Annotated in this window: 93 protein-coding genes and 15 pseudogenes (2 of these 108 cut by a window edge); 59 read left to right on the top strand and 49 right to left on the bottom strand. The window is 60.7% G+C overall.

Annotated elements, in window-relative coordinates:
- On the bottom strand, nucleotides 1-1,320 hold the 5' portion of the coding sequence (locus OKW27_RS02390) for a fatty acyl-AMP ligase (RefSeq protein ID WP_429332413.1). The gene continues 336 nt to the left of window position 1, outside the view; only the first 1,320 of its 1,656 coding nucleotides appear in the window; it begins with the start codon at nucleotides 1,318-1,320; its stop codon lies beyond the left edge, outside the window.
- Between the two features lie 446 nt (nucleotides 1,321-1,766).
- On the opposite strand from OKW27_RS02390, the gene OKW27_RS02385 reads away from it, so the two are divergent.
- The 5 genes from OKW27_RS02385 (at nucleotide 1,767) to OKW27_RS02365 (ending at nucleotide 4,967) form a co-directional block, all read left to right on the top strand.
- On the top strand, nucleotides 1,767-2,042 hold the full coding sequence (locus tag OKW27_RS02385) for a hypothetical protein (protein ID WP_429332412.1): 276 nt from the start codon (nucleotides 1,767-1,769) through the stop codon (nucleotides 2,040-2,042).
- A 36-nt stretch (nucleotides 2,043-2,078) separates the two neighbouring features.
- Complete coding sequence (locus OKW27_RS02380) at nucleotides 2,079-2,492, top strand: cupin domain-containing protein (RefSeq protein WP_429332411.1); 414 nt, start codon at nucleotides 2,079-2,081, stop codon at nucleotides 2,490-2,492.
- A 233-nt stretch (nucleotides 2,493-2,725) separates the two neighbouring features.
- Nucleotides 2,726-3,253 carry a flavodoxin family protein gene (locus tag OKW27_RS02375; RefSeq protein WP_429332410.1) on the top strand — a complete coding sequence of 176 codons (528 nt, stop codon included), beginning with the start codon at nucleotides 2,726-2,728 and terminating at the stop codon, nucleotides 3,251-3,253.
- 341 nt (nucleotides 3,254-3,594) lie between these two features.
- Nucleotides 3,595-4,476, top strand: coding sequence for a F0F1 ATP synthase subunit gamma (locus OKW27_RS02370; RefSeq protein WP_429332409.1), 882 nt, complete (start codon nucleotides 3,595-3,597; stop codon nucleotides 4,474-4,476).
- A 209-nt stretch (nucleotides 4,477-4,685) separates the two neighbouring features.
- The gene (locus OKW27_RS02365; RefSeq protein WP_429332408.1) at nucleotides 4,686-4,967 is read left to right on the top strand and encodes a hypothetical protein; all 282 of its coding nucleotides are present in this window, start codon (nucleotides 4,686-4,688) and stop codon (nucleotides 4,965-4,967) included.
- 111 nt (nucleotides 4,968-5,078) lie between these two features.
- On the opposite strand, the gene OKW27_RS02360 is transcribed toward OKW27_RS02365, so the two are convergent.
- On the bottom strand, nucleotides 5,079-6,740 hold the full coding sequence (locus OKW27_RS02360) for an AAA family ATPase (RefSeq protein WP_429332407.1): 1,662 nt from the start codon (nucleotides 6,738-6,740) through the stop codon (nucleotides 5,079-5,081).
- Nucleotides 6,737-7,045 carry a hypothetical protein gene (locus OKW27_RS02355; protein WP_176078841.1) on the bottom strand — a complete coding sequence of 103 codons (309 nt, stop codon included), beginning with the start codon at nucleotides 7,043-7,045 and terminating at the stop codon, nucleotides 6,737-6,739. The genes OKW27_RS02360 and OKW27_RS02355 overlap by 4 nt, the downstream gene beginning before the upstream one ends.
- A gap of 174 nt (nucleotides 7,046-7,219) precedes the next feature.
- Between OKW27_RS02355 and OKW27_RS02350 the strand changes: the two genes are divergently transcribed.
- The 4 genes from OKW27_RS02350 to OKW27_RS02335 all read left to right on the top strand — a co-directional run bounded on the left by OKW27_RS02350 (nucleotide 7,220) and on the right by OKW27_RS02335 (nucleotide 10,330).
- On the top strand, nucleotides 7,220-8,170 hold the full coding sequence (locus OKW27_RS02350; protein WP_429332406.1) for an acetyltransferase: 951 nt from the start codon (nucleotides 7,220-7,222) through the stop codon (nucleotides 8,168-8,170).
- A gap of 423 nt (nucleotides 8,171-8,593) precedes the next feature.
- A complete protein-coding gene (locus OKW27_RS02345) occupies nucleotides 8,594-9,283 on the top strand; it encodes a CBS domain-containing protein (RefSeq protein WP_429332405.1) in 690 nt (229 codons plus the stop codon).
- A 56-nt stretch (nucleotides 9,284-9,339) separates the two neighbouring features.
- Nucleotides 9,340-9,603 (top strand): hypothetical protein, encoded by a 264-nt coding sequence (locus OKW27_RS02340; protein ID WP_429332404.1) that lies wholly within the window; start codon nucleotides 9,340-9,342, stop codon nucleotides 9,601-9,603.
- A gap of 49 nt (nucleotides 9,604-9,652) precedes the next feature.
- The gene (locus tag OKW27_RS02335; protein ID WP_429332403.1) at nucleotides 9,653-10,330 is read left to right on the top strand and encodes a phosphoribosyltransferase; all 678 of its coding nucleotides are present in this window, start codon (nucleotides 9,653-9,655) and stop codon (nucleotides 10,328-10,330) included.
- A 61-nt stretch (nucleotides 10,331-10,391) separates the two neighbouring features.
- Here the strand turns inward: OKW27_RS02335 and OKW27_RS02330 are convergent, their stop codons facing one another.
- A complete protein-coding gene (locus tag OKW27_RS02330) occupies nucleotides 10,392-12,113 on the bottom strand; it encodes a ShlB/FhaC/HecB family hemolysin secretion/activation protein (protein WP_429332830.1) in 1,722 nt (573 codons plus the stop codon).
- A gap of 415 nt (nucleotides 12,114-12,528) precedes the next feature.
- Here OKW27_RS02330 and OKW27_RS02325 point away from each other — a divergent pair, with 415 nt between their 5' ends.
- On the top strand, nucleotides 12,529-14,562 hold the full coding sequence (locus OKW27_RS02325) for a glycoside hydrolase family 28 protein (RefSeq protein WP_429332402.1): 2,034 nt from the start codon (nucleotides 12,529-12,531) through the stop codon (nucleotides 14,560-14,562).
- 204 nt (nucleotides 14,563-14,766) lie between these two features.
- On the opposite strand, the gene OKW27_RS02320 is transcribed toward OKW27_RS02325, so the two are convergent.
- The 4 genes and pseudogenes from OKW27_RS02320 to OKW27_RS02305 form a co-directional block, all read right to left on the bottom strand.
- Entirely contained in the window at nucleotides 14,767-15,297 is a 531-nt protein-coding gene (locus tag OKW27_RS02320) for a cytochrome b (protein WP_429332401.1), read from the bottom strand.
- Nucleotides 15,298-15,360: 63 nt separating this feature from the next.
- Nucleotides 15,361-15,798, bottom strand: coding sequence for a YeeE/YedE family protein (locus OKW27_RS02315; RefSeq protein WP_184058742.1), 438 nt, complete (start codon nucleotides 15,796-15,798; stop codon nucleotides 15,361-15,363).
- Between the two features lies 1 nt (nucleotide 15,799).
- A complete protein-coding gene (locus OKW27_RS02310) occupies nucleotides 15,800-16,231 on the bottom strand; it encodes a YeeE/YedE family protein (RefSeq protein ID WP_429332400.1) in 432 nt (143 codons plus the stop codon).
- Between the two features lie 44 nt (nucleotides 16,232-16,275).
- Nucleotides 16,276-16,701: pseudogene (locus tag OKW27_RS02305) on the bottom strand (TSUP family transporter); the annotation flags it as partial.
- Nucleotides 16,702-16,729: 28 nt separating this feature from the next.
- Between OKW27_RS02305 and OKW27_RS02300 the strand changes: the two are divergent.
- Nucleotides 16,730-16,989 (top strand): annotated as a pseudogene (locus OKW27_RS02300) (sigma 54-interacting transcriptional regulator); the annotation flags it as partial.
- Between the two features lie 21 nt (nucleotides 16,990-17,010).
- Here the strand turns inward: OKW27_RS02300 and OKW27_RS02295 are convergent.
- A pseudogene (locus OKW27_RS02295) lies at nucleotides 17,011-18,116 on the bottom strand (tannase/feruloyl esterase family alpha/beta hydrolase); the annotation flags it as partial.
- A gap of 77 nt (nucleotides 18,117-18,193) precedes the next feature.
- A complete protein-coding gene (locus OKW27_RS02290) occupies nucleotides 18,194-19,336 on the bottom strand; it encodes a porin (RefSeq protein ID WP_429332399.1) in 1,143 nt (380 codons plus the stop codon).
- A 369-nt stretch (nucleotides 19,337-19,705) separates the two neighbouring features.
- Between OKW27_RS02290 and OKW27_RS02285 the strand changes: the two are divergent.
- From OKW27_RS02285 to nirD, 9 genes and pseudogenes are all read left to right on the top strand, one after another.
- A pseudogene (locus tag OKW27_RS02285) lies at nucleotides 19,706-20,126 on the top strand (AraC family transcriptional regulator); the annotation flags it as partial.
- 718 nt (nucleotides 20,127-20,844) lie between these two features.
- Entirely contained in the window at nucleotides 20,845-21,348 is a 504-nt protein-coding gene (locus OKW27_RS02280; protein ID WP_429332398.1) for an SUF system Fe-S cluster assembly regulator, read from the top strand.
- A complete protein-coding gene (gene sufB, locus OKW27_RS02275) occupies nucleotides 21,345-22,793 on the top strand; it encodes a Fe-S cluster assembly protein SufB (RefSeq protein ID WP_429332397.1) in 1,449 nt (482 codons plus the stop codon). The genes OKW27_RS02280 and sufB overlap by 4 nt, the downstream gene beginning before the upstream one ends.
- A 29-nt stretch (nucleotides 22,794-22,822) precedes the next feature.
- Nucleotides 22,823-23,614 (top strand): Fe-S cluster assembly ATPase SufC, encoded by a 792-nt coding sequence (gene sufC, locus OKW27_RS02270; protein ID WP_429332396.1) that lies wholly within the window; start codon nucleotides 22,823-22,825, stop codon nucleotides 23,612-23,614.
- The gene (gene sufD, locus OKW27_RS02265; protein WP_090811485.1) at nucleotides 23,611-24,933 is read left to right on the top strand and encodes a Fe-S cluster assembly protein SufD; all 1,323 of its coding nucleotides are present in this window, start codon (nucleotides 23,611-23,613) and stop codon (nucleotides 24,931-24,933) included. The genes sufC and sufD overlap by 4 nt, the downstream gene beginning before the upstream one ends.
- On the top strand, nucleotides 24,930-26,183 hold the full coding sequence (locus OKW27_RS02260; protein ID WP_090811483.1) for a cysteine desulfurase: 1,254 nt from the start codon (nucleotides 24,930-24,932) through the stop codon (nucleotides 26,181-26,183). Before sufD ends, OKW27_RS02260 begins: the two co-directional genes overlap by 4 nt.
- Nucleotides 26,180-26,635, top strand: coding sequence for a Fe-S cluster assembly sulfur transfer protein SufU (gene sufU / locus OKW27_RS02255; protein WP_429332395.1), 456 nt, complete (start codon nucleotides 26,180-26,182; stop codon nucleotides 26,633-26,635). Before OKW27_RS02260 ends, sufU begins: the two co-directional genes overlap by 4 nt.
- A gap of 14 nt (nucleotides 26,636-26,649) precedes the next feature.
- A complete protein-coding gene (locus OKW27_RS02250) occupies nucleotides 26,650-27,018 on the top strand; it encodes an SUF system Fe-S cluster assembly protein (RefSeq protein WP_090811480.1) in 369 nt (122 codons plus the stop codon).
- Between the two features lies 1 nt (nucleotide 27,019).
- Complete coding sequence (nirD, locus tag OKW27_RS02245; RefSeq protein ID WP_090811477.1) at nucleotides 27,020-27,340, top strand: nitrite reductase small subunit NirD; 321 nt, start codon at nucleotides 27,020-27,022, stop codon at nucleotides 27,338-27,340.
- A 100-nt stretch (nucleotides 27,341-27,440) separates the two neighbouring features.
- Here the strand turns inward: nirD and OKW27_RS02240 are convergent.
- From OKW27_RS02240 to OKW27_RS02215, 6 genes and pseudogenes are all read right to left on the bottom strand, one after another.
- Nucleotides 27,441-27,949 (bottom strand): annotated as a pseudogene (locus OKW27_RS02240) (IS66 family transposase); the annotation flags it as partial.
- Between the two features lie 218 nt (nucleotides 27,950-28,167).
- Nucleotides 28,168-28,437 (bottom strand): annotated as a pseudogene (locus OKW27_RS02235) (DDE-type integrase/transposase/recombinase); the annotation flags it as partial.
- A gap of 112 nt (nucleotides 28,438-28,549) precedes the next feature.
- Nucleotides 28,550-28,891 (bottom strand): hypothetical protein, encoded by a 342-nt coding sequence (locus OKW27_RS02230; RefSeq protein WP_429332394.1) that lies wholly within the window; start codon nucleotides 28,889-28,891, stop codon nucleotides 28,550-28,552.
- A gap of 3 nt (nucleotides 28,892-28,894) precedes the next feature.
- Entirely contained in the window at nucleotides 28,895-29,692 is a 798-nt protein-coding gene (locus OKW27_RS02225) for an alpha/beta hydrolase (RefSeq protein ID WP_429332393.1), read from the bottom strand.
- A 755-nt stretch (nucleotides 29,693-30,447) separates the two neighbouring features.
- Nucleotides 30,448-30,756 carry a hypothetical protein gene (locus tag OKW27_RS02220; protein WP_429332392.1) on the bottom strand — a complete coding sequence of 103 codons (309 nt, stop codon included), beginning with the start codon at nucleotides 30,754-30,756 and terminating at the stop codon, nucleotides 30,448-30,450.
- A gap of 196 nt (nucleotides 30,757-30,952) precedes the next feature.
- Nucleotides 30,953-31,171: a hypothetical protein gene (locus OKW27_RS02215; protein ID WP_090811471.1), complete on the bottom strand. Its 219-nt coding sequence runs from the start codon at nucleotides 31,169-31,171 to the stop codon at nucleotides 30,953-30,955.
- Between the two features lie 1,545 nt (nucleotides 31,172-32,716).
- Here OKW27_RS02215 and cphA point away from each other — a divergent pair.
- The 3 genes from cphA (at nucleotide 32,717) to OKW27_RS02200 (ending at nucleotide 37,787) form a co-directional block, all read left to right on the top strand.
- Entirely contained in the window at nucleotides 32,717-35,515 is a 2,799-nt protein-coding gene (cphA, locus tag OKW27_RS02210; RefSeq protein ID WP_429332391.1) for a cyanophycin synthetase, read from the top strand.
- Nucleotides 35,516-35,595: 80 nt separating this feature from the next.
- Entirely contained in the window at nucleotides 35,596-35,943 is a 348-nt protein-coding gene (locus tag OKW27_RS02205; RefSeq protein ID WP_429332390.1) for a hypothetical protein, read from the top strand.
- A 149-nt stretch (nucleotides 35,944-36,092) separates the two neighbouring features.
- Nucleotides 36,093-37,787: a transglutaminase domain-containing protein gene (locus tag OKW27_RS02200; protein WP_429332389.1), complete on the top strand. Its 1,695-nt coding sequence runs from the start codon at nucleotides 36,093-36,095 to the stop codon at nucleotides 37,785-37,787.
- A 27-nt stretch (nucleotides 37,788-37,814) separates the two neighbouring features.
- Here OKW27_RS02200 and OKW27_RS02195 read toward each other — a convergent pair whose 3' ends face one another.
- On the bottom strand, nucleotides 37,815-38,639 hold the full coding sequence (locus OKW27_RS02195) for a cyanophycinase (protein ID WP_429332388.1): 825 nt from the start codon (nucleotides 38,637-38,639) through the stop codon (nucleotides 37,815-37,817).
- Between the two features lie 247 nt (nucleotides 38,640-38,886).
- Entirely contained in the window at nucleotides 38,887-39,762 is an 876-nt protein-coding gene (locus tag OKW27_RS02190) for a cyanophycinase (protein ID WP_429332387.1), read from the bottom strand.
- Between the two features lie 963 nt (nucleotides 39,763-40,725).
- Here OKW27_RS02190 and OKW27_RS02185 point away from each other — a divergent pair.
- Nucleotides 40,726-43,752, top strand: coding sequence for an ankyrin repeat domain-containing protein (locus OKW27_RS02185; protein ID WP_429332386.1), 3,027 nt, complete (start codon nucleotides 40,726-40,728; stop codon nucleotides 43,750-43,752).
- Between the two features lie 184 nt (nucleotides 43,753-43,936).
- Here the strand turns inward: OKW27_RS02185 and OKW27_RS02180 are convergent, their stop codons facing one another.
- Entirely contained in the window at nucleotides 43,937-45,412 is a 1,476-nt protein-coding gene (locus OKW27_RS02180) for an ATP-binding protein (RefSeq protein ID WP_429332385.1), read from the bottom strand.
- Between the two features lie 691 nt (nucleotides 45,413-46,103).
- Between OKW27_RS02180 and OKW27_RS02175 the strand changes: the two genes are divergently transcribed.
- The 3 genes from OKW27_RS02175 to OKW27_RS02165 all read left to right on the top strand — a co-directional run bounded on the left by OKW27_RS02175 (nucleotide 46,104) and on the right by OKW27_RS02165 (nucleotide 47,972).
- A complete protein-coding gene (locus OKW27_RS02175) occupies nucleotides 46,104-46,340 on the top strand; it encodes a hypothetical protein (protein ID WP_184058717.1) in 237 nt (78 codons plus the stop codon).
- Between the two features lie 310 nt (nucleotides 46,341-46,650).
- A complete protein-coding gene (locus tag OKW27_RS02170; protein WP_429332384.1) occupies nucleotides 46,651-47,454 on the top strand; it encodes a transglutaminase-like domain-containing protein in 804 nt (267 codons plus the stop codon).
- Between the two features lie 269 nt (nucleotides 47,455-47,723).
- On the top strand, nucleotides 47,724-47,972 hold the full coding sequence (locus OKW27_RS02165) for a hypothetical protein (protein ID WP_429332383.1): 249 nt from the start codon (nucleotides 47,724-47,726) through the stop codon (nucleotides 47,970-47,972).
- Here the strand turns inward: OKW27_RS02165 and OKW27_RS02160 are convergent.
- Nucleotides 47,969-50,419, bottom strand: coding sequence for a glycoside hydrolase family 15 protein (locus OKW27_RS02160; RefSeq protein WP_429332382.1), 2,451 nt, complete (start codon nucleotides 50,417-50,419; stop codon nucleotides 47,969-47,971). The genes OKW27_RS02165 and OKW27_RS02160 overlap by 4 nt on opposite strands.
- 441 nt (nucleotides 50,420-50,860) lie before the next feature.
- Between OKW27_RS02160 and OKW27_RS02155 the strand changes: the two genes are divergently transcribed.
- Entirely contained in the window at nucleotides 50,861-51,478 is a 618-nt protein-coding gene (locus OKW27_RS02155) for a transposase (protein WP_429332381.1), read from the top strand.
- Between the two features lie 903 nt (nucleotides 51,479-52,381).
- A pseudogene (locus OKW27_RS02150) lies at nucleotides 52,382-55,895 on the top strand (pyruvate carboxylase).
- 86 nt (nucleotides 55,896-55,981) lie between these two features.
- Here the strand turns inward: OKW27_RS02150 and OKW27_RS02145 are convergent.
- Nucleotides 55,982-56,233: a hypothetical protein gene (locus OKW27_RS02145; RefSeq protein ID WP_090811444.1), complete on the bottom strand. Its 252-nt coding sequence runs from the start codon at nucleotides 56,231-56,233 to the stop codon at nucleotides 55,982-55,984.
- Between the two features lie 477 nt (nucleotides 56,234-56,710).
- Between OKW27_RS02145 and OKW27_RS02140 the strand changes: the two genes are divergently transcribed.
- Genes OKW27_RS02140 through OKW27_RS02130 form a run of 3 tightly spaced genes read left to right on the top strand, consistent with a single transcriptional unit; the run spans nucleotide 56,711 to nucleotide 61,457 of the window.
- A complete protein-coding gene (locus OKW27_RS02140; RefSeq protein WP_429332380.1) occupies nucleotides 56,711-59,626 on the top strand; it encodes a molybdopterin oxidoreductase family protein in 2,916 nt (971 codons plus the stop codon).
- A 13-nt stretch (nucleotides 59,627-59,639) separates the two neighbouring features.
- Complete coding sequence (locus OKW27_RS02135; protein WP_090811441.1) at nucleotides 59,640-60,506, top strand: 4Fe-4S dicluster domain-containing protein; 867 nt, start codon at nucleotides 59,640-59,642, stop codon at nucleotides 60,504-60,506.
- A complete protein-coding gene (locus OKW27_RS02130) occupies nucleotides 60,507-61,457 on the top strand; it encodes a dimethyl sulfoxide reductase anchor subunit family protein (protein WP_429289946.1) in 951 nt (316 codons plus the stop codon). It abuts the gene before it with no gap.
- Nucleotides 61,458-61,641: 184 nt separating this feature from the next.
- On the opposite strand, the gene OKW27_RS02125 is transcribed toward OKW27_RS02130, so the two are convergent.
- Both OKW27_RS02125 and OKW27_RS02120 read right to left on the bottom strand, forming a co-directional pair.
- Nucleotides 61,642-63,315 carry a methyl-accepting chemotaxis protein gene (locus OKW27_RS02125; RefSeq protein ID WP_244145161.1) on the bottom strand — a complete coding sequence of 558 codons (1,674 nt, stop codon included), beginning with the start codon at nucleotides 63,313-63,315 and terminating at the stop codon, nucleotides 61,642-61,644.
- A 77-nt stretch (nucleotides 63,316-63,392) separates the two neighbouring features.
- On the bottom strand, nucleotides 63,393-64,394 hold the full coding sequence (locus OKW27_RS02120; RefSeq protein WP_429332379.1) for an AraC family transcriptional regulator: 1,002 nt from the start codon (nucleotides 64,392-64,394) through the stop codon (nucleotides 63,393-63,395).
- A 161-nt stretch (nucleotides 64,395-64,555) separates the two neighbouring features.
- On the opposite strand from OKW27_RS02120, the gene OKW27_RS02115 reads away from it, so the two are divergent.
- Entirely contained in the window at nucleotides 64,556-64,963 is a 408-nt protein-coding gene (locus tag OKW27_RS02115; protein WP_429332378.1) for a carboxymuconolactone decarboxylase family protein, read from the top strand.
- 271 nt (nucleotides 64,964-65,234) lie between these two features.
- On the opposite strand, the pseudogene OKW27_RS02110 reads toward OKW27_RS02115, so the two are convergent.
- Together OKW27_RS02110 and bktB are read right to left on the bottom strand one after the other, a co-directional pair.
- Nucleotides 65,235-66,086: pseudogene (locus tag OKW27_RS02110) on the bottom strand (3-hydroxybutyryl-CoA dehydrogenase).
- Nucleotides 66,087-66,100: 14 nt separating this feature from the next.
- The gene (gene bktB, locus OKW27_RS02105) at nucleotides 66,101-67,288 is read right to left on the bottom strand and encodes a beta-ketothiolase BktB (protein ID WP_090811433.1); all 1,188 of its coding nucleotides are present in this window, start codon (nucleotides 67,286-67,288) and stop codon (nucleotides 66,101-66,103) included.
- 680 nt (nucleotides 67,289-67,968) lie between these two features.
- On the opposite strand from bktB, the gene OKW27_RS02100 reads away from it, so the two are divergent.
- The 3 genes from OKW27_RS02100 to OKW27_RS02090 all read left to right on the top strand — a co-directional run bounded on the left by OKW27_RS02100 (nucleotide 67,969) and on the right by OKW27_RS02090 (nucleotide 70,189).
- Nucleotides 67,969-68,349: a transposase gene (locus OKW27_RS02100; RefSeq protein WP_429332377.1), complete on the top strand. Its 381-nt coding sequence runs from the start codon at nucleotides 67,969-67,971 to the stop codon at nucleotides 68,347-68,349.
- 168 nt (nucleotides 68,350-68,517) lie between these two features.
- Nucleotides 68,518-68,916 (top strand): DUF6900 domain-containing protein, encoded by a 399-nt coding sequence (locus OKW27_RS02095; RefSeq protein ID WP_429332376.1) that lies wholly within the window; start codon nucleotides 68,518-68,520, stop codon nucleotides 68,914-68,916.
- 685 nt (nucleotides 68,917-69,601) lie between these two features.
- Nucleotides 69,602-70,189, top strand: a complete 588-nt coding sequence (locus OKW27_RS02090) for an H-NS family nucleoid-associated regulatory protein (RefSeq protein WP_429332375.1) — start codon at nucleotides 69,602-69,604, stop codon at nucleotides 70,187-70,189.
- A 392-nt stretch (nucleotides 70,190-70,581) separates the two neighbouring features.
- On the opposite strand, the gene OKW27_RS02085 is transcribed toward OKW27_RS02090, so the two are convergent.
- Nucleotides 70,582-71,586, bottom strand: a complete 1,005-nt coding sequence (locus OKW27_RS02085) for an AraC family transcriptional regulator (RefSeq protein ID WP_429332374.1) — start codon at nucleotides 71,584-71,586, stop codon at nucleotides 70,582-70,584.
- Between the two features lie 239 nt (nucleotides 71,587-71,825).
- Between OKW27_RS02085 and OKW27_RS02080 the strand changes: the two genes are divergently transcribed.
- The 10 genes from OKW27_RS02080 (at nucleotide 71,826) to OKW27_RS02035 (ending at nucleotide 81,017) form a co-directional block, all read left to right on the top strand.
- Nucleotides 71,826-72,881 (top strand): 3-keto-5-aminohexanoate cleavage protein, encoded by a 1,056-nt coding sequence (locus tag OKW27_RS02080; protein WP_090811427.1) that lies wholly within the window; start codon nucleotides 71,826-71,828, stop codon nucleotides 72,879-72,881.
- Nucleotides 72,882-73,039: 158 nt separating this feature from the next.
- Nucleotides 73,040-74,362, top strand: a complete 1,323-nt coding sequence (locus OKW27_RS02075) for an MFS transporter (protein WP_090811425.1) — start codon at nucleotides 73,040-73,042, stop codon at nucleotides 74,360-74,362.
- A gap of 189 nt (nucleotides 74,363-74,551) precedes the next feature.
- Entirely contained in the window at nucleotides 74,552-75,532 is a 981-nt protein-coding gene (locus OKW27_RS02070; RefSeq protein ID WP_090811423.1) for a quinone oxidoreductase family protein, read from the top strand.
- 10 nt (nucleotides 75,533-75,542) lie between these two features.
- On the top strand, nucleotides 75,543-76,391 hold the full coding sequence (locus OKW27_RS02065) for a TauD/TfdA dioxygenase family protein (RefSeq protein WP_429332373.1): 849 nt from the start codon (nucleotides 75,543-75,545) through the stop codon (nucleotides 76,389-76,391).
- Nucleotides 76,392-76,409: 18 nt separating this feature from the next.
- Nucleotides 76,410-76,970 carry an RBBP9/YdeN family alpha/beta hydrolase gene (locus OKW27_RS02060; protein ID WP_429332372.1) on the top strand — a complete coding sequence of 187 codons (561 nt, stop codon included), beginning with the start codon at nucleotides 76,410-76,412 and terminating at the stop codon, nucleotides 76,968-76,970.
- Nucleotides 76,957-77,646, top strand: a complete 690-nt coding sequence (locus OKW27_RS02055) for a DsbA family oxidoreductase (RefSeq protein ID WP_090811418.1) — start codon at nucleotides 76,957-76,959, stop codon at nucleotides 77,644-77,646. The genes OKW27_RS02060 and OKW27_RS02055 overlap by 14 nt, the downstream gene beginning before the upstream one ends.
- 11 nt (nucleotides 77,647-77,657) lie before the next feature.
- Nucleotides 77,658-77,993, top strand: a complete 336-nt coding sequence (locus tag OKW27_RS02050) for a Rieske (2Fe-2S) protein (RefSeq protein ID WP_090811416.1) — start codon at nucleotides 77,658-77,660, stop codon at nucleotides 77,991-77,993.
- Nucleotides 77,994-78,047: 54 nt separating this feature from the next.
- Entirely contained in the window at nucleotides 78,048-79,682 is a 1,635-nt protein-coding gene (locus tag OKW27_RS02045) for a 3-(methylthio)propionyl-CoA ligase (protein ID WP_090811414.1), read from the top strand.
- Between the two features lie 20 nt (nucleotides 79,683-79,702).
- Entirely contained in the window at nucleotides 79,703-80,608 is a 906-nt protein-coding gene (locus OKW27_RS02040; protein WP_090811412.1) for a porin, read from the top strand.
- Between the two features lie 31 nt (nucleotides 80,609-80,639).
- Complete coding sequence (locus OKW27_RS02035; RefSeq protein ID WP_090811410.1) at nucleotides 80,640-81,017, top strand: BON domain-containing protein; 378 nt, start codon at nucleotides 80,640-80,642, stop codon at nucleotides 81,015-81,017.
- Nucleotides 81,018-81,227: 210 nt separating this feature from the next.
- On the opposite strand, the gene OKW27_RS02030 is transcribed toward OKW27_RS02035, so the two are convergent.
- The 3 genes from OKW27_RS02030 to OKW27_RS02020 all read right to left on the bottom strand — a co-directional run bounded on the left by OKW27_RS02030 (nucleotide 81,228) and on the right by OKW27_RS02020 (nucleotide 86,370).
- Nucleotides 81,228-81,677 (bottom strand): MarR family winged helix-turn-helix transcriptional regulator, encoded by a 450-nt coding sequence (locus OKW27_RS02030; RefSeq protein ID WP_429332371.1) that lies wholly within the window; start codon nucleotides 81,675-81,677, stop codon nucleotides 81,228-81,230.
- Nucleotides 81,678-81,964: 287 nt separating this feature from the next.
- A complete protein-coding gene (locus OKW27_RS02025) occupies nucleotides 81,965-83,140 on the bottom strand; it encodes a porin (RefSeq protein ID WP_090811406.1) in 1,176 nt (391 codons plus the stop codon).
- A 485-nt stretch (nucleotides 83,141-83,625) separates the two neighbouring features.
- The gene (locus OKW27_RS02020; protein ID WP_429332370.1) at nucleotides 83,626-86,370 is read right to left on the bottom strand and encodes a LuxR C-terminal-related transcriptional regulator; all 2,745 of its coding nucleotides are present in this window, start codon (nucleotides 86,368-86,370) and stop codon (nucleotides 83,626-83,628) included.
- 163 nt (nucleotides 86,371-86,533) lie between these two features.
- Between OKW27_RS02020 and OKW27_RS02015 the strand changes: the two genes are divergently transcribed.
- On the top strand, nucleotides 86,534-87,538 hold the full coding sequence (locus tag OKW27_RS02015) for a universal stress protein (protein ID WP_429332369.1): 1,005 nt from the start codon (nucleotides 86,534-86,536) through the stop codon (nucleotides 87,536-87,538).
- Nucleotides 87,539-88,759, top strand: coding sequence for a multidrug effflux MFS transporter (locus tag OKW27_RS02010; RefSeq protein ID WP_429332368.1), 1,221 nt, complete (start codon nucleotides 87,539-87,541; stop codon nucleotides 88,757-88,759). It abuts the gene before it with no gap.
- A gap of 103 nt (nucleotides 88,760-88,862) precedes the next feature.
- On the opposite strand, the gene OKW27_RS02005 is transcribed toward OKW27_RS02010, so the two are convergent.
- Nucleotides 88,863-89,855 (bottom strand): AraC family transcriptional regulator, encoded by a 993-nt coding sequence (locus tag OKW27_RS02005; protein WP_429289925.1) that lies wholly within the window; start codon nucleotides 89,853-89,855, stop codon nucleotides 88,863-88,865.
- 115 nt (nucleotides 89,856-89,970) lie between these two features.
- Between OKW27_RS02005 and OKW27_RS02000 the strand changes: the two genes are divergently transcribed.
- The 3 genes from OKW27_RS02000 to OKW27_RS01990 all read left to right on the top strand — a co-directional run bounded on the left by OKW27_RS02000 (nucleotide 89,971) and on the right by OKW27_RS01990 (nucleotide 93,011).
- The gene (locus OKW27_RS02000) at nucleotides 89,971-91,026 is read left to right on the top strand and encodes a 3-keto-5-aminohexanoate cleavage protein (protein ID WP_429332367.1); all 1,056 of its coding nucleotides are present in this window, start codon (nucleotides 89,971-89,973) and stop codon (nucleotides 91,024-91,026) included.
- Between the two features lie 85 nt (nucleotides 91,027-91,111).
- Nucleotides 91,112-92,044 (top strand): 3-keto-5-aminohexanoate cleavage protein, encoded by a 933-nt coding sequence (locus OKW27_RS01995; RefSeq protein ID WP_429332366.1) that lies wholly within the window; start codon nucleotides 91,112-91,114, stop codon nucleotides 92,042-92,044.
- A 121-nt stretch (nucleotides 92,045-92,165) separates the two neighbouring features.
- A complete protein-coding gene (locus OKW27_RS01990; protein WP_429332365.1) occupies nucleotides 92,166-93,011 on the top strand; it encodes an SDR family oxidoreductase in 846 nt (281 codons plus the stop codon).
- 380 nt (nucleotides 93,012-93,391) lie between these two features.
- Here the strand turns inward: OKW27_RS01990 and OKW27_RS01985 are convergent, their stop codons facing one another.
- Nucleotides 93,392-93,646, bottom strand: a complete 255-nt coding sequence (locus OKW27_RS01985) for a DUF4148 domain-containing protein (RefSeq protein ID WP_090811392.1) — start codon at nucleotides 93,644-93,646, stop codon at nucleotides 93,392-93,394.
- A 69-nt stretch (nucleotides 93,647-93,715) separates the two neighbouring features.
- On the bottom strand, nucleotides 93,716-94,123 hold the full coding sequence (locus OKW27_RS01980) for a hypothetical protein (protein WP_143037305.1): 408 nt from the start codon (nucleotides 94,121-94,123) through the stop codon (nucleotides 93,716-93,718).
- Here OKW27_RS01980 and OKW27_RS01975 point away from each other — a divergent pair.
- Complete coding sequence (locus OKW27_RS01975) at nucleotides 94,070-94,435, top strand: CcdB family protein (protein ID WP_429332364.1); 366 nt, start codon at nucleotides 94,070-94,072, stop codon at nucleotides 94,433-94,435. The genes OKW27_RS01980 and OKW27_RS01975 overlap by 54 nt on opposite strands.
- A gap of 340 nt (nucleotides 94,436-94,775) precedes the next feature.
- Here the strand turns inward: OKW27_RS01975 and OKW27_RS01970 are convergent.
- Nucleotides 94,776-94,985: pseudogene (locus OKW27_RS01970) on the bottom strand (helix-turn-helix domain-containing protein); the annotation flags it as partial.
- A gap of 194 nt (nucleotides 94,986-95,179) precedes the next feature.
- A pseudogene (locus tag OKW27_RS01965) lies at nucleotides 95,180-95,611 on the bottom strand (ISNCY family transposase); the annotation flags it as partial.
- On the opposite strand from OKW27_RS01965, the pseudogene OKW27_RS01960 reads away from it, so the two are divergent.
- The 5 genes and pseudogenes from OKW27_RS01960 to OKW27_RS01940 all read left to right on the top strand — a co-directional run.
- Nucleotides 95,611-95,814: pseudogene (locus OKW27_RS01960) on the top strand (IS66 family transposase); the annotation flags it as partial. The pseudogenes OKW27_RS01965 and OKW27_RS01960 sit on opposite strands and share 1 nt — an antisense overlap.
- 55 nt (nucleotides 95,815-95,869) lie before the next feature.
- A complete protein-coding gene (tnpA, locus tag OKW27_RS01955) occupies nucleotides 95,870-96,298 on the top strand; it encodes an IS66-like element accessory protein TnpA (RefSeq protein WP_244144879.1) in 429 nt (142 codons plus the stop codon).
- Between the two features lie 32 nt (nucleotides 96,299-96,330).
- The gene (gene tnpB, locus OKW27_RS01950; RefSeq protein ID WP_429332363.1) at nucleotides 96,331-96,639 is read left to right on the top strand and encodes an IS66 family insertion sequence element accessory protein TnpB; all 309 of its coding nucleotides are present in this window, start codon (nucleotides 96,331-96,333) and stop codon (nucleotides 96,637-96,639) included.
- A 30-nt stretch (nucleotides 96,640-96,669) separates the two neighbouring features.
- Complete coding sequence (tnpC, locus tag OKW27_RS01945) at nucleotides 96,670-98,226, top strand: IS66 family transposase (RefSeq protein ID WP_429332362.1); 1,557 nt, start codon at nucleotides 96,670-96,672, stop codon at nucleotides 98,224-98,226.
- Nucleotides 98,227-98,290: 64 nt separating this feature from the next.
- Nucleotides 98,291-98,570: pseudogene (locus OKW27_RS01940) on the top strand (IS66 family transposase); the annotation flags it as partial.
- 374 nt (nucleotides 98,571-98,944) lie between these two features.
- On the opposite strand, the gene OKW27_RS01935 reads toward OKW27_RS01940, so the two are convergent.
- From OKW27_RS01935 to OKW27_RS01910, 6 genes are read right to left on the bottom strand one after another with little or no spacing between them, the layout of a single operon-like run.
- On the bottom strand, nucleotides 98,945-100,102 hold the full coding sequence (locus OKW27_RS01935; RefSeq protein WP_429332361.1) for a PLP-dependent aminotransferase family protein: 1,158 nt from the start codon (nucleotides 100,100-100,102) through the stop codon (nucleotides 98,945-98,947).
- Between the two features lie 18 nt (nucleotides 100,103-100,120).
- Nucleotides 100,121-101,704 carry a class I tRNA ligase family protein gene (locus OKW27_RS01930; RefSeq protein WP_429332360.1) on the bottom strand — a complete coding sequence of 528 codons (1,584 nt, stop codon included), beginning with the start codon at nucleotides 101,702-101,704 and terminating at the stop codon, nucleotides 100,121-100,123.
- 1 nt (nucleotide 101,705) lies between these two features.
- Nucleotides 101,706-102,041 carry a cupin domain-containing protein gene (locus OKW27_RS01925; protein WP_090811385.1) on the bottom strand — a complete coding sequence of 112 codons (336 nt, stop codon included), beginning with the start codon at nucleotides 102,039-102,041 and terminating at the stop codon, nucleotides 101,706-101,708.
- 16 nt (nucleotides 102,042-102,057) lie between these two features.
- Nucleotides 102,058-102,837 carry a phytanoyl-CoA dioxygenase family protein gene (locus OKW27_RS01920; protein ID WP_429332359.1) on the bottom strand — a complete coding sequence of 260 codons (780 nt, stop codon included), beginning with the start codon at nucleotides 102,835-102,837 and terminating at the stop codon, nucleotides 102,058-102,060.
- A 40-nt stretch (nucleotides 102,838-102,877) separates the two neighbouring features.
- On the bottom strand, nucleotides 102,878-104,119 hold the full coding sequence (locus tag OKW27_RS01915; protein ID WP_429332358.1) for an MFS transporter: 1,242 nt from the start codon (nucleotides 104,117-104,119) through the stop codon (nucleotides 102,878-102,880).
- Between the two features lie 4 nt (nucleotides 104,120-104,123).
- Nucleotides 104,124-105,446: a lysine N(6)-hydroxylase/L-ornithine N(5)-oxygenase family protein gene (locus OKW27_RS01910; RefSeq protein ID WP_429332357.1), complete on the bottom strand. Its 1,323-nt coding sequence runs from the start codon at nucleotides 105,444-105,446 to the stop codon at nucleotides 104,124-104,126.
- 284 nt (nucleotides 105,447-105,730) lie between these two features.
- On the opposite strand from OKW27_RS01910, the pseudogene OKW27_RS01905 reads away from it, so the two are divergent.
- Nucleotides 105,731-105,996, top strand: a pseudogene (locus tag OKW27_RS01905) (transposase); the annotation flags it as partial.
- A 205-nt stretch (nucleotides 105,997-106,201) separates the two neighbouring features.
- Here the strand turns inward: OKW27_RS01905 and nodU are convergent.
- The 3 genes from nodU to OKW27_RS01890 all read right to left on the bottom strand — a co-directional run bounded on the left by nodU (nucleotide 106,202) and on the right by OKW27_RS01890 (nucleotide 110,771).
- Entirely contained in the window at nucleotides 106,202-107,923 is a 1,722-nt protein-coding gene (gene nodU / locus OKW27_RS01900) for a nodulation protein NodU (RefSeq protein WP_429332356.1), read from the bottom strand.
- Between the two features lie 13 nt (nucleotides 107,924-107,936).
- Entirely contained in the window at nucleotides 107,937-108,566 is a 630-nt protein-coding gene (gene nodS / locus OKW27_RS01895) for a nodulation methyltransferase NodS (protein WP_090811375.1), read from the bottom strand.
- A gap of 192 nt (nucleotides 108,567-108,758) precedes the next feature.
- Entirely contained in the window at nucleotides 108,759-110,771 is a 2,013-nt protein-coding gene (locus tag OKW27_RS01890; protein ID WP_429332355.1) for a carbamoyltransferase family protein, read from the bottom strand.
- Between the two features lie 514 nt (nucleotides 110,772-111,285).
- Here OKW27_RS01890 and OKW27_RS01885 point away from each other — a divergent pair.
- Complete coding sequence (locus OKW27_RS01885; RefSeq protein WP_187611945.1) at nucleotides 111,286-112,233, top strand: LysR family transcriptional regulator; 948 nt, start codon at nucleotides 111,286-111,288, stop codon at nucleotides 112,231-112,233.
- Nucleotides 112,234-112,291: 58 nt separating this feature from the next.
- Here the strand turns inward: OKW27_RS01885 and OKW27_RS01880 are convergent.
- The 6 genes and pseudogenes from OKW27_RS01880 to OKW27_RS01855 all read right to left on the bottom strand — a co-directional run.
- A pseudogene (locus OKW27_RS01880) lies at nucleotides 112,292-112,473 on the bottom strand (IS3-like element ISBvi4 family transposase); the annotation flags it as partial.
- A 198-nt stretch (nucleotides 112,474-112,671) separates the two neighbouring features.
- Complete coding sequence (locus OKW27_RS01875) at nucleotides 112,672-113,157, bottom strand: hypothetical protein (RefSeq protein ID WP_090811371.1); 486 nt, start codon at nucleotides 113,155-113,157, stop codon at nucleotides 112,672-112,674.
- 165 nt (nucleotides 113,158-113,322) lie between these two features.
- A pseudogene (locus OKW27_RS01870) lies at nucleotides 113,323-113,451 on the bottom strand (electron transfer flavoprotein subunit alpha); the annotation flags it as partial.
- A gap of 38 nt (nucleotides 113,452-113,489) precedes the next feature.
- The gene (gene nifW / locus OKW27_RS01865) at nucleotides 113,490-113,846 is read right to left on the bottom strand and encodes a nitrogenase-stabilizing/protective protein NifW (protein ID WP_429332354.1); all 357 of its coding nucleotides are present in this window, start codon (nucleotides 113,844-113,846) and stop codon (nucleotides 113,490-113,492) included.
- 42 nt (nucleotides 113,847-113,888) lie between these two features.
- A complete protein-coding gene (nifV, locus tag OKW27_RS01860; protein ID WP_429332353.1) occupies nucleotides 113,889-115,025 on the bottom strand; it encodes a homocitrate synthase in 1,137 nt (378 codons plus the stop codon).
- 142 nt (nucleotides 115,026-115,167) lie between these two features.
- Nucleotides 115,168-115,343, bottom strand: partial view of a hypothetical protein gene (locus OKW27_RS01855; protein ID WP_429332352.1) — the 3' portion only. It continues 130 nt past the right edge of the window; only the last 176 of its 306 coding nucleotides appear in the window; its start codon lies beyond the right edge, outside the window; the stop codon is at nucleotides 115,168-115,170.

Here is a 115,343-nt window from a genome sequence, read left to right as displayed (position 1 = left end):
AATGTTTCTGCCTCTGATGACGATCAGATCGACCAATCGGCCCGTGACAAAAAGCTGGGAGTCCAGCAGGAATCCCAAATCGCCGGTGCGGATAGAGAGTGGATGACCCCCGTGCGGCGCATCGGTACGTCGGTTCCAGTAACCACTTGAAACACTGGGGCTCCGGACTACGATTTCACCGACCTCTCCGTCCTCGCTCAGATCGTCCGAGTCGATACGTGCAATACGCACATCGGTGCCCTCCGCCGCAACGCCGGACGAAACAAGACTATCTTTCGCGGTAAGCGCGAACCTCTGCGTGCGGGAAATACGGGCGTCGGTGGGTTCGATGATCTCTGCGGGCCGCTCTCGATTCGCCGAGGCGACCAATAACGTCGCTTCTGCTAGTCCATAGCAGGGCACGAAGGCGGATCGCCTGAAGCCAGCATCGGAAAAGGCAGCTGCGAATGTATCCAGAGTGTCGGCCTTGACCGGTTCGGCTCCGATGAAGGCGACAGCCCAACTACTCAAATCCAGTCCCAAGCTCTTGGCGCTGTCCGCCTTAGCGAGACAGAGGTCATAGGCAAAATTCGGCCCCCCACTCGTCGTTGAACGGTATTTGTGAATGGCCTGAAGCCATCGCAAAGGACGCTGGACGAATGAAATGGGGCTGAACAGCGTGACAGGGAAACCGACGAAAAGCGGCTGCAGTATGCCGCCGATCAATCCCATGTCGTGATAGTGCGGCAACCAGATAACGCCCGAGCTATCGCGCGTATGACCGAACGCGCGTTCGATCTGCTTCAGATTGGCGAGCAGGTTGTCATGACTGACAATAACGCCTTTCGGATTTCCGGTGCTGCCTGATGTGTATTGCAGAAATGCGACCTCAAGATCTGCTTTACACGGCGAGACAATTGTCTGCTCGCATTCAAATGCGATATCCGTGGCGACAACGGTTGCCTGCATCGGATCAGGAAGTAACGCGCGAACTTGATCAAGAGTCGCCGTTTGGGACAATATGGCCGCTGGCGCGCAGTCGCGGATGACATGCGCGAGCCGTTGCATTTTGTCGTCCGCCTTCGGCAGCGGCAGCGGCACGGCAACCACATCCGCCAAGACGCAGGCGTAGAAGGCGCAAATGAACTCGAGGCCCGCAGGGTAGATTAGCAATACGCGCTGACCAGCCGGAATGTGGCATTTTATATCTGACGCCAATTGCTGCACGCGGCGAAACAGCTGTCCATAAGTCAGGCAGAGTTCGTCTCGGTCATTGGGCAAAAACCGGTATCCAATTTCGCCGGAGGCTTCGACGGCTCTCTGTTCAACAAGCTGTTTCAAGTTCACCGGCAACCCACTAATGTTAGGGTGAAATAATTTTGAAATTGGGAGCCATAGCCGATGAGACGGCCACAGACCTCTGTCGTCGGTCGTCTCCCAGCAACACCCACATCAAATTGTTTGTCAGACGAAATGCGGAGGGCGAATGATAACGAGGCCAGAGGGACTTTTGTTATCTCTTTATTTGGACCGGGCAGCTGAAAACCCTGTCCGCGGCAAGATCGGCACCAGCCGGCGATCTGACTTAAAACAAATCTTCTACAAACATTGTCAAATGTCGCCTCAATGCCCGGGCAGATTCAACGTAGAACCGTAAGAAATCCGTGCACGTTTACCACACGGGTATCTCTTTACAACCTATCTGATTGATAGGTGTATCTTGAAAATAAATTAAGGTGAAGTAACGGGCCTTTAAAACTGATGAATCGGAGGGTGGGGAAACAATTATGGCTGTTGATATGCATACGCCGTGTAACGAAAGGATATCGGTGTTTTCGATGAATGAGGCTGTCGCGCTCGACTACCGCCAGACGGATTGCCCAACCAAAGTTCTTATTTCGCCGGGAGATACGCAGGGACTCGATGCAGATTCCACACATTTCATCGTTGTGCAATCCGGTGAAGTGGATGTCTCACACGACGGAAGCGTCTATCGGTTACGGAGCGGGCAATTTGGTTGCTTTCCTGGCGCATTGTCGTTGAGAGGCAACGCCGAAGCCTGAGTTACCACGAGCCTCGGTTACAAGGGCGTAACTCTGATGGGCGGACCGATCGAGGACGTTGGTCGACTGCGCTATATCGATGGCTGTACGAGTAGCTTACTAATTTCATCACCTACTCGCGGCGAACCTTGCCTGAATTTTCTGCATTTGCCACTTCAGACTTCGCAAACGTTGCACACTCATCCGACCATACGGGTCGGGCTGATTCTTTCCGGTGACGGTCATTGCGACACACATCAGGGACTGCTGGAGTTTCGCGGTGGCACGGCTTTCGTGATTCCGCCTGGCGTTGCGCATAGCTTCCAAAGTGGAGAAGAAAACATGCGTATTGTCATATACCACCCAGATTCAGACTCGGGTCCGACGCACACTGACCATACAATGCTCAACCGGACATTCGTCGATGGTAAGAGAGCAAAAGCAAGCGCGCCGATGCCGCACGCCAGTTGATGTAGGTCAAGCGCTGCCGGCTGCGCGCAAATACAGTGATAGCAGCGGACGTCGCGCCGTAGCGGTGCCTGCAGTTGCGTGCCGTCTGTGGAGGGCAACGATCACGGCCAGGGAATGTTCCGGTTAATCCGGGCTGCGTTCACACCCCGGCTCGGCGTGCGCGCTTCGCGCACGCAACGAGTGACGCCCAATTGGCGGACGGAGCGCCCAGTGTCTGCCGCCGGAGAAGGAACATGACCGAGCATTGCGGGATTCTGATCGTTTACTACTCGCGAACCGGCACCACGCGACGTGTTGCCGAACTGCTCGCGTCCGAACTCGACGCCGACATCGAACCGATCCGCGAACGCGCCGGGCCAGGATCGCGTGATGGCGCACGCGGCTACGTCAGATCGGTGATCGATGCGCTGTGCCATCGGCGCGCCGCCGTGATGCCGGCGCTGCTCGACGTCGCCGCGTACGACCTGGTCGTCGTCGGTGCGCCCGTCTGGGCAGGCGGCGCGTGCGCGCCGGTTCGGGCGTGGCTGGAATCGAACGGAGGACAGATCCGTCACCTGGCGCTGTTCTGCTGCGAGGGCGCGCGCGGCAGCGGATCGGCGCTGAAGCAGATGTCGGAGGCGGCGGGCAAGACGCCGCTTGCGGCCTGCGTGATCAGCGGCAGCGATTTGTACCGCCGCAGGGACGCCGACAAACGCGACGCGTTCGCGCAGAAGATCAGGCAAAGAATGGCGGCGCGGCGGGAGACGGAGTGGCTGGTGTAGCGCGGGCGGTCGCACGCGCGGTCGGGAAGGATGCAACTAAACCCGCAGCGAACCGCGCAACGCGCCGAAGTCGGTGCGTGGATGACGGTGCACCGGCGTTGCGTCCGGTACCGTGAAAGCCGGCTTGTCGAGCTCCGGACGAATGACATCCGCGAGGTCGAAAGGGAAACGGTGACGCGCCGCGTCGTAGCGCCGTGCCGCTTCGTCATAGCGCTCGCGCGCGAAGGCGATGGATCAGCTTGCATGCTGGGCGGGCCGCTATCGTGAGGGAGTTGCGGAGCCGCTCGTCGAGCGCGCGATGCACGAACGTGCGCGCGCGGCGCAAGCAGCAGGGAGTCCCGATGAGCAGCAAGCTCAGTGAGATCGAAAGCCGCACCGCTTCGGCGCGGCAACTCGAAACGGTGATTGGCGCGATGCGCGGCATCGCCGCCGCGCGCGAGCGCGAGGCGCAGGCGCGGCTCGCGGGCATCCGCTCGACGGCGGCGACCGTCGGCGAGGCGATCGGGATGGTGCTGGCGGCGGCGCCGTCGGCCGACCCGGCGGCATCCGCGCCGCCGGAACACGCCGCGCGCATCATCATCGTGCTATGCACCGAGCAGGGTTTCGTCGGCGGCTTCAACGAGCATCTGCTGGCGCGCGTCGAACGATTGAGGGCGGACGAGCCGGGCGAGATTTTCATCGTTGGCACGCGCGGCGTGATGCTCGCCCAGGAACGCGCATTGCATTACGGCTGGTCCGTGGGAATGGCCTCGCACGCGGAGGACGTGATGCGCGTGGCCAGTCAGCTCGCGGACGCGGTGTTCGCGCGCTTTCGCGATCAGGCGTCGTCGCAGGTGTGGCTCGTGCACGCGACGCCCGGCCCCGGACTCGACGAGCGCATCGTGACGCGACGGCTGGTGCCGTTCGATTTCACGCGCTTCCGGGTGGCGTCGCGCGGGCAGGCGCCGCTTTTGAACCTGCCGCTCGACGGCTTGCTGAGGGGCCTCACCGAGCGCTACGTGTACCTCGAACTGTGCGAAGGCCTGATGCAGTCATTCGCGGCGGAAAGCGCGGCGCGCGTCGGGGCGATGCTGGCGGCGAGCCGTCATGTGAAGGACCGGCTGCAGGAACTCACGCGCGACTATCGGATCGTCCGGCAGGACGAGATCACCGCCGAAATCGCCGAACTGGCCGCGACGGGCGCCTGCGTGCCGCCGGCTACGTCGGCACGGGGGCAGTCGTGAAGCGCGCCGCGTGCTGGCTCTGCGTGTCGCTGCCCGGTTCGGTGACGTGCGTTTGAGCCTCGGCGGTGGAGCACGGACCGTGTCGTCCGATCGTTCAACTGGGGTCAGCCGATTCCTACGACCGGCGACGACGGACTAACCCCGTTTCCGCCGTCGCTGATTTAGATAACGCCAGCCGTTGCCGATAATAGATTCGACGACACGCCGCGATGTCCGGCGCCAAGGTCGGCGAGTCCAGGGAGGCGGCAATGAACGACACCATCATCCCGCTGCGCGCACTGGTCGAGAAATGGCTTGCGCCGACCGGCACGACACCGGCACACGTGGTGCGCACGGGCCGCCTGGCGATCACCCGGGCGCGGTATGTCTGGCTCGAAGGCGCGATTTCTTCGAGACCGCTGACGATTGTATTTTTCCGGCACGGCAAGGGTTCGTGGGACGTGTTTCCGCCCGTTGAACAGGCACCGGCAATGAGCGCGCGCTACTTCTAAGCGCCCACCGGTATCAACGGATCTGGTGAAGCATCGGCCAGCCGTGATCGACGCGGACGCGACCTCGGTCACGCGCGCAGATCAATGACCCCGCTTCGCGTCGGAACATGATCAGCGGGTCGCAAACGGCGCTGACTGCATCAGTGCAAGCACGGGTCGCCAGAACGCGGGGGAGTCGAACGCCGCCATCGGTACCGCGGTGTCGAATGACAAGGTCAACGCCTGTTCCGCCGGCGTCAGTGCGTCGGCGCTCGCGAGTTGACGCGCGAGCGTCGCGGTGTCGGCGTCGGACAGATCGCGCGGACCATGCCGGCGCGCTTCGACGCGTTGCGCGAGCACCGTTGGTTCGGCACGAAAGTCTAGAATGCGAGCCGGTACGCCAAGCCGTTGGGCGAGCGCGAAAAACGTGTCGCGGTGACGGAACTCGAGAAAGGTCGCGTCGACGATCGCGCTGTGGCCGCTTTGCAGCACGCGGTGCGCGAGTCGAAGAAGGTGGTCGTAGATCGCGTGACGTGCGGCTGGCGTGTAGTGTTCGGCGCCAGGCGAGGTTTGCGCGTCGGGCGCCGGCCGCGGACGCTTGCGTTCGGCATCGCTCGACACTCGCACCGCGCCGCACAGGTCCGCAAGGGCCCGGCTCGCGACCGATTTTCCCGAACCGGAGTAGCCATGACACAGCAGCAAAACGGGTCCCGGCTTCTGCGTTTGCGCGCGTGCCACCTCGAGGTAGCGCAGGGCCGGATCCGGGATGGCGACGTTGCCGCCCGCTACGTATCCCGCTTTCAGGCACGCGACCCACGCCCGCACCAGCGCGCGATAGGCGACGTACAAAGGCATCAGCGACAGCGCCGCATAATCGCCCGACGTTTCCAGCCAACGGTTCAACAGTCGATTGGCCAGACGGGGCTCCGCTCGCGCGCACAGGTCCATCACGAGAAACGCGACGTCCGCTGCGACGTCGATCCAGCGTAGCGCATCGTCGAAGTCGATACAGTCGAACATCGCGATTGCGCCGCGCCAGCGAACCACGTTGTCCAGATGCAGATCGCCATGGCAGCCCCGCACCAAACCCTCGGCGCGGCGCCGCCCGATCAGCGGCGCGAGTTGGTCGAGCTGTCGCGCGCACCACGCGGCAATGCCGGGCAGCGCGGGATGGCTGCAATTGGCCAGCAGCGCCGCGTTGATCGTTTCGATCTGCGTTCGCACCAGCGTGGCGCTGCCGTAGCGCGACGACGGCGCGTTGCGGGGCGCCCTCAGGTGATAGTCGGCGAGCCGCTTCGCCGCGCCGTCGATGTCGCGCGGCGTCAGTGCTCCCTTCGCCGCGAGACTCGAAAAGAGCATCGCCTCGTCGAAGCGGCGCATCTTGACCGCGTGATCGACTGTCACGCCGCCGTCCCCGAGTGTCAGCACGCCGGCGTGGCGCGCAATCGGCAGCACGCCGGCGTAAATACCTTGCGCGAGCGGCCGGTTCAGACGGAGCTGGGCTTCGCAGCAGCGCTTGCGGGTCGCGGTGGCGGTAAAGTCCGCGAAACCCGGGGCGACGGGTTTGATGATCTTGTACGCGAAGCGCCCGGCGAGATACACGACGGATATGTGCGTTTCGACCCGGACGATCCTGCCCGCTGGATGACGGTACGTGCCCGGCCTGCGCAGCGTCGCGTCGAGTCCGCGCACGCTGCGGCGCGCGGCGCGGACCCGGTTGGCGAGATGCTGGATGCCGCGCATGCCTGCATTGGCGCGTGGTGAAGAAAGCTTGCGGCTCCGTGGCGCACTCATGCCGGACTCCACCTCGCGGGCAGCTGCGCGCCCATTTCTCCGTGGCGACCGCTCAAGTCGACCGAGCCCGCGACAACCGGGCCGGAATTCGCGACGAGCGGCACGCCGGGCGCGCGTTCGACGATCACGCTGCGGCCGCCGAAACCAGGCATGACCTTGACGGCCTCGGCGAGCGCATTGATGCCATCGAGCAGCCATTGCCGGGCCTCATGGTGAAGCACGAGCGTCTCATTCGGCACGGTTGACCTCCGCGTGATGGGACGGCCGGCGCCCGCCTTGCGCGCGAGCCGGAATCGTCTACTCATTTAAGCCATCGGGTATGGTAACCGGCTTGATCTGTATCAACGAGGCGGTAGCCGGGCATCGCCAGTCGCTCGGCAACTGCCTGTACGCTTCCATACGAAATGGAGCGTGGGTCACCGATTGACCGCAGTCAAGCCGCGTGCGATCGTGGCAGCAACGCGCCGGTGGAGCAGCGGATGAAGCGATTCGATATTTTCAATGGCGATGCCGACGGCATCTGCGCGCTGCATCAGTTGCGGCTCGCCGAGCCTGCCGACACCATCCTGATCACGGGAGCCAAGCGCGAGATAATGCTTCTGCAACGCGCGAACGCGCAGCCGGGCGACAGCGTGACCGTGCTGGATATTTCGCTCGACTCGAACCGCGAGCCACTCATCGCGTTGCTGGATCTTGGTGTAAAGATCGACTATTTCGATCATCATTTCGCCGGTCCCATCCCCGCACACGCGCTGCTGACGACGCATATCGATACGTCACCGGATAGGTGCACTGCGCTGATCGTGGACCGCCATCTTCAAGGCCGGTACACGCGATGGGCGGTGGTCGCGGCCTATGGCGACAACCTGCATCGGGCAGCGCATCGGGCCGCCAGTGCGTGCGCGGTGAACTCGTCCGATGAGCGCAAACTGCGCGAACTCGGCGAAGCGATCAACTACAACGCCTACGGGGACAGCGTCGTCGATCTTGCCGTCGATCCTGTCGAGATGTATCGCGCCATTCAACCCTATTCGGACCCCCTCGAGTTCATTGCGTCGACCGGCGTGCTGCCCGAACTGCAGGCGCGACGAACGGAAGACCTCGAACTGGCCTTGGGACTCGCGGTAACGCGGCGGCTCGCCAATGGAACGCTGCACATTCTTCCCGACGCGGCGTGGGCGCGGCGCGTGCGAGGTGATTTCGCCAATCTCGTCGCGCGACGCGACCCGGCGCGAGCGCACGCGGTCCTGACGGCCGGCGCCGATGGCCGATACACGGCGAGCGTACGGGCTCCGCTCGATTGTCCGCGAGGCGCCGACGTCCTTTGCAGGAAGTTCGGAGGAAACGGCAGGGTCGCTGCCGCCGGTATCGACGGGCTCGATCGCGCGCGGCTCGACGAATTCGTGACAGCGTTCAGCGTTGCGTTTTGACGCGACGTTCGTGGAGCGGGTGACCGGTAATTCACCGCCGCATCGCAGTCGGCAGTGCGAATTCCCCAGATGGCGCATCGACATGGACGCCGTCACCGTCGCCTGGACAGCGGAGGGCGGCCTTGATGCTTGATGCAAATCAACGATGGTCCGCCGCTACGCATCGATCATTGGGCTGTACTCGAACCCGGGGCTAATCACGAGTGGCCGGATCTTTGCGATAGGCGCATGGCACGGCGGAATCGACGCGTTGCAACGACTGGTCGACGAGGACTTCGTCGCGGCGGCACGCCGCGCGAGCGGATTCGAAGTTGGCGCCGAAGGGAGCACGGCGACGCGTCCTTCAGCGCCTGTCAATTGCTTCGCCTCGCGCCTGCCTGCACCCCTGTGCGACAGCGCAGGGCACTCGATATGGAGATCACTATGCAAGCCTCGGACATCATGACGACCCGGGTGGTTTCAATCGCAGCGGAAAGTTCGGTCTATGACGCGGCAAAGCTGCTTGCCGACAGCCGGATCAGCGGCATGCCCGTCGTCGACGACGCAGGCAGCGTGATTGGCATCGTCAGCGAGGGCGATCTGCTCCGGCGCATCGAAACCGGCACCGAAACGCAGCGGCGCTCGTGGCTCGCGGAATTCCTCGCGCCTACGCGTCAACTCGCGGTCGAGTATCTGAAGGAGCGTTCGATTCGGGTGCGTGACGTGATGAGCGCCCCCGCCGTCACCGTCGACGAATCGACGCCGCTTGGCGCGGTCGCCGAACTGCTTGGGCGCAAGCACATCAAGCGGTTACCGGTCTTGAGCAAGGGCAAGCTCGTCGGCATCGTCAGCCGGGCCAATCTGGTGCGCGCGCTCGCGAGTTGCGCACCCGCGCAGCTCGATGCGCAACCGTCGGACGATCAGATTCGCAGCGCGATCACGAAGGAACTCGACGGACATCGTTGGGCGATGGCCGCCGACGACCTGATCGTCACGGACGGCGTCGCTCATTGCTGGGGAGCGGTGCGCTCCGAGGAAGAACGTCAGGCGATCCTCGCCGCCGCCGCGCGGGTGCCAGGGGTAAAAGGCGTAAAGGATCATCTGGAATATTCGGTCGCGTTCACGCCTATGTGAACAGGGGCGCGGCAAATCGCGGTCATTCCGGCATGCCCTGCACGCCGTGCCGCGCCATGGTCCCGACGCAGTGCCTGGACCTCGACCGTCCGTTCCAGACGTCGCAGTTCTTCCGCTCGATGACGATCTTCGCGCCATCGCGCTACAACCGTGATTTTCTGATCACGGTCAACGACGAGTTCGCATTCGTGCCGGGGTTTTCGTCGGATGGCGCCCCGGGGTTCTCGGGCACGTGCTTCGGAAGCGGTGGGGTATCGGCATCGCCGGCGAGACCCGTGAAAACTTCTCCGTTCAGGAGGACGCTTGATGCGGCCGATTGATGGCATAGTGGCTCTGGCAACGCGCACCGACGTTGCGGGAGGAAAAGCGATGGGCAACCTGTTTCGCGACCGCGCCGACGCTGGCAGACAACTGGCCCACGCACTGCGCGAGTATCAGGGTCGCGGCGATCTGGTGGTGCTGGCTCTGCCGCGCGGCGGCGTTCCTGTCGCGTTCGAAGTCGCACGGGCATTGCATGCGAAGCTCGACGTTCTCGTCGTCAGAAAGCTTGGGGCGCCGCAAGACGAGGAACTGGCGATGGGCGCCATCGCGACGGGGGGCGCCCTTCATCTGGAAAGGTCGGTGCTTCGCGAACTGCAAATCCGTGACGCCCAATTGGCCGACGTGATCGCGCGCGAAACAGCCGAACTCGCGCGCAGGGAACTGGCGTACCGTGGGGAATGCCCGCCGGTGCCAGTACAGGGCAAGACGGTGATCGTGGTCGACGACGGCATCGCGACGGGGGCATCGATGCATGCGGCGCTCGACGCACTCCGCAGCAGACATCCCGCTCGGATCGTGGTGGCGGTCCCGGTGTCGCAATCCGATGCGTGCACGGCATTCGAAGGAATCGCGCACGCGTTCGTGAGCGTGCTGCAGCCGGATTGGTTGATGGGGATCGGCGGGTTCTATGTGAATTTCGACCAGACGACCGATGAAGAAGTCCGCGCCTGTCTCGCCGCCGCGCGCGGTTGGGGGCCCGAGCAGGGCTCGGACTCGGCCGGCTGACGGCGCAACGAAGGCAGACACGGCGGCGGCCCGTGTCGAACATGGGGCATCTACCGACGGCTCACGTTCCGACCGACACGTACAAGAGCACGATCGGCGCCTTCGAACCATTTGGTGTCGCCGAGTGTAATGGCGCGCCATAGGTGCAGCGCAAATCCACGAATCTCGACCATTGGACGCGCACGCCCGCGCCGACGCCCGCGAGCAGACCGGGGTTATTTTCGGCTGGCTGGTCGATCGTGCTCCATACGCGGCCCGCATCGAAAAACACAAAGGGTTGCACGACTGCGTTGCTCGCGCCGAGCGAGATCGCAGGCGTGCGCACCTCGGTCTGAATGTTCCAGCCGCGATCGCCCTGCGTGACGTATGGGTCGTAGCCTCGCACACTGGACTCCCCGCCGAGCCCCATCTCCTCGCTCGGTAATAACGTGTTCGGCGTCCACTGGAACGTTCCGTTCGTGATCAGCGTGAAGCCAGCCCCAAGCGCGGTGGCACGAGACGCTGTCAACTGCATATAGACGTAGCGGGCCGTCGCGCCCTGCCGCGCGGCGTTAAATGCCGAATCCTGATTGTTGCCATCCAGTCCGCCCGGACTGGCGACGAGTGTCGCCGCGGCGTGCGCCGTGCCAGCCTCGGTCGGTTTGCTGATGTCGTAAGACAACGCGAACTGATGTATGTGCGTATTCGAGTTGAAAACCTGGGAGCCGCCAAATTCCAGATCGTTGTTGCTGCGCTTGAAGTCGTATCCGATCTGGATCAACTGTGTCGTGTCCGTGATGGTCGGCAGACGCAAGTCGTAGCGAAAGCTGAGCTGCGCAGAAATGCCCGTTTGCCCATACGTGTCGGGCAACCGTGGCGTGCTCTGCGCGTAGACGCCGAACAACTCGATACTGTCGAGCCAAGGCAGCGGCGCCGTGTAGTTCAGCGCGTGCGCGGTGAAGCGGGCGCGGTTCGGGCGGCCTTCGATATTCGGATTGCCGCTGAAAAAATCGTTGCTGGCCGTGAATTGATAGGCGATCTGCTGATCGAGACCAAGCAGGTTCCCGTAGCCTATGCCTGCAAAGAACCGATCACGGCCGAGCTCCGGCACGCCTTCATTGTCGTAACCCGCGCTTACGCGAAGCGGCAGCCGGTCTTCGGTTTGCAACACGACGTCGGTCGTGTCGGCGGCCTCACCGGGCGCAAAAACAGCATCGACCCGTCGATAAGGATTCGCGTTGAGCACCGCAAGTCCTTTCGAGACCGCCGATTGCAGGATCGGTCCGCCGGGCTCGAGCGGCATTTCACGTTCGAGAAGCCTGCTCGAAAAGTAGATGTTGCCGCTGGCATGAACCCGACCCAGTCTGAATTCGGCAATGGCGATACGCACGACACCCGAGCTCACGTCCTGTTCCGGCACGTAGACGTCGACGAGCGGCTTTCCCGCCGCCCGATAACGCGCGACCACGGCGCGGCGTATCTCGGCGAGGCGGCCGAAGGTCAGCGGCTTGTCGAGGTCCGTGGCGAAGCTCTGCAGGAAGGCGGCGTCGAGTACGGGCAATCCTTGCGCGACGATACGACCTTGCTGCCTCGACGATGCCGCCGCGGACGCGCCGGCCGGTTCGAAGACGAGCCCGGCAAGCCGCTCGACAGCGATCCGTGCGGACTCGGCCTGTGCTTCCGGGGAGGAGGGTGACGACGCGCTTCGCGGCGCCTGCGGTGCGGGTTGCGGCGCGAGGTCGCGCCATGCCTGTGCCGCTACTGGTGAGGTCTGCATGACGCCCGCAATGCACGTTGCGATCATCAGGACAGCAGTGCAGGCGGCGGATCGCGATTTCATCGATCGCTTATATGCAAAGCGCTGTGCCTATTGGCAGGCTGGCCGCAGGCTGCGGCGACCAGCAGGCCGCCGCCCTCAACCCGATGTCGCGCATGCAGTACGAGCCTTCCGTCGTTCATGGCGATACCTATTAACGGGTGTGGTGCATCGAATCCGGAGCCGCACGTCGAAATTATTCTAGTCGAAGCGCCTGCGCGAGTTTCCAAAAGCGACCCGAACCCTCTTCACACCTCGCGAATGCTATCGAGGAAACATTTAGTAAGGGTTTCCACGATATGTACTGACCCGCGTCTTGTCTTTACTCTTCTAGACTTGTCATACAACATGCGCGATGACGATTCTCTCGTGCGCCTACAACTATTTGTCCGGAGGGGACTCCATGTCCAAGCTGTCGTGCGATCTTGATAAAAATGCGCCCGCAACTGGCGACACCTTGCGCATTTCGCGCCGTGGCTTCATTGGCCTCGGAGGCGCGCTCGCCGGCAGCGCACTCCTGCAGGCTTGCGGCGGCGGAGTTTCCGCTGCCGCGGCAGGCGGAAGCAGTAGTTCCACGCCAGCGACGGGAAGCGCGCCGTCAACGGCTGCGGCCGACCCGATCTGGGGTCCCAACGGCTCAGCGACGAACATCATTAATGCGCTGCAGAAAATCACGCAGAGCGCGTTCCCGGCCGTCGATTTCCAGGTCGAACAGTACGGTGCGCAACCGTGCGCGGTCATTGCCCAGGCCAACCCCTACACCGGCAGTTCATCGCCCCTGAGTACGGGGGCCGGCGCGACCAACGCACCGGGATCGTTCGATTCACGTCCCGCTTTCCTCGCGGCAATCGCAGCCTGCAGTGCAGCCGGTGGCGGCCGGGTCGTGGTGCCGGCGGGCACGTGGTATTGCGCGGGTCCCATCGTGCTGCAGAGCAACGTCAACTTCCATCTGAGTGCGAACTGCACGATCTATTTCAGCCCGAATCCCGCCGACTATGCGAAGGACGGTCCGGTCAACTGCGGCGCCAACGGCAATCTGTACTACAGCCGCTGGCAGGCGAACGACTGCCTGAACTTCGGCTCGCCCGTGTACGCGCGAAATGCGAGCAACATCGCGGTGACTGGCGAAGGCCCGACCTCGGTGCTGAACGGTCAGGCGATGACGCCGTTCGCCGGAAGCGGAAACACCAGCACTTGCTGGTGGACCTACAAGGGTTCCAGCGGCGCATACGGCTGCGCGGGGTCGACCACGCCATCCCAGGCCTATACGAATCCGAATAACGTCGATCTGATGGTGGTCGCCCCCACCATTTCGGCCGCGCTCTACACGCTATTGACCAATCCGGCTACGCCGTGGCAGCAAGACCAGAACTACCTGCCGGCGCTCTCCGAAGCGGGCGTGCCGGTCGCGCAGCGAATCTTTGGTCTCGGCCACTATCTGCGGCCGTGTATGGTTGAGTTCATCGGTTGCACGAACGTGCTGATGGAAAACTACCGAACCAACAATACGCCGTTCTGGCAGCATCATCCGACGGACTGCACGAACGTCGTGATCCGTGGCGTGACAGCCGACAGTATCGGACCGAACAACGACGGCTTCGACCCCGACGCCTGCAACACGGTGCTGTGCGACAGCGTAACGTTCAACACCGGCGACGACTGCATCGCGATCAAGTCAGGCAAGGATCTCGACACGGAGTACGGACCCGCGCAGAACCATGTGATCCAGAACTGCATGATGAATAGCGGTCACGGCGGCATTACGCTCGGCAGCGAGATGGGTGGCGGCGTGCAGAACATCTACGCGCGCAATCTGACCATGCTCAATCAGTTCTGGGCAACGAATTCGCTGAACATCGCGATCCGTATCAAGACGAACATGAACCGTGGAGGCTACGTCAAGAACTTCTACGTGAACGGCGTCACGCTCCCGCACGGCGTGAGCCTGACAGGTGGAGGCTACGGCAGCAAGATGCTGACGGGCAGTCCGATCAACGGCACCGTGCCCATCGGTGTGGCCACCGCAACAGCCGCCAACCCGTCCGCGTCTCAAGGCGGCCTGATCACGTTCGATTGCGATTACCAGCCTGCCGCCGATGCGATTCGCACACGCCCCGCGCTCATTGACAACGTCAACATCACGAACGTCAATGCTTCGAACGTGACATTGGGCAGTACAACCGGCTCCTGTTTCCAGGCCGTCGTTGCGCAAGGTCCAGTTGCGTTCGACTACAACGGTCCGGCGCCTGCGCCGACCGTACCGGCAATCACGGGAGTGACGATTTCCAACTGCGACTTCGGCACGCCTGTGGCCGCAGGCCCCGCGAGCGCCAGCACGCCGGGTCCGATCTACCTCTACAACGTGCACGACATTACGTTGCAGAACGTGATCATCGCTGGGCAGACGCTGAATCAGACGCTGTCGGATCCGCGTTAAATACGACGCACCAAAGAGCGGCGAGGCGCCGCTCTTTGGCGTCGCACAGCTAGAGTGAAGTCGTCGCGCGGGGGGCTCTCAAGACGAGCCACTTTGCAGCTCGCTCATCAGGCTCGCCGCGTAGGCCGGAATATTCGGACCTTATGTCGTCACTCAGGACATGGCGGAAATCAAGTCGTTCCAGCTTGGGCGATATGTGTCGCGCTAGATCTTCATGCGCTGCAGAACGCGGTCGCCGGCGACGAACTGATGAAACATCGCCGCTGCGATATGCAGGCAGATCACGCCGAACAGCACCCAGGCGAGGACGCCGTGAACATCGCCCATCGCATGTCCGAATGACGAACCCGGTGCCGACAGTGAGGGCAACGAGGCAAGTCCGGCGAGGCGGACCGTCCACGTGCGCGACGAAGCGTTGATCCAGCCGAGCAGCGGCACCAGCACGAGCAGCACATACAGCGCGAGGTGCGTGAGCTTCGAAGCGGCGCGAAACAGCGGCGGCAGGTTGTCCGGCGGCGACCGATGAGTCACGCGCCACAGCACCCGTAACACCATCGCTGCGAGCAGTGCGGTGCCGACGCCAAGGTGCCCGGCGATTTCGCCGTCCGGCACGGTATCGCGGTGCACGTCGGGCATCGTCCAGCCGATCACGAACTGCGCGGCAACCAGCGCGACGACGAGCCAATGGAACAAACGTGCGACGATGTCATAGCGGTGTTCAGTGGAGACTTGCATAGGGGAGCCTGTGAGTTGGATTCAGTCGAAACAGATCGTACACGGCCGCGCCTTAAGGCCAGGTTAAGGGGCAGTCGCCAAGGCCGCCTGTCTGCGCCGTTCCAACCACTCGAAGACGGCCATTCCCGCGATCATCGCCGCCACGAACACCCACGCTTTCACCGACCCGAGTCCGAGCGCGACGAGCGCCGGGCCGGGACAGAACCCTGCAATTCCCCAACCGACGCCGAACGCGAGGCTGCCCACCATCAGCCTTCGCGTGACGTGCGTTGACGCGGGAATCTGCATCGGCAATCCGAGCAGCGACTTGCCGCGGCGCTTCGCGATCGCGAAGCCGATTGCTGCGACAGCCACCGCGCCGATCATCACGAACGCGAGCGACGGGTCCCAGCGTCCTGCGAAATCGAGGAAGCCCAGCACTTTGGCGGGGTTGGCCATGCCCGACAACAGCAGGCCGAAGCCGAACAGCAGCCCGCATACGAATGAAACGACTGTTGCCATCCTAGGCTCCGAGAAGATGTCGCGTGATATAGACGGTGACGAAGCCGGCCGCCATGAACGTCGCCGTCGCTACGAGCGAGCGCGTGGCGCCGCGTGAAATGCCACACACGCCGTGTCCGCTCGTGCAACCGCTGCCATAGCGGGTGCCGATGCCGACCAGAAAGCCGGCCGCGATCACGGCCGGCCACGACGCGTCGACAGTGATCGCGACGGGCGCACCGACCGCGCGCGCGATTACCGCGGCAGCGACCAGCCCGGCAACGAAGGCGACGCGCCATGCGCCGTCTCGCCTGGTCCAGCGCAGCAGGCCGCCGACTATCCCGCTGATTCCGGCGATGCGGCCCAGCAAAAGCACCATCGCCGCCGCCACGGCGCCGATCAGCAGGCCTCCGCACAAGGACGCGAGCGGGGTGAAATGGTCGAGATCGATCATCGTTCAGGTTGACTGTCGTGTGGGTTGGAGGGAAGCGGCAGCGCTTACATCAGTGCCGCTTTGACCAGCAGGCCGAGCGCCACGCAGACGAGGATGCTCGCAAAGCCCAGTTGCACCTGATGCGCGGCGATGTGATGCGATGCAAGCCGTCCGCTGAGCATACCGGCGGCGGTGGCGCCAGTGAACCACAACGCGACTTCGAGTGGAAGCGTTGCGCCGTGCGTGGCCGTCGCGAGAACGCCGCCACTGTCGACGAGTGCGATCACCATCAGCGAAGTCGCGACGATACCGTGCATCGACACGTCCGTCAGCTTGCGCATCATCGGCACGATGATGAAGCCGCCGCCGACACCGAGCATCCCCGTCATCAGTCCCGTCAGCGAACCGGTGGCCGCGAGCGCGGCTGCGGTCGGCCAGGTCCAGCGAAAGCGGCCGGTCGCCGGGTCGACATGCGCGACGCAGATTGACGATTGTGCCTCGCGCGACGCGCGCCGGCGGCGGCTGATCGAAACGGGCACCTTCAGGCGCGTGTCCGGCTCGTCGCGGCCACGCACAAGCCGCTCGAGCGGATGGTCGCGGACGGCCAGTTCCGTGCCGATCTGTATTTCCGGATCAGTGCGTTTCTGATTCATTTGCCCGCGGTGCGCGAGCGTGTCGACGACATCGCGCTGCTCGCGGATTCGATCCTGCGGCGCATTGCGTCGGCGCGCGCCGGATCGTCGCATAAAGCGTCGATTTCCGCGGATGCGATGGCGCTCCCCCCTCGCACGGTCAGCGGCTTAGCTGCAAGTGAAACTGCTTGCCGAGTTCACGTCTCCGCTGGTATAGCGGGCCACCTTCGGATACGCGCAGAGCGGACGCGTGCGCCCGGCACCCCAGCTAGTCGGCACCTCGCTATTCGGAATCGCGTTGGTCGTGTCGCGAGCCGTTGCGATGACCCGGTTCGGCGCTTGCCCTTGCTCGACCCATGCCACCATAGGCGTCAGCATGTCGAACTGATCGGCCGTCGGACCGCCGCTGTATCGTTCGACGAGAACACTGGATCGCTCGTCCCGTGATAGACGATCAACTTCGCGCCCCGGCTCCTCAGACCGCTCAAATCAGTCTCGTTCGGCGGGGTCATGAATGACCACGAAGATTCGGAATAGACACCGCTCGTTGCGAAGATCTTCGGCGCGTCACTGTCCATGTTGAAGTTCAGAGCGTAGGCGCTGATGGAGCTGAGCAGCGAAGCGCTCTGCGGCGGCGACGTAAATACGAAGGCCGCCGCGGCCGGGTCAAGGCTGATCGAATTGCCTTGCTTCCACGCGGCCCAGCCTGATCCGTTGACACCGACGTCATACGGAAAGCTCGCATAGAGCGCAGTGCCCGCGCTATTTTTCGCCCCAGAAAAAATATTTCCAACGGCTTGCTTTTGAGCCGCCGTAAGACAGGTGCCGTCGCGCCCATTGCTCGAACATGTCGGTACGTCCGTGGCCAGGTCGAAGTTCGCCTGGCACGCTTTGATGTCTTGCACCATCCCGTCCGCTACACCATCCAGCGAATCGCACTTCGCGATGACCTTCGACGCGATGAGCTGCCTTTCAGCAGTCGTCAAGCCGGTGGTGATATCGGCAATTCCGGACGACGTTTTGGCGATCGCGACGGTAGCTAGCTGTTGTGCGCTCCACATCTGCCCGATCGCCGCCTTTGGCAAATGGAAGCCGGGGTCGCCGGCAATGATGCCGTCGTAATCCGCGAAAGACCTGGCTGCCGCCACCATCGCATGACGGCCCCCGTTCGAGCAACCTTCGAAGTAGCTGCGGTCGGGGCCCTTGCCATAAGCCAACTTGATGACCTGCCTGGCCATTGGCGTGAGCGTAGCAACGGCGTTATAGCCATAATCCGCCGCAGGCCGCCAGCATCGCGGACACTGCCGATACGCACATAGCAATTGAAGTTCGTTTCATTCTCTCCCCCCAATCAGAACATGTGTTTAATGCCGACCATCACGCCCGTTTGACCCATGCCCGCGCCTGGCGTGGTCCCACCGCCGCCACCGCTGACCGAATAGCGCGCCTTCGCGCTGTTCGCGAGATACGCAGCCTGCGCATAGACCGACGAACGCTTGCTCAGAAGATAGGTGGTGCGTAACGTTCCCATCGTGGCGCGGGTATTGTGGTCGCTATTGATGATCCGAAACACTTCGCCATCGAGGAGGAACGCAGGCGTGACCATGTACGAAGCGCCGAGGAAGAACAGATCCGAACGGATATTCGGTACTGTCGGCGACTGGGTCACTACGCGGCGTCCAATCCAACCTGCGCCGATCTTCGCGCCTGCATACTGCGCATAGGCGCTCAGTTGCGTACGGGCGTCCTTGTCCGCGGCGTTGATGAGAGGTGTCGGCGCAATTCCGTCGAAGAAGTTGGCGGCTGCGGTCGCGCCGCCGCGTTGCTCCTCGTACGACGCAGCAGCGCCGAAATATTGAGAGTCGTACTTGAGCATCGCGGACCAGTCGCGGCATTCCGTGGCGTGGCCTGGAACCGAGCCGGTACAGGTTCCTTGTCCCGGCGAGTTGCCGGTACCCGCCGCGTCCCGTCCGAATGAATAGCCCGCGCCCAGCGTAAAGCCCTTGTACGAGCCAAGATAGGTGATGGAGTTGTCGGCGCGTGCGTTGGGCACATAGGCATCCAGGGAGCCCATGCCGTAAATGTCCGGACCGATGATGTCGGCGCCCTGAACCGCAAGATAGGTCATCGTGTACTGACGGCCGAACGCGAGCGTTCCGTACGGGCTTTTCATGCCGACGAATGCCTGGCGTCCAAACAGCCTCCCGCCCTGTCCAGAACTGCCGTCGCGCACGTTAAAGCCGCTTTCGAGCGTGAAGACAGCGCTGTAGCCGCCGCCTAGATCTTCGTTGCCGCGCAGCCCCCAGCGTGATGGGAACTCTCCGGTAACGGATGGCATGCGAAAGACGCTGTCGCCCTTCGCGTTCGCGTGCGAGACATACTCGATCCCCGTGTCCACGATGCCATACAACGTGATGCTCGATTGCGCAAAGGCTCCAGTGCTCAGCGCGCATAGCGCACCGAACATGAGAACGTGAGTCGACTTCAATTGCATGGTGATGTCTCCAGACCAGTTGTATGTTTTTTTGTTGAACTGCGGTTGAGGGATCTTCGGTTTCAGGCGATTGCAGCGATGAGCGTGACGGGAATGCTGGCGCCGATCACCGTTGATGCAATATCAGGCAGGCTGATATAAAGAACAAAATAAAGCGCGTCCTGGAAGACGCGCCTGTCCGTCGCGATAGTTCCGTATTTGATATCAGGTATCCTGACAACGCAAGCATGAAATGTTCGGTAGATACCCTATGCAGCGGGATAGATGCGAGGCGAGCATTGATCGGTGACGGCTGCCCTTCCGACGAGCAGCGCAAACTGTATGAGCTCGCCTACGCGCAGGTCCACTTCAATATGGACGCTCGCCGGCTCGCTGGTGTCGCCCACGCTGGCGCTGCGCATGCGGTGGGGCGAAGCTTGCCCGCAGGCCATCCCGCGTATCGAGCGCGATGTGCTTGAGCGTCATGCACAGCGTCATTTCGGCGACGCGGCGGGTGGGGCAATCGAATTCGAGCCAGAATTCGCACTGACGTCGGCACAGGGGTGTGCCTGATGCAGTTGCTGCCGATGCTCGCGGAAATCATGAGTACGGAGGCGCATCCGCTGCGCTATCCACTCGCATTTGAGCAGTTCGAGTCGACACTGCTGAACGCGCTTATCTACGGTCAACCGAACAGCGTACGAAGCGGCATGACGCGCGAGCGCGGACCGCTTGCGCCGTTTTATGTACGACGGTGGAGGAATACATCCGTGCGCATTTGCAGGAGCCGCTAACCATCGAGCGGCTCTCGCTGACGGAGTGTGGGCTGACGATGCATCCTGAAAAGTCAAAGATCGTGTAGTGCAAGGACAGAAGTCGCACCCAAACCTACCCGAATGTGACCTTCTGGAGTTGACCCGCTTTCGTGGACACCTATCGTTTGGAACAGGAGGTATCCATCATGGGTAAACGCCTACTTCGTAAAATACTTTTTCTGAAAACGAAATAATCAGAATTTATCGGCGCAAAATTGTTAATTGCCTGTACGCCTTGAAGGGCAATCTCATGCAGGCACGGACGAAAGGGGCCGTCATCGTTAGGGCACGTAAAACGCCCGAATCTTGACGGGGGATTATTCATCCGACAGCGACAACCGGCAACGGTGACCGTGGACTCCGGGCTTTCATGTATGCGCTGAACACGCGGATTCCGGCTTTTAAATCAGTTTTCGATATTCTGGATATCAAACAATTGATGTCTCGTCGGGCGAGTGGGTATTCGCGGTCGATGGAGCGTGGCTCGCCAGAGCGGTCCGTCACGAAGACCAATACACTGACAAGGTTATATATACAGGTCTAGAATGGAATTGGCGTTGGGCCGTTCGCGAAATACTTCTCCCGAAACGGAAAGCGATTCGCGACGTGGCCAGGAATCCCCACACAGGACAGTGTCGCTCACTCCAAACGTGCGGTTTTCGTTTCGATGTAATCTGGACCAAAAGGGTCCTGATTAAAACGGGAGATGTTCCGATGTTGCGCATGAGCAAACTTGCCGATTACGGCACGGTGATCATGACTGCGATGGCGCGCGATCCCGATGCCGTCCACAGCGCAAGCAGCATTGCTGCGGCGACCGGCGTCGCGGGGCCTACGGTGTCAAAGGTGCTGAAAGTCTTGACGCGCGGTGGTGTCGTCGAGTCGCTGCGCGGCACAAACGGTGGCTACCTGCTGCCGCGGCCGCCAGCGCGGATCACGCTGGCGGAGGTGATCGCCGTCGTCGACGGCCCGATCGGGATGACCGAATGCAGCACGACGCCAGGCCTGTGTATCCAGGAGGCGGCGTGCGCGGTGCGAGCCAACTGGCAGAAGGTCAATCGCCTGATTTACGAAGCGTTGCAGCAGGTCACGCTGGCGGACATGGCGGGCCCCACCTTGCGCGCAGTCGATATCAGCGCGATCCGCGCGCGTACTATCCCCACCCATCGCGCGGGCGCGACGCCTGCGCGCAAGTCGATTGACGGAGGCCACGCATGAGCGCATCCACAACCGGTTTCGATGAACTGATCATCCGCGAATACCAGCACGGTTTCGTGACTGATCTGCAGGCCGATGCGCTTCCGCGCGGGCTGAGCGAGGATGTGGTCCGGCTCATTTCGGTGAAGAAAGACGAGCCGGCGTTCATGCTCGAATGGCGACTCGCGGCTTATCGCCACTGGCTCACGATGACCGAGCCGCATTGGGCGACGGTCGAACACCCGGCGATCGATTACCAGAACATAATCTATTATTCCGCGCCGATGACGCAGAAGAATCGTCCGAAGAGTCTCGATGAAGTCGATCCGGAACTGCTGCGTACCTACGAAAAGCTGGGTGTGCCGCTGAGGGAGCGCGAACTGCTGGCGGGCGTAGCGGTGGATGCGGTATTCGACAGCGTGTCGGTAGCGACTACGTTCCGCGAAAAGCTGGCGGAACTCGGCATTGTGTTCTGTTCATTCTCGGATGCCATACAGCATCATCCTGATTTGGTGCGAAAGTATCTCGGCTCGGTCGTGCCGCACACCGATAATTTCTTCGCCGCGCTTAATTCCGCCGTGTTCAGCGATGGCTCGTTCTGCTATATCCCGCCGGACGTGCGCTGCCCGATGGAACTGTCGACCTACTTTCGTATCAACGCCCAGAACACCGGGCAGTTCGAGCGCACGCTGATCGTCGCGGACAAAGGCGCGTACGTGAGCTATCTGGAAGGCTGCACCGCGCCGATGCGCGACGAAAACCAACTGCATGCCGCTGTGGTTGAGCTGGTCGCGCTGGAAGGGGCGCAGATCCGCTATTCGACCGTGCAGAACTGGTATCCGGGCGATGCGTCGGGCAAGGGCGGCATCTACAACTTCGTGACCAAACGTGGCGACTGCCGCGAGGCCAATTCGAAGATTTCATGGACTCAGGTGGAAACCGGTTCGGCGATTACGTGGAAGTATCCGAGCGTGATCCTGCAGGGCGATAACTCGGTCGGTGAATTCTATTCGGTGGCACTGACCAACCACTATCAACAGGCCGATACCGGGACGAAGATGGTTCACCTCGGCCGCAATACGCGCAGCACGATTCTGTCGAAAGGCATTTCCGCGGGCCGCGGAAAGAACGCGTATCGCGGCCTCGTGAAGGTCGGCCGTGCGGCGGAAGGCGCGCGCAACTACACGCAGTGCGATTCGCTTTTGCTCGGAAACCGTTGCAGCGCTCACACATTCCCCTACATCGAGGTCAAGAACCCGACCGCGAAGGTCGAACACGAAGCATCGACATCACGCATCGGCGAAGACCAGTTGTTCTATTGCCGGCAGCGTGGGCTGTCGCCGGAAGATGCGGTGTCGATGATCGTGAACGGCTTCTGCAAGGAGGTCTTCAAGGAGCTGCCGATGGAGTTTGCAGTCGAGGCACAAAAGCTGCTCGGCGTCAGCCTGGAAGGCGCCGTGGGATAACCCACAGCGATTCGCGAGGGATTCGGACCATGCTTGAAATCAGTAATCTGCAGGTCGAAGTCGACGGCAAGAAAATTCTGCGTGGCATCGATCTGGATGTAAGGGCCGGCGAAGTGCACGCGATCATGGGTCCGAACGGCTCGGGCAAGAGCACGCTTGCCCAGGTGCTGGCCGGGCGCGAGGACTTTGCTGTCACGGGCGGCGAGGTCTCGTATCTCGGCCGCGACCTGCTGGCGCTCGCACCCGAGGAGCGCGCACACCAAGGACTGTTTCTCGCGTTCCAGTATCCCGTCGAGATACCCGGCGTGAGCAACGTTTATCTGCTGAAGGCGGCGCTGAATGCGCAGCGGCGGTATCGTGGCGAGCCGGAGTTCGATGCGATGGAGTTTCTGCAACGGGTCAAGGAGAAGATGACGCTGATGCGGATGGACGAGAGTCTGCTGTATCGCGCCGTGAACGAAGGGTTTTCCGGCGGAGAGAAGAAACGCAACGAGATTCTGCAGATGGTCGTGCTGGAGCCCTGGCTCGCCATTCTCGACGAAACGGATTCCGGACTCGACATCGACGCATTGCAGATTGTCGCGCAGGGCGTCAACAGCATGCGCAGTCCAGAACGGGCGATCGTGCTCGTGACGCACTATCAGCGGCTATTGGACTACGTCGTGCCGGATCGCGTGCATGTGCTGGCGAATGGCCGGATCGTGAAGTCGGGGTCCCGTGAACTGGCGCTGGAGCTGGAGCGTAAAGGCTATGGTTGGATCGACGATGAAGCGGTGCAACCAGAAAATACAGCAAGCGAGGAAAGTGCGGGGCATCCATGAAAAACGAATCTCTCGACTATTTCCATCAGTTTGGGCAACTCGCGAAGACGTTGCCCGGCGTTGAGTTTCCATGGCTGCGCGCCGCGCGCCGAAGCGCGTTCGACCAGTTCGACGCGCTGGGTTTGCCGACCACGCGGCACGAGGACTGGAAATACACGAACGTGTCGGCGATTGGCAAGCGTCCCTGGCATTTCAAGGCACAACGCACGGACGATAGCAACGTGCGGCACGTCATCGATGAACTCAAGCTGGACCCTGCCGCGCATCGACTGGTCTTTGTCAACGGTCGGCATGTGCCGCGGCCGTCGAAACTGAATGGTTTGCCACACGGGGTATTTGTGGGCTCGCTCACCCGGGCGTTGAGAGAAATGCCACAACAACTGGAATCGGCATTCGCCTCGCAGGCGTATTCAGATGGCTTTGCCGCGCTAAATACGGCGTTTATGACGGATGGGTTTGCCATCGTGCTGCCGCCTGGCGAGGTCATCGATCAACCGCTGCAGATCCTGTTCCTGACCGACGAAGCGGGTCTTGCGGTGCAGCCGTTCAATGTCGTGCTTGCAGGAGCACGCTCGGGCTGCACGATCGTCGAGCATTTTGTAGGGCTGAGCGGCGACGCGTACTGGACCAATGCGGTTACCCGCATCGTCGCAGACGAGCAGGCGGACGTGCAGCACTACCGGTTGCAGCAAGAGGGCCCGAAGGCTTTTCATATCGCGTCGCTCGCCGCTGCGCAGCAACGGGGCAGCTGTTTTACCTCACATGCGTTCGCGTTCGGCGCCGCGTTGTCGCGCACTGGTATCGGCACAAGCCTGAACGCCGCGAACGCGCAAGCCACGTTGAACGGTCTCTATTTTGTCGGGGGCCGGCAGCACGTCGATCACCACACGCGCATCGATCACACAGAGCCGCATGGCACGAGTCGCGAACATTACCGCGGGGTGCTCGACGGCGCAGCGCGCGGCGTGTTCAACGGGCGCGTCATCGTGCATCGCGATGCACAGCAAACGGACACGCATCAGGCGAATCACAACCTGCTGCTGTCACGCGATGCGGAAATCGACACGAAGCCGCAACTCGAGATCTACGCCGACGACGTGAAATGCACACACGGCGCGACGGTCGGTCAACTGGACGACAACCAGCTGTTCTATTTACGTGCACGAGGTGTCGAAGAGCGCATGGCACGGGCGCTACTGACATACGCATTTGCGCGCGACATTGTCGAAGGTGTGCGCATCGATTCGCTGCGTGGCCGGCTCGAAAACCTGCTGTTCGCGCGCACCCCGGAAGGCGAGCGCATCAGGGAGTTGCTATGAAGCCGATCGAACAGATGCAGACGCCCGATCCGCGCAATGTCGAGCACTGGCGAGCCGATTTTCCGATTCTGGGCGAGCGCGTGCATGGCCGTCCATTGGTCTATCTCGACAATGGCGCCACGACGCAAAAGCCTGCCTCGGTCATCTACGCGGAAAACGCTTACTACCGGCATAGCAACGCCAATGTGCACCGCGGCGTGCATCTGCTGTCTCAGCGCGCGACCGATTCATTCGAGGCCGCACGCGCGAAGATTGCACGCTTCATCAATGCGCAGCGTCCGGAGGAGATCGTGTTCGTGCGTGGCACGACCGAAGCGATCAATCTCGTCGCCCAGAGTTATGCTCGCCCGCGGATCAAGCCCGGCGACGAAATCCTGATTAGCGCGATGGAGCACCATTCGAACATTGTGCCGTGGCAGCTCGTCTGCGAGCAGACGGGCGCGGCGCTGAAAGTCGTGCCGATCGACGATACGGGCGCACTCGATGCCGGCGCGTACGAGCGCTTGTTAAGCGAACGTACGCGGCTGGTCGCGATGACGCACTTGGCCAACGCGCTCGGCAGCATCAATCCGGTGGAGCGCATCGTTGCAGCGGCACACGCGCGGGGCGTGCCGGTGCTGCTGGATGGTGCACAGGCAATCACGCATCTGCCGGTCGACGTCCGCGCGATAGATTGCGATTTCTACGCGTTGTCCGGGCATAAGGTGTACGGACCGACCGGCATTGGCGTGCTATACGCCAAGGCCGCACTGCTTGAAGCGATGCCGCCATGGCAGGGCGGCGGCGACATGATCCGATCGGTAACGTTCGAGAAAACGGAATACAACGCGATTCCGTGGAAGTTCGAAGCGGGTACGCCGAACATTGCCGGCGCGATTGCGCTGGGCGCGGCGCTCGACTATGTCGACAGCATCGGCATGGAAGTCATCGCCGCGCACGAGAACGAACTGCTCGCCTATGCGACGGCCGCCCTGCGGGTGATACCGGGCTTGCGTTTTATCGGTAGCGCACGCGACAAGGCAGGCATTTTGTCGTTCGTGCTCGACGGCGTGCATGCCCATGATGTCGGCACGATTCTCGATCATCACGGCATCGCGGTGCGTGCGGGCCATCATTGCGCGATGCCGGTGATGCAGCGCTTCGGCGTACCGGCGACCGTGCGCGCGTCGCTCGCCCTCTACAACACGCACCAGGATATCGATGCGCTGATCGAAGGTCTCGGAAAGGTCAGGGAGATATTCGGAAAATGAGCGATCTGCGCGATCTGTATCAGGAAGTCATCTTCGACCACTACCGGCGGCCGCGTAACTGTCATGGACTGTCCGGCGCCAATCACACGGCTGAGGGCTATAACCCGCTGTGCGGCGACCGGATTACGCTTTATCTGCGAATCGAGGACGGCATCGTCAAAGAAGCGAGTTTCGAAGGCGCGGGCTGTGCAATTGCGACAGCATCAGCGTCGCTGATGACCGAGGCGCTGAAAGGCAAAACGGAAGCAGAGGCCGAAGCGCTGTTCGGGCGCTTTCACGACATGGTGACGACGCCCGCTGCAGGGCAGGCGACAGCCGCGCCGGAGATGGGCAAGCTGGCGGTGCTGTCCGGTGTACGTGAATTTCCCGAGCGTGTGAAGTGCGCGACGCTGGCCTGGCATACGCTCCACGCCGCGCTGCACGACAAGCATCGCCCCGTTTCGACAGAGTGAGAATGAGGCAGACGATGAGCACATTCGACTGGCTGAAGCGTGCTGAGGCCGCACAACCCGGGAGTGGCACGACAACAGAAGGTCTTGAAGAACGCGTGATCGATGCACTGCGCACCGTGTTCGACCCGGAGATTCCGGTCAACATCTACGATCTGGGGCTTGTTTATGGTCTTGACGTGGACGAAGCCGAAGGCCGCGTTGGGATCCGCATGACGCTGACCGCGCCAGGCTGCCCGGTCGCGCAGACCTTCCCGGCGACGGTGGAGGATGCGGTGTTCTCGGCGAGCGGAGTGAACGACGTGCACGTTGAACTGGTGTGGGATCCGCCGTGGTCGAGAGACCGGATGTCGGATGCGGCGCGCCTGCAATTGGGGATGCTTTGACATGTCCGACTGGGTCGATGTCGCTGCGATCGGGGATTTTCCGGCCGGGTCTGTTCGCAGCGTCGAGGTCGATGGCGCGCAGGTTGCTGTGTTCAACGTCGACGGCACCTGTTACGCAATCGAGGATGTCTGCCCGCACGACGGCGGCATCCTGACTGGCGGTGTGGTGGAAGGCGACGTGGTCGTCTGTCCGCGCCACGGTGCACGATTTTGCATCAGGACCGGAAAGGTGCTGGCGCCGCCGGCATATGAGGATGTGGTGGCGTTTCCGGTGCGGATCGAGGCGGGCGTCGTTCAGGTGCGTGACGAGCGGTGGGATTGAGGTGCGCTGTCGACCGGCTCTCGTTCTCAGTAAGCGGCTCAGCTGGGCCGTTCGTCCATTCGCGCGCGCGTGAGGCATGATGGCGAACTGGAGCTGGCGGTCAGGTGGCGGGATTCGGCGGACTGGCTCGCGTGTGCAGTTTGTTGGCCACACACCAAGGCAGGAGCTCGTCGATGCAATTGATTTTGTGGTCGGCGATGTGGGTTAGCACGTAGTCCAGATAGGCGCGCGGATCGATGTCATTCAGTGCGCAAGTTCCGATCAGTGCGTACATCGCGGCTGCCCGTTCGCCGCGATGTTGTTGTCGATCTCGAGCGTACCGTCTTCGCAATACAGCGTCGGTGCGCTCCACTGGTTCAGCGAGTAGTTGATTGCCCTGGCTGCATCGGACTTTGACGAAAGCGTTTCGAGCTTTGCCCTGAGCCACGCTTCGTAGATTTGAAGCAGTGGCCTGGCTCTCTCCTGCCGTATTCGCAGCCGTTCGGCCGCTGGCTTGCCGCGAATGGAGGCCTCGATGTCATAGAGCCCGCCAATATATTCGAGCGCCTTTTGTGTTGTGTCGGACGGCGTGCGCACGTGGATGTCGTAGAACTTTCTTCTCGCGTGGGCATGTTGTCGGGAAATGTCCATCGCGGCCGAATAAGCGCGATCGAAGCCCGGGGTCGTGTGATCGACTGCTTTTCCTGCAGCGGTTATGTACAAGACCTTCTTGAAGTTTCCCCAGGTTCATTTCGCCGAGGAGCGTTTCGACGTCATCGGACAATGAGGGTTCGTAAAGCCCACAGATCATTCGCGGCTCATCAGTTTCCTCACGGCTAGACAGGTAGGTCCTGTTCAATCAGGTTATTGAGATATTTCGAGGATCGAACCTTCATCTCACGCACCGCGCGTTGTGGGGCGGCATAGCCATCCAGTGAGATGGTCTTCGGCGGCTTGCCCTGATGTTTGAGAGCTTTCTTAAAAAAGGCTTTGGCCGCCTTCACGTCGCGCTTTGCACGTAGCATGAAGTCAACTGTCTGGCCGGCCCGATTCACCGCCCGGCAGACCTACACCCACCTGCCGCGGATCTTCAGCTACGTTTCATCGACACGCCACGACGGCTCTCTATTCGTTCAGCAGGACACTCTAACCGATTCGCTTGCGCCGTTTTCACCATGTATGGACGACTCCCTGGGGTTACGGCTCCGCAGAATCGTCGTGCTGTGATGGTCACCGCCCTGTCATTATCCGGAGGATTTTCTGCACGATCCGCTCATGCTGCTCCAGCGCCTCATCGAGCGTACTTGCTCCGTAGCTCCTGTTGTCTTGCGCCTGCATTCCGGCGACGCGCGTCACGAACAGCAAAGCCTCCTCGGTTTTCGGTTTGGACACACCACGGAAGCGGGTCGTGACCGTTACACCGTAGTCGTCCAGCAGTGTGCGGCGGAAGATCAGTTCGTTTTCCGTCATCCAGCGCGACCACGCGCCGTGGTCGAACACCTCGACAGGCCTGTTCTTCGCATCGAGAACATAGATGCGCTCCGAGCTGGACGGGACCGGTGGCGTCTTCATATTTCAATGCAAAGGCGTGAGAAGGAAGTCGGTCGCCTCCCGCCACCAGGTTTCGTCGACGTGGCCAATCCAGTCGTTATGGTCAGCCGCCTTCACCACCACGAGGTTTCTCGGTGCGGACAGCGAGTTGTAAAGCGCCTCGCCGTAGCGCGTAGGGACGATGCTGTCCCGTTCCGCAACCACGACGAGAATCGGGCGGTCGAACGACGCCAGATGGGTCACGCTGTCGTACTGGTCGCGCAGCAGCCACTTCACGGGCAGCCACGGATAGTGATAAGCGGCGACGTGCTCGAGCCGATCCCATGGCGTGATCATCATTAAACCGGCGATCTTGTCGTGTTCACGCGAGCCGGCTGCGGCCACCACGCCGCCCCCAAGCGATTCGCCGATGAGCAGGAGCGGCGCTCCATAGAGGCGATGTGCGAGCGCGATGGTCTGTTGAGCATCGTCGACAAAACTCGCTTCGCCTAACGCCCCGGCGCGCGGCCCGTAGCCTGGATATTCGGCGAGAATCACGCGCAGCCCGAGCCGGGTGAGCGCCGCGGCATAGAATGAGCGGTGGCCGGCATGCCCCGCGTTGCCATGAAAGACGATGACCGTGGCGCGCGCGGACCCGGCCGGCTCCGCCACGAGGCCCCTGAACGCCTCAGGTGTCGGCCAGGCGCGCAGTCCGCCGGAGGTGACCTCCTCGATTGCGGCCTTCTGAGGGAAGTAGAGAAAACGATCCTGCAAGATGGCGACTCCGGCTAACACGGTCATGTACGCGACGGCGAGGCCGACCATCATTCGGGTGAATTTCATCGTCTTGCTCTCGACCCACCGAACTTTTCGATAGCACACACCCAGTTTAGCGCGCGGTCGCCACCGCTCATATTCAGGCGTGTCGTCAGGATGTGGGCGTCCAAGTTATGGTACGGAGAGTATCTCCCTGCCTTGTACCCTCGATATTTTCCGAGCGACGCGACCAGGCGCGGGGTTGGTCCGTACGAAGCAGCCCAGAACAGACTGAAATCGAGCGCGACCGACGCTAGCCGTGCGAAACAATGCTACGTCCCGGCTCGTGCGCCCGCTTTTTGGCGCACCTCTCATCGGGCGAATCCGGCCCCCTTATCCTCAAAGCCGTCATCCGGATGGCTGGTTCTCCAGAAGACCTGCCTGATAACCGTCGCGTACACTTCGGCCATAGCGGTCGGTTGCCGATCGGGCAGCGTGCGGCGGCAGCAGGTCGCTTTGCTGACCTTCGCAACCCGGTGCCGATGAATGTCAGCTAAGTCATGGATGGATGAGTCTTGCCGACCCAGAGCCGACTTCCGGCATGTCGAAGCATCAATGGCTCTTTGAAGAGTGAAGCGGACTTTCGTCGCGGAAAGGCTACGGGTGGGTCATCGGCCTGAGCCGACGTTCGCCGATCAAATCGGTGCGGCTGTCGCGTATCGCTTTGCTGACTTTTACAAACTGGCGTCGGCGAATGTCAGCTCTCTCCGTCCATCAACGAGTCTTACCGACCCGTCCAGACCTTTCACAGTCCGATCGCCGACGGCCTCAAAGGTATGCCGTCAAAGGTGCGGCAAATCGTCAATGCATTTTTCGACATGATCGCCAGGGACATCCGTGTCGATCCCGGCGTGTCCGTCGGTGTGAGAGACAGACACAATTTTTGGCCCGAGATACCGTGTGCCACCAAGCGTAAAAAGGGACCAAACAACATCTCCCCGACGGATCGCGGCGACGACTTCGACCACCTCCACAATCGCCGGGGGGGACAGCCATTCACGCGTCGCCGGATCGACGGGAGCCCAACGCACATGGGTAAACCTGTCGTTCGTCGGGTTGATGCGAACGGCGTCGATAGCAAAAGTTGTCACATCTACCTCCATCATCCTGACAAAGGGATGTGTGCATTATGCGCCGCTTCTTTTGCCGGGGATCAGCAAGACCGGTCGTGAGGGCCGTTGTCAGCCCTTGCTGCACGTATCGCTCTCGCCTGACGCGTGCCCCCGAACTGGATGTCTGGTGGGTGCGGCGAATACTTCGGGACAGCCTGGACCTGGATAGTGAAGCCTAAGCGGAGTTCTCGTCGCACCACTGAATCGCCCAACGCTGCGCCGCCTCAATAGCATCCGCGTCGGAGGGATAATCGCCGAGGTCGCCCGAATACTTTACCTCGACGGCATCGCCACTCGCCGAGGCGCGCCGGTAGATCTTTGCGCGAGCGTAATAGCGGCCGCCTTCATCAAGAGGTGACGCGTCGATGTGGAATTGTTGGTAGTCGAAATGCATGGCTGTCTCCAAACGATTGCCCTAATCGTCGTCGCGTTGGACGAGGTGGACCTCGTTGTCACCGCCAAGGTCGCTCTGTCACTCTGCCAAGATGAATTGGGGCTGCGACTCTTCGGCCCAAAACGCTTTAAGAACGATATGTACATCGTAGGCAGTAACAGCAAAGCTCGCTGACCAGCGAGAGCAGGACAGCAACGAGAATTCGCATGGGAACGCTCCATCCGAATACGGGTGCGCATCGATTGCCAACGATCCGGACGTCGATGTCGACCGACCGCTCTTGGGCTACCTACCGCCGATCCGGTCGGCCTACGCCGATGAAGCAACGTCCGCCCGATGGCAATCGAATGGCCGTTTGCGGGGGCGGACCCGCCGTCTGAATGTCTGCGCGACGGAACGGACGAATGACGCTTGATGGCCGACAGTACGCGTTCACACCAACCACGGGAAAGCTGCCGTTGAGAATTCCAACGTCACCTCTGTAAAACGTTCATCGAACTGGTGCTATCGGCCAAGAAGCGTCACTCGCCCACATGATCGTTCGGCCGTTCAGACGTCCGATCCGCCCCAGCAAGCGGCCATTCCATTCGCGAGGATGAACGTTGCTTCATCGGCCATTCCGGACACTCGTGCGTGGTTGCTAATGTGCGTGGTCGCTAATCGCACTCTCTTGTCGGCTTTGCGGAACCGCCAGCCTATTCGAGCGATCGAGCGATCGGCCCGGACGAGACTCTCGGTCCCGACACGCCGAAGTGGACGATGGTGGATGATCTGACTTACGTTGTTCAGGCGAATCATCTGCCATGGAGCAACGGTGCGCGGGCAATCTGTGGTTCCTCGGTTGGGCCACGTTCGCCGTGACGCAAGGACAGTTACTCGCCGAGGTCCCTTGCTCCTGAGAGCCGATAGGCGTTCGGATTCGGCAAGATCTCAAATGTCGGGCAGAAAATTACGGAAGAGATGTTGCTTTATCTGGAAATGCCTCTATTTTTAAAGTGGCCGATCGGTCGGAGATGGTTCCGGGCATTCATCGTGCCTGGAACACCCATGAGTGCGTCTCTGTTGCGACGACTACAAAGTGGCACGCGTCTTACCTGTAAATAACTCTCGACCAGTTCCAGGTTATGACGCTGGAGCGTTAGGGTGTGGGTGACCGTTTAACACATCTACCACCGGCCAGGAGCACGACGTGAAGGCACCCTGCAGCATGTCCAGTCAGGTCCTCGCGCTCATCGAGCGGACCAGGTCAGGACCAATGAGAAAGAAGGCTAGTGCTGCTCATCCCGGCAACGCGCTGTCAAGGCGGAGTCGTTTCGTGGCGACGCTGTTCTGCCATCTTGGCCGAGTCCATTCCCTGCATGAAAACGAAGCGAAGGCCCGTCGAGTCACGTTGGTGCTTGCGGCTTGCCGGACAGTGCTCGCGTGCACGATCCCCAATTTCGTCTCCCATCTACCTCACAACCGCATCAGATCAGGCCATGGCTGTAGGGACTTCGGCGGCTTTGGAGACCAATGACCTGAAACGAGACTGCAGGAGGTCATGAAATGGAAGTCAAGTCACTCATCGCTTATCAAGGACCCAATATTCATGCCCATTTCCCGGTCATTCGGTACACCATCGATCTGGGGGTGCTTGAAGAGTGGCCAACCGGGCGCCTCGGCCAAGGCTTCATCGATCGTCTCCTTGGCTATCTGCCCGGCCTTCGGGAACATGGCTGTTCCTATCAAGCCCCCGGTGGGTTCGTGCGGCGAATGGTCGAAGGCGAAGGAACGTGGCTGGGCCATGTCATGGAGCACGTAGCGATCGAACTGCAGAAGGTGGCAGGCTCGGATGTGAGTTTCGGCAAGACGCGCGCCGCTGGGCCGCGCGGGCATTACGACATAGTCTACGAATACCTGGACGAGGATGTCGGTCGGCAAGCCGGAGACCTTTCCCTGGCCCTGCTCGAGCACCTCCTTCCTGAAGACCTGAAGCTGAAGCCGGAGCGGAACTTCGATGACGCTTTCGACTTTGAACATGAACTGGATGAACTCATCCGTTATGCGCGGAGTTGCGACGTTGGACCTAGCACTGCCGCATTGGTGAGCGCCGCCATGAAGCGCGCGATTCCATGTACGCGCCTAAACCGCGGGAGCCTGATACGGCTCGGCTACGGTCGCTTCCAGAAAAGCATCAAGGCTTCGCTCACCAGCGAGACCCGTCAAATCGCAGTAGACCTGGCTTCGGACAAGGGGGAGACCAACCGGATCCTGCGTGACGCGGGCCTGCCGGTGCCGAGGCAGCGCAAGGTCTATAGCGCCCGCGACGCCGTCCATGGTGCGGAACAGATCGGCTATCCCGTTGTGATCAAGCCATTGGACTCTAATCACGGACAGGGAGTATCCGTTGAGGTTACTACCTCGGAGCAGGTGGAGCTGGCTTTTGAGAGGGCTCAGGAGTACAGCGAGGCAGTGCTCGTCGAAAGCTATATACCGGGGTCTGATTACCGCATGCTGGTCGTCAATGATCAATTGTTGGCAGTTGCCAGACGCATCCCCGCACATGTGTTGGGCGACGGCGTTCACACCATCGAGGAGTTGGTGGAAGAGGTCAACCAGGATCCACGCCGGGGTGCGGGACATGAAAACGTGCTCACCCGCGTGGAGCTCGACGGCGTGGCAGAACGCTTCCTTGCTGACAAGGGTTATGGTCCCAAGACGGTGCCTGTGGCGGGCGAGATCGTCTACTTGTGTGCCACCGCCAACCTTTCCACCGGCGGCACCGCCATCGATGTTACCGATAGGGTGCACCCGGACAACCGGGAGATGGCCGTCCGGGCCATCAGGGCCATCGGCCTGGACGTCGGGGGAGCTGATTTCATTACTACGGATATCTCCGCGCCATATCGTGAGACCGGCGGAGCCATGTGCGAGGTGAATGCTTGCCCGGGTCTACGGATGCATCTGGCGCCCACTGAAGGCACGCCCAGGGACGTTGCCGGACCCATCATCGATATGCTGTTTCCACCCGGTGCTCCCAGCACCATCCCCATTGCCAGCGTTACCGGCACCAATGGCAAGACCACCACCTCACGCATGCTCGCTCATATCATGAAGCTGGCGGGGTACACGGTGGGTTTGGGCACAACCGATGGCATCTATGTCGACGGACGGTTGACTGTGAAGGGTGACATGACCGGAGTGACGTCCGCCCGCATGATTCTTGCGGACCGTGCCGTGGATGCCGCCGTACTGGAAACGGCCCGGGGCGGCCTGCTGCGGCGGGGGCTGGGCTATCCGGAATGCAGCGTTGCGGGCTGCCTCAATGTGACCGCCGATCACCTGGGTCTGCGCGGGGTCGAAACCGTGGAGCAAATGGCGGAGGTCAAGCGCATCGTCATCGAGGTGGCGAAGGAGATGGCCGTCCTCAACGCTGACGACACCTTGTGCCTGAAGATGGCGGATCATAGCCACGCAAACCGCCTGGGCTACGTGACCATGAATGCTGGTCACCCCTTGGTAAATGAGCACGTCCAGGCGGGAGGCGTGGCGGTCGTACTGGAGGAACAGATAAACGGCCACATGGTCTGCCTGTGGGACATCGGTCACCGTTTTCCATTGTTGTGGACTCATGTGATCCCGGCCACGGTGCAGGGACTCGCACTCCACAATGTGCAGAACGCGATGTTCGCTGCGGCCCTCGCCCACGGCCTCGGGATCGATCTCGAGAGCATCCGCCGTGGTCTACGCACCTTTGACAACACCTTCCTCCAGACCCCCGGTCGCCTGAACATCTACGATCAGCACCCCTTCAGGGTGATTTTGGACTATGCCCACAACCCCGCGGCCGTGAAAACCATGTGCGGCCTGGTAGACCGGTTGGGAGCCGAGCGTGCGAAGATCGTTTCGCTGACGGTTCCAGGCGACCGCCGTGACGAGGACATCCTGGAGATCGGCCGTATCGCGGCGGGACACTTTGAGCACTACATTTGTCACAGGGACAGTGACTCGCGTGGGCGGGATCACCTTGAAGTGCCGGAAATGCTGCGAGAGTCACTACGCAAGAATGGAGTCGGGGCAGAGCAGATCGAGGTCATAGCCGATGAGCAGACGGCGAATCAGTCGGCGCTCGAAATGGCCGGGCCTGGCGACTTGCTCCTCTTGTTGAGCGAAGACTACACCCGTGCCTGGGAGCAGATCGTGCGTTTCAGGCCGAATCCGCAAACAGGGCACGCCATTGACAGAAGGCCGATCCCGGCCAGGATCCGTCTGGACGACCTAGGCGGGTTCAAGTGGGAGAGTAGTAGCATGGAGATCATCCGTGACGAGCGCGGCGTGCGGTTGGCGCGAGAGATCGAAGACTGAATGAGTTTTCGCCGTGGTTACGACGATATGCCAGGCGGTCGCAGGCTGACTTGGTGACAGGGCTTCAGGGCGGATGACGCATGAAGTCCATCCTTCATGGAATACCTTGGAGAGTCAAAATGGATGAGAAACAGAAATTTCTTCTCTACAACGATAACGACGACACCCTGGATGCCTCCTCGAAGCGGAGGATGGCCGTCGAAATCGCCCTGGACCTGATACGTCATGAAGCAATGTGCGGGTCTTCGCGCAATTCCTTGGATTCTAATCTAAGGCACCTCTCGGACTTTGCCGATTTTATTCAAGAGGCCTTGAGAGGTGGCGAGCACGAAGACTTGAGAGGCAGTGAGCGAGAAGACCTCAGAGACAGTGAGCGAGAAAACCTCAGAGGCAGGGAGAGGGAAACGTCGAGAGGCCGGCAGCATTAGCGATCTTGGTGGCTTGTGCGCAAAAGGCGCAGCGCACACCATCAAGGAGTTCTGTTGCGGTCTCAAGCGCCGCTTCGACAAGACTTGGAGAGAATGGGTCGGGCTATGCCCGGCCCGTGCCTCATCGATCACAAGGATCCGGGGGATTTGTGGTCACCTCGATAAAGCCGCTTTTTGCAAAGAACATCACCTCTATAGATAGCAACGAGGAAGATGCGATCTTCGTCGTAGATCCGGAGCTTGGGGCTCTTGGCAAAATTGACGTTCGGACGGGATTCTTTCAAGGTGTTGTCAACTTCAGGAGCTTCAACGAGTTCAACGGGGCAGGCGCCATATTTATGCGACCGGATGGCATTATAAATTATTCGCATTTTAATAGAATCTATGCGATCGGGATAGAAAATGGGATGGTCTATGAAGTTATGGACACCATCACAATCAATGAGGCAAAAGATGTTGTCGGTCTATATTGGAAAGAGGGTAGATATTACGTGGCTGACAGTAGCGGGATCTTGTTCATTCTGGATGGGGATCGGCCAATACGGTCAGTGGATGTGGGCAATAGAATAAACGACATTACCTTGCATGGGGATCGCCTCTTCATATTGAGTGACATTAGTCGGGCCATTTATATATACAGTCTTGACGGGACTCATTTGGCATCGCTGACGACGCCCCATGAGGGGGCGTGTGGAATAGCTTCAGTTAAAACATCAGATATAGAAAGATCTGGCATCTATATATACTACAATCAGAAAAGTTGGGACGTCTTTGATGATGCGAGCGCGAAGCCGGATGTCGACAACAGTCCAAACATAAAACTCAACCGGAACATTTCAGATGGATTTATAGAGAAACTTGATTATAAAATAATTGGGCTTGGTATGGCTGGAAATTTCGGGCTTTCGGATGGTTACGAAGTGGAATTTTCTTATGCCGAAATGCTCAAGCCTGTCCATGATATTCTGGAAAGGATCAAGGGCGTCAAGATGTGCGTCAGGTTGTCGATTCCGGTCGAGACGCGAAGGCAGAAGGTGAAATCAGTAAAAATTATTGGAGATGTTCCTGGGGTTATAAGAAGGGACGAAAGCGGCAACGAGATTGCGGAATTCGATTTCAGGGGCGTTGAGCTTGATAAAGAACGCCGTTACTTCGGCTACTGCGCCGTAATTGAACTATATGGGATAAGGTTCAAGTTGAATGCCCCGGATTCAGGTTATCCAGAGGAAATTAAGACACGATTTCTTAAGAAAGAGCTCAGGTACGATATGGATAGGCAAGAGTTAAGGCGCATTGCTGAGGACCTGATTTCGGCGATCCCGAGAAAAGAGCGCGGAAATGTAGTCAAGATTGCGAAAACCGTGCGTGAATATGTTTATAGCAGATTGGCGTACCGCTACAACAACACGTATACAAGTCCCGTTGAGACCTTGAGAAGCGGCGAAGGGACTTGCGGGAAGTACATGGAGCTGTTGATAGGATTAATGAGGCTTTGCGGGGTGGCATGCAGGCCGGTCGGGGATTTCAAGGTTCCCGAGTACAAACTGAGATATGCAAGGGTCAACTCGGTCTGTGTGCCGGATTATGATCATGCGTGGGTAGAGTTCTATGTCCCCGCGGTAGGATGGGTACCTATGGAAAGCTCATCGGACAATCTGCCGGAAAGGCACGAAAGGTTTTTTGGCGCTCTGTCGTGGATCTATATAGAAAACAGCAGGACGGAAAAGATGTGCGAGATATGCAGGCCCGACTCCTGGGAAAAGGTCGGTAACGATCTGATGTATTCGGACTTTTTTGTACCTGACATTCAGATCAAGATTCTCCGGGAGGCTTCGTTGCACTAGTCGCTCCCTGACGGGATGAATGCGAAATTAGCTCCTTATGCTCGCCATATGCGCTGTTAAATCATACAGGCTGCCTTCAACCAGTATGTCCAGGTGCAGGCCAACTACGCTTACTGGGGCATGGCGGCGATCCGGATGTATGGCGGAGTGTTGCAGTTGGGAGGGGTCCACAATGGTGATGCCGCCGCTGCCCAGAACCTGCAGCCTATGATCCGGACCGATAAAGGCGGCGGTGTCTTCATCCAGGCCGATGCCGATGGCAAGTGGGTTGTAAGTCAAGGCCATGAGCAGACGCCCGAGACGGTCCTGGTGGCGAAAGTGCTGATCGATGATCAACCGCTCGATCAGGCCCAAGCCCGGCGCTAATTGAACAATGTCAGCACGCGGCGTAGTGCCACTCTCACCGGCCGCAATCATCTGCCCGGGCAGGAACGCTGCGCCAGCGGAGGTGCCGGCCACGTGCATACCGTGTGCATTCCGGTTGCGAATTTTCTGCGCCATCGAAGTACCACCTAGCGTCTCGGAAAGATGGACCGGGTCGCTCCCCGTGAGGAAAAGCCCGTCGACAATATCGAGCATGTCCAGGTTTCGCTTCGCCTCGCAGTCGGTTCGGGTCTCAAATTTGAGGGCACTGACCCGATCCCCCCCCAGATCACGGAACGCCCTTTCATAACGGCGGCCGGCGTCCTTGGTCGCGGAGCCCGTAAGGATGATGCCGATATGCGCGCGGGAGCCGCCGCAAATCTCGATGAAGCGGCGCAGGATGGCAGCGTTTCGTATTAGCCTTCCATCGCCCCCGATGGGGACGATAAAGCCTCGTGTACCGCCAATGGGCGCCTTTGCACGACTCAACTTTCACTCCGATAGAGTGGCCAAATCTTGAAGTAGCCCAAGTCTCGTGCAGCCACCACGTAACCCACTTTTCCGGCCGGAGCTTTGTGGCTGCCAGGCTTGAATCAGCTGACGTCTTATCTTCGCGTCTTCGAGGGGTTGACGCATGATATGCGATTTTATATCGGCAACCGGAACGTGGAGCGGGGCAGCACAAATACGCGCTGCCCCGCTTCGTGGATGATCCGCTTTTGCCTCTTCTAGCCGATCAGATCAGAGCAGTAGCGTTCGATCCACTGGGGACGTAACTCCGCGCAGACAACGTACCGCCTACCAGGCTATGCGTCCCGAGATGATACATATTGCCATCAACCAGGATATGCAGACGTATTCCGGTCAAGCCTACCGGGTCGTCATGGCGAACGGAATCAGCTGCAGAGTTGCGCAGATTCGACCCGTCGATGATGGTGACGCCGCCGCTACCTACCACCTCCAGCATTTCGTCTGGACCGATGAACGCAGCCGTATCCTCGTCCAGCCCAATGCCCACCCCAAACGGGATGGAAGCCACTGCCGTGAGCAGGCGTCCGAGCCGATCCCGCTGACCGAAGTGTTGGTCGATAACAAAACGGCTGATGAGCCCCAAGCCTGGTGCCAGGTCGACCATCCCGGCGCGGGGCGTGGCCCCGCTCTTCCCCCCGGCAATCATGGCAGCTGACATGGCGGAGGCCCCGGCCGAGGTCCCGGCTACGTGCATGCCGTGTGCGTTACGGCTATGAAGCTTCTCCGCCGCTGGCGTGTCGCTCAGCATCTCGGCGAGGCGTACCTGGTCGCCCCCGGTCATGAAGACCCCGTCGGCGCGATCGAGCACCTTCAGGTATCTGTCCGATTCGCAGTCGCGGCGTGTCTTGAATGGCAGGATACTGACTCGGTCAGCGCCGAGATCGCGGAACACCGACTCATAGAGATCCCCCGTGTCATCCAGCGAGGAGGCAGTGGGGATGACCGCAATGTGCGCGCGCGACCCACCGCAAAGTTTCACGAAACGGCGCAGAATAACCGGGTTCTGAACCCGATTTTCCGCGCCGCCAATAGGGATAATAAAGCCTCGCGCGGCACCCTTCGGCGATCTTCCGGAACGCATACCATTCACTCCTTCTCAAAGCTTGACCGGCGACCTGGCGGTCCGCCCTAGGCACGGCAATCGCAGCTATCTGCCCGATGATTCGAGCAGCGCCACAACCATGCTGAATCAGTCGGGCAGCACCTTCGTGGGCGCTGTGCAGCAACCCGCGAACCTGAAGCCTGCAGCAATAGTGGACAGGTAGGGTTTGCATCTTCCTCGCGTCACACAAGATCTGCGCCTGCCCACACCTTACAATATTTTAAAGCAAAAAATGCACCAACGTTTTTGTCCGCATGGGTTGGTGCGAACCCTTGGCGCACATCGCGATTGCGAACGAGTTCGCGAGAACTTCGGCCCGCCGCGGAAGCGCATCAATAGCATATGCACGCAATAAGTGCATATTTGAACCGAAGTGGTGCGATGCTGACGCATCGACTCAAGTATGGCAGGCGGCGCTTGGCGCCGGAGCCCCGTCGCAATTCGTCTGTTACCAGCCGACGTACCCGACAGATCAGTCAAACGCCAGCCACCCGGGGCAAATCCTCTGTACACATTCGGCCGCTGCTCTTTTCGGCAAACGTGACTGTTATTGGGTCGGGAGTGCTCCCCTCAGTATTTTCGGAAGTGGACGTCGACGTCACGGCGCCGGTCGATCGTTGCCGGCGATCCGCAACCGTTCGGAAAGGAAAGGCATACTTGCCCGCCGACGCAAAGGCGCGGATCACCGTTGAATCCTGGAAGCTGCCGTTGAAGGGGCGAGGGATCCAGTGGCCGGATCGGGTCGACATGAGCCAAAGCGTATCGGGCAGTAGACGGCCCGAACCCGGTCATTCAGCATGAGGAAATACCCTGTCGTAGGGCGTCCGGTCCAGGTCGGATAACTGCCGTTCAGGAATGACCGGAAAACTTGCTATAGAGGTTGGCAGGCCAGACGGCCATGAGAGAATTCTTTCTTGCTCTTGCTCTTGTCCTCATCGCCTCATGAAGATTCTCGAATACACAGGCCTCGACACTTCACGCGTCAAGGCCAGCTACGACAAGGTGTCCGCGGCCATCGCCCGCCACGACTTCCGGGCTGCCCAAGTCAAGAAGCTCGCCAATCTGAGCCACGGCAAGTTCTACCGGGCGAAGCTGGATGACGCCGACCGGCTGTTGTTCTCGCTGGTGCGCCACGGGGATGAAGTCTGCGCACTGATGCTGGAAGTGATCGCCAATCACGCCTACGATAAGTCACGTTTCCTGCGCGGCGCGGCGATTGACGAGAGCAAAATTCCAGACATCAGCGCTGATGACGCCATCAGGGAGGCGCAAGCTCTACGCTACCTTCATCCCGAGCGTACCGGCATTCACCTGCTCGACAAACCGATCTCGTTTGATGACACGCAGGAGACCATTTACCGACAGCCACCTCCCTTGGTTGTCGTCGGCAGCGCTGGCAGCGGCAAGACCGCACTGACGCTTGAAAAGCTCAAGCATGCCGAAGGTGAGGTCCTCTACGTCACTCACTCCGCCTTCCTGGCGCAGAGCGCCCGCGACCTTTATTACGCCAACGGTTTCGAGCATGGCGCTCAGGATGCCGTATTTCTGTCCTACCGGGAGTTTGTCGAGTCGATCCGCGTTCCGGCAGGACGCGAGGCTAGCTGGCGCGACTTTGCGGGCTGGTACTCGCGTATACGGCAGAACTTCAAGGATGTCGATGCCCACCAGGCTTTCGAGGAGATTCGCGGCGTGATTGCCGCCGGGTCGGGCGGTGTCCTGTCGCGCGACGAGTATCAAGCACTGGGGGTGCGTCAATCGATCTTTCCCGTAGAACGGCGCGACCAACTCTACAATCTGTTTGAGAAGTATCGCGCCTGGCTGGCCGAGGCAAAGCTCTACGACCTGAATCTGGTCGCCCAGGACTGGCAAGCGCTGGCTGCGCCGCGCTACGACTTCGTGGTTATTGACGAGGTGCAGGACATCACCACCGTGCAACTCGCGCTCGTGCTGAAAACCATCAAGAAGCCTGGCCATTTCATGCTCTGCGGGGATTCCAACCAGATTGTCCATCCCAATTTCTTTTCCTGGAGCCAAGTCAAGAGCCTGTTCTGGAAGGACCCGAAACTGGCCGAGCGGCAGGAATTACGCGTGCTAATGGCCAACTTTCGCAACGGCCTGGAGGCCACTCGCGTCGCCAATCAGTTGCTCAAGATCAAGCAGCGGCGCTTCGGCTCCATCGACCGGGAGAGCAACTTCCTGGTCCAGGCCGTCGGCGGCGAGACCGGCCAGGTTACGCTGATACCCGACAAGGACGCCACCAAGCGCGAACTGGACCAGAAGATTCGCCAATCCGCCCAGTTCGCCGTCCTGGTAATGCGCGATGAGGACAAGGCCGACGCCCGCAAGCACTTTGCCACGCCGCTGTTGTTCTCGATCCACGAAGCCAAGGGTCTCGAATACGAGAACATCGTGCTCTACCGTTTCATCTCGGATCACCGGGGCGAGTTCAACGACATTGTCGAGGGCATCGCCAAGACCGATCTGGCGGTCGAGACACTGGATTACAAACGCGCTAAAGACAAGAGTGACAAGTCGCTCGAAGTCTATAAATTCTTCGTCAATGCCCTGTATGTAGCGCTGACGCGCGCCATCAAGAACATCTACATGATCGAGTCGGACACAGGGCATGATCTGTTCGGGTTGCTGGATCTGATCGTCGGCCAGACCAGGATCGAGGCCAGGCAATCCACGCTCGAAGACTGGCAGAAGGAAGCACGCAAACTTGAACTGCAGGGCAAGCAGGAGCAGGCGGAGGCCATCCGCCGCACCATCTTGAAGCAGGTCCCGGTGCCGTGGCCGGTGTTCGATGAGGCCAAGGTCAGGGAACTGCTGATCAAGGTCTTCCGCGAGCAGTCTCCGGGCAACAAGGGCAAGCAGCAACTCTTTGACTATGCCGCCTGCTTCGATGAACCGCAGCTCGCCGAGTGGCTGGCAGTCGAGGCGAAATTCGAGCAGGCACGAACCTTTGATCAGCAGCGCGCGGTGTTCGCCCGCAAGAGCTACGTCCCTTTCTTCGCCAACCGCTTCAAGGACATCCTCAGGCAGTGTGACCAGCATGGCGTCGATCATCGTCTGCCAATGAACCAGACGCCGCTGATGGCCGCAGCTGCTGCAGGAAACGTGGCGCTGGTGGAAGCCCTGCTGGAGCGCGGTGCCGACCGCGATGCCGTCGATCACTATGGTCACAATGCCCTGCACTGGGCTTTGCGTCAGGCATTTGGCGATGCAAAGTTCGCTGCTGGCCCGCTGGCGGCAATCTATGAATGCCTGGCTCCGCCCTGCATTGATGTCAGAGCGGGCGATCGCTTGGTCCGCATCGACCGGCATCTGTCTGAATACTTTCTGTTCCAGACCCTGTGGGTATTGTTCAAAGCACGATTCAGCAAGATACGAGGCAATACAGACAGCGCGTTCCAGACCCAAATCATCCTCGACGCCTGGCAACACTTACCCGCCAACATCGCGCGGCCAGAGCGCAACAAGCGCCAGCATCTTTCTGGCGTGCTGGCGAGGAATGAAATCGACAGAGACTATGCCTACAATAGATCCCTGTTCCTGCGCGTATCCACCGGGCGGTACCAGTTCAATCCCAAACTCGCTGTGCGTCGCCGCCAGGGCGAAGAAGAAAACTGGGTCCCGATCTACACGGCACTCAACCTCCCGTTGATTAGCGAGTTTGCCTACAACGACGGCTGGATCAGCACCTGGGACAATATCGACAAGCTTGTGGTCCTTGCTGGACTACCTGAACGAACCACACCCATCGCGGCTGAACGCTTCGCCGAACGGCAAGCGGCCAAAATCAGGGAGCTGGACGAACGCAGAGCCAACCAACTTGCTGCCAAAGCACGCATTCGTGCAGCCGCCGAAGCCACCCAGAACAGAGCACCGCGATGGGGAACAAAGGAAGCTAAACGGCTTGAAATCGAACGTGTGAAACAAGAAATCGAAAGACGAAAGAAGGGTTGACTTGCCGATATTTCTTTGGGGCGGCTTTCGGCCCATCAACTGTCGTTCGCTCAGCGATCCGGGCGGACATTCGAAGATCCGCTTCGCTCAGTTAAGGGACGTTTCGTCCAACATTTGGTTGGACCCATCATCGGCCATAGCGGTCGGTTGCCGATCGGGCAGCGTGCGGCGGCAGCAGGTCGCTTCATTTCCCCGATCCGCTATCGCCGATCACGGGAATAGTGAACTGAAAAGTCGCGCCGTATCCGGCATTGTTCTCTGCCCACACCCGCCCACCATGGGCATCGATAATCGAACGGCAAATAGAAAGCCCCACACCCATACCTTCGGGCTTCGTAGTGAAGAACGGATCGAATAGCCGATCGGCGTGCTGCAGGTCAATTCCTGTCCCGGAATCTTGCACCGAGACGATCACATAGCCGTCGTCGCTGCGCCACGACTTGATCGTCAGTTCGTGCGGCCGGTCTTCGATCGTGCTCATTGCCTGGATACCGTTTGTAATCAGATTCGTAATGACTTGTGCCAGTTGGATCCGATCGCCAAGCACCGCCGGCAGTCCCGGAACAAGCATCGTCCGCAACGTGATGTTGTACTTCAAGACCTCGCGCTGGAGCAGTACCATGACGTCACTGATCAGCTCGTTGATTTCCAGTCGCGTCATCTCAGGGGCAATCCGCTTTGCGAGCATGCGGACGCGCCTGACGATCTCGGTCGCGCGTTGTACATCAGTAAGTATGCGTTGCACGGAGGCTCGCACTTTTTCAAGGTCGGGTACGTCCCGGTCAATCCATCGCAGGCACGCGGCACCATGGGTGGCGACCGCTGCGAGAGGCTGGGCGATTTCGTGGGCCACCGACGCGCCCAATTCGCCGATCGACGTCAAACGAGACACCTGTTGCAGCGCCTCTTCGATCCGCTTGCGCTCGGTGATGTCGGTGCCCGTTTCGAGGGTCGCGATCGGTCGCCCCTGTTCGTCTCGCACCAGGGCCCAACGGCTGGCCACTGCGGCTTCCGACCCGTCGCGCCGGGTATTGACGATCTCGCCTTCCCAACGGCCCGTTTCAATCAAAGTTTTTTTGATGTCCTCGAGTGCTGCAGGAAAACGCGTGTGAAGCAGACGGTCGGCAACGTGGCCGAGCGCCTCGTGTTTCTTCCACCCATAAAGCGCTTCCGCGCCGCTGTTCCAGTAGGTAATTACATCGTCCATATCGAGAGCTACCACGCTGTCGTGGGTAAGGTCGAGAAGCTGTGCCTGCTCACGATGGACCGCTGCCAGTTGGCGAGTCCTATGCACGAGAAAGGTGACGACGAACGATGTTACAAAAAAGGCGGTCAACACTACGATGTCCTGCTGGGCATCTACCCGGAAGGTAAATAGTGGCTGTGTAAAGAAAAAGTTGAGGCAACCAACAGCGATCACCGAGATAGCTACCGATGAAACGAGGCTGCCCATCAGTGACACCAGCAAGACCTCGATCAGGTAGACGAACCCAACTACCGCGACGCCGGCTCCCAAGCGAAAGCAAACCCAGGTCGCGATCGCTATGCTGATAGCGCCGGCGAACAGGATCGCGGCAACGGAGCGCGATTGAACGATCCCGTGGGTCGTTCTGGTTGCGTGCATCCCCCGCCAGCCATCATTCGCAAGGAGATCCTTCATTCGGTTTTTCCCCTTTGAACGGCAAGTCGAAGCGCTGACTCGCCCTCTCGGTCAAGGGACACGGCAAACCATGTGCTCGTCGGACGCGGTAGTCGCAAAGTCTGGGAAGCGCATGAACAAGGTTCCCGGCCCCACGATGTGCAGCAGACAGGCATGATATTCGAGCGAAGTCAGGGGAGCTGTCCGCTCGCCGGCGCACAGCCCTGATGATAGATCAGGATTGACAGGACGGTCCTCCCCAATGAAAGTAGGGCTAGGGTGAACGCCGAGGTGTTGCCAAGCGCCAGCACAGGCCAGAATGTCCGGGCGACGTCGTCAATTGCGAACGCATACTTTTCTACAATCCATTATTGGGGCGCCACAAGCCGCCCTTCACGGGGCGTGCGAAAGTCGGGAATTGCGAATTCAGGTACCAGCGGCTCACGGTCGAAGGGTCGGGGAATCTTGAAGCATCTGGTGCAGCCGGAAAGAACGCATCTCGCGGCACCCGGTCCCTTCCCGACGCTCGGCGCGTCTGTCAGGACCATCAGTACTCGGGGCGCAGTTTAACCAATAGGCAATTGCCGTCTCGAACGCCTCTGCAAGCAGAATTACGACACCGGTTACCGACCTCGTACGGGATCAGCGGCTGTAGCCGTATGAGCCATGCAACGTTCGCGTGTTAGTCTCCGATAACGACATGGAGGCTTTCATGCAACGAGTGATCACCTATCGTGGCTTCGAGATTCACGTCGAGTTGACTCCGGCTGCGGAGGACACGTTCAACGTGACTGTCCAGATCAAAGGCGGTACCAACCTCGAAGTGCTCGGCGCGCGGGGGGGCCGGATCGCGCTGCGCAACGGCCCTTTTACTGAACGATGGGCCTACCTGGTTGGGGAAGTCGCCGGTCAAGCCGCAATCGACCTGCTGCTTGGCCCGACTGGCTGATTCCATTCCTGTTTCGCCGCCTCGACACACTCACTCGTCCCGCCGAGTACGGTCACTAGCTGCGTTCGACGTCACACGCACGACGGTCGTCGCCGTTGAGAGCATTGGCGTCAGGCCCAATCTCTCACCGGGAGACGGCGTTCATTTCATTTCGACAGACGATAGGGCCGCTCAGGCCAGGTAGCGGCGATTGTTTTTGAATGCGAGCGTGACGCCCGGCGTCGTGGGATCATCTGTTGTGGCTGTCTCGGGCCGCACGCCTTTGAGTTGCCAGCCCCCACCTCCGGGATCAGACGAACAGGATAAATATATGAAGCTTCGCGTCGGATACGAACTGTCGTACGAGTGCTCACAACCGACGCCGATGATGCTGATGCTGAACACGCACTTTTCGCATGCAAAGGATATTGTCGAGGCAGATCTGCTCGTTACCGATCCGCCGGTGGCGACGAGGCAGTACCGCGACTTGTTCGGCAACCTGTGCACGCGGATAATCGCGCCCGCCGGGCGTGTTGGCTTGAGCACGACCGCGCTTCTGAATGTGCCAAATGCGATGGAAACGCGTCCGAAAGACGGTCGGGGCCATCCAGTCGAGCAGTTGCCCGACGATACGCTCGTTTTCCTATTGGGTAGCCGCTATTGTGAAACCGATTTGATGGTCGACGTCGCGTGGAAGGTTTTTGGACAGTGGGCGCCGGGCCGCGAGACTGTTCTCGCAATCTGCGACTTCGTGCACCGGCATATCGCATTTGATTACCGGCATGCGCGGCCGACCAAAACCGCAGCGGACGTTTACCGCGAACGAAGAGGCGTCTGCCGGGACTTCGCCCATCTGGGCATCACGCTATGCCGCGCCATGAATATTCCGGCTCGCTACTGCACCGGTTATATCAGCGATGTCGGTTTGCCCCCCGTCGCAGCGCCGATGGATTTCGCGGCGTGGTTTGAGGCCTACGTAGGGGGTAGCTGGCAAACCTTCGATCCGCGTAACAACGCACCGCGCATCGGGCGCGTTTTGATGGCATACGGTCGCGACGCCGCCGATGTTGCGATAAGCAATGCGTTTGGGGCCGCCGTGCTAACGCACTTCAAGGTGCATTGCGATCAGGAATAACCGCGCGCAATTGGCCATTGCTGAGCCGACGGGGAATTTTTGAATCCCCTCCCGGTAACGTAAGCATTTGGACCGCGCTGGCCTAATTGATTGCGCGCCTGAGCGTCACCGCGTCGTTCACCCGTTCCACGCGTCAGTCGTTCGGTGGACTATGGGCGACCGGATGCGCGGCGGAGTATGTCCAGCAAAGTTACTCGGCGAATGAGCGCTGTGCTCCTGGACGGAGACGGCGAGGCCCCCTCGAAACGCTTGACGGACTGACTCAGGGCTTGAAGTGGTTTAACCGGCTGGCCAGCGCCCGCAACTTCATCGCGCACATCGGCGCGTTCTATCTGGCCCTCGACAACACCGAGCCCGCTTGGGACCTGCTGCTCGTCAAAGGGAATATCAAACAGTTCGATGACCCGCGTACCTACGTGCGGTTCTCCAGCGTCATGGAGATCATGGACGGCTTAGATGAAGTCGTGTGTTTCTCCATGACAGAAGCAATTGTCTGCCGTTGGCGACGCATCGCTTAGGATTGGAGGGCGACGGAAAAATTCTGCCCTTGCCACGTCTGACTCGAGGTCCAGAAGAAGGTGAATGCAAGCGATGAACCGGCCTGGGCTGCTTGCGTGACCAGATCGACGTAGTAGATGCCGAGCGCCGTTGCGGTGGCTTCGCTGTCCTCCGACGTGGCCCAGTCGTCGATCGTCCAGCGCAGGCGGAAAGGCGCAGCCAAAGGGATCCGAATTGTCGTGGCGGCCGGAATCGACGGCAGCGGGCGGTTGAAGTTCCAGATTTCGATATTGCTGCGAGCGCGCGGCGCCTGGCCGGGCTGAGACTGATAACGATCGGCGACGACCTTCAGGTGGTTAAAGACCTGACCGTCCGAAGTGGAGCGAACGAGCTTGATGTATTCGGCGTGGGCCCACGCGAGCGGCATGGCAGAGCCAGTCGGCCCGCCAGTGACGAAGGGCGGGTTTGCCAGATCGGGCAGATCCCACACTTGCTCCGGAAGCAGACCGCGCGTTCCAGCGAACGCCTCGAGAGCGCGGATGTAGGGGGTGGGGTCGCCACCGGCGGCCAATTCGTAATGACCGCGTTCGCCAGTGAGCAGCGGCCAGGGTCGACCAACGCCGAAGGTAGCGCCGTCGTACCAGTCCTCGCCGAGATTGCCTTGACCATAACCGTCGTGGTTGTATCGGTAAAAGGCAGGCCCCTGCGGCAGAATTTTTCTGATTACTGCATCGACTACCTTGACTGAGTTGACGATGATCGGATCGTTCGCGGCGCGAATGCCATAGCGCACCAGTTCGAGAAAACCCGCGTCCACGGTGGTGTTTGCGTTGTAGTCTTTCTCCCAGACGGTTACTTGGGCGGTATCTGGATTTTCTGGAAAATTAAAGACGCCATTGACGTGCGTCGGCAAGATTCGAATGTAGTGCTGCGTCACGCCCGGAACCGGTGAGCCTTCCGCAGCGACGCACCATGTCTCTAGATGCGATTCCAGAAAATCTGCGTATTCGAGCAGGAACTGGGCAGTGCTGGCGTCCGCCCATTTAGTAGCCGCGCAGACTAGCGCCGCGATGTTCGATGCCAGTGTCGAAGGGGAGTATCCTTCGAGTTCTTCCCATCGTTCCTGCTGAGTCATGGGGCCGTTCTTGATCAATGCGCCTGCTGCGGCCAGCACCATGCCGGTGGGATCGAACTGACGCAGCAGACCGGCTTCGCTCAAGTGATAGGCCAGAATGATTGGAAAGGAATATTCGTCGAGCTGCGAGGCATTGTCCCGCCAAGGCTCGCCGTCAATGAAAAACTTTTGCGGAAAGCTACCATCCGCCAATTGCGACGCAGCGAGAAACATCAGCCCGCGTAGGGGCGCATCCTGCGCGCCCGCGGCCAGCAGCGCGAGTGCACTTTGGCACATGTCACGCGGCCAGACCATGTGGTAGCCGGCAGCGAGGTCCCGCACCGTCTGTCCCCACGGGATGCTCAGTGAAGCCACCAGCGCGCCGTCGGCCGTCTTGTCCTCATGCGCGAGCAACACGTTGCGGCTCATGTTGAAAAGCGCATTGCCATCGCCCGTAATGTTCGCCTTGGGCTGGAACGGGTCGCGAACAGCGTCGTTCCAGCCCTGGATGAACGCTTGCTTGTGGCTGTATGGGTCGGCGGGTCCGTCGAAGGGGTAGGCCAGCGCCTCGGATACAGCGGTCAGCGCCTTGTTGGGCGTGCTCTGCGTAATCGGCGTCGGTTCGTCGACGCAAAACGCCAGTGCCAGAACGAATTGATTCTGCCCTGCGCGGTTGATCTCTGCCGTCACGGCGACGTATCCGTCCTTTGCTGCGTCGTAGTTCCAGACCGGCAAGCGCTTGTTTGCGATGATGTCGGTCCAGCCATCGTTCACTCCCACGAAGCCGCAACCCGTCGTGCCGAAGCCGCAGTCCGCGCCCAGCGCGAGCCAGTAATGGTCACGCGTCGCGACCAGGCGATCGCCATTTGCGGTGCTGACGCGATGCGCGGTGTTGCCAGCGCCGTATCCCGCCATGTGAGGCGTCAACAAGGCATAGACGTGCAGTTTGTTAAGGAAATCCTGGTCCCCCTGCAGGGTCGTGCGAACCAGCACGCAGGCCGAACCCTTCTCGGCGATCACGTCCTGCACGACGGTGTAGGGTTGCCCTTTCGCCTGGGATGTGAGCCGGCAGGATAAGGCGGGCGGCTCCGGCCATTCGCATCGATGGTCGAAGTCCTTCTGCGCGTCGTGATAGAAGCTCGACCCGTCGGTAATGATCAGCTGGAAGTCTCGTACCTGAGGGGTGTCGACATCCGGGAAGTAGATTTCCGTAAGGATGCCGCCTGCTGTCGTGTACCAGACCTGGCTCGACAGCGAGTACGCCGTTCCGACGGCGTCTTTGTCCGCGCGGCTCCAGTTCAGCGGATTGCCAGGTGCGCCCGGAGCCGGATTCGATTCAAGCAGATTTGCCATCGCATCTCACTCCATATCTTTGCTTCGATCGATCAGAAATCCACGTGATGAGCAGAAGAGCGGGCATGCTACGCATTGTAGCTATCGAGGATAGCGCTTTTGACGTGCATAGAGAGGCACACGTGGGGCCGCTCAATCAGCGACAGTTCGGAGGGACGCTTGCCGGCGCGCCTTCCATCACAAGCATGTAGAAGTCGTTTCCAAGTGCGGCGTGTGATCGTGATTACGTTGGCTACGGATCCGCCGCGTCGTTCAGCGGCCTGGGGGGGAGTCGGGGCATCGGCCACGAGGGGGAGGCGAAGCTGTAAACTTCGCCTGATAAGCCTCTACGGCGGACGACAGCAGCGTGGAATAAGGAGGGAACTGGCGAAGTCGCGTACTTCGGGGTTCGGCCAAGAGGCGTCATTCGCCCCGACCGGTAACCGGACACATAGCAGTGGCATGCGCCCGCTAAGCGACCATTCAACCGCCGGACACGCACCTTGCTTTCTCGGCCTGCCGGCACCGTGGTTGGCGCGACTTAGGTCAACGGCGTCATGGGTTAGGTCGTCCCGCAACAACTTCGCGGATGTATCGCATCTGCGTCGGGAGAGGGTAGCGACGTCCCTGACTGACCGAAGACGTTTCAAGGCTGCCGACTTTGTGTCGTGCTACGAGCGTCGCTGGCAGATCGAGACCCGCTACCACGAGTTGAAGCAGTCGATGCTGGGCATGGAGCTGACCCTTCGCAGTCAGACCGTGGAAGGCGTCTACCAGGAATTCTGGGGCGCGCTGATCGCCTATAACCTGATACGTCTGGAGATGGCCAAAGCCGCACTTGCGCCCGGACATGCACCCGATGAACTGAGCTTCATCCGCGCGTTCCACACCATTCAGTACGAGATGACATGGGCGGCCGTGACGCGCTCGTACGGCAAACTGCCTGCGCTGCTCAAGCGCCTGCATGAGCGGCTCAGGCAACTTCCCAATGAGAAACGGTCCGGGCGCAGTTGCGCTCGAACCGTCAAATCCCGACCGTTTCGTTATACCGTTCGAGTCCTTAAAAGAGACCTTAACTGAACGGCATTACGCCGTGCAGCGAGTTTTTTCGCGCCTTGCGGGACGCGGGATGGGCCGCGGCAGAGTCATAGGGGCCATCCGTCGGCCGCGGCTTACATAAAGTTGATAAAGCAACTAGCCATTGGATCTCTCTCGCCACAATCGTCGTCGTTGCGCGACAGAAGTAAGGAAGTCTTTCGAAGCAATGCGGCGTGCACAAGTGAAACCTGATCATTCAATGTTGAAACCGGCAGGTTGATCCGTTTTTGGAAAACGTCGATAAATCAATGGCATTTCAATCGAAGGACAGCTTGGTCCGTTCCTTGCTCCTATGGCGAGGATTCGCGCGCGGGTAAGTTGGCGAGCGTTCGAGGGCGCGCCGACCGGATCCTTCCTCATGGACAGGTCGGGCGTGCATCCCATCAATTTCAGAGGGTAAGGATCAGAATGAACCACGGAGCAAACGGGAGACAACCGCTACACGCCGAGCATGATGTGAAAGAGCGGATGCAAGTCGGCCGCTCGCACGACGAGAGTCGCAAGGTTGCCTCTCACCCCGTCTCGAACTGGGCGTGGGCGACGGCACACGGTCACTACGACTGGATGGATTCGCACGTGCCGTTTGCCAGTCTTGACTGAGCCGGGGCGTAATTACGGCTTGTCCTGGCTGGATCGGTCCCTGCGTCGGGACCAACGTAGATCTCACAACATTTGAACTGCCCGGTCGCCCCGCTCTGTTCCGGGCGACGGAATCTGCGTGCCTATGGAGGTTTCCGGCGAACGCGGTCCTGTCCAGGGGCTAGCCTTCGATGAGTACCTTCAGGCGCTTTTCCTTCAGCCGCCTCTGACGGCTGGCGCAACTGCTGTCCGTTTGCGACGCCTGGTTCGCCAGGCGTCGCGACCCCATACGAGTCCCTGCCTATCATGAACTACCTTCCGATCAAATCCCTGTTGATCGCCAACCGCTCCGAGATCGCGATCCGTGTGATGCGGGCGGCCGCTGAGATGGACATCCGTACGGTGGCCATCTATTCGAAGGAAGACCGACTCGCCCTTCATCGTTTCAAGGCTGATGAGAGCTACCTGGTGGGTGAGGGCAAAAAGCCGCTCGCGGCCTACCTCGATATTGACGACATCCTGCGGATAGCGAGGCAAGCGAAGGTCGACGCCATTCATCCGGGTTACGGTTTCCTCTCGGAGAATCCCGATTTTGCGCTGGCTGTGATCGACGCCGGCATACGCTGGTGCGGCCCCTCCCCGGAAGTCATGCGCGTGCTCGGCAACAAGGTGGCGGCGCGTAACGCGGCGATCGCTGCCGGCGTGCCGATGATGCCCGCGACGGACCCTTTGCCACGCGATCTCGACGAATGCAAACGTCTTGCGGCGGGAGTGGGCTACCCGCTGATGCTCAAGGCAAGCTGGGGCGGTGGCGGGCGAGGCATGCGGGTGCTGGAAAGCGAGCAGGATCTCGAGACAGCGCTTGCCGCGGCCCGAAGGGAAGCGCTCGCTGCATTCGGCAACGACGAAGTGTATGTGGAAAAGCTGGTGCGCAACGCACGCCATGTCGAGGTGCAGGTGCTCGGAGACACGCACGGTAACCTCGTGCATCTCTACGAACGCGACTGTACGGTGCAGCGGCGCAACCAGAAAGTCGTGGAGCGGGCACCCGCGCCGTATCTCGATCAGGCAGGTCGCGCGGGGCTGTGCGAATCGGCGCTAAGCCTGATGCGGGCGGTCGGCTACACGCATGCCGGCACGGTGGAGTTCCTGATGGATGCGGACTCGGGCAAGTTCTACTTCATCGAAGTCAACCCGCGCATCCAGGTGGAGCACACGGTCACCGAGATGATCACCGGAGTCGACATCGTCAAGGCGCAGATTCGCGTTTCCGAAGGCGGCAGGATCGGCCTCGCCGAAGACACGCTGGATCACGATGGTGCTATCAGCAAACGTTCCGCCGGAGTACCGGTTCAGGCGGAGATTCCGCTGAACGGGCATGCGCTTTCAATGCCGGATCACAACCGAGGACCCCGACAATGGCTTTCTGCCCGACTATGGGCGGCTGACCGCTTACCGCAGCGCGGCAGGCTTCGGCGTGCGGCTGGACGCCGGCACTGCGTATGGTGGCGCGGTGATCACGCCGTACTACGATTCGCTGTTGGTCAAGGTCACCACGTGGGCGCCGACGGCCGCCGAATCGATCCGGCGGATGGACCGCGCGCTGCGCGAATTCCGCATTCGCGGTGTCGCGTCGAATCTGCAGTTCCTCGAGAACGTCATCAATCATCCGGCCTTTGGACGAGGCGATGTCACCACGCGCTTCCTCGACCTGACGCCCGAACTGCTCGCCTTCACGAAACGTCGTGACCGTGCGACCAAGTTGCTGCGTTACCTCGGGGAGGTGAGCGTCAACGGGCATCCGGAAATGAGCGGCCGTGCACTGCCTGCGTTGCCGCTGTCGAGGCCGGTGATCCCCGCAGTGGACACGCCAGGCCCAATGCCCGCGGGCACGCGAGACCGCCTGCGCGAACTTGGAGCCGAAAGGTTCGCGCGCTGGATGCTGGACCAGAAGCAGGTACTGCTGACCGACACGACGATGCGCGATGCGCACCAGTCGCTGTTCGCCACGCGCATGCGTACCGGCGACATGCTGCCGATCGCGCCGTTCTATGCCCGCGAGCTTGCGCAGCTCTTCTCGATGGAGTGCTGGGGCGGCGCGACGTTTGACGTCGCGCTGCGCTTCCTCAAGGAAGACCCGTGGGAACGCCTCGCGCAGTTGCGTGAACGGGTGCCCAACATCCTGTTCCAGATGCTGCTGCGTGGTTCGAACGCAGTAGGCTATACGAACTACGCGGACAATGTCGTGAGCTTCTTTGTCCGCCAGGCGGCGAGTGCCGGCGTCGACCTGTTCCGGGTCTTCGATTCGTTGAACTGGGTGCGCAACATGCGTGTGGCCATCGATGCGGTGGGTGAGAGCGGGGCACTGTGTGAAGGAGCGATCTGCTACACGGGCGATCTGTTCGACTCGTCCCGCTCGAAGTATGACCTGAAGTATTACGTCGGCATCGCACGGGAACTCCAGCGCGCCGGCGTGCACATTCTCGGCATCAAGGACATGGCGGGCATCTGCCGTCCACAGGCTGCCGCCACGCTCGTGAAGGCGCTCAAGGAAGAGACCGGTTTGCCTGTTCACTTCCATACGCACGACACCAGCGGTATTTCGGCCGCTTCGGCACTCGCCGCGATCAATGCCGGCTGCGATGCAGTCGACGGCGCGCTCGATGCGATGAGCGGCCTCACTTCGCAACCGAACCTCTCGAGCATTGCCGCTGCGCTGGCAGGCAGCGAGCGCGATCCCGGGCTCAGTCTCGATCGGTTGCACGAAGCGTCGATGTACTGGGAAGGTGTGCGTCGCTACTACGCGCCGTTCGAATCGGAGATCAGGGCCGGCACGGCGGACGTTTACCGTCACGAGATGCCGGGGGGCCAGTACACGAACCTGCGTGAACAGGCTCGCTCGCTCGGGATCGAACATCGCTGGACGGAGGTGTCGCGCGCCTACGCGGACGTCAACCGGATCTTCGGCGATATCGTCAAGGTGACGCCGACCTCGAAGGTGGTCGGCGACATGGCACTGATGATGGTGGCCAACGATCTGAGCGCGACTGACGTGTGCGATCCGGCGAAGGATATCGCTTTCCCCGAATCGGTCGTGTCGCTGTTCAAAGGGGAGCTCGGCTTCCCGCCCGACGGCTTTCCGGCGGAGTTGTCGAGTAAGGTCTTGCGGGGCAATCCGCCCGCGCCATATCGGCCCGGCGATCAGCTTCAGCCAGTCGATCTGGACGTGGCGCGCGCGCAAGGCGAGGCTGCCTGCGAACACCCGCTCGATGACAGACAGCTCGCTTCGTACCTGATGTATCCGAAGCAGACGGCCGACTACCACGCACACCTGCGCGCGTACGGCGACACCTCCGTGTTGCCCACGCCGGCGTTCCTGTACGGCCTGCAGCCGCAGGAAGAAGTCGCGGTGGATATCGACCCGGGCAAGACACTGCTCGTGTCGCTGCAGGGACAGCACGCCGATGTCGACGAGAGCATGGTCAAGGTCCAGTTCGAATTGAACGGGCAGTCACGCACGGCCGTCATCGAGCAGCGCAGTACCGTGCTGGCGGGGCCGGCGCGTACGAGCCGGCCGGTTGCCGATCCAGCCAATCCACGGCATATCGCAGCGCCCATGCCGGGTTCGATTGTGACCGTCTCGGTTCAACCCGGGCAGCGCGTCTCAGCCGGTAGCACGCTGGTCGCCCTGGAGGCGATGAAGATGGAGACGCACATCGCGGCCGAACGTGACTGCGAAATCGTTGCGGTGCACGTACTGCCGGGTGAGCGCGTAGCTGCGAAGGATCTGCTCATCGAGGTAAAAGCGGCGAGCGATTGAAGTAGCGAACATCTCATCTGAGGTGGGGTAGGCCTGCTCGGGCATAGAACAAGTCTATGCAGAAAGCCCAGGCGAGTCGCCCCGCTTTATTGGATGTCGACGCGAGCGTTGCCCGGGGGCTCGACGCTCTTCATCCCGTGCTCATATGCGAGGCGCGCGTCCTTGTCGCCATGGAAGCGTTCATCGAACTTGACCTGAGAGTCCTCGTTTCCCATGCCGGCCGACTGGCCGAGGTAATAGGCCGCCTGGATCGCGACATCGCGATCGGGATAGGCCACGTAGTGGTAGCCCGCAGCACTGGTTGTCAGTACGCCGGCAATTAGCAGGATCAAACCCATTATTGACTCTTCGTTGTGATCGATCTTTCCCACATTCGATTGATCACGCTTGGCGGCAGCAGATTTCGGCGACGAGGTCCGTGTTTTCCGAGGTGATGGCCACGGTGACGGCGATGCGTCCAATCGCCGGAGTCGACGTTTGACCAAGGGCGTCTGAAAAGCGTGGAGCCGGAAATATTTGGCCCAAGGCGGCAGGAAGCCGGCGTAACCCGGATCGCGGCCAGATCGAAAGGCCCGGCCCCAGGATAGAGAAATGGAATTTTTAGGGGAAATAGCTGATGGCGCAACTAGGTACAACCCGAGGTTTCCCGGTCCGCGCACAGCGGCCGTGCGTCGATGCGACGTGGAACTATCGGCTTATCATATAGAAGATATCACAACTACAAAGTTGTGATATCTACCACTTGCGCTTACCATACAGGGTTGACCGGACCGCGTTGAACGTTTGTCCGGACACGCCAACGAATGGAGGCTCGGATGGAGCAAGGCGCCCGCCAGCAAGACGAAAAGCTCGATGTCAAAACCACGACCTGTTACATGTGTGCGTGCCGCTGTGGCATCCGCGTCCACATGCGCGACGGGGAGGTGCGCTACATCGACGGCAACCCGGAACACCCGTTGAACCAGGGCGTCATCTGCGCCAAGGGTTCGTCGGGGATCATGAAGCAGTATTCACCGGCGCGCCTGACGCAACCGCTGATGCGAAAGCCCGGCGCGGAGCGGGGCACCGCGCAGTTCGAGCCCGTCTCGTGGGAGGTGGCGCTCGATATGATCGAGAGGCGCCTTGCGCATCTGCGCGCGACCGACCCGAAGAAGTTCGCCCTTTTTACCGGACGCGACCAGATGCAGGCGCTCACGGGCCTGTTCGCGAAGCAATTCGGCACGCCCAACTACGCGGCCCACGGCGGCTTCTGCTCGGCGAACATGGCTGCGGGCATGATCTACACGATCGGCGGTTCGTTCTGGGAGTTCGGCGGCCCGGACCTCGATCACGCGAAACTGTTCATCATGATCGGAACGGCCGAGGACCACCACTCGAATCCGCTCAAGATCGCCCTCTCGAAGTTCAAGCGCGCAGGCGGCCGCTTCATCGCGATCAATCCGATCCGCACGGGCTATGCGGCAATTGCCGACGAGTGGGTGCCGATTCGTCCCGGTACGGATGGGGCGCTGTTCATGGCGCTGATCCACGAAATGATAAGGACCGACTCGTTCGACCATGAATTCGTCAAGCGATACACCAACGCCGGCGAGTTGCTCGATATGCGGGCCGACAGTGATTCTTTTGGGCTGTTCGTCAAGGATCCGTCGGCGCCCGAAGTCAACCCGCTGTATCCGCAGAACCATATGTGGTGGGATGTTCATACCCAGCAGGCGGTCGTCCACCATGCCCCCGGTGCAGAGCCGGCGCTTGACGGGCACTATGCGTTGCCCGACGGCAGTCCGGTCTCACCGTCCTTCTCGATGCTGCGCAAGCGTGTCGCGTACACGACGCCTGAGTGGGCGGAGGGCATTACCGGTATCCCGGCAGAGACGATCCGGCGCATTGCGCGCGAAATGGCGCAGACCGCGCGCGACCACAAGATCACGCTGCCCATTCCGTGGACCGATTCGTGGGGCGTGAAGCACGAAACCGTGACGGGCAATCCGGTCGCGTTCCATGCAATGCGTGGGCTCGCCGCGCACTCGAACGGCTTCCAGTCGATCCGCGCGCTGGCCGTGCTGATGTCGTTGCTCGGCACCATCGACCGGCCCGGTGGCTTTCGCCACAAGTCACCGTATCCGCGCGCGGTACCGCCGTCGGCGAAACCGCCCAACAGCCCGAACGACGTCAAGCCGAATACCCCGCTTCCTGCCGGGCCGCTCGGCTGGCCCGCTGCACCCGGCGACCTTTTCATCGACGAGGCGGGCGAGCCGGTTCGCATCGACAAGGCCTTCTCGTGGGAATACCCGCTCGCCGTGCATGGCCTGATGCACAACGTCATCACGAACGCATGGCGCGGCGACCCGTACCCGATCGACACGCTGCTGATCTTCATGGCCAACATGGCCTGGAACTCGTCGATGAACACCAGCGAGGTCCGCAAGATGCTGGTCGACCGCAGGCCTGACGGGCAGTACAAGATCCCGTTCCTGGTCGTGTGTGACGCGTTCCAGTCGGAGATGACGGCCTTCGCCGATCTGATCCTGCCGGACACGACCTACCTCGAGCGGCACGACGCGATGTCCATGCTTGACCGGCCGATTTCGGAGTTCGACGGTCCGGTGGATTCCGTGCGTGTGCCCGTGCTTGCGCCAACCGGAGAGTGCCGGCCGTTCCAGGAGGTGCTCGTCGAACTGGCGAGCCGGCTGAAGCTGCCTGCGTTCACAACAGCCGACGGCAACCGCAAGTTCAAGGACTATCCGGACTTCATCGTCAACTTCCAGACCGCGCCGGATTCGGGTGTCGGCTTCCTGATCGGCTGGCGCGGCAAGGATGGCGACAAGGCGCTCGTGGGTGAGCCCAATCCCAGGCAGTGGGAGGAGTACGCGAAGAACAACTGCGTCTTCCACTACACGCTGCCCGAAGAAATGCAGTACATGCGCAACGTCAACGGGCCGTACATGAAGTTCGCGGTCGAAAAGGGGTTCCGCAAGTTCGGCGAGCCGATCATCATTCAGCTCTATTCGGATGTGATGCAGAAATTCCGCCTTGCCGCGCAAGGCAGGACGGCGGGGCGGCAGCCGCCCGAATACCTGCGCGCTCGTGTCGAAAACTATTTCGATCCGCTGCCGTTCTGGTACGCACCGCTCGAGCTTGGCGCCACCGACCTTGAGCGTTATCCGCTCGCCGCGGTGACGCAACGCCCCATGGCGATGTACCACTCGTGGGACTCGCAGAACGCGTGGCTACGACAGATCCATGGCGAAAACTATCTCTACATGAATCCGCGCATGGCGCAGGAAAACGGTGTCGAGGACGGCGGCTGGATTTACGTCGAATCCCAATGGGGCAAGGTCCGGTGCATGGCGCGCTACAGCGAGGCTGTCGAGCCGGGGACGGTGTGGACATGGAATGCGATTGGCAAGGCGGCGGGCGCGTGGAATCTCGGGCCCGATGCCAATGAGTCGCAACGGGGTTTTCTGCTGAACCACCTGATCACCGAAGAACTGCCTGACGGGGACAGCGAGCGGCGCTTCCCGAACTCCGACCCGATCACGGGACAGGCCGCGTGGTACGACGTGCGCGTGCGCGTCTATCCCGCCGAGGCGGACGCCGACCACACGCTGCCGCAGTTCAAGCCGATGCAGCCGCTGCCGGGTTCCACTGGACCGGTGGCGAAGGTTCAGGCGTATTTCGCGGGCAGCGGCAAGTTCGCGGAGCGTCTGCGCAATTCGGTGAAGCGAAAGTAAGGAGGACCCTGATATGACGCAAATGGCGCTGGTGATTGACCTGAACGTCTGTGTGGGATGCCACGCATGCGTGACGAGCTGCAAGGAGTGGAACACCTCCGGGCAGGCGGGGAGCCTCTCGGATGTGCGTCCGTACGACGCCGATCCGTCCGGCACCTTCTTCAACCGGGTGCAGACCTACGAAGCGGGCGAGTTTCCGAATGCCGACACGATCCACTTCCCGAAGTCGTGCCTTCACTGTGAAGACCCGCCGTGCGTACCGGTGTGCCCGACCGGGGCGAGCTTCAAGCGCAAGGAAGACGGGCTCGTGCTGGTCGACTATGACAAGTGCATCGGCTGCAAGTACTGCTCGTGGGCCTGCCCGTACGGCGCGCGCGAGCTCGACGAGGAGCGCAAGGAGATGACGAAGTGCACGCTGTGCGCGGACCGCATCTACAACGAGGCATTGCCCGAGCGCGATCGCAAGCCGGCATGCGTGCTGGCTTGCCCGACCTCCGCGCGCATCTTCGGTGATATTCACGATCCCGAGTCTGACGCCTCGAAGGCGATCGAGGCGCGCGGCGGCTACCAGCTGATGCCGGAGTGGGGGACGAAGCCGTCCAACCACTACCTGCCCCGTCAGAAGACCGCAAGCAGTTGCGGCAGCGGCTCGTGCGGATGCAAGAGCGAGGAGTCCGCGAGCTCACCTGCTGACGCGATCGAATACGGTGAGCCCATCAACCTCGTTGACTTTGCGATTCAGCGCGGCACACCCGCGATGGCGCGCGAGAAGGCGCTCGGGAAACAGATGGACTCGGGCAAGCTGAACCTGGCTGCGCTTGCTACGCGAGTGAAGTCGGTGTTTGCGCGCGTGCGGCCCGCAGCGACGCAGGAGTTTTGAATGAGACCAGCATTTTCCGTAGTTTTTCTGACCACGCTTTCCGGTGCCGGGCAGGGGCTGCTCATCGCGCTGTTCGGCGTCGAGCTGTTCATGCGGATGCATCCGGAATCGTCGGCGCTGTTCCATGTGCCGCAGCAGTTCTACGTCTGCGGCACCGGCCTTGCGCTCGTGCTCGGCGTTCTGGGGCTGGTCGCTGCGTTCTTCCATCTGGGTCATCCGGAACGTGCGTGGCGTGCAGTCGCCATGTGGCGCACGTCGTGGCTTTCGCGCGAGTGCCTGGCGCTGCCCGTGTTTCTCGCGGCCACGTTCCTGTACGGTCTGGCGCACTGGCTGGACACGCCCTGGTCGATCACGATCGGTGCGATTGCAGTTCTTGCGAGCGTAGCCCTTTTCGTGTGCACCGCCATGATCTATCAGTGCCTGCGCTTCCTTCAGGAATGGGCGACGCCGCTCACGCTGGTCAATTTCGTACTGCTCGGCTGTGCATCGGGCCTTACGATTGCCACCGCCTGTGCTGCACGGCTGGCACCTGACATCGTGCCGGCTTTGGCGGTCGCGGCTTGTGTCCTGACGGTGGCGGGTTGCGTGAGCCGTGTCGCCTCACTGGCGCGCAATGAGCGCTTGCATCCACGTTCGACGCTGCAAAGCGCGACGGGCATCAAGGCCGAGAAGCTCACACAGATTTCGCGCGGCTTTACGGCAAGCGCCTTTAATCTGCGCGAGTTCTTTCACGGCCAGACCGATGCAACGATGTGCTGGGTAAAGTGGGGCTTCCTCGCGAGTGCATTTCTAATGCCCCTCGGGCTGCTCGCGCAAGCGTTGCATCCGATGTCCGCGAAGCTGCTCCTTGATGCGTGCGTGATTCAGTACGTTGGCCTTCTTGCCGAGCGCTGGTTCTTCTTTGCTCAGGCTCGTCATCCGCAAAACCTGTACTACCAGCGCGCGGCGTGATCGCTATATCGGCGGCGGCCTCGGTGGCCTCCGCTTGAGAGAACGCGTTTCTCACGCGGTACACCGCGACGCCGACTCCTGCCAGTTCACCTATTTTCTCGCGGCACTCGCCCGGCTGGTTGCCGGGCAAGTCCTTGCCGCCGCTAACAGGAGTCTTCCCATAGGCAGAACATTTAGCTTACATCTACACAGCGCGAGCCTCCGCTTGTCGCGCTGCGGGCCGTCCGGTCGCGATCTTTGCCGGCGCCGGCGCTGTGGTTGCTCCCCCGGCACGGGATCGCAACAACAGCGCGTTGGTCTCGGCGCGCAATAGCGTGAAGACGCAAAGCGTCTCGACCAGTCTGTCGCTTTGCGAATTCAACCTCTCAGCCGCTGAGGTGTTTTCTTGCACCAGCGCAGCATTCTCCTGCGTCACGTCGTCGAGTTGCTCGACCGCCTGACTCACCTGCCCGATGGCTGCCGACTGCTCGAACGACGCGGTCGCGATCTGACCGACCAGATCCGTCATCGCCTCCACCTGCGACACGATATCTTCAATCGTCTCGCCTGCCGAATCGACCAGCCGCGCGCCTTCGTCGATCTGACCCACGCTATCGGCGATCAGCGCCTTGATCTCCGTGGCCGCCTGCGCACTGCGTTGCGCGAGCACCCTGACCTCGCCCGCGACCACCGCAAAACTGCGTCCTGCCTCGCCCGCACGGGCCGCTTCGACTGCCGCATTCAGGGCGAGAATATTGGTCTGGAAGGCGATGCCGTCGATGACGGACACGATGTCGCCAATCCTTCTGCTCGCTTCCGTGATTTCCTTCATGGTAGATATCACGTCGCCCACCACCTTCCCACCCGCCTGCGCGGTGTCCCGGGTCCGTGCCGCCAGTTCGCTAGCCTGCCGCGCGGTTTCCGCGTTGTTTCTGACGGTGGCGTTGACCTCTTCCATCGAGGCCGCAGTCTGCTCGAGGCTGGCCGCCTGCGTCTCAGTGCGCGACGAGAGATCGAGCGTGCCCGATGCAATCCCTGCCGTCGCCTGCTGCATCGCGTGCACGCCGTCGCGTACGTCCATGATGGTGGCCCGCATGTTGATGCTCACCCGGTTCAGTGTCCGCACAACATCGCCAATCTCATCGCTACGCGGGCTGCCGAACTCGGCGCTCAGATCACCCGCGGAGATCTCTGTTGCAAACTGGACCACTTCTCGCAAAGGCGCAACGATGGCGTGCAACAGATAGGCACCCACCGCGACGGTGGCCGCCAGTAGCCCCCACAAGGCCGCCCAGAATGACAGGGAAGTCACCTCGCCATTCAGCGCGAGCAGCGCTGCGGTTTCGATCAATCCCAAAGCAGTGACCGCGCCCCAGACGTGCCGTCTGAGACCGAGCGCGCGAATGTTGCTAATCGCTCTTCCCAGAAGGCTCAGGCGCGCGAGGCGCCCCTGCTTCCACCCGAATTTCTGCCGACCGGACCTTACTACGCGATACTGCGCCTCGGTCTTGCTGATCTCCTCAGCGGAGGCCTTCTCAAGCACCAGCAAGAAGCCGATATGCTGGCCGTGCGAGAGCAGCGGCGACGCATTCATACGGCTCCAGTAATCCACTCCATTCCTGCAGGAAACGTTGACGACGCCCGTCCAGGGCTTACCACTACGCAGTGCGGAAGCGAAGTCCACCACGACTTGCAATGGTACGTCTTTGAGCCGCTCTGCTGGCGGCATTGTCTGGAGTTCCTGGTTCGTGTACCCAGTCACGCGTTGATAGGCCGAATTGGCGTAGACGACACGAGACTGTACATCGATACAGATCACCATCAATTCTGAACCGAGAGTTTCACTAGCCCTCATTGGATTGCCGGGTCCGCCAACCATGCTGCTCCTCCTTGTTTTGTTGTTAAGTAATTCAACTAAATGGTTGACTCTGCGCAATGCGAGTCCTAGGCATGATATTACCGCGCTTTGGTCTCGCGAAATTCAGTGGGGGAGCAGCCGAACTTCATCCTGAACCAACGCGTAAAGGCGCTCGGCTCGGAAAAGCCAAGCAGGCCCGATATTTCCGACAGCGGACGTTCTCGACGCTCCAGGTATCTCAGCACGAGTTCCCCCCGTACGGCATCGAGGATCGACAGGTAGCTCACGCCTTCCTTTACCAGATGGCGGTGCATGGTTCGACGGCTCATGCCGAGCTGGCGCGCGATAGTGTCGTTCGAACTGCGCCCGGACGGCAGGAAGAGAAACACCAGCTTGCGGACCTCATCCGACAGTGGTACATCAGACTCCGTATCCACACTGCCGAGATATCGCCGGACATATCGGCCCATCACCGGGTCGGCGGACGGAAGAGGCAGGTCGAGGTCACGGACGTCACATACGATGCCCGAAAACGGCTGGCCAAACTTGACTCCGCTCCCCAGGACGCGAGCATGAATAGCACGACTGCGGGGTGCTTCGTGAGTAAAGCAGATCGTCTTCGGTTGCCAGTCGTCACCGAGGAAGAAGCGCAGCAGGCGCACCATGACGGCGACGGCCAGTTCGGTCACCTGCCGTACCGGCACGACCGCGCCGCTCAGCAGTTCCTCACGGATGATTGCGACGTCACCTTCTTCCTCGATCGCGATGAACAGTGCTTCGTTATGAAGATGGCGAAAGCGCGCGGCAGCGTTAAGCGCGTGGCGCAGTGTGGGCTCGTCGCGCACGTAGAGCACAAGCGGGCCCAGATTGGATGCGCGCCGCGTCTGAGCCATGGTCAGCCCGAACGCTTCAATGCCGCTTCGCAGCGCGGAGAGTTCGAGCAGCAACGCGACCCGGTCGGCCGGAATCTTGAGGTCGGACTCGGTAAGGCTGGCAGCAGGCAGCCCCACTTCTGCCATCAGGCGATATGGGTCGAGTCCTGCCGCGCGCGCGGTTTCAGCGTACTGCGTCAGGCTGGCGCTGCGAACGAGTTTCGGCATCGGGGTCTTCCCGGGGTGGCCCAAAAGGATAAGCAAGTGACCCACAATGTCAAGCGACGCAGAGGGCTGCTCCATAGACTGGAGGTCATAGCGTGACACGGAAGCGGTGCAGGCAGGGGCTTCGTGCGACACGTGTTGATCCCGTACAGGAGAGTATGTCGATGACATTCAACGAAGCAACAGCCACACCGGTTTGTGATGCCCTGCGCGCGACCGGCAACTGGAATCCGAACTGGGAACCTTTTGCGGAACTCGATGCCGCATGGACAGAGAAATTCATGGCCATGGCGATGGCTCCGATCACCTCGGGCGTGCTTGATGCGAAGACAGTCGAGTTTCTCGCTATCGCCGTTGATGCGTCGTGCACTCACATGTATGGACCCGGGGTGCGACGTCATATCCGCAGGGCACTGGAACTTGGCGCGACCCGGGAGGAGATCACGGCTGTCTTGCAGTACGTGTCCGTCCTTGGTATCCATTCGATGAGTCTTGCTGCTCCCATCCTGATTGAGGAGGCCGCTGCGCACGAGCAAAGCCTAGTCGGCAAGGTGGGTGCGTGCAACAAGTGAATGCCTGCTCATAGCGATCCAGTGTGTCGGAACAGGCCTGCAATCCTCGTGGTTGCAGGCCGTTTTCTGTGCACCCACTGAAGCGCAACTGCACGAAGGCGACCGAATCTGGGGACCACTCGGTTGAGACTTGCTCAACGGAATGGTCTTGGGGGAAGAGGCTGCCCGGGCAAGCGGACGAGTGGCAGTGGGGGCGCTAATTGGTGTGTTGCCGGAGATAACGGCTGGTTGTAATTTCAACTTCTGGCTTTGCGAAAACCGGCGAGTGTGGTTACCCGTAGCTGTAGACACCGTGGCCGGTCTTTCGACCGAGGCGACGACCGCAACCAGTTCGCGCAACAGCGGGCAGGCATGGTACTTCGGATCGCCGAAGTTTTTCAGGAACACGTCCAGCACCGACAGAACGACATCGAGGCCAACGAGGTCGGCCAGCGCGAGCGGGCCGATCGGGTGATTGGCCCCAAGCTTCATGCCGGCGTCGATTTCGTCGGGGGTGGCGACGCCTTCGGGCCAGCACGAAGAAGGCTTCATTGATCATCGGCACGAGAATCCGGTTGACCACGAACCCAGGTGAGTTCTTGACTCCGATGGGCGTTTTGTCAAACCGTACGGTCAACTCGCGGATTGCCTCGGCGACCGCTTGGCTCGTGCGCACGCCACGGATAATCTCGACGAGCGGCATCATCGGCACTGGATTGAAGAAGTGCATGCCGATAAACCGCGACGGATCAGCGAGTGTCGCGCCCAGCGCCGTGATCGCGATCGACGAGGTATTCGACGCGATGATGGCGTCGGGTCGAGCCACGGCTTCGATCTGCTTGAGTATGCGGACCTTTAAATCGTTGTTTTCGGTGGCGGCTTCGATCACAAGGTCGACGTCGACGAGCCGCTGATAGTCGGTCGATGTCTCGATCCGGGCGAGGGAGGCCGCGCGTGCGTCCGCGTCCAGCTTCCCCTTCGAGACCAACCGTTCGAGGCTGCTGATCAGGGTCGCCACGCCCTTGGACAGGGCCGCTTCGGTCACGTCGATCATGACCACGTTCAGGCCGACCACGGCAGCGGTTTGGGCGATGCCATTGCCCTTCGCGCCCGCGCCGACGATGCCTACACGTCCGATTTTCATCTGCAGGAATTCACTTACTGGATGTTTTTGAAGATGGCCGCGATGCCCTGACCGCCTCCAATACACATCGTGACGAGCGCGTAACGGCCTGCCGTGCGCTTCAGTTCATACAGCGCCTTGACGGTGATCAGTGCGCCCGTCGCGCCGATTGGGTGTCCGAGCGAGATTCCTGATCCATTAGGGTTGACCTTGGCAGGGTCGAGCTGCAACTCCTGCGTGACGGCGCAAGCCTGCGCAGCAAATGCCTCGTTCGCTTCGATGACGTCAATGTCGCCGATCTGCAAGCCCGCACGGTCGAGCGCGATCCGGGTTGCCGGCACGGGGCCAATGCCCATGTAGCGCGGATCGACACCTGCGTGTGCGTAAGACACCAGTCGTGCCATCGGCTTGATGCCACGCCGCTCGGCGACTTGCCGGTCCATCATCAGGACGGCGGCCGCGGCGTCGTTGATACCCGATGCGTTACCGGCCGTGACGGTGCCGTTTTCCTTCTTGAAGACAGTGTGCATGGCAGCGAGTTCGGCCGGGTCGATTTCTGTGCGCACGTGCTCATCGGTATCGAACACGACTTCCTTGCCCTTGACCTTGCGCTTGATCGCGAGGATCTGTTCCTTGAACCGGCCCTCAGCGATCGCGTGCGCCGCGCGACGGTGCGATTCCAGGGCCAGTGCGTCCTGCTGCTCGCGCGTGATGCAGAACTTCTGCGCCACGTTTTCAGCGGTGACGCCCATGTGGACCGTTTCGAACGGGTCGTTTAGTGCGCCAAGCACCATGTCGATCAGTCGACTGTCACCCATGCGGGAGCCGAATCGCGCGTCCGTGGAGATATAGGGCGCGCGGCTCATGTTCTCGGCGCCGCCACCGATGGCTACTTCGGCGTCGCCGAGAAGGATCGTTTGTGCTGCGGAGATAATCGCCTGCAGGCCGGAACCGCACAGGCGATTCACGGTGAGGGCAGGGGTTGATTCGGCGATCCCACCGTTAATGGCAGCGACCCGCGAGAGATAGAGATCCTTGGGTTCGGTCGGGATGACATTGCCGAAAACGACGTGTCCAACCTGGTCACCGGCAACCCCCGCACGCGCGAGGACTTCGCGCACAACGAGCGCTCCGAGTTCGGTCGTCGGAATGTCTTTCAGGCTACCGCCAAATTTACCGATGGCGGTACGCACACCGCTGACAACTACTACTTCTCTTTCCATTACAAAACTCCCTGAATGTTGGTGTCCAAGAGACCTGCGTGGTTGGTCCGCTCTGGCGAGGATATCGTGGGAATATCGAATCCGAGTGATATAGCAACGATATGCGCCTTGAGCACGGCGGCGCGGCATCCCAAAGAAGATGGGGTGACGGCGATGCTGGGGAATAGCGGAAATCAACGGCTGCTCGGCTGATTATGCTACAGCTTGGGGACTCGGTGTCCCGTTGTAAGACAGAAAGGAGAAAGTGCGGTGTCTCGCCCAGATTCCATGGGGACTCCTAGCTTGAAGGAGATAAATCAACGAATAAGGTTGTGATAGCAATCTGAAAGGATGGATCGGACACACAGGTTCTCCAGATTTCGGAAAATTGCCGTTAAAGTTGAAGCGGTAAGTATGAGTTCGTATGACCGACGCAGCTCTGCAAGGTAAATGCGATGCGCAATCCCTCGCGTGGCTATGTCAACTCCCGCACGTCGACTGCTGTACTGACCGCGGTATTCTGCGTTTCGCTATTTCACTTATCTGGACCGGCATAGGTTTGATGCTGCATGGGGTGCTCAAGTTTGTTGCCACTTCACCCGATGATGATGTCGGGGTGCTGCTATGTCGTTACGTAGCATTCGCAGGGTCGCTCGGCCGGGGGCGGCGCTGGAGATAGTTTCGCTAAAGGAGTGAACAAGATGGCGGTTGAAGATTTGACAGACGACGAGTGGGCGCTAATCGAGCAGCTGTTCTATGAGGAACCGACGCAGAGCGCACCACGTGGTCGACGACGCATCGAAGCTCGCGCGGTAGTCAACGCCGTGTTATGGCTGCTGTCGACGGGCAAGAGCTGCAACGCGTTGCCGGGCCGCTACCCCTCGTCGCCGACTTGCCGTCGCCGTTTCGACCAATGGCGGGCCGATGGCACGCTCGCTGAAGTGATCAAGCTGCTTGGCGAAAGCGGCCGCGACATCTCGCTCGACCGCGCCGGTGCAATGACGGTCAAGCGGCCGGCTCAGCCTCAGCGGCCTGGCCAGAACCATACGCGCGGCGCATTCTGGGCCAATCCGGCGCCCTGACGAGCGCCGGTCAAGACGCCCTGACGCGGCAATCCTTCCGCTAGACCGGTCCGCCTCGCAACTCGAAGGAGGCCAGGTGCGCCAAGCTTTTGAGCTGATTATCTCCCGTATCGTTTCCACTTATATTGTTGTCGTATCCTCCAATACATTGATAATTCAACATGTTAAGTGACTACTGAATCCAGATGCGACGGAACGTCGCTCTTGCGTTTGTGCCACGCATATAAACTTACAGATTGTAAGGCAAGCGGCACAACACAGGAGGTCATCGTGGTTGAAAGAGTTGGCAACGAAGTTCACTGGGATCCGCTAATAGCAATCGCCAGCGAGGAACTCGGGATTAACTATCTAACGGAGTCAGGCAAAGTCACGACAGACATTCGGCTCGTCCGGATATCGAGTCTTGCTAAGGCCCTTGAGCGCGCCTACGACTTTGGCTTGTTGATGGGCCACAGCGTCAGTCGGGCCGAACATGTGAAGACGAAGCGGTCCAAATTGACTTGTCGCGCGGAACAGGATTGGGTGCGGGCCGCGGCTAACGACATTCTCAGCACCTATTTGAGTTAATGCCGAAAGCAGGAGGTAATGATGGGCGGCAGAATCATAACTGGGAAAAAACTGGTGGATATCCGGATGCTGCGGGTCTCGGGCGTTGCTAACGCCGCTGGAGCAGGCCTACCAGACGGGGCTCTTCGCTGGTTATAGCGTAAAAGGGTCCGAGGGAGCATAAACGGGGGGTACTGGTCTCCAACCTGAAGCTGATCCAGCCTGCAAGTGAGTTATGCCGTCATTCTTTTTCATTGAAACCAGGTTATGAACGCATCCAGAAACGATGATAAAACAACGATATGCATAGATTTTGTAGACGTTCGCCGCTGTCCAATTATAGGTGTGTAAAAATCGGGCGACGTGTAAGACGTATTACCGGTCCTGCAGGATGGTGCAGGTCAAACAATATCATCGGCATTAGGCTCGGCGGACGAGCGACAGCATCAGCAACGCGGGGACGCTTGGTTGCGACGTCGAAAGTCCGGTCGACTCCGAAAGCTCTGGCCAATACACCGGTGCACGCTCCCTCCCGAGCGGGTGTCGACCACTATTCGAATCTCACGCAACTCAACGATCTCGTCGGCAGCCCTGCCGCGTAATCTCGCCCCGCTCTCGAAAGCTTCTCCAGGCGTAGCCCATGGTGCGCCGACTCCGCGGCGGAGACTTATAATTCCGCCACATAAAGCCAACGAGGAGTAGCGCCATGGCAAAAAGGTCTTACGAAGAGATTCAGGCACAGATTCTGGAATTGCAACAGGAAGCACAGGAAGCGCGCATTGATGAGCGCAATGACGCCATCAAGAGAATTCTCGCGGAGATGGCGCGTTTCGACATTACGGCCGACGAGCTACGCGGCCTGGTCCCAGCCGGACGCGTCGGTACGCTGGCAAAGAATGATGGCGTGGCAAAAGGTGCCCAAAAGGAGGCGTCGGCCGCGACTAGCGCCTCCGACGAGTCTCCAGCCGTCAGAATGCTCCTGGACGCCGGCATCGATTTCCGACGCAAGTCGCCGACACCGATTGCCCCACCAGCCCAAGGAAAGGCGGCGCCCAAATATTTTGATCCCAAGACCGGTGCTACCTGGAGCGGCGTTGCGCGGCCGCCGGCCTGGATCAAGGATGCAAAAGACCGCTCAGTGTTTCTCATCGAGAAGGGCGAAACCCTCGTTACGCACTCAAAGCCCGCCAAAAAAGCCGCAACCAGGGCGGCTCGCAGAGCTCCCGAGAAGATCGCGCCGCGAAAGGTCGCAGCAAAGGGCGGCAGCAAAGCAAAAGGTACCGCGTCGCGCTAGGTTCGCCTCCATTCCCGGAGGCCGCGGCCCTCTCCCGTTGATTGGAAGCGTACTTTGCTGGCGATCGTACCGTCGTCCCCGCACCGCACACGATGTCCCGCCCGAGTGCGCGTAAATTCGTCCGGTTTCCTCGCATCGCTGTACGACGGCCAGATGCGGAGCCGTAGCAGGCGAGTGTTTCCCGTACATCGTTGGTAGGCCACGCGGCAAGGGCGACAGCACGAGCCCGCCATCCTCGTAGCGCATAGGAACATCGGCGCGTTCCCCGCTTTATGGCGCCGATCGCGCGATGTATCTCGCCCGGCGCAACGGTCGCAACCGTCTGGAAGCCGGCGCGGGCGATTCCAGATCAAACGCTGCAACTCACGCATGGACGGCTCGCACCGCGCCATTCATTTCGATGATTGACTGCTCCGCCAGTCACGCGGCGTCATGCTGAATCGTGAAAAGAACCAGTTCGTAAACGATCCCTGTTGCGTGTAACCCAACAGGGTCGCGACCCGTCCGATTGGATAGCGCGGATTGCTCATGTAACGCACGGCAAGTTCGCGCCGGACTTCCTCGACCAGTTCGGAGAAGCTTGTATTGTCCGATTTCAGTAGGCGCTGCATCGTGCGTACGCTCTGACCCAGATGGCGGGCGACGAGCTCAGTTGTGGCCTGCTCGAGTGGCAGCAGCAGATAGATTGCCTTGCGCACTTCCAGCGCCGCTGAATGCGCACCCGTCATGTTCAGCGGAGCGGCGAGGCTTTCGGCATAGCGCACCAGTTCCGGGTCAGCGGCCGGATTTGGGTAGTCGAGATCGGCGGCAGCGCATACGAACCCGTTGAAATCACTGCTGAACTCCAGCGGACAGCCGAAGAAGCGTCGATGAAATGTCAGGTCTGCGGGTCTTGCGTGAGTGAAATGGACTGCGCGTGGTTTCCAGTAGTTGCCGAGAAGGGCGCTCGAATGTCGCGCGAGGACACCGAGCGCAAGTTCTATCGCCTGTCTCGTCGGCGTGCCAGGTTCAACGACGAGTTCCTCGCGAATGGTGACCGTTTGGCCTGCGTCCTCGACGTAGACGGCCAGCGCCTCGTTGAGCAGGTGCCGATATTCGGCTGCGGCGAGCAGCACCTCGCGCAGCGTGCGCTTATGCGCGAGCAGGACATTGACCATGCCGGTACCGAACTTCTGCCGGGTTTCAGCCATTTGCAGTGCAAGAGTCGGGCACGCCCCCTTTTCGGCCGAGAGTTCCATCAGGCGGCAGCAGGCGGCGGCCGGAACGCGATCGTCCGGATTGGCTAGAGCCGCGGCGTCGATCCCCACCTGCTGCGCGAGCTCGACCGGGTTCAGCCCGAGCCGCCGCATCACGTCGAAGTACCCGCTCATCGCTACCGACCGCAGCATCGTTTCCATCGCTTTCCCCTCCGCTTCCGACAAGCTGCGCCTCACTCCCGGTCATGGCATGCCCGCTCCGCGCAAACACTGGCGTTAACACCGAGTGGCATGGACCGCTAAAACGATGGCGTCTATTCATAAAAGTGTAACCCGCGATTGCCGTATCGTGCCGTCAGGAAGGTTCGTTATGTTCCGACCAGCTTACGCGCGATCTGTCGCGGCACGGCAAGCCAGTCACCCATATCTGGAGATAAAAGATGCAATTTCTCGACGATTCGCTGCACCCTGAGAATCACGACAAGGTAGTCATCACCACAGCGCCGTACGGCCCGGAATGGATGCCCGAGGACTTCCCGGAAGACATCCCCGTGACGATGGACGAGCAGATCCAGAAGGCCGTCGATTGCTATAACGCCGGCGCCACGGTCCTGCACCTGCACGTGCGCGAACTGGACGGCAAGGGCTCGAAGCGCCTGTCGAAGTTCAATGAACTGATCGCGGGTGTGCGCGCGGCAGTGCCCGACATGATCATTCAGGTCGGTGGCTCGATCTCGTTCGCACCGGAAGACGACGGACAAGCCGCGAAGTGGCTGTCCGACGATACGCGCCATATGCTGGCCGATCTCGATCCGAAGCCCGATCAGGTGACGGTCGCGATCAACACCACGCAGATGAACATCATGGAGCTGCTCTATCCGGAGTATCTGGCAGGCACCTCGCTTTCCAATCCCGCGTTCATGGCCGCCTATAGTGAAATGACGGTGCCGGCTGGCCCCGCCTGGGTCGAGGAACACCTGCGCCGCCTGCAGGCTTCGGGCATCCAGCCGCACTTCCAGCTCACGGGCATCCACGCGCTCGAAACGCTCGAGCGCCTCGTGCGCAAGGGCGTGTACAAGGGCCCGCTGAACCTGACATGGATCGGTATCGGTGGCGGCTTCGACGGCCCCAATCCATTCAACTTCTTCAACTTCGTGCATCGCGCGCCGGATGGCTGCACGCTCACCGCCGAGTCGCTGCTGAAGAACGTGCTGCCGTTCAACATGATGGCCATGTCGATGGGCCTGCATCCGCGCTGCGGCATCGAGGACACGATCATCGACCAGCACGGCAAGCGCTTCTCGTCGGTGCAGCAGATCGAGCAGTGCGTGCGCGTTGCGCGTGAACTCGGCCGCGAGATCGCCAGCGGCAAGGAAGCACGCGAGATCTATCGCATCGGCGTGCAGTACGAGACGGTCGAAGAGACGCTGGCCGCCAACGGCATGGCGCCGAACCGCAAGACCGGCGTGAAGAACCTGCCGCTGCGCGCGGCGTGACGGATTGGAACCCGGCCGACCGCTTCAGCGGATACCGGGTTTCAAAGGGAGGACTCCTCGGCAAGCGCCGGGGAGGGTAACGGGGCATCCATAATCGGTCCCTTTGCCCTGACGGGCAAAGACGGCTGCAAACGAGATAGACGGGAAGGAGACAAACCATGCTCATGCAACATGCCGAGCCCACCGCGGGCGGCGTTTCAGCAGCACAATCGGACGTGCCCACCTATGCGTGGGTCGTGTTTGCGTTGACGGTCGGGTTGCTGCTCTCCGACTACATGTCGCGGCAGGTGTTGAATGCGGTGTTTCCGCTGTTGAAGGCCACATGGAACCTTTCCGACACACAGCTGGGTTCGCTTAGCAGTGTGGTCGCGCTGATGGTCGGCGTCCTGACTTTCCCGCTGTCGGTGCTCGCCGATCGCTGGGGCCGGGTGAAGAGCATCGTGCTGATGGCCGCTCTGTGGAGTCTCGCGACACTGGGGTGCTCGCTCTCGAGCAACTACGGTGAAATGCTGCTCGCGCGCGCTTTCGTCGGCATCGGCGAAGCCGCGTATGGCAGCGTCGGTCTCGCGCTTGTCCTGAGCATCTTCCCGGCACGTCTGCGCTCCACGCTCACGGGCACCTTCATGGCGGGCGGGGCGTTCGGCTCGGTGACGGGCATGGCTGTCGGCGGCGGGGTCGCGGCTCATTTGGGCTGGCGCCCGGCCTTCGGTGCCATGGCGGCATTGGGGATGATCCTGGTCATCGTCTACCGGATTGTCGTCACTGAAAAACGGCTCGCACCGCTGAAGTCGGAAACCGTGGGCGCGCAGGCAACAGGGTTCGGCGTACGCATGAGTTTCAAGACGCTGATGAAGGGGCTTTTCTCGACGAAGTCTGTCGTGTGTGCCTATGTCGGCAGCGGTATCCATCTGCTTGTTCCCGCGGCAGTGTGGGCGTGGATGCCGAGCTTCCTGAATCGCTATTACGGCATGGCCACCGGCAAGGCTGCGATGGCCGCTGCAGCGTTTGTGCTGGTGACGGGCGTTGGCATGGTGGTATGTGGAAACCTTGCCGACCGCCTCAGCAAGAACTCGCGAGAAAAGAAGTGGGCCGCCGCGATCGCTTACTGTGTGACCTGCTTCACGCTGCTCGCGATCGGTTTCCGCCTGCCGGCGGGTACGTTGCAGCTCGTGGTGATCGGCGCCGGCATGTTCTTCAGCGCAGGCGCGAGCGGCCCGTCGGGTGCGATGGTGGCTAACCTCACCCCGCCGTCGATTCACGCATCGGCGTTTGCGACCCTGACGCTGGCGAACAATTTTCTCGGTCTGGCTCCCGCAGCCGTCCTGACGGGGATTGTCGCCGACCGGATCGGGCTGCTCGGCGCGTTGCAACTCGTTCCGTTTGCGCCCCTCATTGCGGCTACCGCATTTTTCATCGGCAAGCGGAACTATGCCGTCGACCTGGATCGCCTGAACGCGCTGCGTGAGCAGGCCGTGCGCTGAGCGGAACTCTCACCCCCGGCGCCGTTCGCTCGCTTACCACGCGACGGCGCCGGTCGTTGAAGGATTTGCGTGATATTGCAACTTGTTTAGACACAACACTGATCTGGCAAAGACGCCTACGGTAGGTCGAAATTTTCCGCCGCAGGCGTAGTCGATTTTGCAGTTTGAGTAACGAATAGGAGATTCAGCGTGGCAAAGGCAGTACGCTTTCATGAAACCGGTGGTCCGGAAGTCTTGCGCTATGAGGACGTTGAAGTGGGCGACCCCGGCCTCGGCGAGGTGCGCTTGCGCCAGGAGGCCGTAGGCCTGAATTTCGCCGACACCTATTTCCGCAGCGGCCTTTACCCGGTTCCGCTGCCTTCAGGCATGGGCGTCGAGGCCGCAGGCGTGGTTGAGGCAGTCGGTGCCGATGTAACGAACGTCGCGGTCGGCGATCGTGTGACGTACACCGGCTTCATCAATACGCTTGGCGCCTACAGCACCGAACGCCTGATCCCGGCCGCGCCACTCATCAAGCTGCCCGACGCGATCTCATGCGAGACGGCTGCCGGTATGACCATGCGAGGCCTGACCTCGTCGTATCTGATGCGCCGCATTTACGACTTCAAGGCGGGTGACACCGTCCTGCTGCATGCGGCCGCCGGCGGTGTGGGCCTGATCGTGTCGCAATGGGCGAAGCTGCTGGGTCTCACCGTGATCGGCACGGTTTCGACCGAAGCCAAGGGCGAGGTGGCCCGCGCCCATGGCTGCGACCACATCATCTATTACGGCCGGGAAGACGTCGCGAAGCGAGTGCGCGAACTGACCAGCGGCGCCGGCGTGAGCGTGGTGTTCGACAGCGTCGGCAAGGACACCTTCGAAGGGTCGCTCGATTCGCTCAAGCGCCGCGGCCTGATGGTCTGCGTCGGCACCGCTTCGGGCCCGATTCCGCCGTTCAATCCGCAGATTCTGGCGATGAAGGGCTCGCTCCACCTGACCCGCCCGGCGCTGGCCGACTACATTGCCGACCCCGCCGAGAAGAACGAGCTCGCCGGTGAAATTTTCGGGCACATCGCCTCGGGACGCATCAAGATCGAGCTGAATCAGCGCTACGCGCTCGAGGATGCAGCGCAAGCCCACCTGGACCTGGAATCCCGCAAGACGACGGGTTCGTCGGTCTTCGTCATTTGAGGAGCTAGCCATGCGAGTCGAACAATTGACATATGCGATCGGCGCCGAACTGGTTGGAGTGAATCTCGCCGATGCGATCCGCGATGAGGGCCTGTTTGGCGAGATCCGGGCGGCACTGCTGAAACACCGGGTGCTGTTTCTCCGCGACCAGGACATCTCGCGCGCCGAGCACGTGGCATTTGCGCGCCGCTTCGGCGAACTGGAAGACCATCCGGTCGCGGGCAGCGATCCCGAGCATCCGGGCCTCGTGCGCATCGACAAGACCCCGGATCAGCCGAACGACCGGTACGAAAACGCGTGGCACGCGGATGCCACCTGGCGCGAAGCGCCGCAGTTCGGCGCGGTCCTGCGCTGTGTAGAGTGTCCGCCGGTCGGGGGCGACACGATGTGGGCAAATATGGCCCTCGCTTACGAGAACCTGCCGGACCACATCAAGACCCAGATCGCGGACCTGCGTGCCCGCCACAGCATCGAGGCGAGCTTCGGCGCGGTAATGCCGATCGAAAAACGCCTTGCGCTGAAGGCCCAGTATCCGGACGCGGAGCACCCGGTCGTGCGCACGCACCCGGAGACCGGCGAGAAGGTGCTGTTCGTGAGCGCCTTCACCACTCATTTCACCAACTATCACACGCCGGCACGGGTGCGCTTCGGGCAGGACGCCAATCCGGGCGCGGGCGACCTGCTGCGCTATCTGATCAGCCAGGCCTATATCCCCGAGTACCAGGTGCGCTGGCGCTGGCAGCCCAATAGCGTGGCGATCTGGGACAACCGCAGCACGCAGCACTACGCGGTGATGGACTACCCGCCGTGCCATCGCAAAATGGAACGCGCCGGCATCATCGGCGACAAGCCGTACTGAACTAGCAGGTAGCTTCCCATGAATTACGAATTGAAACCGACCATTCTGATGGTGCCCGGCTTGCGCGACCACGTCACGGAACACTGGCAAACCCTGTTGGAGCAGAAGTTGCCCAAGGCGCTCTCGGTGCCGCCGCTCGAGCACGACAAGCTCAGTTGCGCGGCGCGCGTTGCGGCGCTCGACGCGGCCCTCGCGAAAATCGACGGCCCGGTTATCCTGGTCGCGCACAGCGCGGGCGTGATGATTGCGGTGCATTGGGCGCAGCAGCACAGCCGCAAGATTCACGGCGCGCTGCTTGCCGCTCCGGCCGACCTCGAGACGCCGCTGCCGGCCGGCTATCCGGCCATCGATGCGCTGGCCCAGAACGGCTGGCAGTCGATCCCGCGCAAACCGCTGCCGTTCCCGAGCATCGTCGGCGCCAGTCGCAACGATCCGCTCGCGCAGTTCGAGCGGGTGTCCGCGATGGCAAAAGACTGGGGCAGCCGCCTCGTCGACCTCGGCGAAGTGGGTCACCTCAACCCCGCCGCGGGCTTTGGTGAATGGCCGATGGCAGAGAGCCTGATCCATGAACTCATCTGACCCGAAGCGCGCCACCCAGCCAGGCATTGAGACGGCCGAGCGTCCCCCCATGACGATCGAGGTGTTCTTCGATTTCATCTGCCCGTGGTGTCTGATCGGCAAACGCAATATGGACGCGGCCGTGCGCCGCTTTGCCGGGTTGCGGCCCGATGTGCCGCTGGCGGTGCTGTGGCGCTCCCATCAACTCCTTCCCGATACGCCGCTCAATGGCAAGGATTACCAGGCGTTCTATCTTGATCGCCTGGGTAGTCCCGAGGCGGTGGCGGCAAGGCGCGCGCAGGTGCAGCGCGCAGGCTACCACGCCGGCGTCGAATTTGCGTTCGACCGGATCGGCGTGCTGCCCAACACCGCTGCCGCGCACCAGCTCGTTGCTTATGCAGCCAGCCGCGGCAGCGAGGCCCAACTAGCCTCATTGATCGATCGCATGTTCACCGCCTACTTCATGGAAGGCGAGAACATTGGTGAGCCGCGGATCCTTGAGCAGCTCGGACTCGAGTGCGGTCTGGACTACGCAGGCCTGACAGATCATCTGGCCGAATCGGGCCGGCACATGTTGCACTCCAGCCATCGCGTGAACGGCGTTCCGCACTTTGTGTTCAACGCCGGCTACGCGCTTTCGGGAGCCCATTCTCCCGACGCGATCTTCGAAGCCATGGTGCTGGCGGTCCGAGACTAAAGGAACGCAGAGTGTCACGTCAGATATCGGTTGGAACGGTCGATGAACTCGCACCAGGGCAACGCAAGCTGGCCTTCATCGATGGCCGCAGCATTGTCCTGTTCAACATCGCCGGCGCGATCCACGCAATTGATAACTCGTGTCCCCACAACGGTGCGTCGCTCGCGAGCGGTCAACTGGAGGGATGCATGCTGCGCTGTCCGGCGCACGGCCTGCGCTTTGACTTGCGCACGGGATCCATGGCGGGGGCGGGCGGCCTGAGCCTGACGACTTTCCCGGTCCGGGCCGTTGACGGACAACTGGTCGTGAGTCTCGACGGGCCCGCCGCCAGTCCGACACATGCATGAGGGTGCGACGACGTCATCCAGGCGCGGGACCATACAACTATTCAGGAGAAAGGGATGCAAGGTTTGATGATGCAGCAACCGTTACTGGTCGCTTCGCTGCTCGCGCACGCTGAACGCCATCACGGCGGACAAGAAATCGTGTCTCGACGTGTCGAAGGGGACATTCACCGGTATCGGTATCGGGATCTTGCGCAACGCGCGCGCCGCATGGCAAACGTCCTGGAAGGCCTCGGCGTCAAGCCGGGCGAGCGGGTAGGGACGCTGGCGTGGAACGGTTACCGGCACATGGAGTTGTACTTCGCCGTGTCGGGATCCGGGTCCGTGCTGCATACGCTCAACCCCCGACTGCACGTCGACCAGCTCGCGTACATCATTGAGCATGCGGAAGATCGCGTCGTATTCTTTGACGCGACGTTTCTGCCGCTGATCGAGAGCGTTGCGCCGCGCGTTAAAAGCCCCAAGGTATTCGTGGCGATGACTGATCGCGCGCACATGCCGCAAGCGAACGACCTGACCGGCATGCTGATGTGCTACGAGGATCTGCTCGAGCTGCACGACGACGTTTTCGAATGGCCGCTGCTCGATGAAAACAGCGCGTCATCGCTGTGCTACACGTCGGGCACCACCGGCAATCCGAAGGGTGTGCTGTACAGCCACCGCTCGACCCTCCTGCACACGTACGCGGCGGCGCTGCCCGACTCGCTCAACTGTTCGGCACGCGACGTGATCCTGCCTGTCGTGCCGATGTTCCATGTGAACGCGTGGGGGTTGCCATACATCGCCTGCATGGTCGGCGCGAAGCTGGTGTTCCCGGGTCCGGCGCTGGACGGCAAGTCGCTTTACGAACTGATCGAGGCGGAACAGGTCACCCTGTCCGCGGGCGTCCCGACGGTCTGGCAAGGCCTGCTCACGCACGTCGGCGAGCGGCAGGAGACCTTCGCGTCGATGCGGCGCACGATTATCGGCGGCGCCCCTTGTCCGACGGCGATGACCGCGCAGTTTCAGGAGCGTTATCAGGTCGACGTACTACACGCATGGGGCATGACGGAATTGAGCCCGGTGGGCACGGTTTGCAGTTTTAAGCCGCATCAGTTGTCGTTGTCCACCGAGGAGCGCTACACGGTTCAGGCGAAGCAGGGACGCTCGGTGTTCGGCATCGACATGAAGATCGTCGGCCCGGACGGCGAAGCGCTGCCGTGGGACGGCCACGCGGCCGGCGACCTGCTGGTGCGCGGCCAGTGGGTCACGCGGCAGTATTTCGGCGCCGGCGACGGCGACGCGTCGCCGCTGCGCGACGGCTGGTTCCCGACCGGCGACGTGGCAAAGATCGATCCAGACGGCTTCATGCAGATCACCGACCGCAGCAAGGACGTCATCAAGTCTGGCGGCGAATGGATAAGTTCCACCGACATCGAGAATGTCGCCTGCCTGCATCCGGAAGTTGCCACTGCGGTGTGCATCGCCGCGCGGCATCCAAAGTGGGACGAACGGCCGCTACTGTTGATCGTGAAGAAGCCCGGCAGTGCTCTGGGCGGCGGCGAGATGCTCGCGTTCTTCGACGGCCGCGTTGCGAAATGGTGGACACCCGACGCGGTGGTGTTCGTCGAGTCAGTTCCGCTGGGCGCGACCGGCAAGGTCCTCAAGAACCAGTTGCGGGACCAGTATCGGGACTACTACCTGTCGGCCTGACACGCCGACCCGGCAGCAACATGGCTTGCTTCGAGCAACAATCACGAAAGCCGCCGGGTCCACCCCGCCGCGCCACCCGGAGGAGAAAGCACGAAATCGAAGTTGAGCAGCACGGCGGCGCGCCGAACTTGGGGCACGTCTATCAACTCAAGGACGGCGGCATCATTTCCAGCTACTGGGGCCTCAAGGGAAGCGAAGAGGTCGGCGGCGGCTACAAGATCAACTTCAAGCTGCAGGGCACGTTCAACACCATGAACGGCAAGTTTGGCCTGGCCGACACCCAGGGCACGACCGCGATTTTCAACCAGTTCGCGACGATCGGGGCATCCGGTCCGTTCGGCACGTTCGACGCCGGCCGGCGGATCACCCCGATGATCTACGCGATGGCGGAGACTGACGTGCGTGGCGCCCAGTATTTCGGCAGTATCCTGACTGCGTGGCTGGGCATGAATCAGGCGGCCGGATGGCCCGGCACCAGCACGAACACCCCGATCGGCGCCCTTTATGACAGCAATGCGCTGGTCTACAATTCGCCGAAATTCTATGGGACGTCGCTTGCGCTCGAGTACGCGCCGGGCGGGGTCGCGGGCCAGTTCCAGGGCGGCACGCGCGAGTCGGCGGTTCTCAAGTTCTCGAACTACGGTCTGAATCTGTCGGCCGTGTATTACAACGGGCATGACACCAATCCGTTCCCGCTGACCTATCCCGCCGCTCCGGCTGTGTCCGCAACGGGTCTTGCCAACAATCGCTTCATCTATTTCGGTGCGCTGTACACGATTGACCGATTTTCGATATCCGGTTCGTACAGCATCGGCAAGAACCCGGCGAAGAGTAACAGCTTGAACCAGACGATCATCCATGGTGCCCTCGTAGCGCCGGGCGTATCTACCACGGCAGCCATGATCGGCATCCGCCACACCTTCTGATTCCACCACCCCTCCACAACTGGAGCAATTGATGCAGAACAACAAGACATTCAGGATGGCTGTCGGAACATTGATGGTTGCAACGTCCATCACCACATGGGCCCAAAACGGCGAAACGGCCAGTGCGGCGAGCGCGTCGGCGATGGCGGCGTCGGGCACCGCGGCGCCGGCCACCGGAAGAAAAGCGAATCGTGCCCTTCGCCGGAAGATTTATGCCGCGATCGGGAAGCACAAGGAGATCAGCGCCGGAAATATCAGTGTTACGGCAAAAGACGGCGCAGTGACGCTGAATGGCACCGTCACGGAGGCTTCCCAGGTCGACAAGGTCGCGGAAATCGCGAAGGGTGTTCCAGGAGTCACTTCGGTGGCCAACAAGCTTACGGTGCGCAAACCATTCGGCGGCATGTAAGCTTGCTGTCGCCAGTCCATGAGGACTCGGCCCCGGCGACTTCTCACCATCCGTGTATCCGGGCGCGGAACTTGGGAGTGGGGGCCGCGCGATTTATTTGGCTCCCGGCGCGCCCGGCCCGGTATGTGGCCGCTCAGGCGTCGGTGAATGGTTGATTGATAAAGCAGCCTTGAGCCGGCAGCCTACGAGCAATACGCGGGCCGCCTGAAATCAGATGGCCTCCCATCCGTGGGCCGCGAGAATCTTGTCCAGCAGGTAACGCAGCGCCTCGCTTTCCGGCTCGCTGAGACACTGGTAAAGCTCTGTGTCCCGCCGATCAATCGTGGGGGCAACCTTTTTGAAGATTTTGCGTCCGTCGGATGTCAGCGAAATGATCACGCTGCGTCCATCCTGGTCGCTGGCCGTGCGCCCGAGAAGCCCCTTGGCGAGCAGGGCATCAACTGTGCGACTCGCCTGACTCTTGTCCAGATTGGCGCGGCGGGAAATGTCCCTGATGGTCTGCGGGCCGAACGTACCGAGCACGCCGATGATGCTTGCCTCCGGATAGGGCACGCCAAGTTTCTCTCGGGATAATTCGGCGCTCATGCGATCGGCGATTTTGTTTAACGCCTTTATTCGGTAGGTCAGGGATTCGTGAGGTCCGGACTCGATGATCGACATGATGTCATTCAGAAATGGATGAAACGCAAGGTTGCGGGATGCAAGCCCATTATCTTGCCCGGACCCACGCAGGCGGTCAAATTTTACGCGCGGAGCCGCTTGGCTTCGCAGGCGATCTATGTGGCGCCGGCCGCTTGGCCAAGAGTGCCCCGTGTCGGACGTTAGTGCCCCTTGTAAGTCAGTCCGGAAAGAGCAAAGCCGCCTCGCGCGCGCGGGCGGCTTCGGATGGAGACGGAAGACAGCACCGAGGTTCGCGAGCAGACGGCTCGCGAACCCGGTTCCAAAAATCAGAAGGAGTGGCGGATCCCCACGTTGCCTGCGGCGGTGTTCTTCCCCACTGCCACCGGGCTGCCGTAGGTAATCTCCTGGTTCATCGCGCCGCGGTTGGAGACGTAGCCTACCTGAGCGTAAAGCGACGTCCTCTTGGAAAGGTTGTAGTTGCCGCCCAGCACGTACAGGGTCGACTGGTTCTGGTTGTGCTTTTCGTCCTTCACGTAGTAGACGCCCGACGTGATGTCGAACGAGGGGCTAAAGCGATACCCGATACCGCCCGTCAACATGTCGAAGTCGCCCGAGATCGCGCCAATCGCGGGATTCCCGTTTGGAGCTGCCGGGTTGCGCCCGTTGCTCCACGAGCCGGACACGGACAGGCCGCGCCACGTGTACTTCGCGCCCAGGTACACGAAGCGGTTGTTGTTGAGGCCGGTCGCCGGATGGAGCGGGGTGGGACTGGCGCCAAGATAAGGGTTGGCGTCATGGCCGTTGTAGTAGACTGCATCGGCATTCAGACCGAAGTTCGAGTACTTGAGCACGGCGGATTCGCGCGTGCCGCCTTGGAACGCGCCCGGCGTACCGCCCGGTGCGTACTGGAGCGCGGCCGACAGACCATGGAAAGACGGCGAGTTATACACGATCGCATTGTCGTCATAAAGTGCGCCGATCTGGCCGTTCGTGCTCGTGCCTGGCCAGCCAGCCGCCGTGTTCATGGTCAACCATGCGGTCAGGACGCTGCCGAAGTACTGTGCGTTGCGCACATCCGTTTCCGCCATCGCGTAAGCCATTGGCGCGAACTGGCGACCGACATCGATCCGGCCGAACGGCCCCGACACGCCGACCGTCGTGACCTGCGTGAACATCGAACTTGCTCCCGGCGAGCTGGCCAGCCCGGACTTGCCGTTGCCGCTGTTAAACGTGCCCTGGAGCTTGAAGTTGACCTTGTAGCCGGCGCCGATGTCTTCCGTGCCCCTCAACCCGAAGATGCTCGCATAGACACCGCCGTCCTTGAACTGGAACACGTGGCCCAGGTTCGGGTTTGCTTTTGCATTCGGCAGAAAGTTTGCTGCCGAAGTGTTCTGCCAGAGCAGGCCCGAGTCAACTGCGCCATAGAGCGTCACCGATGACTGCGCGTGCGCGGATGCCGCGAACGCGAGAAGTGCTGCGGCTCCGGTAATCCTCAACTTCATGTGGTCTCCTGCGTAGCGTTGTTCAACCCTTAGGTACAGAACGCCCGTGCAACATATGGGCGCTGCATGTCTAGAGGAGCATACGTACAGCCACGCAGCTCGACTCCCCCCACCCTTGGGGGGGAGGGTTATCGGCAATACCGGGGCGCGGTAAGCGCTGGCCAGCCATATCCGGCACGGCTTTCGCGGCATCCTCAAGGCGACCGCGCACTGCCGGAAGGGGGCGACACCGCCTATCCGTGTTGCAACTTGGTGACAGAAAATGACGGGTTGCGGATATTTCGATCGATGGTTGCGATAACAACCACCATGGAAGCGTCCCAACGTATAAAGAGAAAAGGACCCGAGCCGGATCCATGGGCTAACCATGTCGCCCTTGGGACGGCGCCAGCGCGGCTTGTCGATTTAATTGACATCGCAACCGTCAGGGTCGCGCGGAATGGTGTCGCCTCTCTTCAGCTGTGGTTCCGGGGTGCTTCCCCCGTTCAGGTTTCCTGCAGCAGGCCCAGTAGCTGCGCGCGGCGCACGATTTGCCGGCGCGACGTCGCGTCGAGTTTGATGAAGAGGTTTTTCATATGCCACTTGACTGTCTCCTGGCCGACGCCCATCGCGAGTGCGATCTCCTTGTTGGTGAGGTGGCGGCTAGTCAGCTCCAGCACACTGCGCTCCTTCGGCGTCAGTACCATGCTGGGCGCTACGCGCGGCTCGGCATCCCGCCCTGGCGCGGGTGAAACGGCAACGGTTGGCGGCAGGGGTGGGCCGACATCGGCGAGGCGCGGCGCGCCATCCGCTCCGCGCTCATGCAACCATTCCGCGAACGCCGGATGAAGGTCGGGCGCCGTGAGACTCATTCCGTATGCCGCGCCCAGATCCACGGCCTCGCGCAGCAGGGCGGTTCCGCATTTGCCGAGACGGTCCAGCACGAAAGCGTGCAACGTAAGCAGATCGACGCCGACCGCGCCCAGCTTCATCGCCTCGGTGTCTTGCTGGGCCAACGCGAGAGCACGGTCGGCGGCAGTCCAGTCCTGCTCGGCAATTGCCACGAAAGCCTGCGCAATATGCTGATGCAGGAGCAGCGCACGACGCTTGAGGGGAGAATCGGCGGTGGCATGTTCCGCGACAATCTGTTCCAGTCGGCGAGCGAGCGTGCGGCAGGACGCCGAGCGGAAGCGACCACTGTGGAGCCTGATCTGTTCGGTCAGGCTCGCCACGCATAGCCTCGGCATGCGCCGCGCGGTGCCGATTGCATGGAGTGTCTCGAGCAGGTCGAACGCCCGGTGCTCCGCGCCGGTGGCCGATGAGACCCGCGCGGCGGTGCGATAGGCGAAAATCACCGCGTCGGGTGTTCCGCTGCGTTCGAGCACATCCAGCCGGTTTGCCAGCAACGCGGCCGCTTCATTAAAATCGCCGCGTTTGAAACGTGTGGTGGCGAGCAGCGCGGCCATCATGCAGGAAAACGGGTGCCGGCGGCCAAGGTCGTCGTCTGCCTGGACAAGGGCCGGGCGCAGCGTGCGCTCGGCCGATAGCATCTGCCCCTGGAGCAGATAGCCGAGGCCCGTCGTGTAAGCGCGCCAGCGAACCACGTACCGATAGGCAGCGCTGGCATTCCCGCGCGGCATGTGCCGCCGGAGCTGGCGGGCCTTCGCGTACTCGCCCTCCATGACAGCTCGCACGGCGAGTCGGTTCGCATGAACCTGCAGGAGCCACGAGTCACTGACGGGCGGTGTATCACCCCAGCGATCGAGCAGTCGCGCGGCCCGGTCTGGCTCATCCGCGAAATAGGCGGCTGCGCTCAGAATGAGATCGATCTCGTAGCGCATCGCCTCGTCAGGCTCTGTGCTGCGCAGAATAGCCTGCGCCTGCTCTTCCGCCTCCTGCTGACGGTCGCTCTGCGCCAGCGCCCATGCCATGGCAAGCCGCAGGCGCGGATGGCGATCCAGGACAGGCTCCGGTAGCCATTCGAGCCATTCCAGTACAGCTACAAGTTGACCCTGAGTTACCGCATCGTGCAGCGATCCTTGCGCGAGCGTGTAGGCGGTTTCTTCCTGCCCGCACGCTAGCGCGTGGCGTGCCGCAGCTTCGGTCATGCCGTGGTCCGCCAGCCAATGCATCGCGCGGCGGTGCAGCTCACTGTGCGTTGCAGGCGGCAGGATAGTCAGATGCGCGCGTATTGCTTCACGTGCCATCGAGTGCATGCGATACCACTGACCGCGTCCTTGAGCACTGAAAAAGAGCGGCGTTTCGCGAGCGAGGCGCAAGAGCCGCTGCTTCGCATCCTTGGCTCCGGTGAGGGCTTCGCACAAATCTTCGTGCAGCAGGTCGACAATCGAAATACGGGTGAGGAACTCGGTGTCCTCGCTGCTTAGCCGTTCAAGGAGCGCCGTAATGAATTGCTCACGAATGCCGCCGGTGCTGCTGGCAAAGGCGTCGATACTCGCGACCGGGTCATCGCTGTCAGCGATCGCAGCAAGGGCAATCTGCAAGCCGAGTGGCCAGCCTTCCGCGATGTCGTGTAATCTGGCGCTCGCCTCAGCATCGGCATCGACCACGGCGCCCAACCGGCTGCCGATCAGCGCGATCGTTTCATCGAGGCGAAAGCGAAGCGCCGCGGCATCCACCGCTGCACACTGGCCATAGGGGCTCAGGCGTGCGATGACCTTCTCGAATCCAGCGCGCGAGGCAATCACGATGCGCAGGTTGGCCGGCAGATTCTCAAGCAGGTAGATGAGCGCTTCCAGACTAGCCTGCGGCAACTGCTCCGCTTCGTCGAGTATCAGCACAATATCGAGCGCGGTGCGAGCCACTTCGGCCAGCCATGCTGTGACTCCTTCAATCGGTGCATCTGGCAACGCGCCCCCTTCAAGCAGGCGTCTGCCGAATGCTGTGCGCCCTGATCCGGAGCGGACTGCCAGCGTCAGGCTCGCGAGCAGGCGCCTGGGGTCGTCGTGGCCGTCAATCGAGACCCACGCCACAGCGCTGCCGTGCATCAGGTATTCCTGGCGCCACTGGATCAACAGGGATGTCTTGCCGAACCCCGGCGGCGCCTGCACGATGGTCACGGCGCAATTGCGGAAACGCTCGCAGTCCGAGCTCAGGCGCGCGCGGGCAAGCATGTGCCGCGGCGCACGGGGCGGGCTGATCTTCAGAGTCGCTTCGGGGTTCGCGACAGATTGTTGATTGGTCATCCGATTGGGGCCGATAGTACCGTTGCCGAGCGTGCCGACGTTCACGGGAGGCGGGCAGGCTGAAAGGCCTGCTGATTATATAACGGACCATGTCCGGCGCTTTTTACGCATTTAGCGGGTTCTGTGGTCCGTTCCCCCCCAACCAATGGGGGGGATTTTTCGCACGATTTTTCCTATCATGGCGGCTCGATGACCAACGAAAGACTACATGCTGCATCATCTCGGCGTATCCATTGATTCGAGCGATCACTGCTCGGAGGCGGCCATACAGGCGCTACAGTTTGCGAGCGCAAATAGCGCGCGGATCAGCCTTTGGTACGCGCAAGGCGTGCCGGATGGTCCGCTGGATCAGCTACGTCGCGAGCACAGGGCGAGCGAAGCTCTGGCCCGGGTGGAAGCCGCCGCGCATGCAATGGGTATACCGACCCGGGCCGGGGCGCTCTTCGCCGCGCAGCCTGCACACGAGCTCCTGAATGCAGCGCAAATCGCCGGATGCGACGCTATTGTTATCGTTAGTGAACCCAAGCGGCTTGCTGAAAACGGGACAGCGACGATCGATATGCTCTCGCACGCATCCGTTCCGGTTTTGACGTTCGGGAGCGGCTGCCTGCCGCCTCGCATTGCCGCCCTTGAACTGCTACATACCGAATACCAGCGACTTATCACCTTATTATTCAAATGGCTCTTCCTTTTGAGCAGCCCAGATCCGCTGCGACAGCGAACGCTGGACCCATATCGGGCGGGCATGCAGGCGGTTGTCGACCACGTGCGCGACACCCTGCATCCACTGCGATGCTGTAAGGAGGCCTGGTTTTTCGGCCCGCTTCGGCAACGCATTGACGACGTGCGCGCTGAAATAGATGAACTCCTGCTTCTTGGACAGCGCGAAGACAAACTGCTTGACGATCTTGAGTCGAAGATCGCGCAGCCGCTGGACAGCGAGTCCGCGGTGGCCGCCCTCGCGGTAGCGCTTGAGCAATACGCGCGGCAAATATGGGCCGCCCGGGGACGGGAACTAGGAGTCATACTGCCGGCGGCACGGCGCCATCTGTCGGCGTCGGACTGGGACAGGCTTCATTCCGGATTCGTCAAGACATGCGGTGGCAGCGCAAGAACGACAGGACGGTTTAAAAGTTTGAGCGTTGCCTTCTGCGCGGCCGCGCAAGACGGTACGAGCCGAGGGTTTGCGGCGAACCTCGATCTGGGCGGTTGAATGTCGACTCGAAACCAGACAGCGGAGATAGCAGAGCGGGAGCCTGGCACCGGGACGATCGTCGTACTCGTCGCGGGACTGTCCATGCTCGGTCAGTTTGCGATCGCCACGTATTTGCCCGCGTTTTCTGCCATGGCGCAGGCGCTACATGCCAGTCCGACGCAAATCCAGCAGTCGTTGTCAGCCTACCTGCTGCCATTCGCAATGATGATTCCCTGGCACGGCGCAATCTCCGACGCAACGGGCCGTCGCCGGATGATTCTGCTCGGCAACGCGCTGTTCACGGTCGGGTCGCTGATGTGCGCTGCCGCCCCAGGAATTTCGCTGCTTTATGCCGGACGGGCACTGCAAGGCATGAGCGCCGGGGCCGGTGTGATTATCGGCCGGGCAATGGTGCGTGACGTCTTCCATGGTACCGACGCACAGAAAATCATGGCGCTGGTCGCGATGATCTTCGCGCTTGCGCCCGCGCTCGCGCCCGTCTGTGGCGGCTGGTTGCTGCTCTGGACCGGGTGGCGCGGCATCTTCATCTTCCTCGCGATACTGTCGGCATCGCTGCTGGTGATCAGCTGGTTTCTCGTGCCCGAGACCCTGCCGCCGTCCCGCCGCCACCCCTTGCATCCGGTTGCACTCGCGGGGGCCTACGCAACCCTGTTCGCGAACCCACGCTTCGTTGCGCTCGCATTCGCCAACGCGGCGGTCAATCTTGGCATCTACCTCTATGTGCTGGCTGCGCCAACCTTCGTGGTGAAGCATCTTGGCCTCGGCGCGCAGTCCTTCGGCTATCTTTTTGTGCCTATCGTGGTGGGCCTGATCGCCGGCGCGGCCATCGCACACCGTATCGCCGGGCAGGGCAGTCCGGTGCGTAGCGTGATGCTTGGCCATATGGTGATGATCGCCGCCGGCGTCATCAACATCGGCGTCAACGCGGTGCACGCATCGCCATTGCCGTGGAGTCTGGTGGCGCTGCCCATCTTTGCGGCCGGCATGATGATCACCCAGCCCAGTCTGCAAGTGATGGCTCTTGACTGTTTCCCGGAGCGGCGCGGGCTGGCGTCCAGCTGTTATGTCACCGTCCAGCAATTCGGAAACTTCCTGTCCTCCGCATTGCTCGTGCCGATACTGCTCGGCAGCACACTCTACATGGCTTTGGGCATGGCGATCTTGCAATGCCTGGGTTTGCTGATGTTCTGCATCGCAAGGCGTGAAGGGGGGGATTGAGCGATCGCCAGTCAATGCAGCGGATTGTGGATCTGTCAACGATATGGCGTCGCCGGCGGCGACGGCCGCCGACTCCATTCCGCGAATTTCCGGGACAGGCCGGTCATTCGCGGCGCCACTTCGAGACACTGCAACCGAAGCGACCCGAGAACCATCTCGAAAAAGCGCTCAATGAAGCGAAGCCCAGCAGCGTCGCCACATCTGACAGCGGCCGTTCGCGGTTCTCAACGTATCGGGTCGCCAGATCGACCCGAACCGCATCGACGATGGTCGAGTAGCTGTGACCGTGATAGACCAGATGACGGTACATGGTCTTGCGGTCCACGCCAAGCTCCTGCGCCACACGTTCGGCTACGCACGCTCCTGTGGGCAGCAGCGCGAACACCAGCTTTCTGACTTTCTCGGGCATCGTCGCGTCCGACTGGGCCATTTTCGCATCGAGGAACTCCCGCGCATGAGGAGCCAAGGCCGGGTCATACGACATGATCGCTGCATCGAGATCCGCTTCGGCCAATACGAGGCCGTCGAAGTCCTGGTTGAACAGAACCGACGTACCGACAAACAAGCGCCGGTGGGTGGCCAGGCTGGCCGGCGCGCTGTGCGTAAAACAGATGCCGCGAGGCTTCCAGCCCGCTCCAAGGAGCTGCTTCAGTATCCGGTACATCACGCAAACGCCGAGCTCGACGGATTGCCGCAGCGATCCTCGCGCATCTATCAGTTCTTGACTGAAAATCGCCACGCCGTCCGCTTCCTCGATGCGCAAGACCAGCGATTCGTTGTGCAAGCCGAAATAGCGCACCAGCGAATTCAAGGCCTTGCGCAGCGTTGGTTCCTCGCGCAGGGCAATAGCCAGCGGTCCAAGGTTCTCCAGTTGACGGGTCTCGGCCATGCGTAGTCCGAAGTCCTCGACGCCCGCAACCTGGGCGGACTCTTCGAGCAGGCGCCTGACGGATTTCGCCGCGATCTTGATGTCCGGATCCAGTAACGCCGATTTGCTGATGCCGACCTTGCGCAACTGCCGATAGGGATCCAGACCGGAAGCGCGTGCAACCTCGACATAGTTCGTCAGGGTTGAGCTTCTCAGCAGGTTCAGCATAGGGGGTCTCCACGTATGCCCCAAAATGTAAAATCGATGCCCCGGAATGTCAAGTTGGCGCTCTCTCCTTCGCGGATACTTTGTCCCATCCGCCGTACCCATCGAGGAGACACAAATGCAATTTCTAGACGATTCCCTGCACCCGGAAAACATGGACAAAGTGGTCATTACGGTGGCCCCGTATGGACCCGAGTGGATGCCGGAAGACTTCCCGGAAGACATTCCGGTGACCATGCAAGAACAGATCGACAAGGCCGTGGAATGCTACGAAGCCGGCGCCACCGTGCTGCACCTGCACGTACGTGAACCCGACGGCAAGGGCTCCAAGCGCCTGTCCATGTTCAATGAACTGATCGCCGGCGTGCGCAAGGCGGTGCCCGACATGATCATCCAGGTCGGAGGCTCCATTTCATTCGCGCCGGAAGACGAGGGCCAGGCCGCCAAGTGGCTGTCGGACGATACCCGTCACGCGTTGGCCGATCTTGACCCGAAGCCGGACCAGGTGACCGTGGCGATCAATACCATCCAGATGAACATCATGGAATTGATCTACCCGGAATACTATAAAGGCACCTCGCTCGACAAGCCGGCTGTGATCGAGGCCTACAGTGAAATGATTGTTCCCGCCGGCCCGGCATGGGTGGAAGAGCACCTGCGCCGCCTGCAGAAAGCCGGCATCCAGCCGCATTTCCAACTGGTCGGCATGCATGCGCTTGAATCGCTGGACCGTCTGGTGCGTCGCGGTGTCTACACGGGTCCGCTGAACCTGACCTGCATCGGCATCGGCGGCGGTCATCATGGCCCGCATCCGTACAATCTGTTCGACTTCATCCAGCGTGCACCGGACGGCTGCACGATTACCGCCGAATCGCTGTTCAAGAACGTGCTTCCGTGGAACACGATGGCGCTGGCCATGGGCCTGCACGCCCGCTGCGGCATCGAGGACACCCTGATCGACCAGCACGGCAAGCGCATGACCTCGGTGCAGCAGGTTCGGCAAACCGTGCGCATCGCCCAGGAACTGGGCCGCGAGATCGCCAACGGCAAGGAAGCAAAGAAAATCTACCGCGTCGGCACCTGGTACAAAGCGGCCGACGAAACCCTGGCCGCCAACGGCATGACGCCGAACCGCAAACCGGGTGAGAAAAACGTTCCGCTGCGCGCTGCGTGACGTCAGACGTGCGAGTTCATCCCGACGGTGCCGGCGTGGTGCGCCGGCACCTGCGGCTCCGTCTTCACGCTAATAGAAGGCGGACATGACACTCCAGAACAAAGTCATCATCACCTGCGCCGTGACGGGCGCGATCCATACTCCTTCAATGTCGCCTTACCTGCCGGTGACGCCCGAGGAGATCACCGACGCGGCGGTCGAGGCCTGCGAGGCAGGCGCAGCCATCGTCCATCTGCATGCGCGCGATCCACAGACGGGCAAACCTGATCAGCGTCCGGAGGCCTTCACGCCCTTCCTGAAATCGATCAAGCAGCGAAGTCCCGCCATCCTCAACCTGACTACAGGCGGCTCGCCCTACATGGCGGTGCAGGAGCGCATGCAGCCGGCCAAACTGTTCAAGCCCGAAATCGCCTCGATGAATATGGGCACCATGAATTTCGGACTTTTTCCCATGCTTAACCGCTTCAACGAGTTCAAGCACGAGTGGGAGCGTCCTTACCTGGAAGGCAGCAAGGAGCTGATCTTCCGCAACACCTACGGTGACCTGGAAACCGTGTTCAAGGAACTGGGCCCGAACAACACGCGCTATGAGTTCGAGTGCTACGACACGGCGCATCTGTACAACGTTGCACATTTCGCCGAGCGCGGCCTGATCAAAGCGCCTTTCTTCATCCAGACAGTGTTCGGCATCCTCGGCGGCATCGGTGCACACCCGGACGACGTGATGCATATGAAGCGCACCGCCGACCGCCTGTTCGGCGGGGAATATCACTGGTCGGTGCTCGGTGCCGGCGCGAGCCAGATGAAAATCGCGGCGATGGCGGCTTCCATGGGTGGCCATGTGCGCGTGGGGCTGGAAGACAGTCTATGGCTGGGTAAAGGCAAGCTTGCCAAAAGCAATGCCGAGCAGGTGAGGAAGGTGCGCCAGATTCTCGAAGGACTGGGCCTGGAGGTCGCCACGCCCGATGAAGCGCGCGAAATTTTGCAGCTCAAGGGCGCGGACCAGCTCGCGCTTTGATGGATCTGAGGACAATGCACCCACCTCAGTACACAAGCTGCATGGAAGGTACACGTGACGCGGTCCACGTCCGCCACTTCGTCGCAGCGCAATCAATCATGGGACTGATCGGGAAGAGTCAATGAACAAATATGTACTGGTCACCGGAACATCCACAGGCATCGGCTACGACGCCGCGCGCGAACTGATCGCCAACGGCTGTCACGTCTTTGGCAGCGTACGCAGCGTCGAGGATGGCGAACGGGTAGGTCATGCGCTGGGCGACGGCTTTAGTCCGCTCGTCTTTGACGTGACCGACGAAGACGCCATCGCTGCGGCCGTCGCAACGGTCGAAGCTATGGTTGGCTCACACGGTTTGACGGGTCTGGTCAACAACGCGGGGATCGCGCCTGTCGGACCGTTGATGCACATGCCGGTCAGCGATTTCAAGCGTCTCCTCGATATCAACGTTACAGGTGTCTTGCGCGTCACCCAGGCGTTTCTGCCGTTGCTCGGTGCCAAACGGGGATCCGCCCATCCGCCGGGGCGCATCGTGAACGTCAGTTCGAATGCCGGCTGCGTCGCCACACCCATGGCTGTGGCCTATTCCACATCGAAGTTTGCGGTGGAAGCGATGACTGATGGCTTGCGTCGAGAGCTGTCAATTTACGGAATTCATGTGGCGGCGATCGAACCCGGTCCGATTCGCACCCCCATCTGGGATAAGGCCCGTCGGTCCGACCTGTATTCACGCTACGCCGCCACCGATTTTTCTGCGGCGATGGAGGCGATGGAAAAAGTCGGGAACGTGGCGGCGATCCGTGGGCAGCCGGTGGAGACGGTCAGCGCGGTCATTCGCGACGCATTGCTCAAACCGAGGCCGAAGGCGCGTTATCCGCTCAATCCGATGTGGCATATCAGCAAGTTCCTGCCCACCCGTCTGTTGGACAAGGCATTGTGCCGGAGATTTAACCTGCGGACTGGTTAGACTCTGCCGCATTAACGCCTGATGGAAGACATTTGGGCCACTAAGCGTTTTGCGGCGCGACAGGACATCTAGCGGGAATCCGCGCGAAATGAGCGGCCAGGACCGGGGCGCCCCCGTCTTGGAAAGCAGGCAGAAACCGAGCGGCTGCGCCGAGAATACTCAACGGTGCGACCACTCGCGCGCGCTGGCGCCCCGTCCGGAGATCCGTGCGACTTCAAGCCTCGATTCGGGCGGCCCTCTCGCGATACGGGAGCCGGAATTGAAAAGCGAAAAGGACCCGCGGCAACTGAACTGGCGAGCCGCAGCGCCCTGAAACGAAGTCGCACGTACACCCTCGAGAGGCCGGGAAGCCAGCCTTCACCGACTATCCGACGAGTCGGCTACTGCTGAATCGGCGCTGTCTCGGCGCGTCGTTGCGCGACGAGGCGCCCAGCAGATAGAGCATTCTCGGGGTAGTAGTACCATTCTTGCGGATTGAAACCGGCGGCAAACCACTCGTTAAGTTCGGCGATTACCTGAGCGCGTGCTTTGGGGGCCGATGGATCATACGATTGCATTGAGGGTTGCCCATACGCCGAGGCCACAGACGACGCACCGAGCAGCGCAATCAGCGCCGGGCGAGAGTAGGTGTTCATGACATGAGCCTCGAAAAGGGGGAGACCGTTTTATTTTAGGCGGTCCCTGCCGAAACGCACCCCCAATTGTCAGCCAGAAACCTCTGACTTATGCGTCAACGGCGACTTGAGGTACGTGCCCGCGACCCATCGGGCCAAGCGATTGCCTGCTTCAACCACGTGCAGGGTCTGTGCGCTCGCAAGCTGTCCGTCCAGGACGCGCAACACCGCCGCGGTCGCGCCATGCGGGCCGAGATGGAAGCCCCCGTCTGCAATCGCGTGGCGAATCGCAATTTCGAGGTGCGCTTCCGCATCCCGGTAAAAGACCTCACTAGCGCATCCGTAGCCCAGCTTCCCCAAGCAATAGGACAGGTAGACGGCGCGCGTCAGTTCGTCCATCGACGTCAGCGTCCCGCCCGTGCCGCGGCATGTAGCTAGCGCCAGATGGTAGCCGAGCGAGATCGAGCAAACATGCTTCGCCGACAACGGCAGAAGCATTGTCTTCGGGAGGTGCGTCCGCATTCGCGGACTGCCGGAACGGCGGGAACGGGGCATCGGGAGGTGAGCGTCCTAACAGGATGCGGAAATACCCGCGTCGTCGTACCGCTAATTCAGGCTGATGCTTTTCCGCCCGGGAAGCTCCCGGCGGACTTCACGCCATCATTCGATATCGGCGGCATCCGGTGCATCCTGCATCCGGCGTTTGTCGCGGCCGTGCCCTTAAGCGAACTGGGGCCGAAGACCGGTTCGCTTGTCGAACACCGTGACCGGATCACGGCCGCGCTGGATCGCCTCCTGGGCGCTTACTGATTATTCTGGACGGTAGACACGCCGGGGCAGGACGTTCCCGCTATCTCAGGCGGGCATAGCAGAGTCGCCGAGCTGCGCCGTCTAGCTTGTCGAGAAGTGTGGCAGCGTGCGACCACGGTATTTATGCAACGGGCTGTTGCACAAATTCCCAAAGGCGAAAGGCTTGCGCGCGCATGTACGCATGTATTTGAGGCCGCCGGGCGAGAACCCGCGCATGTTGGGAAACACTGCCTCGAGATCGCGCGCGAGCCGCTCGACGGCACTGGCACCCTCAGCCTGGTTCCTTCTGCAGGTCGAGGATGTACCGTCTGATCTCCCTGTACAGTGTGACCAGCTCACCGTTTGCGCTGGCCATGGCGCGCCGCCCTGACACGAGTCCTTGCGGCCCGTGTTCACGCAGCCGGCCGACAAGACTACCGATTTGCCGCGTCGTCAGCCCAAGTCGCTCCGCAGCCCGCCACGGTGTGAGCACGCCATCGGCAACATCCTGAATCACTTTGTACCTGTCCAGTTCGCGCATCGTCATCGTGATCCGTTCGGTCGCAGCCATCGCAGCCTCCAGCGCCGAGGTACCGGCCGCTGGTCAGCTTACGCGCCACGGAAGCGGACATTTGAACTTGGCCAGAATCGGACATTACTAAAAAGCCGTCACATCAATCACAAAATTTGTCGAGGCCAGATTGAAATGTCGGGGTTCCAGCAAGATACAGATGTCGGGGTTGAGGGTCGGTTTTGGGTGGTGGGTTAGGGTCGTTTTGCAGTCCTTTTATCTCTCTCTGGAGGGGTTTTTAGCACCGAGCCTCCCGGGTTCTGGTGTGTCCCCATGACTGTCGCATTCCAGTCCTCGAGCGTCACTTCGCGCGGCTTCCTCGTGCCAGGCAGCCGCGCCTTCGTACGCACCGGTTCACTGCGGTTCGTGCGTGACGGTGAGCCGGATATCCGGCGGTTGTCGCGCTGCGCCTGCAGTGCCTGGGCTACCTTCAGCGCATGACCAAGACGCTTGTGCTCCACCACCGCGCCCTGGTCGATCTCGGCAAGCTTGTCGTACTGGACACAGGGCAACGCGACACCATCGGCGCGGATCTCGAGGCGTCCGTCCGGACACTCCCACACGTCGATATGGCGGTGAATCAGCCTGCGGTTGGCCGGCGTATCGTCAAGCAGCCAGATCACGCGACAGCAGCACGAAGACCGGCCGGCTCTGGGTGTATGTGCGCGATGATCGGCCCAGTGGCTCCGTCGAAGCTCCGGCGGTCTGGTTTGCCTATACACCGGATCGTCGCGGCGAACATCCGCAGCGGCATCTTGCCAACTTCAAGGGCGTGCTACAGGCAGACGCGTTCGCGGGCTATGCGGAGCTGTACGTGGGCGGTCAGATTCAGGGTAAGCACCTCACGACGACCGTCGTAGACGACGGCGAGAAGCGACATCAAAGTGGTGCCCATCATTTTCGATTTGATGGACATCACTGTGACAGAGTCGGAAGCCAAGCCGGGTAGCCGCAAGGGACGCCCGAATTATGATCCCGAGTTTCGACGCCGGCTTGCGGCCGCGGCATGCGAGCCTGGTGCGTCGGTCGCGAAGCTGGCGCGGGACAATGGCATCAATGCAAACATGCTGTTCACCTGGCGGCGTCGCTATCGCGAGCAATTGCAGGCGGAAACGACGTCGCTGATTCCCGTGGCGGTGGTCCATGAAACGCCGCCGCAGCGCGTGACGATGCCCTCGGATGCAGGGGCCGTCGGCAACCGGACTACACGAGCCGGGACAATCGAGATCCGGTTCGGTGACCTGGTAGTCAAGGTGGACGGCATCGTCGACGCCGACACGCTACGCGTCGTGCTGGGCAGCGTGCGATCGTGATCTCTCTTCCCACGGGTACACGCGTCTGGCTGGTGGCAGGCGTCACCGACATGCGCTGCGGATTCCAGGGGCTGGCGGCGAAGGTGCAGACGGCGCTCGAGGACAATCCGCTGAGTGGCAACGTGTTCATCTTCCGGGGCCGGCGCGGCGATCTCGTGAAGGTCATGTGGGCGACCGAGGACGGGCTCTGGCTTCTTGCGAAGCGGCTTGAGCGGGGCCGCTTCGTCTGGCCGCAGGCCGATGGCGGCAAGGTCCATCTGACGGCGGCGCAATTGTCGATGTTGCTCGAAGGCATCGATTGGCGGCAGCCGCGTCGCACCGCTGCACTGTCGATGTTGTAAACCGAGCAGAAGACTCGTAAACTGCGCCGCATGTCGAACGGCGCCGAACTTCCTGACGATGTTGCAACCCTGCGAGCCTTGCTGGTCGAGGCTCGTGCCCAGCTTGCCGAGCGCGATCTGGAGATCGAGCAGCTCAAGGCGCAGCTCGACAAGCTTAGGCGTATGCAATTCGGGCGCAAGTCCGAGCAGTTGGACCGGGAGGTTGCACGGCTCGAAACCGCGCTCGAGGACTTGACGGGCGAGCGCGGCGTCTCTGATGTGCGGCGCGCCCGCCAATCAAGCGCGAGCACGCCTGTGGGCGACGCATCGCCGAAAGAAGCGCTGCCGCCGCATCTGCCACGCGAAGAACGCGTACTCGACGCCGACGCGACCTGCCCGAAGTGCGGCAGCGCCATGCAGCCGCTCGGAGAAGACGTGTCCGAGCAGCTCGCCCGCGTCGCGGCAATGTTCAAGGTGATTCGCACGATCCGGCGCAAGACGGTCTGTCCGTGCGGCCACCACTTCTCGCAGCCGCCGATGCCCGGCCTGCCGATTACGCGCAGCATCGCCCATCCGAGCCTGCTGGCCGACATCGTCGTCTCGAAGTACGCTGACCACGCCCCGTTGTACCGGCAGTCGCAGATTGCCGCGCGCGACGGCGTGAAGCTCGACCCGGCCAGCATGGGCCGCTGGGTCGGCCAGTGCGAGGCCCTTTGCGATGCACTGACCGAGGCACTGCGCCGCTACACGGTGGCACCGTCGAAGCTGCACGCGGATGACACGCCTATCCCGGTGCTCGAGCCGGGCAAGAAGAAGACGAAGACTGGGCGCCTGTGGGTGTATGTGCGCGATGACACCCGTTCGGGCTCGACCGAACCGGCCGCAGTGTGGTTTGCTTACTCGCCGGACCGCAAAGGCATCCATCCCCAGACCCATCTGGCCGGATTCGAGGGCATCCTTCAGGCCGACGCCTACAGCGGCTTCAACGAACTGTACGAGAGCGGCAAGATTCGCGAGGCTGCATGCTGGGACCACGCGAGACGGTACATATACGACGTGCATGCCCGAACGCCTACCGAGGCGACCCGGGAGGTGCTCGAGCTGATCGGTGCACTTTACGGCATCGAGGCGGACATCCGCGGCAAACCCGCCGCTGAACGGCTGCGCGTGCGGCAGGAGAAAAGCGTGCCGCTGCTGGCGACCATCAAGACGTGGATGACGGACAAGCTCGCAACGCTGTCGAAGAAATCCGAACTGGCCAAAGCGATCCGTTACTCGCTCAACCAGTGGGATGCGCTCGTGCTGTATTGCGAAGAGGGCCGTGCCGAGATCAGCAACGCCCTGGCGGAAAACGCGCTGCGCTGTGTGAGTCTGGGCCGCAAGAACTTCCTGTTCGCCGGCTCCGACAGCGGAGGCGAGCGGGCAGCCGCGATGTACGGTCTGATCGGCACATGCAAGCTCAACGGGATCAACCCGCGCGCCTACCTCGAATACGTCCTGACCCATATCGCTGACCATCCCATTAACCGCATCGACGAACTGTTGCCCTGGAACGTGGCCACGAAGCTGCCTCGGCAGTCTGGCCCATCGGCGTCTGCTGACACGTAACCCGATTCCCGATCATGCCTCACGCGGGCGCCGCGTTGCGGACGGCCGTCGCGAGGTGCTTACGATTCAGGAGGCAGCATGCATGGCGCACGCACGTCGAAAGCTGCACGATCTGCACGCTGTCCGGCCATCGTCGATCACCGGCGAAGCACTAAAGCGTATTGGCGCACTCTATCGCATCGAAGAGCACATTCGAGGCAAGCCGCCCGAAGAGCGACGGCGCATCCGCCAGGCACACGCCGTTGCGCTGCTTGATGACATGAAGCGGTGGGTTCGAGGCGACGCTTCTCACACTCTCAGCGAAATCGGACACCACCAAAGCGATCCAGTACTCGTTGAATCGCGATACCGCTGATGCAGAGATAGCGTATCAGCACGACCGCGATCGACACGATCAGCAGTTTTCTCACTTGCTCTCCTGTTTCGATTTTGGTCGGAATCCCATACCGTTTACATCGGGTAGGTCTTGATGTTGATATCGGCTGCAGAGCGATGACGTGCTGATCGTACAGAACGCACAGGAATTGACTGGTTCCGAGACACGCGCGAAGGGGGTGTCTGCCTATATAACGGACGGATCCTGAGCGAAATCAGTGACCTGGTACCATGCCGAAAAGCGCTCGTCGACTTGTTTGCGGTAGAGGGCGGCACAGTGGATGTCTTCGCTCGGCCTACGCTTGTACATCTCGCACCGACTATCCGTAGTACTTGGCATTCTCTAGCCACGCCGCTTAAAGCGCGTCGATCTCAGAAGGCTCGCATGCGCATCGTCTATCTGAGCCAAGCCGCGCTCTATCAAACGCGGCTGGAGATAACTGAAGCTTAAGCGTACACGGGCTGCACCGCTCGGCCCATGGTGCTTTCCTTCGACGAGTTTCACATTGTGCTTCCGGCGCACCTCGCCGACCAATTCGGCGGAATCGACGCCTTCGGCAAGCGAGACCCAGAACGAAAATCCACCACTCGGAATCTCGTAATCCGGTTCGCAGAATCGGCAGGCCTGTAACAGCCTATGCATTGCGTCGCGCTTGCTCCGGTAGTGCGTCCTTAGGTGTTCGACGTGAGCGTCCAAAGACGACGACTGCAATAAGGCGAGCGCCATATTGCTGACAATGGGACTCACACCTCCATCGCATTTCAGGTGGGCTAGGCGGTCGACAATTTCCGGCTCGGCCAGCACCCAGCCTACGCGAAGCCCGGGGCCTGAGATTTTGGAGAAGCTATGCACATTGATGATGTTACCGCCCGCCTGCAGAATCTCGGGTGACGCGCCATCATAGGGCAACTCGCTATAAACCAGGTCCTGCACCAGCCGCACGCCGTTGCGGGACAGTAGAGCCTCCACCTCGACCATATGCCGGTGTGCAAAGTATCGTCCAGTCGGATTGTGGAACGCCGGAGTGGTGTAGTACAACCTGGCTCGCCCCTTTGCGTGCAGCAATGCTTGTTCGAGCAGATCGAGGTCGACACCCGAGGAATCCGCACCTACTTGAACCACCGTCGCGCCCGCAATAGAGAAAATGCGCAACGCCCCGAGATAGGACGGGTCCTCGGTCAGCACGACGTCTCCTGGGTTGATAAAAGCATCGGCGAGCAGTTGCAGGGCTTGTGAAGCGCCGTTCGTCAGAATGACATTGCCACGCGCCATCCGGTACCTTTGGCCAAGCTGTCCGCGCAGTTCGGGAAGGCCATAGGCGTCGGTGTACTGCGGTAGGTCGGAGATGCTGACGCCCGTCTCGACGGTAAGCGGGTCCGGCCATTGCAGGCGGGCGAACGTCAAAGGATCGGGAAGCCCATAGGCGAAGTTGACTGTGTCCTTGCCTGAGGTGTAGTCGAATACCCCATAACTGAGCGAAGTGCGACTGCGCATCGACATGACTGGCTCCGTCGTTGGTTACGCGGCATCGACGGCGCGCTGGAAGCGCGATTGATATTGGCGGATGAACGAGTCGGCAATCGGCATTCCGAACGGCGGAAATTCGGCCGTTGCTCTGGGAGGCGTAGCCAATAGCGTAGCGTTTGCGCCGAGTGCCGGTGTCCAATTCTCGCCAAAGAACACGTTTCCATAGCGTTCGGCCAGCACTGGCATCACGGGATGGAGCATGCTCAGAAAGACGGATACGTGCACCGGCCGCCACGTTTCCGGGCTCGTGCCGAAGCCCGTCGCGACGAAGTATTCGTCAATCAGATCGAGGGCGTTCCAGAAGCGTACCTGGTCCATCGCGGTGATATAACGTTGGACTATGTCGTCGTGCGCCGGCGTAAGACCGCTTCCATCGACATTCGCCGAGTGCAGTGAATCGCGGCGGAGGGCGCTTTCCCACGCAAGGATGTGCGAAGCCGACCGGATCAGTTCGCCGATCTGGAAATCGTTATTGTTGGTGCCGAACGGCTTGGCAATCCGAGCGAGCGCATAGCGCAACACACTCGGGTCGACCTGCCGGGATACTTCATCTGCCCAGAGTGCATGGTCGCGGCTGGTCGAGAATTTCTCGCCCTCCAATTTATAGAAGTCCTGGATCGAATGATTTGCCGGAAGCGGGTAGCCGCGCGCAAGCAGGCTGCCAGTCACGCCGATGGTGTAGTAGAAGCGGTTATCTTGGCCCATGAAAAACAGGAGGCGTGTATCGGGGTCGCGCATCACGGTATCGTAGTTGACCTCGTCGCGCGCGCACTGCAAGCGGATCCCCGTCTCGAAACACCAAAGCCCTTCGAACCACGTCATCAACGTTTGCCCCGCAATCTTCGCGGGTGCTTCAAGTGTCACACCCCGGTCGAAAATGCGCGACATAGGCAGCGGCCGCAATTCGTCACGCAACCATGCACGCGCTTTACGCTGGATCGTTTGATCCCATTCACTCCTTTTGATCGCATCGTCAAGCATGGCTGCCATGCGAGGGACGTCGAAAACCGCCTGTTCGATAGGGCGAAGCGATAGCGGTTTGCCGCACGACGTGTGGACTGGCGCTCGCAACTTCGAGTGCTGTTGCGCCAAACCGCAGTTTTCGCACAAGTTGCCGTCGGTGGACGCATCGCACGCGGGGCAGAGGCCGACGGCAAGCGAATCGGCCACGAACTCGTCACAGTTTTCGCAGTAGAGTTGATGGCCATCACGCACATCAATGTAGCCTGCAGCTTCCAGCTCGCGAAAGATGTTCAGACTGTTCTGCTTGTGCGTAGCGTCCGTTGTTCTGATGAAGACATCGGGCTCGATGTGCATTGCCCGCAAGCAATCCATTATCTCGTCGATATGCAACTGCGCGACTTCGTCAATCGGACGACCGAGCTTGCGCGCCTTCACTACCGTATAGGTGCCATGCTCGTCCGCACCTGTGACATGGTAGGCGCGGTGACCTCTCATGCGTTGAAAGCGAACGAAAAGATCGGTGAGCAGATAGACCCCGCCAATATGGCCGAGATGCAGCTTGCCGTTCGGGCAGGGCGGTGCGGGGCAAACGAAAAAAGTGCGTGTGGTCACGTTAGTCCCACCATATCGATAGAAATTTCAGGCTCGCTGCCGGATCGGCATTGCGAATCGCGTGCTCCTGATTCGGTTCGATATAGAGCAGCGTTGAATCTGCGACTGGCCGCGCCTGACCATTCACCTCGAAGACTCCCTTGCCTGAAATGAGTACCCACAGTTCATGCTCGGAATGGGAGTGCAGATTGACAGCGCCCGCCGGCACGACCTCAACAATCGACGTGCCGAACGCTGTTGTCAGGCCAGCGGGCAGATGTTCGAGCAGCCGGCAAACAAGAACGCCGTATTCCGGCCGCATCATGGATGGGTCAATCTGCTTTGTGTACACGCACATCCTCCGCTGAATTACATTAGGTGCGATAGAAAATGCCATTTGGCGGCTTCAGATCGTGGATATCCGATTCCTTTCCTTCGGGTGGGTTGTAGGCACGCTTCAGTTTGTTGTATTCCGTACGCGTGGGGCCACCAGTCGAGGCGCGCTGGAACGCCAGATAGAGCACGCGGCGCGAACGGTTACTTTTGTTGGGCTGCGAATAGTGCGGCGCGTAGTCGTCGAAGACGAAGATGTCGCCGGCCTTCCAGGGCACGGGTTCCCACTTGAACGTCTCGGCCACTTCCGGATGAATCACGCCGCCGGCGTCCATCGGGAACACACCTTTCTGATGGTTGCCCGGACTGAAGAACAGGCCGCCGTTGTCCGGATCGGAATCGTCGATGCCGATGGCGACCACGGCATGAACCATGCGTTCAGGAATTTTGTGCGGGATGTGATAGATGTCCTGATGCGGACGGTAGCCGCCGCTGTCCGGGTACTTGAAGATGAGCAGTTCCTTGAGCATGCGGGTATCTTCATCGAGAAGCGATTCGACAGCCGTCTGGATGCGCTTGTCGGCCAGCAACAGGTCGCGCAGCTCATTGTTGAAGTCTAAAAAGTTCTCTACCTTTGAAACGATCCTGCGGTCGTCCTCGGTCTTCTCGAACCACATCATCCATTTGTTGTCGCTGATTTCCCAGCGCGAAACATCGTTGACCAGAGCAGAAATTTTTTCGCGGGTGACCGGATCGAAAAAGCCCTCTACTTTTAGATATCCATCTTCGTGCCACTTGGATTTTTGCGTTTCATTCAGCATACGAACCACCTCGTTAAAGAACGGAGTTTTCAAGGAGAAGTCAGGCGGCGAAATGCGCCTTCATTCGCATGACGCCGAGTAGCACGACATTGGCGAGTACGGCGCCTAGCAGGGCGACGAGCATTGCATCGGCGCCGAAAACGTGAATCAGAACGCCACATAGGGAAGGGCATCCGAACAGACCGATGAAATAGGCAAGCGTAAAGATTTGCGAAGTCACCGGCACCGATACGCCGTGGTCTCCGGCGAGGTTCACGGCCATGCCGTTCAGGGTCGAGTAGCTCAGTCCGTAGCCCGTGGCGAACAGCGCGGTAGCGACGATATAAAGCGTCGTGCTGCCGTGGTTCAACAGGAACAGTACGAGCGAGGCGCCGGTCAGCAAAAACAATGCGTGCGCCAGTCGCGCGGGCTTGATGCGTCCCATGGTTCTCGCGAGCGACAAGCGCAGTGCCACGCTGATTATCGTGAACGTCAGGAAGAACAGGTCTGGCCTGAGGTTACGCGAGACGGCATAGGGTGTCTGGTAAGTCGCCAGCCCGGCGAAGACACAGGCTGCCAGTGCGATCATTGCGATCGGCACTGCTGTTCGTGCCCTGAGCAGGGCCAACGTGTCTGTCGCGGTAATGGCCACGCGCGTCATCGGTAAACAGGACCTATCCCTCATCGCCTCGCCGGCGATCTTGACGCAGACTGCCGCCACCGCGCATGCCGCAGCGAACAGAAGGTAGGCCAGCGCGATCGAGCCGGTATGTTGGGCGATCAGGCGGCTCAAAGGCGCCGCCATGCCCAGGCCGGCCATTTGCGTGCCGGAGACGAAGGTCAGGTACTGGATACGCGCGTTGGGGCACAGATGATGGATGATTTGCAGCGGCGCGAGTATGAAGAACACGGACCACCCAGCGCCCAACAGCAAACCGCCTGCATAGACGGCACGAATGTCCATTGGCGCAGCGGCGAAGCAGAGCATGCTGCCTGCCATGACGAGCGAGGCCAGCGCGATGGTCGGCATGACACCGATACGCTGGGCTATGCGCCCAGCCACGCAGCAGCAGATCATGGTCGAGACCATGCCGCTCGAAATCACGGCGCCGGCGACACCGCTCTTCATGCCCAGGGATTGCAGGTACTCGGGCAGGAGAAAACTCGTCCCGTACGAAGCGGCGATCACCAGTGACGCGATCAGAAACGGAATGAACGCCCGTAATTGGAGGGATGCCGGCAAGTGCTCGGCGTGTGAGATCGCACGCTCGCCAGTCGATAGATAAATGGAGGAGCCAGTCATGCGCTTACGCCACTGCCGGTTGACGCGAGGCCTGAGGGGCGTCGCACAGTATCGACCCTGCTTCAGTCTCCTGATCCTCAATGCTGTCGAGCAGTTGCCGGTCCGGAACATCCGGATAGAACGCACGACCTAGCAGGCTGTTGATGATGCGGCTGTTCCTGTATGCGACCAGCGAAAGATTGACGCTTTGCAGGCCGTGCTGCACGCGGCTTTGGTTTTGCAGATACACGGGACCGGGCATTGGCGCATCGAAGCGCACGGCGTAATCGGGATCGAGCGTTGGCAGACCGTCTTCACGGCTTGCGCCGTCGAGCAGTTTCTGAACGAATGGCAAATGGCGCGGCTGAAAACCGGTTGCCAGGATGATTCTGTCCGCGCTTATGCCGTTGCGCTGCGACGTGACGAGCGAGGTCAACCCGATATGCCAGCGACCGCTGCGGCGTGTGATCTCGTCCATCGTCACCGAAGGCAACAGACGAAAGCAGTCGGCTAGCGTGCCATGGACGCTGCGTTCGTACAACGCTTCATAGAGCCGGTTGCACAGGCTGGCGGAGATGCCGTCGCTGGTGAGCTTTTCGCTTTCGACGATGGCCCGGCGCTGCTGGATCGGCAGCGTGTGAAAGCGTTGGCTATAACTGGGCATGTATGCTTCATTGACAAATGCGTTGTCGTCCATCGCAAACAGATTGGCGCGCGACGTCGCCCAAGTGATCTTGTCGGGACCTGACTCGGTCAGCATGTGCTCGACGACTTCCGCGCCGCTCTGCCCGCCGCCTACCACCAGCACATGTTCGTCTTCGCTGAACGGTTTCCGGTTAAGGTAGTCGTCTACGTGATAGACCGTCTCGCCAACCACCTGCCGCGCACATGCCGGCACCTTGGGTTCGACGCCGACCCCGACCACTACCGCGCGCGCATGATAGGTGCGCGCGGTAGTGGTCACGCAATAGCCCTTATTGAAAGGCCTGATATCGATCACCTCCTCGCCGAATCGAAGCGTGTCCAGGCATTGCGCGACCCATTGGTAATAGTGGGTGAACTCACGTCGCGACGTGCCGTTTCCACCTTTATTCACGAAGCTGTACAGGCGTCGATGTACAGCGAGATAGTTGAGAAAGGAATATGGGCTCGTGGGATTCACCAAGGTCACACAATCCTTGAGCGGCGACACCTGGAGTTGACTTTGGGACAGCATGAGCCCCGGATGCCAGGAGAATTTTATGCGCTTCTCAAAGAAGAGCGCTCGCAAACCGGTGGGCTGAATGAGCGCCGCGAGGCTTAGATTGAACGGTCCGATACCAATACCGATGACGTCTAGCATGTCCATAGGAACTTGTTCCGCCGTTAGAGGGGAATTGGCCAACCGAGATAGTGCAGCGCAATTCCCGTGGACTAAGGTTGAGGCGGTGGTGTCGGCCTACTGCGTAGCCGATGCCCGCTGCAGGAAAACGAAAGCCGTAGATGACGATCGCTTTTCTTCCTAATGGCATTCTGACCAGCACTATGCTTGGTTTGACTTTACCTCGGGCCGCCTGAGTGAATCATACGAGGAAGTGAGAAGCTGAACACTTTGAACATACGCAAACCTTGCGGTGCGTCAATTGTCCACGCGTGTTGCGGCAGTGGTGCGCCAACGTCATGCGCTCGAAGGTCGAGCCGATGAAGGAAGTGGCGCAAATGATTCGCCAGCACTTCGATGGCATCGTCGCCTGGACTCAGACCCGCCAGACCAACGGCTTCATCGAGGTCATCAAGGCTTGTTTCAAGCTGCCAAGCGCAAGGTTCGCGGTGACACGCGCTTCACGACGATGCGCACCGTCCTCTTTCTCATCGCCGGCAAGCTGGATTTCTCCAGCTTTAACCCGCACGCCCCGTGAGCCCCATTACCCACTGCATTTTGAAGAAGATGCCAAGTTTCCGAGGATGGCATCGAGGTTCCGCGGGTCGATGAGCAACCTCCGCCCGGGATAAGTGCTTGCGAAAATCGAGCCAAGGGAGGCCGGCTGATCGTCTTCGGACCGTAGCGATAGAGCGAGCTGCCGGGACAATTGACGGCGTCGTACTGACCACTGAGCTGCAACGTCAGCAATCTTCGAACGGCGACGTAGCGAAAAGTGTTTCGTCGACTGACGGCGAAAGACCAGTCCTGGTCAGTAACAAACCATCGCACCACACACGTTCGACGCGTCCCCACGCACAGGCTGAAGCAGCGTCCGGGAAGAAACCTCGTCCGTGATAGTTGGCGCTCGTGTTGCAGAGCAACGGAATACCCGTCAGCTTTTCGTATTCGACCAGAAGTTGCGCCACCGGATGCTCGGAAGTTCTTGAAATGGTCTGCAATCGGGCAGATCCGTCGAGATGCACGACGGCAGGGATTTTTTCTCGCCATTCCGCGCGCGTCTGATGATCGAACAACATATAGGGATCAGGGCTCCCCGGGCTAAAAATGGTCGGCGCACGATCCTCAAGGCAAATTGGCGCCACGGGACGGAAGTGCTCTCGAAACTTGATGTCGTTGAGATGATCCTTCATTGTGGGCGAAGTCGCGGCGGCCAGAATGCTTCTGCCCCCCAATGCTCGTGGTCCGAGCTCGGCCCGGCCGGCAAGGAAAATGACGGGCTCGCTACTGGCGAGTATGCCGGCGAGTTCTGCAATGGAGCAAGTAGACGCCGTCCATCCGGGCGGTACTTGGCAACCTTTTAAGGCCGGTCCGCTATATACCGACCACTCCAGCGGCACGAAGCCCTTCTCGGCTGCCAGCGCGCAACAAGCGGCGCCAATCGCAGACCCGCTATCGTTGGGAAACGGCGGCACCCAGATTGCGTCGAACAAACCGCTCGCGCGCAGGGCGCTGTTCCATTTGATATTGAGTCCGCATCCGCCAGCGATGCACAAATTTTTCGGGCCCGCAATCGAATGACGCTGCAGCGCGATACCCATTTCATGAACGAGAAGACGCTCGAGGAATACATGGAACGAGGCGAGTACGTCTTCGGGCGGCTTGGCTTCCAGTCGCAGCGCGCTTGCTTCGAAGAACTCTCCTACAGCCGCTAGTGACGCGTCCGCGCTGTGGATGTTCTCGCGATAAGCTTGCGCACACTCCGTGTCGCCAGCAAAGCGTGCCTGATAAAGCTCGCGAAATACCTCAACGATATCTTCGTTAACGGAGCCTAGCGCGATGTAGGCCATCAGCTTGCCGGCCACACCCAGATCCCACCGGGCGCCGCCCGGCTTCTTATAAGGACCAAAGTGATGACCCGCCGCAGCGTAGATGTGACCTATCACGGGGAACAGGCAGTCGACATGGCGGGCGTGGTGGCGTTCTACATGATAGAGGCGCGGGACGATGCCACCATCCCACACCAAACAGAATGCAGGTTGCCCGCTTTGGGCAAAGGGACTGGTGCAGTACGCGGAGGCCACATGGCCTGACACGTGAGGATAGCTTTTATAAGGAAAGGACTGGCCGCCGACAAGCAATCCGGAGCCGTCGAGCGAAGCGAGAAGATCATCGGCTCGGCGTTCGGCATAAGGGGCCCCTTTCAGGCTGACGGGAATCGACCCACTGAGGACCCGAAACTCCGACTCGACTACTCCGTCCCAGCCGTCGATGACAAACTGGTCAATATCGTGCGCATCGAAACCATGCTCGGCCAATGCGATCGCGATCGCGTCGAGGTCGTCGATCGCCTGATACCGCGGATTGTTGTCTCGCTTTTCCTGCTCCACGCAAAAAACCAGTTTTCCATCCTCGACAAGGGCGATCGCTCCGTCGTGCGTCAGTTTGATCCCACAGATGCGCATAATATCTCCCGGCCTAACGCTGGTAAGTTGGTCCGCACGAAGGCGAAGCCGCGTTTCGAAAACAGGCGAGCAGACAGTCTTCATTCAACGACTGACCGACGCACCTCAAACGATCGATTTCAACCAGCTCTTCTTGCAGGATGGCTATGACCGTCTCGGCTCCGGCAATGTGGCCCCATCGCCGGCAATTGGCGTCATGTGCCGATCCGAAAACCAGCTGTCCACCGGGCGCAAGCATCCGTGCTAAATTGCGGACAGCCGCACGCACCTCGGCGCTGCCGTCGAGGTAATAGAGAACCTCCGCCACCACGACCAGATCGAACTGTTGCTCAGTCGAAAAATGCTGGACATCGGAGACGATCCAATTGATGTGTGGTGGGTCCATCATCCGTTCGCGTGTCCTGGCAATTGCGTGTGGCACGATATCGATCACGGTGAGCCGTTGGCAGTGCGGTGCCAATTTTTCCGTGAAGGCTCCGCCTGCGCATCCGACTTCGAGCGCATTTGTGACGGATCCCTGCGAAAGTGCCATCCGAAGCATTTGCCTGTGGCGCTCGTGCTCAAAGGGATTGCTGTCGAGCCGCCATGGATCGTCTGCGTCCAATTCCCGACGCAGCAATTCGAAGTTCGTTTGATGTGTCAATTCCGCCTACCTTTATGGTGCGCTGCTGCATGTGTCCGGACCTTGGGCCGGGACTGGTGCTCCGTTGGACACCGGCGTGTTGGTACAAGAACTGCACGGCGGCCAAACGCTATTGTTTAACGTTCTAGAAAAATAGCTCGCGAGCGCTGTTACCTAGTTTCAGATCTTCAGCCACTCATTGGAAGGGCGTCGTTACCGTGACAACGCCCGTGAGGGATGTAGCCGAACCCGACGCTGTTCCCACAATCCGCGCAGTTCCTCGACGAGGGCTTCACGTCGAGTCTGCTCAGGCGTAATGGTATCGAGAAGATGTCCGAGCACGGCTTCGCCTTCGATCCGCATCAGCAGATCGAACAACTCATGTGAAATACGCACACTGTCACAGTTGGAGCCGCCGGTGCGAATTTCGCACACCGTTTCCTGACGATCCCGCGCTGTGTGAGCGCGGACTCGATAGAGCGATGCATAGGGCGGCAGTGCAACCGCGAGCGCAGTCCAATGTTCCTGCGTTGCGGGCCGCTTTTTGACGAGGAACGGCCCGACCACAAGTCCATCCAGCTCTGTCGTCAGAAATGTGGCAATCGCGTCTGCAACCGAATCTACGATCGGCTCAGCGTTGTTATTAAAGGAAGTATTCAGCAGAATTGGGATTCCTGTCCGCTTCTTGAACGCATTAATAACCTCCCAGTAGGCGGGATTGGTCTTGCGCGATACTGTTTGCAGCCGCGCTGTACCGTCAATGTGCGTGATGGCGCCGAGCAGGGCACGCTTGGAGTCGCGCACGCGAACTACAAAATTCATAAAAGGGAATTCGCGGGTGCCCTCTGGGAGGTCAAAAAATTCGTGCGCATCGTCCTCGAGCACTGATGGCGCGAACGGTCGGTAACCCTCGCGCTTCTTGACCATGGCGTTGATCCGGTCCTTGTTTGCGGCCGGCCTGGGATCGGCAAGAATGCTGCGGTTGCCAAGCGCGCGTGGCCCGAACTCCGAACGACCCTGCACCCAGCCGATCACGGCGCCATTGGCCATCCAGTCCGCTGCTCTGCCTGCCACGTCATCACTGCGTTCAACGTGGAGGTGTCCGGCCCACGCATTCAATTCTTGCTCCACGACCAGATCGCTCCCAACATCCGGCCCCCAATAAACCTCCTGCAATCGCTCACGCGGCGCGGGCCGACCGAAGTCGCTTGACATCATAAGGGCAGCGCCTAATGCGCAACCGGCGTCATGCGCTGCGGGCTGCACGAAGATGTCTTCGAAAAGTCCCGAATACAGCAGCTTACCGTTCATGGTGCAGTTATGAGCTACTCCTCCGGCTATACACAGCCGCTTCATACCGGTGACCTCGCGATGATGGCGGAGAATGTGAAACACGATCCGCTCCAGCGCTTCCTGCAATGAAGCACCCACATCTCGATGCTGCTGTGTGAATGGCATTCCCTTTCGCCGGACCTGGATGCTGCGGAGCAACGTCGGACCGATGCGGTCCAGGTAGACGCGGTACTCACCGTTGGCGGACAGTTGATAGAATTGCTCGAAGAGCCCGCGATAGGGAGCGGGATCCCCATAAGGTGCAAGCCCCATGACCTTGTATTCATCGAACAAGCCGTAACCGAGATACCGGATTGTTTCGAGATAAAACAGCCCTAGAGAATTAGGCTCTGCGAAAGTCGCGAGTTGCGTAATTTCGGTTCCAGATCCGAGCGCCAAGAGCCCCGAGAGGAAATCACCGCCGCCATCGACCGCGAAAATCAGACTTTGCTCGAATCCAGACATCGCAAACGCGCTCACGGCATGCGCCAGATGGTGACTCACGAATGAGACTCTCGAAGGATCGACCTCGGTACCGAATTCCCGCATTAGTAAGTTACGCAGAAACAGCTTGGCATCCACCGGAATGGAGATGTTCGGCTGGGACAGGAACAGGCGTTCGAGCATAACGTTGCAATAGGCCTCGGTAGCGTAAAACGCGATGTGGTCGATATCGCTGAGCTGAATCCCTGCGGATGCGAGGCAGTATTGAATTGAACTGCTCGGGAACTTGTTAGAGTGCTTGATCCGGTTGAGGCGCTCCTCTTCGACGGCCGCTATTACGCGTCCGTCCCGGACAAGCACCGCAGCGCCGTCGTGCAGAAATGTGTTCGGCAGTTCGAGTGAATTTTCATGAACTTTGTCTAGCCCGCCGCTCACTCCTAAGCACAGCATGTTTCTCTCCTTCATCGTGGTAGGAAGCCCCTATTGGCAAAACTCGAACCCCTACCACATAGGTAAGGTAGGGTATCGCTCGCCGCTGCGAACACCGGTCAGACGTCACCAGCCCCAAAGAATCTCGCGTAGGGTCCGTCTGCAAAATGGCGCCGCAATTCATGAAAATTCTGTACCGTTTGGTCCAGGGTCGCGTTTCTTGGCGACGAAGGATGGCGCGACCAGAAAGCTGAAGCGCTGGAACCCCGAGGAAATCCCCAATCGTTGCCAAACATGCGGCGGGTTCGGGAGGATGGCTCCCGATGCATGTGATTGATCGACAACTGCTGCAACGTCATTTCCTCGGCTTTGCTCAGTTCTACGACACACTTCATCCACTACCCGGCACCACGAAGGTGCCAGCAGGTTTGCGAAATTCAATCGGATTTACCAGGAACACTATCCTCCATGCCGTACAATTCGTAAAATCGTTTGTCTTGATGGAACACATCCACACTATGGATAAGTTGGGATCATGCGTTTCAAGGGCCTCGATCTAAATCTCCTCGTCGCGCTCGATGCTCTGATGACCGAGCGTAACCTCACTGCGGCGGCACGCAGCATCAACCTGAGCCAGCCGGCCATGAGCGCGGCCGTCGCCAGGCTACGCGCCTATTTCTGCGACGAACTATTTACGATGAGGGGCCGGGAACTTGTCCCAACACCGCGTGCAGAAGGGCTCGCTGCTCCAGTCCGGGAGGCTCTGGTGCACATCCAGCTCTCCGTTATTTCCCAGGACGTGTTCAACCCAGCCAAATCGGATCGCCGCTTCAGGATCATTCTTTCCGATTTCATGACAGTCGTATTTTTTCGAAAGATCGTGGAGCGTATTGCACGGGAAGCTCCCGCCGTCAGTTTCGAATTGCTGCCACTTGCCGATGACCCCGATGAGGTTCTCCGGCGCGGCGAAGCCGATTTTCTTATCTTGCCGGAATTTTTCATGTCGAGCGCGCACCCTAAAGCGAAGCTGTTCGAGGAGACGCTCGTGTGCGTAGGCTGCCGCACGAACCAGCAGCTATCAGGGCAGCTCACATTCGAGAGATATATGTCGATGGGGCACGTTGTGGTCAAGTTCGGGCGTGCGCGGCAGCCCTCCATCGAGGAATGGTTTTTGCTTCAGCACGGTCTCAAGAGACGGGACGAGGTCATCGTGCCGAGCTTTAGCATGATCCCGCCTATGCTATTAAACACTGACCGTATAGGGACGATGCCCTTAAGGCTGGTCAAGTATTTCGAAAAGGCGATGCCTCTGCGGATCGTCGAACTTCCGCTGCCACGTCCCGCATTCACCGAGGCCGTCCAATGGTCTGCCCTTCACAACAGTGATCCGGCAAGCAATTGGATGCGGGAGATAATATTGGAGGAGGCGTCACGCATGATTCCTCTGCCTAAGACCACGCGAAGACCAATCCAGCCAAGTTAGGAAATGGGATCTTTCAGCAAGGTTTTTGCGGCATGGATTTGTGGGGTTTCGAGGGTTTTGTGGCGATATACCGTGTATCGCCACACCAGGCCTCATTCGGCGCGGTGACGGCAAACGCCTGATCGAGCAGGTTCGGCGGGACTGGCAAGCCGTGTGTCAATCCGGTTGTTGTCTTGATTTGCGTCTCTGGTTGCAACGCGACCCCTGCTTGCGACGCAGTCTCTTTATCGGATGTACGCCGAATTATCGGCACCGCTGGGCTACCGGTTTCCACGGCTCGCTGAAAAAACGTCCACGGCATGGCCTGCGCGCCCGCGCGAAGTGTGCGGTGAGCGTCGGCTTTGACTACTGAAACGATCACCATGAACTGCAATGGAGTTCTGCCATAGCCAAGCCGGGGACATATTGTCGATCTGTCAGTTGATCTTCCGGCGGCGATTATTGGGATCCGGACTGTGCGAGCAAGGCTTCCACGACGTCCAAGCCTATGCAATCGATCGGGTCCAGCCTGCGCAGCTTGGCGATCAGCTTCAGTGCAACGGTGCGCTCGCCGCGCCGCACGCTGATGAACGCGAGCGCCTTCAGTGTGAAGAGCCAGAAGCGGCCTGGACCAGGAATGGTGAAGTCGGTGTCGCCCGGCTGTACCGCACACCAGTCGCTGTCGAGCGACGCCTGCCGGGCGGCGACCGCCAAAGCCTTGGTCGCGACCTCCTGCGCCTCGCCAAGTTCACCCCGGTTCGCATGGAACTTATACAGCAGATAGTAGGGTGGCAGGCAGCGCGGGTACGACAGGACCGCAGTCCACAACGCGGCGGCCACATCGTCATTGCTGCCGCCGCGGGTTCTCTCGATCAGCTGTAGCACGGGGAAGGGAACGTTGCCGCCGAAGAGATCGGTCGATTCGATACCAGTAATGAGATTCATCAATTTGCTCCGATATGGTGAGGCGTCCGGCCGCTTTTGCGGCGCTCGGAAGCCGATGTGACGATGGATGTGTTTGTCTACGCGAACCTGAACTGGATGCGATGCCCGCCGCGCGGACACGCCCATTCGAGGTTGTGATGGTCCGTGCACAGAATGCGGCAACTACGGGTCAATGTTCAGCTCAGTGCAGTCGGCGGTGAGGCCGGTCAAGGGCGTCGTTGCGACAGATCCGGCGAGATCCCGGGCCATCGAGGTTGCACCGAGCAGCAGAATCTCGAAGCGGTACTTGTTGACCGGCGCGGCCGGCTTCTTTTCCGAGGCAGCGGGCGAGTTCATGAGGCCCTCTTCATCAACAGGTCCGCCTCCAATCTCGGATGGCGAGCGAATATCTTGTGCACGAGTTTCAGCGACACGTCGCGCAGGCTGGACGCTTTGAAGACCTTTTGCTCCGCGGGCGTGGATACAACGAAGTCGTTGTAGGCCTTCTGCAGTAAGCATCGATAGACGGCGAGCACGGCCGTCGCGTTGTTACGCGGTAGTTCTTTCTGTTGCTCGATATACTGAAAGAAGCGCTTGAGGATGTGCAGGCGGCTCACGTTCAGCACCTTCTCGTCGAATGCGATGTCGAAGAATCGCAGGAAATCCTCGGCCGACGACAGGTGACGCAGTTGTTCGATAACTTCTTGCATGTCGTTACTTCTATTGGACAAGTTTGGCCGCCATCACCACACTCACGACACCTTCACCCGCGTGCTGTGGGCTTGCGTCAGGAAGCGGCGCAGATCGCTTGCATTCGGCGCCTGCTTGTACTGCGTGACGAAAGAGCGGATGCGCGCAAGCAGGAGCGGGATGAGCCGCTCCGACACCCTCACGCCTAGAGCGTCGTAGGCCTCACGCACACTTTGAGATCCAGAATGTTTCCCGAGTATCGTCGACCGTTGCCGGCCGAGCTCTGCTGGATCGAATCCCTCGTAGGTCGTGGGGTGCTTCGCGAGGCCGTCGGTATGAATGCCCGACTCGTGAGTAAAGATGCTCCTACCGATGATGCTCTTGTTGAAGGAAACTGCGCGGCCTGAGGCTTGTTCGACCAGCGACGAAATGTCGGGCAGCGCTCTGGTGTCGACGCCAGTGTCTCGTCGCAGCAGGTGCCGCGCGCCCATCACGACTTCTTCCAGCGCTGCATTGCCGGCGCGCTCACCCAACCCGTTGACGGTGGTGCTCGCATGGGTCGCGCCGGCCCCAAGGGCGGCCAGTGTGTTGGCTGTGGCGAGCCCGAGGTCGTCGTGCGCATGGATTTCGATCTCCAGATCGACGGCGACGCGCAGCGCTGCAATGGCGTAGAAGGTCTTAAAGGGGTCCAGGATACCGACAGTGTCGGCAAAGCGCACGCGCTGGGCCCCGTGCTGCTGCGCGCATTGAGCCACTTCTATGAGAAATGAGGGATCCGCGCGCGAGGCGTCTTCCATGCCCAGGGAAATCTTGGGATGGTTTTTCGCTGCCTCGTCGACGACGCGTGCGATCTGCGCCAGTACCCAACTGCGCGACTGCCGCAGCTTGTGTTCCAAATGAATATCCGAAACGGGAACCGAGAGATGAACGATATCGGCATCGCAGCGCAATGCCGCGGTGAGATCCTCGTTCGTGAGGCGCCCCCAAACCATCAGGCGGGCGTCGAGGTTCAGGTCGACGATTGCAGCGATGCACGCCATTTCGTCTTCGCCCATGGCAGGAATTCCGATTTCGAGTTCGGCCACGCCGGCTTGCGACAGTGCGGCGGCGATTGCGCATTTTTCCTCGGTGCGAAACGCGACGCCGGCGGTCTGCTCGCCGTCACGAAGTGTCGTGTCATTGATGATCGGATTGAGCATGTCAGGTCTCTTGAGTTGTCGGCGATGGATCGCAAGCGTTGTGCCAAGCGAGCATCTACAGTCGGAGCACAATTTGCGGGATGTTGACCGGCACAATGTCGGGTTATGGCGGTGCATCGTCCGATTGTTGGTGTCGCGAATGTTACGTTTTGGACAATGCGGCAGCGCTGGAGGTGGCTCGTTCGATGCCCGCAAGACCCGTCGCGATCAGGGCCGCAAAAGCGAGATACGGATTCAGATCCGCACCGCCAATGCGGCACTCAACGCGGACGGCGTCCGAGCCTTCGCCGTAAAGGCGGAAACCGACCGTCCGATTGT

Source organism: Paraburkholderia sp. 35.1, assembly GCF_050436525.1.
Taxonomy (GTDB): domain Bacteria; phylum Pseudomonadota; class Gammaproteobacteria; order Burkholderiales; family Burkholderiaceae; genus Paraburkholderia; species Paraburkholderia tuberum.
The sequence above is the reverse complement of the archived record's forward strand: the minus strand, read 5'-3'. Positions and strand labels throughout refer to the sequence as shown.

What these genes read in the sequence shown, in the direction of transcription:
- OKW27_RS02030 (WP_429332371.1), bottom strand. Translation starts at nt 81,677, where the DNA reads ATGTCGATCATCGAGTCCGGACCTCACGAATCCCTGACCTACCGAATA.
- OKW27_RS01980 (WP_143037305.1), bottom strand. Translation starts at nt 94,123, where the DNA reads ATGCTTCTGCCGTTGTCGGCGAAGCATGTTTGCTCGATCTCGCTCGGC.
- OKW27_RS02190 (WP_429332387.1), bottom strand. Translation starts at nt 39,762, where the DNA reads ATGCGTTCCGGAAGATCGCCGAAGGGTGCCGCGCGAGGCTTTATTATC.
- OKW27_RS02325 (WP_429332402.1), top strand. Translation starts at nt 12,529, where the DNA reads ATGTCCAAGCTGTCGTGCGATCTTGATAAAAATGCGCCCGCAACTGGC.
- tnpC (WP_429332362.1), top strand. Translation starts at nt 96,670, where the DNA reads ATGTCGAACGGCGCCGAACTTCCTGACGATGTTGCAACCCTGCGAGCC.
- OKW27_RS01925 (WP_090811385.1), bottom strand. Translation starts at nt 102,041, where the DNA reads ATGTGCGTGTACACAAAGCAGATTGACCCATCCATGATGCGGCCGGAA.
- OKW27_RS02055 (WP_090811418.1), top strand. Translation starts at nt 76,957, where the DNA reads ATGAACTCATCTGACCCGAAGCGCGCCACCCAGCCAGGCATTGAGACG.
- OKW27_RS02225 (WP_429332393.1), bottom strand. Translation starts at nt 29,692, where the DNA reads ATGAAATTCACCCGAATGATGGTCGGCCTCGCCGTCGCGTACATGACC.
- OKW27_RS02185 (WP_429332386.1), top strand. Translation starts at nt 40,726, where the DNA reads ATGAAGATTCTCGAATACACAGGCCTCGACACTTCACGCGTCAAGGCC.
- OKW27_RS02175 (WP_184058717.1), top strand. Translation starts at nt 46,104, where the DNA reads ATGCAACGAGTGATCACCTATCGTGGCTTCGAGATTCACGTCGAGTTG.
- OKW27_RS02260 (WP_090811483.1), top strand. Translation starts at nt 24,930, where the DNA reads ATGAAGCCGATCGAACAGATGCAGACGCCCGATCCGCGCAATGTCGAG.
- OKW27_RS02060 (WP_429332372.1), top strand. Translation starts at nt 76,410, where the DNA reads ATGAATTACGAATTGAAACCGACCATTCTGATGGTGCCCGGCTTGCGC.
- nodU (WP_429332356.1), bottom strand. Translation starts at nt 107,923, where the DNA reads ATGCGCATCTGTGGGATCAAACTGACGCACGACGGAGCGATCGCCCTT.
- nifV (WP_429332353.1), bottom strand. Translation starts at nt 115,025, where the DNA reads ATGCTCAATCCGATCATCAATGACACGACACTTCGTGACGGCGAGCAG.
- OKW27_RS02205 (WP_429332390.1), top strand. Translation starts at nt 35,596, where the DNA reads ATGAAGTCCATCCTTCATGGAATACCTTGGAGAGTCAAAATGGATGAG.
- OKW27_RS02340 (WP_429332404.1), top strand. Translation starts at nt 9,340, where the DNA reads ATGGTCCCGACGCAGTGCCTGGACCTCGACCGTCCGTTCCAGACGTCG.
- OKW27_RS01990 (WP_429332365.1), top strand. Translation starts at nt 92,166, where the DNA reads ATGAACAAATATGTACTGGTCACCGGAACATCCACAGGCATCGGCTAC.
- OKW27_RS02370 (WP_429332409.1), top strand. Translation starts at nt 3,595, where the DNA reads ATGAGCAGCAAGCTCAGTGAGATCGAAAGCCGCACCGCTTCGGCGCGG.
- OKW27_RS02330 (WP_429332830.1), bottom strand. Translation starts at nt 12,113, where the DNA reads ATGATCGCAACGTGCATTGCGGGCGTCATGCAGACCTCACCAGTAGCG.
- OKW27_RS02250 (WP_090811480.1), top strand. Translation starts at nt 26,650, where the DNA reads ATGAGCACATTCGACTGGCTGAAGCGTGCTGAGGCCGCACAACCCGGG.
- OKW27_RS02085 (WP_429332374.1), bottom strand. Translation starts at nt 71,586, where the DNA reads ATGGAAACGATGCTGCGGTCGGTAGCGATGAGCGGGTACTTCGACGTG.
- OKW27_RS02290 (WP_429332399.1), bottom strand. Translation starts at nt 19,336, where the DNA reads ATGCAATTGAAGTCGACTCACGTTCTCATGTTCGGTGCGCTATGCGCG.
- OKW27_RS02000 (WP_429332367.1), top strand. Translation starts at nt 89,971, where the DNA reads ATGCAATTTCTAGACGATTCCCTGCACCCGGAAAACATGGACAAAGTG.
- OKW27_RS02375 (WP_429332410.1), top strand. Translation starts at nt 2,726, where the DNA reads ATGACCGAGCATTGCGGGATTCTGATCGTTTACTACTCGCGAACCGGC.
- OKW27_RS02365 (WP_429332408.1), top strand. Translation starts at nt 4,686, where the DNA reads ATGTCCGGCGCCAAGGTCGGCGAGTCCAGGGAGGCGGCAATGAACGAC.
- OKW27_RS02380 (WP_429332411.1), top strand. Translation starts at nt 2,079, where the DNA reads ATGGGCGGACCGATCGAGGACGTTGGTCGACTGCGCTATATCGATGGC.
- OKW27_RS02065 (WP_429332373.1), top strand. Translation starts at nt 75,543, where the DNA reads ATGCGAGTCGAACAATTGACATATGCGATCGGCGCCGAACTGGTTGGA.
- OKW27_RS02135 (WP_090811441.1), top strand. Translation starts at nt 59,640, where the DNA reads ATGACGCAAATGGCGCTGGTGATTGACCTGAACGTCTGTGTGGGATGC.
- OKW27_RS02100 (WP_429332377.1), top strand. Translation starts at nt 67,969, where the DNA reads ATGGCGGTTGAAGATTTGACAGACGACGAGTGGGCGCTAATCGAGCAG.
- OKW27_RS02360 (WP_429332407.1), bottom strand. Translation starts at nt 6,740, where the DNA reads ATGAGTGCGCCACGGAGCCGCAAGCTTTCTTCACCACGCGCCAATGCA.
- nirD (WP_090811477.1), top strand. Translation starts at nt 27,020, where the DNA reads ATGTCCGACTGGGTCGATGTCGCTGCGATCGGGGATTTTCCGGCCGGG.
- OKW27_RS01885 (WP_187611945.1), top strand. Translation starts at nt 111,286, where the DNA reads ATGCGTTTCAAGGGCCTCGATCTAAATCTCCTCGTCGCGCTCGATGCT.
- cphA (WP_429332391.1), top strand. Translation starts at nt 32,717, where the DNA reads ATGGAAGTCAAGTCACTCATCGCTTATCAAGGACCCAATATTCATGCC.
- OKW27_RS02310 (WP_429332400.1), bottom strand. Translation starts at nt 16,231, where the DNA reads ATGATCGATCTCGACCATTTCACCCCGCTCGCGTCCTTGTGCGGAGGC.
- OKW27_RS02015 (WP_429332369.1), top strand. Translation starts at nt 86,534, where the DNA reads ATGCTGCATCATCTCGGCGTATCCATTGATTCGAGCGATCACTGCTCG.
- OKW27_RS01975 (WP_429332364.1), top strand. Translation starts at nt 94,070, where the DNA reads ATGGTAGCCGAGCGAGATCGAGCAAACATGCTTCGCCGACAACGGCAG.
- OKW27_RS02180 (WP_429332385.1), bottom strand. Translation starts at nt 45,412, where the DNA reads ATGAAGGATCTCCTTGCGAATGATGGCTGGCGGGGGATGCACGCAACC.
- OKW27_RS01910 (WP_429332357.1), bottom strand. Translation starts at nt 105,446, where the DNA reads ATGGACATGCTAGACGTCATCGGTATTGGTATCGGACCGTTCAATCTA.
- OKW27_RS02320 (WP_429332401.1), bottom strand. Translation starts at nt 15,297, where the DNA reads ATGCAAGTCTCCACTGAACACCGCTATGACATCGTCGCACGTTTGTTC.
- OKW27_RS02230 (WP_429332394.1), bottom strand. Translation starts at nt 28,891, where the DNA reads ATGAAGACGCCACCGGTCCCGTCCAGCTCGGAGCGCATCTATGTTCTC.
- sufD (WP_090811485.1), top strand. Translation starts at nt 23,611, where the DNA reads ATGAAAAACGAATCTCTCGACTATTTCCATCAGTTTGGGCAACTCGCG.
- OKW27_RS02005 (WP_429289925.1), bottom strand. Translation starts at nt 89,855, where the DNA reads ATGCTGAACCTGCTGAGAAGCTCAACCCTGACGAACTATGTCGAGGTT.
- OKW27_RS01915 (WP_429332358.1), bottom strand. Translation starts at nt 104,119, where the DNA reads ATGACTGGCTCCTCCATTTATCTATCGACTGGCGAGCGTGCGATCTCA.
- OKW27_RS01890 (WP_429332355.1), bottom strand. Translation starts at nt 110,771, where the DNA reads ATGCTGTGCTTAGGAGTGAGCGGCGGGCTAGACAAAGTTCATGAAAAT.
- OKW27_RS01995 (WP_429332366.1), top strand. Translation starts at nt 91,112, where the DNA reads ATGACACTCCAGAACAAAGTCATCATCACCTGCGCCGTGACGGGCGCG.
- OKW27_RS02075 (WP_090811425.1), top strand. Translation starts at nt 73,040, where the DNA reads ATGCTCATGCAACATGCCGAGCCCACCGCGGGCGGCGTTTCAGCAGCA.
- OKW27_RS02315 (WP_184058742.1), bottom strand. Translation starts at nt 15,798, where the DNA reads ATGGCAACAGTCGTTTCATTCGTATGCGGGCTGCTGTTCGGCTTCGGC.
- OKW27_RS02090 (WP_429332375.1), top strand. Translation starts at nt 69,602, where the DNA reads ATGGCAAAAAGGTCTTACGAAGAGATTCAGGCACAGATTCTGGAATTG.
- OKW27_RS02115 (WP_429332378.1), top strand. Translation starts at nt 64,556, where the DNA reads ATGACATTCAACGAAGCAACAGCCACACCGGTTTGTGATGCCCTGCGC.
- OKW27_RS01985 (WP_090811392.1), bottom strand. Translation starts at nt 93,646, where the DNA reads ATGAACACCTACTCTCGCCCGGCGCTGATTGCGCTGCTCGGTGCGTCG.
- OKW27_RS02145 (WP_090811444.1), bottom strand. Translation starts at nt 56,233, where the DNA reads ATGGGTTTGATCCTGCTAATTGCCGGCGTACTGACAACCAGTGCTGCG.
- OKW27_RS02355 (WP_176078841.1), bottom strand. Translation starts at nt 7,045, where the DNA reads ATGAGTAGACGATTCCGGCTCGCGCGCAAGGCGGGCGCCGGCCGTCCC.
- OKW27_RS02385 (WP_429332412.1), top strand. Translation starts at nt 1,767, where the DNA reads ATGGCTGTTGATATGCATACGCCGTGTAACGAAAGGATATCGGTGTTT.
- OKW27_RS02155 (WP_429332381.1), top strand. Translation starts at nt 50,861, where the DNA reads ATGCGCCCGCTAAGCGACCATTCAACCGCCGGACACGCACCTTGCTTT.
- OKW27_RS02160 (WP_429332382.1), bottom strand. Translation starts at nt 50,419, where the DNA reads ATGGCAAATCTGCTTGAATCGAATCCGGCTCCGGGCGCACCTGGCAAT.
- OKW27_RS02035 (WP_090811410.1), top strand. Translation starts at nt 80,640, where the DNA reads ATGCAGAACAACAAGACATTCAGGATGGCTGTCGGAACATTGATGGTT.
- sufU (WP_429332395.1), top strand. Translation starts at nt 26,180, where the DNA reads ATGAGCGATCTGCGCGATCTGTATCAGGAAGTCATCTTCGACCACTAC.
- OKW27_RS02120 (WP_429332379.1), bottom strand. Translation starts at nt 64,394, where the DNA reads ATGCCGAAACTCGTTCGCAGCGCCAGCCTGACGCAGTACGCTGAAACC.
- OKW27_RS02335 (WP_429332403.1), top strand. Translation starts at nt 9,653, where the DNA reads ATGGGCAACCTGTTTCGCGACCGCGCCGACGCTGGCAGACAACTGGCC.
- OKW27_RS02125 (WP_244145161.1), bottom strand. Translation starts at nt 63,315, where the DNA reads ATGGTTGGCGGACCCGGCAATCCAATGAGGGCTAGTGAAACTCTCGGT.
- OKW27_RS02010 (WP_429332368.1), top strand. Translation starts at nt 87,539, where the DNA reads ATGTCGACTCGAAACCAGACAGCGGAGATAGCAGAGCGGGAGCCTGGC.
- OKW27_RS02080 (WP_090811427.1), top strand. Translation starts at nt 71,826, where the DNA reads ATGCAATTTCTCGACGATTCGCTGCACCCTGAGAATCACGACAAGGTA.
- OKW27_RS01935 (WP_429332361.1), bottom strand. Translation starts at nt 100,102, where the DNA reads ATGTCGATGCGCAGTCGCACTTCGCTCAGTTATGGGGTATTCGACTAC.
- OKW27_RS02345 (WP_429332405.1), top strand. Translation starts at nt 8,594, where the DNA reads ATGCAAGCCTCGGACATCATGACGACCCGGGTGGTTTCAATCGCAGCG.
- OKW27_RS01920 (WP_429332359.1), bottom strand. Translation starts at nt 102,837, where the DNA reads ATGCTGAATGAAACGCAAAAATCCAAGTGGCACGAAGATGGATATCTA.
- OKW27_RS02170 (WP_429332384.1), top strand. Translation starts at nt 46,651, where the DNA reads ATGAAGCTTCGCGTCGGATACGAACTGTCGTACGAGTGCTCACAACCG.
- OKW27_RS02130 (WP_429289946.1), top strand. Translation starts at nt 60,507, where the DNA reads ATGAGACCAGCATTTTCCGTAGTTTTTCTGACCACGCTTTCCGGTGCC.
- OKW27_RS02045 (WP_090811414.1), top strand. Translation starts at nt 78,048, where the DNA reads ATGCAAGGTTTGATGATGCAGCAACCGTTACTGGTCGCTTCGCTGCTC.
- OKW27_RS02280 (WP_429332398.1), top strand. Translation starts at nt 20,845, where the DNA reads ATGTTGCGCATGAGCAAACTTGCCGATTACGGCACGGTGATCATGACT.
- OKW27_RS02215 (WP_090811471.1), bottom strand. Translation starts at nt 31,171, where the DNA reads ATGCATTTCGACTACCAACAATTCCACATCGACGCGTCACCTCTTGAT.
- OKW27_RS02025 (WP_090811406.1), bottom strand. Translation starts at nt 83,140, where the DNA reads ATGAAGTTGAGGATTACCGGAGCCGCAGCACTTCTCGCGTTCGCGGCA.
- bktB (WP_090811433.1), bottom strand. Translation starts at nt 67,288, where the DNA reads ATGGAAAGAGAAGTAGTAGTTGTCAGCGGTGTGCGTACCGCCATCGGT.
- OKW27_RS02040 (WP_090811412.1), top strand. Translation starts at nt 79,703, where the DNA reads ATGGCTTGCTTCGAGCAACAATCACGAAAGCCGCCGGGTCCACCCCGC.
- OKW27_RS02140 (WP_429332380.1), top strand. Translation starts at nt 56,711, where the DNA reads ATGGAGCAAGGCGCCCGCCAGCAAGACGAAAAGCTCGATGTCAAAACC.
- OKW27_RS01875 (WP_090811371.1), bottom strand. Translation starts at nt 113,157, where the DNA reads ATGAATCTCATTACTGGTATCGAATCGACCGATCTCTTCGGCGGCAAC.
- OKW27_RS02350 (WP_429332406.1), top strand. Translation starts at nt 7,220, where the DNA reads ATGAAGCGATTCGATATTTTCAATGGCGATGCCGACGGCATCTGCGCG.
- sufC (WP_429332396.1), top strand. Translation starts at nt 22,823, where the DNA reads ATGCTTGAAATCAGTAATCTGCAGGTCGAAGTCGACGGCAAGAAAATT.
- nifW (WP_429332354.1), bottom strand. Translation starts at nt 113,846, where the DNA reads ATGCAAGAAGTTATCGAACAACTGCGTCACCTGTCGTCGGCCGAGGAT.
- sufB (WP_429332397.1), top strand. Translation starts at nt 21,345, where the DNA reads ATGAGCGCATCCACAACCGGTTTCGATGAACTGATCATCCGCGAATAC.